This window comes from Aquabacterium sp. A7-Y (assembly GCF_026153205.1).
Taxonomy (GTDB): Bacteria; Pseudomonadota; Gammaproteobacteria; order Burkholderiales; family Burkholderiaceae_C; genus Caldimonas.
Genome location: NZ_JAPFBW010000015.1, coordinates 1 through 110781, shown reverse-complemented (window position 1 = coordinate 110781; position 110781 = coordinate 1). Strand labels below are relative to the sequence as shown.

Annotated in this window: 108 protein-coding genes, 1 pseudogene and 1 riboswitch (1 of these 110 only partly in view); of the genes and pseudogenes, 67 read left to right on the top strand and 42 right to left on the bottom strand. The window is 69.7% G+C overall.

Annotation, left to right across the window (positions count from 1 at the left end; genetic code table 11):
- Positions 1-282, bottom strand: partial view of a DUF4142 domain-containing protein gene (locus OOT46_RS15480; protein WP_265404515.1) — the 5' portion only. The gene continues 228 nt to the left of window position 1, outside the view; only the first 282 of its 510 coding nucleotides appear in the window; the start codon lies at positions 280-282; its stop codon lies off the left edge, out of view.
- A 160-nt stretch (positions 283-442) separates the two neighbouring features.
- Entirely contained in the window at positions 443-925 is a 483-nt protein-coding gene (locus tag OOT46_RS15475; protein ID WP_265404514.1) for a hypothetical protein, read from the bottom strand.
- Positions 926-1082: 157 nt separating this feature from the next.
- Between OOT46_RS15475 and OOT46_RS15470 the strand changes: the two genes are divergently transcribed.
- The 8 genes from OOT46_RS15470 to OOT46_RS15435 all read left to right on the top strand — a co-directional run bounded on the left by OOT46_RS15470 (position 1083) and on the right by OOT46_RS15435 (position 7877).
- A complete protein-coding gene (locus OOT46_RS15470) occupies positions 1083-1487 on the top strand; it encodes a response regulator (RefSeq protein WP_265404513.1) in 405 nt (134 codons plus the stop codon).
- 77 nt (positions 1488-1564) lie between these two features.
- On the top strand, positions 1565-1954 hold the full coding sequence (locus OOT46_RS15465) for a four-helix bundle copper-binding protein (RefSeq protein WP_265404512.1): 390 nt from the start codon (positions 1565-1567) through the stop codon (positions 1952-1954).
- 162 nt (positions 1955-2116) lie between these two features.
- A complete protein-coding gene (locus OOT46_RS15460; RefSeq protein WP_265404511.1) occupies positions 2117-2443 on the top strand; it encodes a hypothetical protein in 327 nt (108 codons plus the stop codon).
- Positions 2444-2452: 9 nt separating this feature from the next.
- Positions 2453-3793 (top strand): erythromycin esterase family protein, encoded by a 1341-nt coding sequence (locus tag OOT46_RS15455; RefSeq protein WP_265404510.1) that lies wholly within the window; start codon positions 2453-2455, stop codon positions 3791-3793.
- Positions 3794-3956: 163 nt separating this feature from the next.
- Positions 3957-4748, top strand: coding sequence for an esterase/lipase family protein (locus OOT46_RS15450; RefSeq protein WP_265404509.1), 792 nt, complete (start codon positions 3957-3959; stop codon positions 4746-4748).
- A 53-nt stretch (positions 4749-4801) separates the two neighbouring features.
- Complete coding sequence (locus OOT46_RS15445; protein ID WP_265404508.1) at positions 4802-5578, top strand: endonuclease/exonuclease/phosphatase family protein; 777 nt, start codon at positions 4802-4804, stop codon at positions 5576-5578.
- The gene (gene clsB / locus OOT46_RS15440; protein ID WP_265404507.1) at positions 5575-6852 is read left to right on the top strand and encodes a cardiolipin synthase ClsB; all 1278 of its coding nucleotides are present in this window, start codon (positions 5575-5577) and stop codon (positions 6850-6852) included. Before OOT46_RS15445 ends, clsB begins: the two co-directional genes overlap by 4 nt.
- On the top strand, positions 6849-7877 hold the full coding sequence (locus OOT46_RS15435) for a lysylphosphatidylglycerol synthase domain-containing protein (protein WP_265404506.1): 1029 nt from the start codon (positions 6849-6851) through the stop codon (positions 7875-7877). Before clsB ends, OOT46_RS15435 begins: the two co-directional genes overlap by 4 nt.
- A 40-nt stretch (positions 7878-7917) precedes the next feature.
- On the opposite strand, the gene OOT46_RS15430 is transcribed toward OOT46_RS15435, so the two are convergent.
- The gene (locus tag OOT46_RS15430) at positions 7918-8139 is read right to left on the bottom strand and encodes a hypothetical protein (RefSeq protein ID WP_265404505.1); all 222 of its coding nucleotides are present in this window, start codon (positions 8137-8139) and stop codon (positions 7918-7920) included.
- Positions 8140-8398: 259 nt separating this feature from the next.
- On the opposite strand from OOT46_RS15430, the gene OOT46_RS15425 reads away from it, so the two are divergent.
- The 3 genes from OOT46_RS15425 (at position 8399) to OOT46_RS15415 (ending at position 10733) form a co-directional block, all read left to right on the top strand.
- Positions 8399-9385 carry a PHB depolymerase family esterase gene (locus tag OOT46_RS15425; protein WP_265404504.1) on the top strand — a complete coding sequence of 329 codons (987 nt, stop codon included), beginning with the start codon at positions 8399-8401 and terminating at the stop codon, positions 9383-9385.
- Between the two features lie 79 nt (positions 9386-9464).
- Complete coding sequence (locus OOT46_RS15420; protein ID WP_265404503.1) at positions 9465-10394, top strand: LysR family transcriptional regulator; 930 nt, start codon at positions 9465-9467, stop codon at positions 10392-10394.
- A gap of 96 nt (positions 10395-10490) precedes the next feature.
- Positions 10491-10733, top strand: coding sequence for a hypothetical protein (locus tag OOT46_RS15415; RefSeq protein WP_265404502.1), 243 nt, complete (start codon positions 10491-10493; stop codon positions 10731-10733).
- 24 nt (positions 10734-10757) lie between these two features.
- Here OOT46_RS15415 and OOT46_RS15410 read toward each other — a convergent pair whose 3' ends face one another.
- The 9 genes from OOT46_RS15410 to OOT46_RS15370 all read right to left on the bottom strand — a co-directional run bounded on the left by OOT46_RS15410 (position 10758) and on the right by OOT46_RS15370 (position 21483).
- Complete coding sequence (locus OOT46_RS15410; protein WP_265404501.1) at positions 10758-11093, bottom strand: hypothetical protein; 336 nt, start codon at positions 11091-11093, stop codon at positions 10758-10760.
- A 90-nt stretch (positions 11094-11183) separates the two neighbouring features.
- On the bottom strand, positions 11184-11858 hold the full coding sequence (locus tag OOT46_RS15405) for a DUF502 domain-containing protein (protein ID WP_265404500.1): 675 nt from the start codon (positions 11856-11858) through the stop codon (positions 11184-11186).
- 76 nt (positions 11859-11934) lie between these two features.
- On the bottom strand, positions 11935-15807 hold the full coding sequence (locus OOT46_RS15400; RefSeq protein WP_265404499.1) for a PAS domain S-box protein: 3873 nt from the start codon (positions 15805-15807) through the stop codon (positions 11935-11937).
- 243 nt (positions 15808-16050) lie between these two features.
- A complete protein-coding gene (locus OOT46_RS15395) occupies positions 16051-16299 on the bottom strand; it encodes a hypothetical protein (protein WP_265404498.1) in 249 nt (82 codons plus the stop codon).
- Positions 16300-16351: 52 nt separating this feature from the next.
- On the bottom strand, positions 16352-17290 hold the full coding sequence (locus OOT46_RS15390; RefSeq protein WP_265404497.1) for a Kiwa anti-phage protein KwaB-like domain-containing protein: 939 nt from the start codon (positions 17288-17290) through the stop codon (positions 16352-16354).
- Positions 17287-17835: a hypothetical protein gene (locus OOT46_RS15385; RefSeq protein ID WP_265404496.1), complete on the bottom strand. Its 549-nt coding sequence runs from the start codon at positions 17833-17835 to the stop codon at positions 17287-17289. Before OOT46_RS15385 ends, OOT46_RS15390 begins: the two co-directional genes overlap by 4 nt.
- A gap of 56 nt (positions 17836-17891) precedes the next feature.
- On the bottom strand, positions 17892-19811 hold the full coding sequence (locus OOT46_RS15380; protein ID WP_265404495.1) for a DNA/RNA non-specific endonuclease: 1920 nt from the start codon (positions 19809-19811) through the stop codon (positions 17892-17894).
- 130 nt (positions 19812-19941) lie between these two features.
- Complete coding sequence (locus OOT46_RS15375; protein ID WP_265404494.1) at positions 19942-20286, bottom strand: antibiotic biosynthesis monooxygenase family protein; 345 nt, start codon at positions 20284-20286, stop codon at positions 19942-19944.
- Between the two features lie 18 nt (positions 20287-20304).
- Positions 20305-21483 (bottom strand): cytochrome P450, encoded by a 1179-nt coding sequence (locus tag OOT46_RS15370; protein WP_265404493.1) that lies wholly within the window; start codon positions 21481-21483, stop codon positions 20305-20307.
- Positions 21484-21555: 72 nt separating this feature from the next.
- On the opposite strand from OOT46_RS15370, the gene OOT46_RS15365 reads away from it, so the two are divergent.
- Positions 21556-22248, top strand: a complete 693-nt coding sequence (locus tag OOT46_RS15365; protein WP_265404492.1) for an ArsR/SmtB family transcription factor — start codon at positions 21556-21558, stop codon at positions 22246-22248.
- Positions 22249-22269: 21 nt separating this feature from the next.
- Here OOT46_RS15365 and OOT46_RS15360 read toward each other — a convergent pair whose 3' ends face one another.
- A complete protein-coding gene (locus OOT46_RS15360; protein ID WP_265404491.1) occupies positions 22270-23190 on the bottom strand; it encodes a LysR family transcriptional regulator in 921 nt (306 codons plus the stop codon).
- A gap of 114 nt (positions 23191-23304) precedes the next feature.
- Between OOT46_RS15360 and OOT46_RS15355 the strand changes: the two genes are divergently transcribed.
- Together OOT46_RS15355 and OOT46_RS15350 are read left to right on the top strand one after the other, a co-directional pair.
- Entirely contained in the window at positions 23305-23907 is a 603-nt protein-coding gene (locus tag OOT46_RS15355) for an FMN-dependent NADH-azoreductase (RefSeq protein ID WP_265404490.1), read from the top strand.
- 30 nt (positions 23908-23937) lie between these two features.
- Positions 23938-24819 carry a pirin family protein gene (locus OOT46_RS15350; RefSeq protein ID WP_265404489.1) on the top strand — a complete coding sequence of 294 codons (882 nt, stop codon included), beginning with the start codon at positions 23938-23940 and terminating at the stop codon, positions 24817-24819.
- A 63-nt stretch (positions 24820-24882) separates the two neighbouring features.
- Here the strand turns inward: OOT46_RS15350 and hpaR are convergent, their stop codons facing one another.
- A complete protein-coding gene (gene hpaR, locus OOT46_RS15345; RefSeq protein ID WP_265404488.1) occupies positions 24883-25428 on the bottom strand; it encodes a homoprotocatechuate degradation operon regulator HpaR in 546 nt (181 codons plus the stop codon).
- A gap of 215 nt (positions 25429-25643) precedes the next feature.
- Between hpaR and OOT46_RS15340 the strand changes: the two genes are divergently transcribed.
- From OOT46_RS15340 to OOT46_RS15315, 6 genes are all read left to right on the top strand, one after another.
- Entirely contained in the window at positions 25644-26828 is a 1185-nt protein-coding gene (locus tag OOT46_RS15340; RefSeq protein WP_265404487.1) for an imelysin family protein, read from the top strand.
- A gap of 53 nt (positions 26829-26881) precedes the next feature.
- Positions 26882-28267, top strand: a complete 1386-nt coding sequence (locus OOT46_RS15335) for a di-heme oxidoredictase family protein (protein ID WP_265404568.1) — start codon at positions 26882-26884, stop codon at positions 28265-28267.
- A gap of 35 nt (positions 28268-28302) precedes the next feature.
- Positions 28303-29373, top strand: coding sequence for an imelysin family protein (locus OOT46_RS15330; RefSeq protein WP_265404486.1), 1071 nt, complete (start codon positions 28303-28305; stop codon positions 29371-29373).
- The gene (locus OOT46_RS15325; RefSeq protein ID WP_265404485.1) at positions 29357-30457 is read left to right on the top strand and encodes a DUF1513 domain-containing protein; all 1101 of its coding nucleotides are present in this window, start codon (positions 29357-29359) and stop codon (positions 30455-30457) included. Before OOT46_RS15330 ends, OOT46_RS15325 begins: the two co-directional genes overlap by 17 nt.
- Before the next feature lie 101 nt (positions 30458-30558).
- Positions 30559-31281 carry an alpha/beta hydrolase gene (locus tag OOT46_RS15320; RefSeq protein ID WP_265404484.1) on the top strand — a complete coding sequence of 241 codons (723 nt, stop codon included), beginning with the start codon at positions 30559-30561 and terminating at the stop codon, positions 31279-31281.
- 277 nt (positions 31282-31558) lie between these two features.
- Positions 31559-31957 carry a hypothetical protein gene (locus tag OOT46_RS15315; protein WP_265404483.1) on the top strand — a complete coding sequence of 133 codons (399 nt, stop codon included), beginning with the start codon at positions 31559-31561 and terminating at the stop codon, positions 31955-31957.
- Between the two features lie 333 nt (positions 31958-32290).
- Here the strand turns inward: OOT46_RS15315 and OOT46_RS15310 are convergent, their stop codons facing one another.
- The 3 genes from OOT46_RS15310 to OOT46_RS15300 form a co-directional block, all read right to left on the bottom strand.
- The gene (locus tag OOT46_RS15310) at positions 32291-33007 is read right to left on the bottom strand and encodes a phasin family protein (protein WP_265404482.1); all 717 of its coding nucleotides are present in this window, start codon (positions 33005-33007) and stop codon (positions 32291-32293) included.
- 219 nt (positions 33008-33226) lie between these two features.
- Positions 33227-33646, bottom strand: coding sequence for a hypothetical protein (locus OOT46_RS15305; RefSeq protein ID WP_265404481.1), 420 nt, complete (start codon positions 33644-33646; stop codon positions 33227-33229).
- A 119-nt stretch (positions 33647-33765) separates the two neighbouring features.
- Positions 33766-34791 carry a LacI family DNA-binding transcriptional regulator gene (locus tag OOT46_RS15300; RefSeq protein WP_265404480.1) on the bottom strand — a complete coding sequence of 342 codons (1026 nt, stop codon included), beginning with the start codon at positions 34789-34791 and terminating at the stop codon, positions 33766-33768.
- Positions 34792-34946: 155 nt separating this feature from the next.
- On the opposite strand from OOT46_RS15300, the gene OOT46_RS15295 reads away from it, so the two are divergent.
- From OOT46_RS15295 to OOT46_RS15280, 4 genes are read left to right on the top strand one after another with little or no spacing between them, the layout of a single operon-like run.
- Entirely contained in the window at positions 34947-35501 is a 555-nt protein-coding gene (locus OOT46_RS15295; protein ID WP_265404479.1) for a gluconokinase, read from the top strand.
- Between the two features lie 34 nt (positions 35502-35535).
- Positions 35536-36039, top strand: coding sequence for a TRAP transporter small permease (locus tag OOT46_RS15290; RefSeq protein ID WP_265404478.1), 504 nt, complete (start codon positions 35536-35538; stop codon positions 36037-36039).
- 10 nt (positions 36040-36049) lie between these two features.
- Positions 36050-37330, top strand: coding sequence for a TRAP transporter large permease (locus OOT46_RS15285; protein ID WP_265404477.1), 1281 nt, complete (start codon positions 36050-36052; stop codon positions 37328-37330).
- A 38-nt stretch (positions 37331-37368) separates the two neighbouring features.
- Positions 37369-38379, top strand: coding sequence for a TRAP transporter substrate-binding protein (locus OOT46_RS15280; RefSeq protein WP_416136200.1), 1011 nt, complete (start codon positions 37369-37371; stop codon positions 38377-38379).
- A 61-nt stretch (positions 38380-38440) separates the two neighbouring features.
- Here the strand turns inward: OOT46_RS15280 and OOT46_RS15275 are convergent, their stop codons facing one another.
- Positions 38441-40687, bottom strand: a complete 2247-nt coding sequence (locus OOT46_RS15275) for a molybdopterin oxidoreductase family protein (RefSeq protein ID WP_265404476.1) — start codon at positions 40685-40687, stop codon at positions 38441-38443.
- Between the two features lie 323 nt (positions 40688-41010).
- Here OOT46_RS15275 and OOT46_RS15270 point away from each other — a divergent pair, with 323 nt between their 5' ends.
- Positions 41011-42336 carry a serine hydrolase domain-containing protein gene (locus OOT46_RS15270; RefSeq protein ID WP_265404475.1) on the top strand — a complete coding sequence of 442 codons (1326 nt, stop codon included), beginning with the start codon at positions 41011-41013 and terminating at the stop codon, positions 42334-42336.
- Positions 42337-42361: 25 nt separating this feature from the next.
- On the opposite strand, the gene OOT46_RS15265 is transcribed toward OOT46_RS15270, so the two are convergent.
- From OOT46_RS15265 to OOT46_RS15255, 3 genes are all read right to left on the bottom strand, one after another.
- Positions 42362-43015: a DJ-1/PfpI family protein gene (locus OOT46_RS15265; RefSeq protein ID WP_265404474.1), complete on the bottom strand. Its 654-nt coding sequence runs from the start codon at positions 43013-43015 to the stop codon at positions 42362-42364.
- 2 nt (positions 43016-43017) lie between these two features.
- On the bottom strand, positions 43018-44028 hold the full coding sequence (locus OOT46_RS15260) for a GlxA family transcriptional regulator (RefSeq protein WP_265404473.1): 1011 nt from the start codon (positions 44026-44028) through the stop codon (positions 43018-43020).
- 84 nt (positions 44029-44112) lie between these two features.
- Positions 44113-44787 (bottom strand): LysE family translocator, encoded by a 675-nt coding sequence (locus tag OOT46_RS15255; protein WP_265404472.1) that lies wholly within the window; start codon positions 44785-44787, stop codon positions 44113-44115.
- Positions 44788-44951: 164 nt separating this feature from the next.
- On the opposite strand from OOT46_RS15255, the gene OOT46_RS15250 reads away from it, so the two are divergent.
- Positions 44952-45518 carry a PaaI family thioesterase gene (locus OOT46_RS15250; protein WP_265404471.1) on the top strand — a complete coding sequence of 189 codons (567 nt, stop codon included), beginning with the start codon at positions 44952-44954 and terminating at the stop codon, positions 45516-45518.
- Positions 45515-45904: a lactoylglutathione lyase gene (gloA, locus tag OOT46_RS15245; RefSeq protein WP_265404470.1), complete on the top strand. Its 390-nt coding sequence runs from the start codon at positions 45515-45517 to the stop codon at positions 45902-45904. The genes OOT46_RS15250 and gloA overlap by 4 nt, the downstream gene beginning before the upstream one ends.
- Positions 45905-45913: 9 nt before the next feature.
- Here gloA and OOT46_RS15240 read toward each other — a convergent pair whose 3' ends face one another.
- The 4 genes from OOT46_RS15240 to OOT46_RS15225 form a co-directional block, all read right to left on the bottom strand.
- Positions 45914-47215, bottom strand: a complete 1302-nt coding sequence (locus tag OOT46_RS15240) for a UDP-N-acetylglucosamine 1-carboxyvinyltransferase (protein ID WP_265404469.1) — start codon at positions 47213-47215, stop codon at positions 45914-45916.
- A gap of 147 nt (positions 47216-47362) precedes the next feature.
- Positions 47363-47986: a bifunctional 4-hydroxy-2-oxoglutarate aldolase/2-dehydro-3-deoxy-phosphogluconate aldolase gene (locus tag OOT46_RS15235; RefSeq protein ID WP_265404468.1), complete on the bottom strand. Its 624-nt coding sequence runs from the start codon at positions 47984-47986 to the stop codon at positions 47363-47365.
- Positions 47987-48009: 23 nt separating this feature from the next.
- Complete coding sequence (gene edd, locus OOT46_RS15230; RefSeq protein ID WP_265404467.1) at positions 48010-49824, bottom strand: phosphogluconate dehydratase; 1815 nt, start codon at positions 49822-49824, stop codon at positions 48010-48012.
- Between the two features lie 129 nt (positions 49825-49953).
- Positions 49954-50397, bottom strand: a complete 444-nt coding sequence (locus OOT46_RS15225) for a hypothetical protein (RefSeq protein WP_265404466.1) — start codon at positions 50395-50397, stop codon at positions 49954-49956.
- Positions 50398-50476: 79 nt separating this feature from the next.
- On the opposite strand from OOT46_RS15225, the gene OOT46_RS15220 reads away from it, so the two are divergent.
- Positions 50477-51118: a gamma-glutamylcyclotransferase gene (locus tag OOT46_RS15220; RefSeq protein WP_265404465.1), complete on the top strand. Its 642-nt coding sequence runs from the start codon at positions 50477-50479 to the stop codon at positions 51116-51118.
- A 25-nt stretch (positions 51119-51143) separates the two neighbouring features.
- On the opposite strand, the gene OOT46_RS15215 is transcribed toward OOT46_RS15220, so the two are convergent.
- The 3 genes from OOT46_RS15215 to OOT46_RS15205 form a co-directional block, all read right to left on the bottom strand.
- Positions 51144-51785: a nucleotidyltransferase family protein gene (locus OOT46_RS15215; protein ID WP_265404464.1), complete on the bottom strand. Its 642-nt coding sequence runs from the start codon at positions 51783-51785 to the stop codon at positions 51144-51146.
- Between the two features lie 190 nt (positions 51786-51975).
- On the bottom strand, positions 51976-53409 hold the full coding sequence (locus OOT46_RS15210) for a sensor histidine kinase (RefSeq protein ID WP_265404463.1): 1434 nt from the start codon (positions 53407-53409) through the stop codon (positions 51976-51978).
- Positions 53406-54101, bottom strand: coding sequence for a response regulator transcription factor (locus OOT46_RS15205; protein ID WP_265404462.1), 696 nt, complete (start codon positions 54099-54101; stop codon positions 53406-53408). Before OOT46_RS15205 ends, OOT46_RS15210 begins: the two co-directional genes overlap by 4 nt.
- Positions 54102-54272: 171 nt before the next feature.
- On the opposite strand from OOT46_RS15205, the gene pdxH reads away from it, so the two are divergent.
- Positions 54273-54908: a pyridoxamine 5'-phosphate oxidase gene (pdxH, locus tag OOT46_RS15200; RefSeq protein ID WP_265404461.1), complete on the top strand. Its 636-nt coding sequence runs from the start codon at positions 54273-54275 to the stop codon at positions 54906-54908.
- A 28-nt stretch (positions 54909-54936) separates the two neighbouring features.
- Here the strand turns inward: pdxH and OOT46_RS15195 are convergent, their stop codons facing one another.
- The 3 genes from OOT46_RS15195 to msrA all read right to left on the bottom strand — a co-directional run bounded on the left by OOT46_RS15195 (position 54937) and on the right by msrA (position 58118).
- Positions 54937-57006, bottom strand: coding sequence for a TonB-dependent receptor (locus OOT46_RS15195; RefSeq protein WP_265404460.1), 2070 nt, complete (start codon positions 57004-57006; stop codon positions 54937-54939).
- Positions 57007-57100: 94 nt separating this feature from the next.
- Complete coding sequence (locus OOT46_RS15190) at positions 57101-57490, bottom strand: hypothetical protein (RefSeq protein WP_265404459.1); 390 nt, start codon at positions 57488-57490, stop codon at positions 57101-57103.
- Positions 57491-57554: 64 nt separating this feature from the next.
- Positions 57555-58118 carry a peptide-methionine (S)-S-oxide reductase MsrA gene (msrA, locus tag OOT46_RS15185; RefSeq protein ID WP_265404458.1) on the bottom strand — a complete coding sequence of 188 codons (564 nt, stop codon included), beginning with the start codon at positions 58116-58118 and terminating at the stop codon, positions 57555-57557.
- Positions 58119-58281: 163 nt separating this feature from the next.
- Between msrA and OOT46_RS15180 the strand changes: the two genes are divergently transcribed.
- From OOT46_RS15180 to OOT46_RS15170, 3 genes are all read left to right on the top strand, one after another.
- On the top strand, positions 58282-59448 hold the full coding sequence (locus OOT46_RS15180; RefSeq protein ID WP_265404457.1) for an NAD(P)/FAD-dependent oxidoreductase: 1167 nt from the start codon (positions 58282-58284) through the stop codon (positions 59446-59448).
- Positions 59449-59465: 17 nt separating this feature from the next.
- Positions 59466-60287, top strand: a complete 822-nt coding sequence (locus OOT46_RS15175; RefSeq protein WP_265404456.1) for a YdcF family protein — start codon at positions 59466-59468, stop codon at positions 60285-60287.
- A gap of 83 nt (positions 60288-60370) precedes the next feature.
- On the top strand, positions 60371-61531 hold the full coding sequence (locus OOT46_RS15170) for a mechanosensitive ion channel family protein (protein ID WP_265404455.1): 1161 nt from the start codon (positions 60371-60373) through the stop codon (positions 61529-61531).
- 264 nt (positions 61532-61795) lie between these two features.
- Here OOT46_RS15170 and ubiD read toward each other — a convergent pair whose 3' ends face one another.
- A complete protein-coding gene (gene ubiD / locus OOT46_RS15165) occupies positions 61796-63346 on the bottom strand; it encodes a 4-hydroxy-3-polyprenylbenzoate decarboxylase (RefSeq protein ID WP_265404454.1) in 1551 nt (516 codons plus the stop codon).
- 254 nt (positions 63347-63600) lie between these two features.
- Here ubiD and OOT46_RS15160 point away from each other — a divergent pair, with 254 nt between their 5' ends.
- The 22 genes from OOT46_RS15160 (at position 63601) to tolA (ending at position 85581) form a co-directional block, all read left to right on the top strand.
- On the top strand, positions 63601-64512 hold the full coding sequence (locus tag OOT46_RS15160; protein WP_265404453.1) for a lytic transglycosylase domain-containing protein: 912 nt from the start codon (positions 63601-63603) through the stop codon (positions 64510-64512).
- 68 nt (positions 64513-64580) lie between these two features.
- Positions 64581-64703: riboswitch (ZMP/ZTP riboswitch) on the top strand.
- Positions 64704-64773: 70 nt separating this feature from the next.
- A complete protein-coding gene (gene glyA / locus OOT46_RS15155; RefSeq protein ID WP_265404452.1) occupies positions 64774-66021 on the top strand; it encodes a serine hydroxymethyltransferase in 1248 nt (415 codons plus the stop codon).
- Between the two features lie 16 nt (positions 66022-66037).
- Positions 66038-66481: a transcriptional regulator NrdR gene (nrdR, locus tag OOT46_RS15150; RefSeq protein WP_265404451.1), complete on the top strand. Its 444-nt coding sequence runs from the start codon at positions 66038-66040 to the stop codon at positions 66479-66481.
- A 95-nt stretch (positions 66482-66576) separates the two neighbouring features.
- Entirely contained in the window at positions 66577-67173 is a 597-nt protein-coding gene (locus OOT46_RS15145) for a GspH/FimT family pseudopilin (protein ID WP_265404450.1), read from the top strand.
- A gap of 35 nt (positions 67174-67208) precedes the next feature.
- Complete coding sequence (gene pilV / locus OOT46_RS15140; protein WP_265404449.1) at positions 67209-67814, top strand: type IV pilus modification protein PilV; 606 nt, start codon at positions 67209-67211, stop codon at positions 67812-67814.
- The gene (locus OOT46_RS15135) at positions 67811-68866 is read left to right on the top strand and encodes a PilW family protein (protein ID WP_265404448.1); all 1056 of its coding nucleotides are present in this window, start codon (positions 67811-67813) and stop codon (positions 68864-68866) included. Before pilV ends, OOT46_RS15135 begins: the two co-directional genes overlap by 4 nt.
- Before the next feature lie 5 nt (positions 68867-68871).
- Positions 68872-69555 (top strand): pilus assembly PilX family protein, encoded by a 684-nt coding sequence (locus OOT46_RS15130; protein WP_265404447.1) that lies wholly within the window; start codon positions 68872-68874, stop codon positions 69553-69555.
- 56 nt (positions 69556-69611) lie between these two features.
- The gene (locus tag OOT46_RS15125) at positions 69612-74417 is read left to right on the top strand and encodes a pilus assembly protein (RefSeq protein ID WP_265404446.1); all 4806 of its coding nucleotides are present in this window, start codon (positions 69612-69614) and stop codon (positions 74415-74417) included.
- A 20-nt stretch (positions 74418-74437) separates the two neighbouring features.
- Positions 74438-74929 carry a type IV pilin protein gene (locus tag OOT46_RS15120; RefSeq protein ID WP_265404445.1) on the top strand — a complete coding sequence of 164 codons (492 nt, stop codon included), beginning with the start codon at positions 74438-74440 and terminating at the stop codon, positions 74927-74929.
- Positions 74930-75002: 73 nt separating this feature from the next.
- A complete protein-coding gene (locus OOT46_RS15115; RefSeq protein ID WP_265404444.1) occupies positions 75003-75641 on the top strand; it encodes a hypothetical protein in 639 nt (212 codons plus the stop codon).
- 17 nt (positions 75642-75658) lie between these two features.
- On the top strand, positions 75659-76768 hold the full coding sequence (ribD, locus tag OOT46_RS15110; protein WP_265404443.1) for a bifunctional diaminohydroxyphosphoribosylaminopyrimidine deaminase/5-amino-6-(5-phosphoribosylamino)uracil reductase RibD: 1110 nt from the start codon (positions 75659-75661) through the stop codon (positions 76766-76768).
- Positions 76769-76821: 53 nt separating this feature from the next.
- A complete protein-coding gene (locus OOT46_RS15105; RefSeq protein ID WP_265404442.1) occupies positions 76822-77454 on the top strand; it encodes a riboflavin synthase in 633 nt (210 codons plus the stop codon).
- A 111-nt stretch (positions 77455-77565) separates the two neighbouring features.
- On the top strand, positions 77566-78663 hold the full coding sequence (gene ribBA / locus OOT46_RS15100; RefSeq protein ID WP_265404441.1) for a bifunctional 3,4-dihydroxy-2-butanone-4-phosphate synthase/GTP cyclohydrolase II: 1098 nt from the start codon (positions 77566-77568) through the stop codon (positions 78661-78663).
- A gap of 47 nt (positions 78664-78710) precedes the next feature.
- Positions 78711-79175, top strand: a complete 465-nt coding sequence (gene ribH, locus OOT46_RS15095) for a 6,7-dimethyl-8-ribityllumazine synthase (RefSeq protein WP_265404440.1) — start codon at positions 78711-78713, stop codon at positions 79173-79175.
- The gene (nusB, locus tag OOT46_RS15090; RefSeq protein WP_265404439.1) at positions 79172-79663 is read left to right on the top strand and encodes a transcription antitermination factor NusB; all 492 of its coding nucleotides are present in this window, start codon (positions 79172-79174) and stop codon (positions 79661-79663) included. Before ribH ends, nusB begins: the two co-directional genes overlap by 4 nt.
- Positions 79664-79682: 19 nt before the next feature.
- Complete coding sequence (locus OOT46_RS15085; RefSeq protein WP_265404438.1) at positions 79683-80861, top strand: pyridoxal phosphate-dependent aminotransferase; 1179 nt, start codon at positions 79683-79685, stop codon at positions 80859-80861.
- A 113-nt stretch (positions 80862-80974) separates the two neighbouring features.
- Entirely contained in the window at positions 80975-82579 is a 1605-nt protein-coding gene (locus tag OOT46_RS15080; protein WP_265404437.1) for a serine/threonine-protein kinase, read from the top strand.
- The gene (locus tag OOT46_RS15075; protein WP_265404436.1) at positions 82576-83025 is read left to right on the top strand and encodes a TssQ family T6SS-associated lipoprotein; all 450 of its coding nucleotides are present in this window, start codon (positions 82576-82578) and stop codon (positions 83023-83025) included. The genes OOT46_RS15080 and OOT46_RS15075 overlap by 4 nt, the downstream gene beginning before the upstream one ends.
- 51 nt (positions 83026-83076) lie before the next feature.
- Positions 83077-83499, top strand: a complete 423-nt coding sequence (gene ybgC, locus OOT46_RS15070) for a tol-pal system-associated acyl-CoA thioesterase (RefSeq protein ID WP_265404435.1) — start codon at positions 83077-83079, stop codon at positions 83497-83499.
- Positions 83496-84200: a protein TolQ gene (gene tolQ / locus OOT46_RS15065; protein WP_265404434.1), complete on the top strand. Its 705-nt coding sequence runs from the start codon at positions 83496-83498 to the stop codon at positions 84198-84200. The genes ybgC and tolQ overlap by 4 nt, the downstream gene beginning before the upstream one ends.
- A 12-nt stretch (positions 84201-84212) precedes the next feature.
- Entirely contained in the window at positions 84213-84638 is a 426-nt protein-coding gene (locus OOT46_RS15060) for a biopolymer transporter ExbD (protein ID WP_265404433.1), read from the top strand.
- Between the two features lie 10 nt (positions 84639-84648).
- Entirely contained in the window at positions 84649-85581 is a 933-nt protein-coding gene (tolA, locus tag OOT46_RS15055; RefSeq protein ID WP_265404432.1) for a cell envelope integrity protein TolA, read from the top strand.
- Positions 85582-85617: 36 nt separating this feature from the next.
- On the opposite strand, the gene OOT46_RS15050 is transcribed toward tolA, so the two are convergent.
- The gene (locus OOT46_RS15050; RefSeq protein ID WP_265404431.1) at positions 85618-86163 is read right to left on the bottom strand and encodes a DinB family protein; all 546 of its coding nucleotides are present in this window, start codon (positions 86161-86163) and stop codon (positions 85618-85620) included.
- Between the two features lie 125 nt (positions 86164-86288).
- Between OOT46_RS15050 and OOT46_RS15045 the strand changes: the two genes are divergently transcribed.
- From OOT46_RS15045 to OOT46_RS15030, 4 genes and pseudogenes are all read left to right on the top strand, one after another.
- A complete protein-coding gene (locus OOT46_RS15045) occupies positions 86289-86657 on the top strand; it encodes a YciI family protein (protein WP_265404430.1) in 369 nt (122 codons plus the stop codon).
- A 148-nt stretch (positions 86658-86805) separates the two neighbouring features.
- On the top strand, positions 86806-87231 hold the full coding sequence (locus tag OOT46_RS15040; protein WP_265404429.1) for a YciI family protein: 426 nt from the start codon (positions 86806-86808) through the stop codon (positions 87229-87231).
- A gap of 57 nt (positions 87232-87288) precedes the next feature.
- Positions 87289-87699 carry a VOC family protein gene (locus OOT46_RS15035; RefSeq protein WP_265404428.1) on the top strand — a complete coding sequence of 137 codons (411 nt, stop codon included), beginning with the start codon at positions 87289-87291 and terminating at the stop codon, positions 87697-87699.
- A 93-nt stretch (positions 87700-87792) separates the two neighbouring features.
- Positions 87793-89072: pseudogene (locus tag OOT46_RS15030) on the top strand (RNA polymerase sigma factor).
- A 12-nt stretch (positions 89073-89084) separates the two neighbouring features.
- On the opposite strand, the gene OOT46_RS15025 reads toward OOT46_RS15030, so the two are convergent.
- Together OOT46_RS15025 and OOT46_RS15020 are read right to left on the bottom strand one after the other, a co-directional pair.
- Positions 89085-90338 carry a sensor domain-containing diguanylate cyclase gene (locus OOT46_RS15025; protein WP_265404427.1) on the bottom strand — a complete coding sequence of 418 codons (1254 nt, stop codon included), beginning with the start codon at positions 90336-90338 and terminating at the stop codon, positions 89085-89087.
- Between the two features lie 178 nt (positions 90339-90516).
- Positions 90517-91716 (bottom strand): sensor domain-containing diguanylate cyclase, encoded by a 1200-nt coding sequence (locus OOT46_RS15020; RefSeq protein WP_265404426.1) that lies wholly within the window; start codon positions 91714-91716, stop codon positions 90517-90519.
- Between the two features lie 378 nt (positions 91717-92094).
- Here OOT46_RS15020 and OOT46_RS15015 point away from each other — a divergent pair, with 378 nt between their 5' ends.
- Together OOT46_RS15015 and OOT46_RS15010 are read left to right on the top strand one after the other, a co-directional pair.
- Entirely contained in the window at positions 92095-94665 is a 2571-nt protein-coding gene (locus OOT46_RS15015; RefSeq protein WP_416136199.1) for an ATPase, T2SS/T4P/T4SS family, read from the top strand.
- A 466-nt stretch (positions 94666-95131) separates the two neighbouring features.
- Positions 95132-95737 (top strand): PEP-CTERM sorting domain-containing protein, encoded by a 606-nt coding sequence (locus OOT46_RS15010; protein WP_265404425.1) that lies wholly within the window; start codon positions 95132-95134, stop codon positions 95735-95737.
- Positions 95738-95751: 14 nt separating this feature from the next.
- Here OOT46_RS15010 and senA read toward each other — a convergent pair whose 3' ends face one another.
- Positions 95752-96954, bottom strand: a complete 1203-nt coding sequence (gene senA, locus OOT46_RS15005; RefSeq protein ID WP_322114259.1) for a selenoneine synthase SenA — start codon at positions 96952-96954, stop codon at positions 95752-95754.
- Positions 96955-97107: 153 nt separating this feature from the next.
- Here senA and selD point away from each other — a divergent pair, with 153 nt between their 5' ends.
- Positions 97108-98172, top strand: coding sequence for a selenide, water dikinase SelD (selD, locus tag OOT46_RS15000; RefSeq protein WP_265404424.1), 1065 nt, complete (start codon positions 97108-97110; stop codon positions 98170-98172).
- Positions 98173-98196: 24 nt separating this feature from the next.
- Here selD and dxs read toward each other — a convergent pair whose 3' ends face one another.
- Genes dxs through xseB form a run of 3 tightly spaced genes read right to left on the bottom strand, consistent with a single transcriptional unit; the run spans position 98197 to position 101218 of the window.
- A complete protein-coding gene (dxs, locus tag OOT46_RS14995; RefSeq protein WP_265404423.1) occupies positions 98197-100089 on the bottom strand; it encodes a 1-deoxy-D-xylulose-5-phosphate synthase in 1893 nt (630 codons plus the stop codon).
- On the bottom strand, positions 100089-100979 hold the full coding sequence (locus OOT46_RS14990; protein WP_265404422.1) for a polyprenyl synthetase family protein: 891 nt from the start codon (positions 100977-100979) through the stop codon (positions 100089-100091). The genes dxs and OOT46_RS14990 overlap by 1 nt, the downstream gene beginning before the upstream one ends.
- Positions 100976-101218 carry an exodeoxyribonuclease VII small subunit gene (xseB, locus tag OOT46_RS14985; protein ID WP_265404421.1) on the bottom strand — a complete coding sequence of 81 codons (243 nt, stop codon included), beginning with the start codon at positions 101216-101218 and terminating at the stop codon, positions 100976-100978. The genes OOT46_RS14990 and xseB overlap by 4 nt, the downstream gene beginning before the upstream one ends.
- Before the next feature lie 267 nt (positions 101219-101485).
- Here xseB and OOT46_RS14980 point away from each other — a divergent pair, with 267 nt between their 5' ends.
- The 5 genes from OOT46_RS14980 (at position 101486) to OOT46_RS14960 (ending at position 106792) form a co-directional block, all read left to right on the top strand.
- A complete protein-coding gene (locus OOT46_RS14980; RefSeq protein ID WP_265404420.1) occupies positions 101486-102595 on the top strand; it encodes an aromatic ring-hydroxylating oxygenase subunit alpha in 1110 nt (369 codons plus the stop codon).
- Positions 102596-102768: 173 nt separating this feature from the next.
- A complete protein-coding gene (locus OOT46_RS14975; protein WP_265404419.1) occupies positions 102769-104463 on the top strand; it encodes an adenylate/guanylate cyclase domain-containing protein in 1695 nt (564 codons plus the stop codon).
- Between the two features lie 17 nt (positions 104464-104480).
- Complete coding sequence (locus OOT46_RS14970; RefSeq protein WP_265404564.1) at positions 104481-105353, top strand: DMT family transporter; 873 nt, start codon at positions 104481-104483, stop codon at positions 105351-105353.
- Entirely contained in the window at positions 105350-106213 is an 864-nt protein-coding gene (locus tag OOT46_RS14965) for a sulfurtransferase (RefSeq protein WP_265404418.1), read from the top strand. Before OOT46_RS14970 ends, OOT46_RS14965 begins: the two co-directional genes overlap by 4 nt.
- Before the next feature lie 144 nt (positions 106214-106357).
- Positions 106358-106792: a universal stress protein gene (locus tag OOT46_RS14960; protein WP_265404417.1), complete on the top strand. Its 435-nt coding sequence runs from the start codon at positions 106358-106360 to the stop codon at positions 106790-106792.
- Between the two features lie 28 nt (positions 106793-106820).
- Here the strand turns inward: OOT46_RS14960 and OOT46_RS14955 are convergent, their stop codons facing one another.
- Positions 106821-107597, bottom strand: a complete 777-nt coding sequence (locus tag OOT46_RS14955; RefSeq protein ID WP_265404416.1) for a ZIP family metal transporter — start codon at positions 107595-107597, stop codon at positions 106821-106823.
- A 62-nt stretch (positions 107598-107659) separates the two neighbouring features.
- Entirely contained in the window at positions 107660-108529 is an 870-nt protein-coding gene (locus tag OOT46_RS14950) for a dienelactone hydrolase family protein (RefSeq protein ID WP_265404415.1), read from the bottom strand.
- A gap of 206 nt (positions 108530-108735) precedes the next feature.
- On the opposite strand from OOT46_RS14950, the gene OOT46_RS14945 reads away from it, so the two are divergent.
- Positions 108736-110286: a Ppx/GppA phosphatase family protein gene (locus tag OOT46_RS14945; protein ID WP_265404414.1), complete on the top strand. Its 1551-nt coding sequence runs from the start codon at positions 108736-108738 to the stop codon at positions 110284-110286.
- 22 nt (positions 110287-110308) lie between these two features.
- Here OOT46_RS14945 and OOT46_RS14940 read toward each other — a convergent pair.
- On the bottom strand, positions 110309-110781 hold a 473-nt coding region (locus OOT46_RS14940), incomplete at its 5' end, for a SixA phosphatase family protein (RefSeq protein ID WP_265404413.1).

The following is a 110781-nucleotide window of genomic DNA, read 5'->3' as shown; positions in this document are numbered from 1 at the left end:
CTGCATCACCGAGGCTTCGTCGGGCACCTCCACCCCCTTGGACGCGGCCAATGCCTTCAGCTCGTCGCCGGCCTTGGTATGGTCCTCGATCATGCGGGCCGCGAAGGCCTTGACGTCGGCATGCGAGGCCTTGGTCTGCGCGACCTTGCTGCTTTCGACTTCCGCATGGTTGTTCTGGGCGGCCTGCTTGAGAAAGGCCACGTCTGACTTCTGCAGGCCCTGGGCCGCCACGGCGCTGCCAAAAGCCAGCGCCGCCACCATCACGCTCACGCGATATGTCATAGGCACCATCGTTCTCCTCGTGTCGTGTCGACAAGCAGCCGTGCCCGATGGGTTGAAGGCCGGGGCACGACGGGAAGTTGTGGATCCCGGAGGTCGGCCGCAGCGCAGCGCCTCCGCCAACGAACTCCGCCGGCGGAGCCGGCGGACGAGAGACCTGCGATCACCGGGTCCCGGTACCCGTACTGGTGCCGGTGCCAGGCGCGGAGGCGGCCCCGGCGGCGCCGGGGCTGCCCGTAGCACCCGTGCCCGTGGTGCCCGTGGTGCCGGTCATGCCGGTCGATCCCGCCGCGCCGGCGCCCGTGCCCGGCGTGCCGGAGCCCGTGGCATCGGGGGCGGTGCCGGCACCCGTGCTGCCCATGGTGCCGGCCGTTCCCGGTGTCGGGGTGGTGGTGGTGCCGGAGGAACCGGTCGATCCCGTCGCTCCGGTCGTGCCGGTGCTGCCCGACGTGCCCGTCGAGCCCCCGGCGGCCGGATCCGGTGTGCCGGTGGTCGCGCCGGGCGTTGTGGTGGTGCCCATGGTGCCCGTGGTGTCGGCCTGGGCCACCGGCTCGCCGGCGTCGTCACGCCGGCCGCAGCCTGCGAGAGTCATCAAGGCAGCGAGAGCCACACCCGTCACTTTGAGGCTGAGTTGTAAGGCTTGCATGCGTACTCCTTTGGATGGCAAGTTGTTGGACATGGGTCAAACTCGGGATCAGGGTCAGGCAGCCCGCGTGGAGCTGCCGTGCCTGAACGCCTGACAACGCATTCAGGCAGCGCGCGTGCCTGCACGACGGGCAAGCTGAAATTGCACTGGAGCCCGCATGGAGTTTCTTGTTGTCGAGGACGATGCCGTCAGCCAGGTGCTGGCGGCCGGCATGCTGAAAGCCCTCGGTTATGCGGTGCGTGTCGCCGACGACGGCGCCGCTGCCATCGAATCCTGCCTGGCACAGGCCCCGGAAGCGGTGCTCATGGACGTGCAGATGCCGCGCATGGACGGCCTGGAGACGACGCGCGAGTTGCGGCGCCTGCAGGCCGATGAGCGGCTGCCCTGGTTCCCCATCATCGTGGCAAGTGCTTTCTACACGCCGGCGGACCGGGCTGCCTGCTTCGAAGCGGGCGTCGACGGCTTTGTCACGAAACCACTGATGCTGGCCAAGCTGGGCGCGGAGGTCTTTCGGGTGGCTCAACGCACGCGGCGACCGCCGCCGCACGCCGGGATGCGTTGAGCCCGCCGGGCGCAAGGCTTGCCTTCTGCGTGACGAGGCCCAGCGCCTTGCAACCCAGCTTCATTCAGGAGACCGTCATGCCGGAGAGTGCCATCCCGACCGAGAGTCACAGCGCCGCCATCGAGGCGTGTTATGCCTGCGCCGACGCCTGTGACCGCTGTGCCATCGCCTGTCTGCAGGAAGCAGATCCGCGGGCCATGGCGCGCTGCATCGCGCTGGACATGGACTGCGCCCAGGCTTGCCGACTGGCGGCCGGCTTCATGGCACGCGGCAGCGCCTCCGACCATACCGCCTGCGCCTTCTGCGCCGGCCTGTGCGACCAATGCGCGGACGAGTGTGAGCAGCACCCGATGGAGCACTGCCGCGCTTGCGCGCAGGCTTGCCGTTTGTGTGCAGGGCTGTGCCGGCGCATGGCCGACCACCGCGCCCGGCCCACCACGGCGGCGGGAACCCACGCGCGCCACTGACGCGGCGGCCGCTGCGGCGCACCCAGGGTACGCCGCTTGCTCGATCCTCGCATTGCCGCCCTCGCGGGCCGGCCGGCCGCCTTGCCACAGGGGCGGCCGGCCCTGCAGGCTTTACACCCCGAGCTGTATCCGTTTCACCAACCGCTGCCCAGTAAGGACACCATGCACCTCAACCAAGTCAGGGAACGGTTCGAGCAGATCGAACTGTGCATCGACGATGCCGCACTGGCCTGCCGCTCCAGCGGCTACGCGCCCCAGGAACTCAAGGAGTATGTCGGCGAGCTGGACCGCCGCTCGGACCAGCTGAAACGGGTGATGCAGCAGGCCCAGGACGCCTCCGGCCTGCTCGAATGCCTGGAATCGCTGGAGCAGGTCGGTGAACGTGTCATGGAAGCCTGCCGCAACGCCCGCCACGTCGACCCGCAGCTGCGCAGCGCGATCCAGGAGGCGCACCTCGAGATCACTGCGTTGAAGCGGGCCCTGCACTGACGCCCACCCATGGCCGGCCGCTCCGACCTGCCCGCCCTGGTTCGACGCCACGCGATCGAGCTCGCGGGCAACGCCGGCCTGGAGCGGCTGGTCGAGCAGATCGGCGACGCCTCGGTCGTGCTGCTCGGCGAGGCCAGCCACGGCACCCATGAGTTCTACCGGCTGCGCGCTCAGATCACCCGGCGGCTCATTGCCGTCAAGGGGTTCGATGCAGTTGCCGTCGAAGCCGACTGGCCCGACGCCCTGCGGGTGAGCCGCTACCTGCAAGGCGCGAGCGATGATGGGAACGTCGAGGCAGCCCTGCGCGGCTTCGAGCGCTTTCCGCGCTGGATGTGGCGCAATGCCGAGGTGGTCGAGTTCCTGCGCTGGTTGCGCTCCCACAACGACACCTTGGACGATCCCAGCGAGCGCATCGGATTCTGGGGGCTGGACCTCTACAGCCTGCGCGGCTCGATGGACGCGGTGGTGCGCTATCTGGAGCGAGCCGATCCCGACGGCGCGCGGCGTGCCCGCGAACGTTATGCCTGCTTCGATCACCTGGCCGACGACCCGCAGCGCTACGGCTATGCGGCCACTTTCGGGATGCGCGACGACTGCGAACGCGAGGTGCTGCAGCAGTTGCGAGAGCTCTGCCGCGGCAGCCCTCAGGGGCTGCGCCACGACGGCATGGCGGAGGCCGACGAGCTGTTCTACGCGCAGCAGAACGCCCGCGTGGTCCGCAACGCGGAGGCCTACTACCGGACCATGTTCCAGGGTCGCTCGGACTCCTGGAACCTGCGCGACACGCACATGGCCGAGACGCTGGAAGCGCTGCAGGCTCACCTGCAGAGCCGCCGGGGTCGGCCGCCGCGCATCGTGGTGTGGGCCCACAACTCCCACCTGGGCGACGCCCGCGCCACCGACTGGGCCGAGCAGGGCCAGCTCAACCTGGGCCAGCTGGTGCGCGAGCGCCTGCCCCAGAACAGCTTCCTGCTCGGTTTCACCACCCACACCGGCACGGTCGCGGCAGCGTCGGACTGGGACGCCCCGGTGGAGCGCAAGCAGGTGCTGGAGTCGCGCCCGGGCAGCATCGAGCGGGTGATGCACGACAGCGGCGCCGAACGGTTCGCGCTGCCGCTGCGCGGCGATGCGGCGCTCGTCGAGGCCCTGGACCAGCCGCTGCTGCAGCGTGCCATCGGCGTCATCTACCGGCCGGACACCGAGCTGATGAGCCATTACTTCAGGGCCCGCGTGTCGGCGCAGTTCGATGCGCTGATCCACGTCGACGACAGTCGCTCGGTGCGGCCGCTGGATCGCTCGGGCCGGTGGCAGCACAGCCCCGAGACCGAAACCTATCCCAGCGGCATGTGAGGCGCAGCCCGGTCCCGCCGCTGCTGTCGGAGGAGTCCGACATCCGCATGGGAGTCCAGGGAGTCGTCAGGGAGATGTCGACTCCCTAGCATGGGTCCTGGAGGATGTCATGCTGGGCTCCGTGAGTCGGGAGCCCGACGCCACGCCACCGAAAGGACCACCGATGAACCCACTCGCCGCCGCACCGCCTTTCGCGTTGCTGTGCCTGGAACCGCTGCGCGCCGTGCTCGAGTTTTCGGCCAGCCACTTCACGCGTCACGACGATTGCCCGGCCGGCGACGGCCACCCGGTCATCCTCTTCCCCGGCCTGGCCGCGGACCGGGGCACCCTGCTGCCGCTGCGCAACTGGTGCGAGCGCCTGGGCTACGACGCGCACGACTGGGGTCGCGGCATGAACACGGGCCCCCAGGGCGGCCTGGACGATTGGCTGCAGCAGCTCTGCGAGGACGTGCTGACCCACACCCGCCGGGCCGGCCGGCGCGCCAGCCTGATCGGCTGGAGCCTGGGCGGCATTTATGCCCGCGAGGTGGCCAAGATGGTGCCGCACGCGGTACGCCAGGTCATCACGCTGGGCTCGCCCTTCGCCGCGGGCCACGGCAACGCCGGCTGGCTGCATCACCTGCTGTCGGGGCAGAGCGCCTTCGTCGAGGCCGTGCTCAGCGAACGGCTGCGCACCCCGCCGCCGCTGCCCTGCACCTCCATCTACAGCCGCACCGACGGTGTGGTGGCCTGGCAGTCCTGCATCGAACCCGACCTGCCCTTGTGCGAGAGCATCGAGGTCAACGACGCCAGCCACATGGGCCTGGTCTGGAACAGCCGCGTCTGGTCGGTGGTGGCCGAGCGCCTGAGCCAGCGCGAAGGCCAGTGGCGGCCCTATCCGCAAGCAGTCCAGCGCGGCGCCGACGACGCGCCACGCACCGGCCTGCCGGACGCCTGGATGTTCAACTTCAACTGAGCCGACGAAGGCCGCAGGACCACCGAGCCGAACCGCTGCCACCGGAAACGCCGATGACCCAGAATCCCACGACCCTGTCGGTCCGCGTGCTGACGGTGAACACGCACAAGGGCTTCACGGCTTTGAACCGCCGTTTCATCCTGCACGAGCTGCGCGACGCGGTGCGGCACGTCTCGGCCGACATCGTGTTCCTGCAGGAGGTGATGGGCGCACACGAGGGCCATTCCTCGCAGGTCGCCAACTGGCCCGCGGCGCCGCACTACGAGTTTCTCGCCGACACCATGTGGAAGGACTTCGCCTACGGCCAGAACGCGGTCTACCCCGAGGGTCACCACGGCAACGCGGTGCTGTCTAAATTCCCCATCGTGCGGCACGAGAACTGCGACGTGTCGGTCGACGGCACCGACCCGGGCGCGGAAAAACGCGGCCTGCTGCACTGTGTGCTGCACATCCCCACCACCGGCACCGAGATGCACGCCATCTGCGCCCATCTGGGGTTGCGCGAGTCGCACCGCCAGGAGCAGCTGCGCCTGCTGTGCGAGCGCATCGACCACCAGGTCCCGGCCGAAGCGCCGCTGGTCATCGCCGGCGACTTCAACGACTGGCGCATGCGCGCGCATGCCTTCCTGGACCGCTGTGCCGGCCTGCGCGAGGTGTTCGTGGCGGCACACGGCCGGGCCGCCCGCACCTTTCCGGCACGCTGGCCGCTGCTCAGGCTGGACCGCATCTATGTTCGCAACGCCCGGGTCCACCGGCCGATCGAGCTGCCGCCCCATCCGTGGACCCACCTCTCGGACCATGCGCCGCTGGCGGCGGAGATCACGCTATGAGGCTCGAGCACGTACGTCACTGGAAGCCTGGCAACCGGCTGCAGTTGCTGGAGAACGGGGAGGCCTTCTTCCCGCGGGTTTTCGAAGCCATTGCGGCAGCCCGTCGCGAGGTGCTGCTGGAGACCTTCATCCTCTTCGACGACAAGGTCGGGCAGGAGCTGCGCAGCGTGTTGATCGGCGCCGCGCAGCGGGGCGTGCGGGTGGTCGTCACGGTGGACGGCTACGGCTCGCCGGACCTGCCGGACGACTTCATCGCCGGCATGACACAGGCCGGCGTGAGCTTTCGCGTCTTCGATCCCGCGCCCCGGCTCCTGGGCCTGCGCACCAACGTCTTCAGGCGCCTGCACCGCAAGCTGGTCGTGATCGACGCCGAGCTGGCCTTCGTCGGCGGGATCAACTTCTCGGTGGAACACCTTTGGGAGTTCGGCCCCGCCGCCAAGCAGGACTATGCGGTGGAGGTGCAGGGGCCGGTGGTCGCCGACATCCACCGCTTCGCCAGCGAGGCCGTGGACGCTCCCCGCCCCGGCTGGGACTGGCGCCGTGCGCTGCGGAGCAGGGCCTCGGAGCAGCCGGCCGTGCCCGGCGCACGCGCGGTGTTCGTCACCCGCGACAACCAGGAGCACCGCACCGACATCGAGCAGCACTACCTGTTCGCGATCCGCGCGGCACGCCGGCGCATCCTGATCGCCAACGCCTATTTTTTCCCCGGCTACCGCCTGCTGCGCGAGCTGCGCCGTGCGGCGCAGCGGGGGGTGCTGGTGGAGCTGATCATGCAGGGCGAGCCCGACATGCCGATCGCCCAGCACGCAGCCCGCACGCTCTACGACCGGCTGCTGCGCGACGGCGTGAAGATCTATGAATACTGCCAGCGGCCCTTGCACGGCAAGGTCGCGGTGGTGGACGAGGAATGGGCCACGGTGGGCTCCAGCAATCTCGACCCGCTGAGCCTGTCGCTGAACCTGGAGGCCAACCTCGTGATCCGCGACGCGGCCTTCGCCACCCACCTGGCGGGCCGCCTGCAGACGCTGATCGACCGCCACTGCAAGCACTTCGAGAGCGCCGAGGCGGTGTCCTGCAGCAAGTGGCACCTCGCCGTCAGCTTCCTGGTCTACCACTTCCTGCGCCGCTTTCCGGCCTGGTCGGGCTGGCTGCCCGCGCACGCCCCCAAGGTGCACCTGGTGGCCCCGCCGAGCACCGACGACCCGCAGGGCGACCCGGGCGGACTGCCCGACTCCCCTCGACACCCCGCAACGAAAGGCGCCGGCTACCCATGAATACCACCCAGATCAAGCCGATGCCGGTGCCGCGCGGCCCGGCGGCGCACCGCGATGCCGGCGAGACGGACGGCGGCGGGGGCGGCGGCGGCAAGTGGGCGGTCGCGCGCAAGTGGCTCACCTGGGCCTTCTTCGCCGCGGTGCTGGGGCTGCTGGTTTCGCACGCGCGCTCGGTGGACTGGGGCCAGGTGTGGCAGACCCTGCGCGGCTACCCGGCCGGCACGCTGGCGCTCGCCGGCGGCCTGGCCCTGCTCAGCTACCTGATCTATAGCAGCTTCGACCTGTTCGGGCGCGCCTACACCGGCCACCGGCTGTCCACGCCCACTGTGCTGGGCGTGGCCTTCATCAGCTACGCCTTCAACCTCAACCTGGGTGCGCTGGTCGGCGGGGTGGCCTTCCGCTTCCGCCTGTACTCGCGCCTCGGCCTGGACAAGGCCGCGATCGGCCAGGTGCTGGGGCTGAGCGTGCTGACCAACTGGCTGGGCTACTGCGCGCTTGCGGGGGTCGTCTTCGCGCTGGGCGGGATCGAGGTACCGGGAAACTGGAAGATCAGCTCGGAGACGCTGCAGCTGCTCGGCATCGTGCTGCTCGTCGCTGTGGCGAGCTACCTGGCCGCTTGCGCGTTCTCGCGGCGGCGCAGCTGGATGGTGCGCGGCCATGAGCTGAACCTGCCGAGCTGGCGCGTCGGCGTGCTGCAGGTGCTGCTGTCAGGCGCCAACTGGTTGACGATCACGGCCGTCGTGTATGTCTTGCTGCAACAGCAGTTGGCGTATGGCGTGGTGGTGGCGGTGCTGCTGGTGGGCGCGGTGGCCGGTGTGTTGACCCATGTCCCGGCGGGGCTCGGGGTGCTCGAGGCGGTGTTCGTCGCCCTGCTCGGGTCTCAGCTGTCGCAAGGGCAGCTGCTGGGCGCGCTGGTCGCCTACCGGGCCCTCTACTACCTGGCGCCGCTGGCGCTCGCCGGGCTCTTGTATGCGCGCCTGGAGGCGCGCGCCCGGCGCCTCCAGGCGGCGGCCGGGCAGGACTGAACCGCCCGCGGCAGCGGCGGGCGGTGGCGGCCGGCACTTCTTACTGCTTGGTTGCCGAAAACGGCGCGACCACGCCAGCGCTTTCCGCCAGCTCCGCCAGCATGGCCCGTGCCACCGGGTTGAGCGACTCGTTGTGCGACGCGGCTTCCAGCGCCGACGCAAAGATCGGCATGTTCGCTTTGGAAGCCGCTGCGAGCGCAAGCAGGGATTGGCGCCAGACTTGCTGGAGGATGTCTAGGGTTTCGGTTTGAATGGGGTTCATCGACGTCTTGCAAAGCTAGGGGACGTTGCGGTGAGCATCTGCCGGGGCGTGCACGCGGACGCGTTCCACGCGTCCTCAGGAAGGACCGGAGCAGATGATGTACCCGCTCCCAGGCTTTGAAAATCCTGGCAAGTCTCAGGTGCCGCCGCTTCGGCCGCGCCGAGCGGGGCCGCGGCGTCGGGCGGCCGGCGCTGTCGCCGCCCTGCTCGCCAGCACGGCAGCGGCAGCGGCATCGGCAGCGACAGCGCCCGCCCTGCCGATGCTGGGCATCGACCCCGCGGCGGTGACGGTGTCGGGCCTGTCCTCCGGCGGCTACATGGCAGTGCAGATGCAGGTCGCCCACTCCTCGCTGGTGGCCGGCGCTGCAGCGATTGCCGCCGGCCCTTACGCCTGCGCCGAAGGCTCGGGCGAGCTGGCCAATCTTCGCTGCCTGCACCGCGGCGGCGCCATCCCGCTCGACCGGCTGGTGCAGACCACCCGCGCCTGGGCCGCCTCGGGCAGCATCGATCCGCCAGCCTGCCTGGCCCGCGCACGCATCTACCTGTTTTCCGGACAGCGCGACAGCGTGGTGCCCACGCCGGTGACCGAGGCACTGGAACGTTTTCTGCGTCATTTCGTGCCACCCAGCCAGATCCGTTTCCGCAACAACGTCGCCGCCGAGCATGCGATGGTCACCGACCGCTACGGCGGTGCCTGCGGCGCGCGGGGCCGCCCCTACATCAAGAACTGCGGCTTCGATCTCGCCGGCGAATTGCTGCAGCACCTCTACGGCCCGCTGGCGCCGCCCCGCGACGGTCCGCTGACGGGCGAGTTGCGCAGCTTCGACCAACAGCCGTTTGCCCGGGACGCCGCCCTGGGCCCCAGCGGCCGGCTGTTCGTGCCGCCGGGTTGCGGGGCGGCGGCTTCGGGCTGCCGGCTGCACGTGGTGTTCCACGGCTGCGGACAAAACCTGGCAGTGGTCGGAGAGCAGTACGTGCGCGAGACCGGCTACAACCGCTGGGCCGAGACCAACCGCATCGTCGTGCTGTACCCGCAGACCGGCGCCGACGCCCCCAAGGCCTGCTGGGACTGGTGGGGCTACACCGGCCCCCTCCATGCTCGCAAGGCCGGTCCCCAGATAGCGGCAATCCGGGCCATGGTGGAGCGCCTCATCGGCCGGCGGACAGTCCGCTGCGTCGAGGCCACCCCGCCGCAGAAAGGAGCGCAGCCGGACCCGTCGCCGAAGCGTTTGCAGCGGCCCCAATAAGTCCTTAAAGAAGCCTCGACAGAATCGGCCCGCATCGGCGCGTCGGCCTTGTCGGCGTGCCCCGCCACAGGAGCCCGAGATGGATCGTCTGAACTCGATGCGAGCGTTTGCCAAGGTGATCGACGAAGGCGGCTTTGCCGCTGCAGCACGTGCGATGGATGTGTCTGCCGCGGCGGTGACCCGCCTGGTCGCCGACCTGGAAAACCACTTGAAGGTGCGCCTGATCCACCGCTCCACCCGCCGCCTGGCCCTGACTCCCACGGGCCAGGGCTACCTGGAGCGGGTGCGCTCCATCCTGCACCAGCTGGAGGAGGCCGAGGCCCAGGTCGATGCGGCGGTGCGGCAGCCGCAGGGGCCGTTGCGGATCAAGGTACCCGCCGCCAGCGTGGCGCGCCAGTTGACCCGCCACCTGCCCGGACTGCAGCGGCAGTTTCCCGGGCTGAGGCTGAGCTTCAACGTGGCCGGCACCGCGGGCGTTGCGGTCACCGACGTCGGCTGGGACGCGGCCCTGCTGGTCGGCGGCAGCGCCCCGCCCTCCGGACTCGACAGCGCGGCCGTGGTGCGCTCGCTATCGCGTGGCGCCGGCGCACTGTGCGCCAGCCCGGCCTACCTCGCGCGCCACGGCATGCCGACCCATCCGGCCGAGCTGGCGCAGCACGAATGCCTGCTCGCCTCGCCCGACGGCGACAGCGGCGGCACCGCGCAGTGGCAGCTGTCGGCCCACGCCGAAAGCCTGGCCGTGCACAGCAGCGCCGCCTTCAGCAGCGCCCACCCCGACACCCTCTATGCCTCGGCGGTGGCCGGGCTGGCGCTGGTCGGGCTGCCTTCGGTGATGGTCGAGGATGCGCTGACCGACGGCACCCTCGTGCAGGTGCTGCCGCAATGGCGCACGCCGACTTTCACGCTTTACGCAGCGATGCCCTCGCGCAAGTTCGTGCCGAGCCGCACGCGCGCCTTCATGGACTTCCTGGCAGAGGTCTTCGCGACGCCGACGGTGGCCGCCATGTAGGACAACGCCGACGGCGGCGTCGGACAGACGGGGATTCGCAGCCTTGTCATGCATCTCTAGCATCCTGCCCGACAAGAACAACTGTTGATCGTTTCCATGAAAAGAACCAACAGCGGCAAATACCTGCTTCTGGTCGGACCCAAGGACGCGCCGCGCGCCCTGCTGTTCGGTCCGCGCCACGACTACCTGGCCGAGCTGGAGCACAACGACATGGCGGTCGACGACCTGATCCGTGTCGGCGCGCCCTGCCCGGCTCCGGAACCGCTGACCTGCCATCCCGGCCTGGGCCTGCGCATCGACCCGTCCAGCGCGCGCTGCTGGCGACTGGCCGACTGGTGAGGGCGGCGCCGCCGCAGATCGCCCTCAGCGGCCATCGCGCCCGCCGGCGGACACCACCTCGGTGACCTCCCACTCCAGTTCGCAGCGCGCCTCGTTCGTGTCGTTGGCCTCCAGCAGCACCCCAGGGCCGCGCTCGCCGCGCTGCACCACGGCCGGATCGAGCCGGTGCAGCATCAGCGCCGGGTCCATGTCGTTGGCGATGCGCAAGGCCGTGCCTTCGCTGCTGACGCTGAAGGGGCCGTCGTGCCAGCGCAGCGCCTGCGCCGGGTCGTCAGTGAGCCAGCGGCCGTCGCGCAATTCGAATTGGACCCGGCGATGGCGCGGCAGATGCAGGGTACCCAGGACCAGCGGCGAGTTCATCGGCCAGCTCCGGGAGGGTTTCGGCCGAGGTCGGGTCCGTGGCGGTTCGGGGGCATGGCTACTCCTTGTGCTCGGCACACACCTTCAGGTTCAAGCAAGCGATGTACCCGTGCTGCGCGGTGCCGCAGGCATGTATTGGGGACAGGACACCCCCATCGACACGTAGATGCTGGTCACGCCCTCCACGCCGAGGTCGGCCGGCTCGACCCACTCGGCCGGCACGAAGATCAGGCCGCCGCCCACCGGCACCGGCGCGGTCGGCACCAGCACCGCGAGATAGGACCGGTCGCCCAGCAGCACCGGCTGGGGTGTCGAGAGCAGGGCCAGCACGGCGGCACCGCCGCGCCCTCCGAAGTGGCACCAGACCGGGCTCATCGAGCCCAGGCCGCCGTCCTTGTTGCGCTCGGTCAACAGGGCCATCAGGCGCTTGATCACGTCGTAGATCGTGCGCACCACGGGGATGCGCAGCACGGCGGCCTCGAGCGCGCGGCGCAGGCCCTTCTGCACGCCGGCCTCCACCAGCAGGCCGAGACCGAAGACCCCCAGCAGCACGATCGCGATGCCGAGCAGGTAGGCGATCGCGCCCGAGCCGACCAGCCCCACGCCGAGCAGCACCAGCACGCGGCCGACCAGGCTCTGGGGGCCGATCAGTCCGTAGAGCAGCTGCACCACCCAGGCCAGCATGATCATCGTGACGGCCAGCGGCAGCACAGCCACCAGCCCGGTGAGGAAGGTACGCAAGAGTTTGCGGAGGCGGTTCTTCAATCGAGTCTCCCGGCGGGCGGGTCGGCCGGCAACGGCGCCGGCCTCGTCGGCGGCTATTGTGGGGCGGCGCGCCGGCTCAGGCGAGCAGGCGCTCCAAGGCCTTGGGCTCGACGGGCTTGACCAGATGGTGGTCGAAGCCCGCTTCGCGGGAGCGGCGCCGGTCCTCGTCCTGCCCCCAGCCGGTCAGCGCCACCAGCAGCGCATGGCGGCCCCAGGGCTGCTCGCGCATCAGGCGGGCCGTCTCGTAGCCGTTGAGGCGCGGCATGCCGATGTCGAGCAGGATGATCTCGGGCTGGAAGCTGGCCGCCACGCCCAGCGCTTCCAGGCCGTCGTGCGCCACTCTCGCGTCGTTGCCCATGATCTGCAGCATCACCGCGAGGCTGAGAGCGGCATCCTTGTTGTCGTCCACCACCAGCATGCGCCGGCCCGACGTTTCCACCGCCGCCGCCGGCGCGGCCGGCAGCACCGGCTCGACGACATGCGAGCGTGCCAGCGGCAGCTGCACGCTGAACTCGCTGCCGTGGCCCAGCCCGGCACTGGCGGCGGCGACCTGCCCGCCGTGCATCTCGACCAGGCGCTTGACGAGCGCCAGGCCGATGCCCAGCCCGCCCTGGGAGCGCTCGATCGAGCGGTCGCCCTGCGAGAACATCTCGAACAGCCGCGGCAGCATGGGCGCGGCGATGCCCACGCCGTTGTCGCTCACGCTCACGCGCGCCTCCTCCCCGCGGCGCTCGACACGCAGCGCGATCGTGCCGCCCGGCTCGGTGTACTTGGCGGCGTTGTTGAGCAGGTTGGAGAAGACCTGCGCGAGCCGGGTCAGGTCGGCATCGACGAACAGCGGCTCCTCTCTCAGCTCGATGTTCAGCGTGTGGCCGGCCGCCTCGATCAGCGGACGGCTGGTTTCCACGGCGTCGCGCACCACCGCGGCCAGCTCGACGCGGGCGATGCGCAGCTTGATCTTGCCGCGGCTGATGCGGCTGACATCCAGCAGATCGTCGATCAGCCTCACCATCTGGGCCAGCTGGCGTTCCATCACGATGCGGGCGCGCTCCTGCGCCTGCGGGTCGGAAGCGGCCAGGCGCAGGATCTCCAGGCCGTTGCGCAGCGGCGCGAGCGGGTTGCGCAGCTCGTGCGCGAGCGTGGCAAGGAACTCGTCCTTGCGGTGGTCGGCCTCGCGCAGCGCCAGGGCCTGGCGTTCCAGGGTTTCGCGCGAGCGCATCGCCTCGGTGACGTCGCGCATGATCTTCAGGAAGCCGCGCCGCTCGCCGCCGGCGCTCAGCCGCATCACCAGGCCGCTGGCCCAGAAGCGGCTGCCGTCCTTGCGCAGGTGCCAGCGTTCGTCCTCCGCCTGGCCCTCGCGGCGGGCGGTCTCGAGCTCGCGCGCGACCACACCGTCGCGGATGTCCTCGGGCAGGTAGAGCAGCTCGACGTGGCGGCCCAGGATGTCGGCCTCGTCGTAGCCCAGCAGCTTGCGCCCGCCGACGTTCCAGGCGGTCACGCGGCCGTCCGCGTCGAGCGTGAAGATCGCGTAGTCGCGCGCGCTCTCCACCATCAGCCGGAAGCGCTCCTCGCTCTGGCGCAGCGCCTCCAGCGCCTGGCTGCGGTCGTGGATGTCCTGGCAGGTGCCGATCCACTCGACGATGTCGCCGTCGGCGTCGCGCACCGGCACCGCGCGGCTCTGGGAATGGCGGAAGGCACCGCTGTCGGCATGCCAGAGGCGCGCCTCCACCTCGTAGCAGCCGCCGCGCAAGAGCTCGCTCTCCCAGGACTCGCGCAGCCGCTCGCGGTCCTCGGGGTGCACCGCATCGATCCAGCCGTAGCCGCAGTGCGACGGCCAGTCCTGCCCGGTGTAGGCCTGCCATGAGGCTTGCGGTTCGGCGAAGGCGCCGCGGGCGTCGGTGACCCAGACAATCGCGGTGGTCGCCACCACCAGCGAGCGAAAGCGCTCGGCGCTGCGCCGCTGAGCCGCCTCGGCGCGCTTGCGCTCGGTGATATCGCGCCAGCAGTTCACGGCACCCAGGATCTCGCCGCGGGCATTGCGGATCGGCGCCGCATCGACCAGCACCGAGACCCGCGTGCCGTCGGCGCGCTCGACCAGCAGCTCCTCGTTGTTGACCGTCTCGCCATGCCGGGACGCACGGTAGAGCGGCAGTTCCTCGGTCGCCAGGCGCCGGTCGCCGTCGCTGGTGTACACGGTGTAGCCGTCCAGCGGGTGGGTATCGGACTGCCGCGCCGGGGCGCCGATGAGCTCGTGCCCGAAGCGGCTGTTCGCCAGCACCGGGTAGTCGGGTGCACCGCCGACCCAGACGATGCCCTCCGGCAGGTTGTCGAAGATGGTCTGCAGCAGCGCCTTGGCCTGCTCCGACTCCAGCGCCCGGCGCTCGGCCTCGGCGCGGGCTGCCTCCAGGGCCAGCTCGGCGCGCTTGCGATCGTTGATGTCGAGCAGCGCTCCCACCATGCCGACCACCCGGCCCTGGCCGTCGCGCTCGGGGGCGTAGGCGCAGCGCATGTGCTGCGGGCCGAGTGCCTCGTAGGGGATCTCGGCCTCAAAGCTGACCATCTCGCCGGCGGCCACGCGCTGCAGGTAGGGATGGATCATGTCCCAGGCAGCCCGGCCCACCACCTCGGAGGCATGCCGGCCGACGACCTCCTCCGGGCTCAGGCCGAAGCGCTCGGCGTAGGCGCGATTGACGAAACGGTAGCGGCCCTCCAGGTCGCAGTGAGCGATGACGACCGGCGCGTTGTCGGCCACCAGGCGCAGTTGTTCGCGGCCCTGCCACACGGCCGCCTCGACCCGCTTGCGCTGGGTGATGTCGACGAAGGCGCCCAGCGCACCGCGCACGCGACCGTCGTTGTCCAGCAGCGGCACGGCATTGCCGACCACGATGGCGGGCTCCCGCCCGGGCACGTCGATCTCCAGTTCGACCTCCAGCACTGGCCGGCCTTCGCGCGCGGCGCGTTGCAGCGGCAGCTGCTCGACCGGGACCGGCCGGCCCTCGCGCAGGCAGCGCCAGACCGGCGGCTGGCCCGCGGGCATGCCCCGGCCCGTCAGCGCCTCTGCCTGGCGGTTGGCACTGAGGGTGAGGCAACCGGGGTCGTGGGCCTGCCAGATGGCCACCGGCGCGGCGTCGAACAAGGCCTGCAGCTCCTCGACACGCCGCGCCAGCTCACGATTGAGGCGCTGGATGCGACCCTCGGCCTCGCGCCGACCGGTGACGTCGCGTGCCGCGCCGTAGAAGCGCAACACGCGCCCCTCGGCATCGCGGACCGCCCGGACGCGGAAGTGCAGCCAGAGGCTGCGTCCGCTGCGAGTGAGATGGCGCATCTCGGCTTCGATGTCCTCGCCGGCGCGGGCGCGCCGCATCACATCGCGCGCCGCGACGCGCTCCTCGGGCGCCAGCACGCTGCGCCAACCGCCGCGTGCGAGCCCCTCTTCCAGCGTGTAGCCAAGCAGTTCGACAAAGCCGGCGCTGACCGAATCGGTGACGACGCGCCCGTCGGGCCGCACGCTGGCCTCGAAAGCGAAGTCGGCGGTGAGGTCGGCGATGCAGCGCTGGAAAGCCTCACTGCGCTCGAGCTGCCGGCGCTGTGCCTCCAGCCGGCGCCGCATGGCGTGCAGCGCGCCACATAGCACGCTGGCCGTCACGCAGACGACGAGGAACAGCACCAGGCAGGCGGTCTGGTCGGGATTGGCGATGTCGAAGACGTAGAACGGCGGCAGGAACAGATAGACGACCACAACGCCACACAGCAGCGTGGTCAGCAGCCCGGGCCCGAGCCCGCCGACGGCGGCCGACACCAGCACGGCCAGCACCGCAGGCAGCATCAGCCCCTCGCCATGGAGCCGCCCCTGCAGCCCCAGCCCGGCAGCAGCGGCCAGGGCGGCCGCCGCCGGAGCGATGAGCCAGGCGGCCCAGCCGGCCGCCTGCGCGTCGCGTAATACTTTCATGTCGGCGCCCTCTGCCTGACCCCCCGAGTGGGAGCGTTGCGACATGCAGGCGGGGGAGAGCTGCGGTGATCGCGCCCCCCCTGCTCTGCCTGCGCGACATCATGCAGGCTGTATCAGGGGCCGAAAGTAAGTAACTGCAGCCAACGGCCCGCCTACCCGAGGGGTGGACCGAAGCGGCGTGCGCCTTTAGGCGAGGCAAACCGGGAAAATCGGCCTCGGCACGCGGGGGCCGAGGCCGGACGCTCAGGAGGCCTTTTTGCCCGGCGGGCATTCGCTGCCGGGTTGCAGCTTCCAGTCCTTCTCGTCCTTTCCAGTGGAGATCTGCCGCTCGGCGTGCTCGGCCGCCGACGGCGAGATCGGGTCGCTGGCCGGAAAGGTCTGGTCCAGCGCCTCGTCCAGCAGCTCCTGGTAGGTGGGTACCTTGTCCTCGGGCTTGATGGCCTTGCCCTCCAGACGGTGGTCCTCACGCTTCTGGGTGTGCTCGTCTTTCATGGCGCTTCTCCTTTCCAGGGGAGCGAAGCAATCCGGATGCCCGGGGGCGCCTCTAGTCGAGCTTCTTCTTGACCAGCGCGTCGAAGGTCTCGTTGTTCACCGGCGAGCGCAGGCGGCCGTTGTTGAGCAGCAGCAACACGGTATCGACGTTGTCCGGGTCCACCGCGATGCGGCCCTCGTGCACCTGCAGGCCCCAGTGCTCCTGCTCATTGAGCTCAAGCAGCCGCTGCATGAAGCGGGGGTCGCGGTAGTAGCCGCTGCGGTCCAGCGCCGAGATGCGGCGCAGGCGCGGCAAGCTGGTGCCTATGGCCTCGCGCAGCGGCGTGACGTCGACGAAGATGCCGGCCTCCTCGAACTCCTGCAGCACCGTGTCGCGCAGGCGCTCCATGCCGAGGCGGAAGTTCAGCGCACTCTCGAACTGGCGCTTGTTGAAGACGAACAGCCAGTCCTCCGCGGCGAGGAAGTCGTAGCCACTGGCCAGCGTGAAGACCTGGCGCTCGTCCAGGTCGACCAGCATGTGACCTTCCCAGAGCAGATTGCGCAGGCCGCGCACCCGCCGCGTGCTGCTCTGGGCCGCGGTCTTGCGGACCGCGAACAGCGAGCGCTCGCGCGTCTGCAGGTGAACCAGGTAACACCAGGAGTTGAGCAGGTCGTCGAGGGTCTCGGCGCGTGGCGCATCGAGCCCGCGGCTGACCTGCGCCTCGATGGCGGGAAAGTCCGTGTCGGCGGACTCGAGGGTCAGCACGACGTCGTCCTGGTCCTCCGAGACGAACTCGTAGGGCGCGGTCCCCAGCGGCGGCGCCAGCAACTCGCCGACCTCGTCGCGCAGCTTGTGCTGCAGCTTTTCGTCGATGTCCACACCCAGCACCTCGTAGCGCGCCCGGCGGTCGACCAGCCGCCGCCTGACGATCCAAAGGCTGGCGCTGGCCAGCGTCCAGTCGGTCTGCTGCAGCCCGGCCAGCCGGTCCTGCGGCGCATCGGCCTTCTTCATGCTTCGGTGTCGACCTTCTTGACGAAGTAGAGGAAGTTGGAGAGTCGTGTCACATAGCAACGATCGCCGACTCGGAACTCGGTGCGCGACAGCAGCAGGCCCTGTCGCTCCCGCGCACCTTCCTTGAACTGGGTGTCGTAAAGGCCATAGCCGGCCAGCCCCAGCACCGGATTGACCAATATGTTGCGGGTCCGATAGGCCAGCGCAAACAGCATGCCCAGGAACAGCCCGAGGCACAGCAGGGTGCGCCAGTCGCCGAGGTCGAAGTTGTAGAAGGAGATCATGTAGGGGATGGTGTAGGCAAACAGCTCCCCCGATTTATTGCTGACCTTGGTCACCTGCACCGGCAGCCCGCCGGGAATCGAGCGGACCGCGAGGAACAGCGCCAGCATGCACAGCGCTGCGCTGATGGCGATGGCCCCCGCCAGCAGAGGGTGCTGGGGGCGCCAGCTGGTCGCGTCCAGGTCCTTGATGATGACGATCACCGCCAGCGGGAAGTAGGAGCTGGCGAAGATCAACAGCGAGGGCCAGAAGCGCAGCTTCATCCTGCCATCATCGCAGCTTCAGGGCCGGGTCAGCATCATCGCGGCCTCTGCGCCGCTCAGGTCTTGCCACGGCGCGGGAAACGCACGTTTTCGGGCCGCCGGATCTCGATGCCCGGCGACCAGCTCGGCACCGCCTCCTCGCGGGTGCGCCGCGGGTAGTTGTCGGCATCGCGCAGGACCTTGCCGAAACTGATGCCGGTCAGGTCCTCCAGCCCCGCCAGAGACACTTGATAGGTCTTGAAGCGGCCGTAGTGGAAGGCCTCGGCCAGCATGTCCTCCTGCGACAGCAGGTAGGCGGCGCAGTTGAGCTCTCCGGTGTCAGCCTCCACCAGTGCCGCCACTTTCCAGAAACGCAGCGGCACCTGCACGCCTTCGATGACCGGGTCGTTGACGCCGAACACCGGGCCGGTGAAAACGCTCACCTTCAGGTCCAGCGCGTCGGCGTTGTCCAGCACGTAGTCTTCCAGCTCCAGCCATTCGCGCTGGTTGAGCCCGGGCAGCTGCGGCGCGGCATTGGTGTAGTGGAAGGTGTCCTCGTTGGCCCGGGCGGCGACCTCGGGCTCGCCCCAGACCGGATCCTCGCGGCGCACCATGTGGCCGCGGTCGAAGCGGGTCGGACCGTAGAACTCCTTGCCGACCTGGCTCTCACGGGGAATGCGCGGATCGAAGTACCAGGCCAGGCCCTGGCGCGAGATCTTGCGCCTCGTGCTGCCGTCGATGTTGGCGCCCGTGACCATCGGCAGTCGGCGCGAGATGCTCATGCGCACGCTGAAGTGCGTGTAGTCGAGCCGCCAGGGGTCGCGCGCGTCGCTCACCCGCAGCAGGTCGTCACGCCGCGCCGGCTTGGGCAGAGGCAGCCGCACCGAAAGGAAACGCTCGTCGAAACCATCCGCCTTGTAGCTGGACGCCGGGCGGGTCTTCTCCTGCAGTTCGTCGTACAGCGGCGCGCCGCCCACCGAGGTGCGGCCCTTGGCGATGTGCAGCATCTCCAGCACGGTGTCGATGCGCACCGCGTAGTTGGCCTTGCGATGGGCGCCCGCGTAGTGCAGCCCCAGCGCCTTGCCGGTCTGCAGGTCGAGGATGACGCTGCCGGAGTTGCCGCCCAGGGTGGTTGCGTCGTGCTCGAAAAACCAGCTCTCCTTGGGCACGGTCATCACCTCGCCCGGCGCGAAGCGCTTCACATCGTAGACATCGCCGAAAATGCGGTCGACCAGGCGCGAGTCGCTGCGGCTGTCGCGTGCCGGGTAGCCCACCACGGCCATGAAGCGGCGCTCGCGCAGGTGGCGGCTGAGCGTGGCCACCGGCTCGATGGGCGGCGGCAGCGGCGCGCCGTTGTCGCGCACCACGCGCAGGAAGGCCACATCCGGCGCGCTCTCGCTGTGCGGTGCGATATAGAGCACCCGGTCGATGCGGAACTCGGCCGCGACCACCGAGCGGTATTCCTCGCGGAAGTCGATGCGCGGCAACACGTCGGTGCCGGCGTGGTTGCGGATGAAGACGTAACCCACGCCGGTGGCGTCGCGGCGTGCGAATTCCGAGGCGACATGGCGGTTGGTGACCACCACGTCCTCCTCGATCATCCAGCCGGTGCCCACCCACTCGAGCGCGGGGTGGCCGACCAGCTCGACCCGGCCGACCGAGCGCAGGGCCGGCTGGAAGGTTTTCAGGTGCTTGCGCACGCGCCGCGACATCACGTCCGAGCGGGCCGGCAGCGTGACCTGGTCGTTCTCGACCATCAGCACCGGCCGCGCGATCGCACGCACGATGGCCTCGGACAGCGGCCGGCTCTCGAAGGCCAGCTCGGGGTCGGGGTTCTCCAGCATCGATGCCAGCGTGCCGCTGTCCACGTCCCACAGCCCGCCCAGCTCGCTGTGCGCCGCGCGGCGCTGCAGCTCGAAGCGCATTTCCTTGTCGTCGAGAATGGAGCGCAGCGTGCGCCGCCGTGCACCTTCTTCGGAGTCGTCGCGACTCGCCATGCCTGTGTTCTCCGTTGTCAGCCCGCCCCCTGGCGGATACGCCAGGGTAACGCCCGGAAATGACCGTCGTGCCTCGTTCCGGCACTACTTTCTCCTGGTAACAGAGACCCGCTTGACGCGCCACAGGGCTTCACCCGTGGCGCTCGCGGCTGTCCTCGGGTGCCTGGTCGCGCTCGCGCAGGCCATAGTCGCGTAGCACCTTCGCCACACGCAGCCGGTAGTGCTCGAAGATGAACTCGCGACCGGCTGCCTGAGCCGCGCGATGCGCTTCGAGCCGGCGCCAGGCAGCCACCGCGGGCTCGTCGCGCCAGAAGGACAAGGACAGCAGCCGCCCGGGTTCGCTCAGGCTCTGGAAACGCTCGATGGAGATGAAACCGTCGATGTCGGCGAGCCGCGGCGCTAGGCCGGCGGCGAGATCGAGGTAGGCCGGCTGCCGGCCTTCATGAGGACGGACTTCGAAGATCACGGCAATCATCGCGGGCTCCTGGTCTGGTCAGTGGGTCGTCGGACTGAGGGCGGCGGCGGCGGTGCCTGCCGGCACTGGAAGATCGAAGCGGGGAATGCGCGCGTTGACCGAGTTGCGGTAAACCGGGGCCGCGAGAAAACGCCGTGCCGAGGGGAGCCACGCGTCCACCTGTTCGAGGCAGGCGAGCACGACGCCGCCCGCGACGGCGCGGGCCAGGGCCTCCCCGGGACAGCGGTGCCGGCCGCTCCCGAAACCGAACCCGTGTGCCGGGCGGCGCGGATCGAAACCCTCCGCCGCCTCGCCGCAGGCGGGATCGCGGTTGGCGGCAGCCAGCAGCAGCAGGACCGCCTCGCCGGCCTGCAAACGCGCGCCGGCGACCGAGGTGGCCCGTGCGGCATGGCGGCGCGTGTTCTGGATGGCCGGATCATGCCGGGCCACCTCGGCGACAAACGCGCCGACGTCAAGCCGCGCCCCTTGCAGGTCGGCGAGTACCTCCGGCTCGCGCGCCAGCGCGACCAGACAGTTGCCGACCAGGCCGGCGCTCGCGTCGCAGGTCTGTACCAGCAGCCCGGCCAGGTTGGCGGCGAACACCTCGGGCGTCAACGCCGCCGCCTGGACCGGCGCCCACCGGCCCAGGCCCTCGCCGAACAAGGCCGTCAGTTCGCCGGCCGCCGTGGCGGCCGCCTCCAGCGGTACAGCATTGTTTTGCGGCGACAGGCAGGCCACGAAGACATCGACCTGCGCGGCCACATGCAGGCGCCGCGAGGACGGGACACCCAGCAACTCCGCGACGGCCAGCAGCGGCACCCGATGCAGCAGCTCGACCCGGCGCCCCGGGCTTTTCAGCGCCGCGCGGGCCTCGCGCTGCGCGATGGCCGCAGCAGTGGCCGGCTCCCAGCCGCCCAGCACGGCCCCCAAGGCGGGCCGTGCGGCAGCGTGGGCCGGACCTTCGTTCATGCGCACCAGCCGGCCAAACAGCTCGCCGGCGGCCGAGCCGGCAAGGGCTGGCGGCACCGGCTGCCCTGCAGGTCGCACCGTGAAGTTGTCGTCAGCCAGCAGCGCCTCCACCACGGCCGCGCTGCTGGCGACCCACATCCGCACCGACTCGTCGAAGTAGAACGGCTGCCGCTCCCGCAGGCGGCGGTAGTAGGCATAGGGGTCAGGCGCGCTGACAGCTTGCAGGGGATCGAGGGGCTCATCGTTCATGGCAGTCGGGCAAGTGGGAGGAACGCCAGTCTGCTAGGCTGGCGGCTGCCACGCTTCGATGAGGAACGAAACATGGATGCAGATACCGGATTGCCGGCCATCGCCGCCGCGATCGCGGAGCCGGCGCGCGCGAACATGCTGTGCGCGCTGCTCGACGGGCGGGCGCGCACGGCCACCGAGCTGGCAGCCGTCGGAGAGGTCGGCGCCTCGACGGCGAGCGCCCACCTGGCGCGCCTGGTGCGCCAGGAGCTGGTGTATTGCCTGGTCCAGGGCAAACACCGGTACTACCGCCTGGCCGGTGCCGAGGTCGCGGCGGCCCTGGAGGCGCTGCTGGTGCTCGCCGGCACGCCGCGCAAGGAGTTCCGGCCGCGCACCCCAGCGCCGCTGCGCAGCGCGCGCTCCTGCTACGACCACATGGCTGGCGCCGTGGCGGTGGCGCTGCTGCAGGCTCTCACGCAGCGCGGCTGGCTGGTCGCCGAGGGCAGCGACTATGCGCTGGCGCCGGACGGCGCCACGGCGCTCGAGCACTGGGGCGTGGATGTCGAAGCGGCACGCCGACGGCGGCGTCGCTTCGCTTGCGGCTGCGTCGACTGGAGCGAGCGGCAGCCGCACCTGGGCGGCGCGCTGGGCGCCGCCCTGCTCGGCGTGGCGCTCGAGCGCCGTTGGGTCAGCCGTGAGCTGGACAGCCGCGGACTGCGCGTCTCGCCGCGCGGCTGGCGCGACTGGCTCGCGCCGCTGGACATCAGGCCCGACACCTCAGCCTGAGCCTCGGCGCGCCAACCTGCGTCAGACGCTGGTACCCAGCACGCCGCTGCGGCTCAAGGCCTCCTCCAGCATCTGCAGGAAAACGCGCGTCTTGGCCGGCATCAGGCGGCGGCCGGGAAACACCGCCCAGGCCGGCACCTCTGGCAGGCACCAATCGGGCAGCACGCGCACCAGCGCGCCCTGCCCGACCAGCTCGGTCGCCAGCGCGTCGGGGGCCGCCACGATGCCGGCGCCGACGGCGGCGAGCTTGAGCAGCAGCGGCGGCGAGTTGGCGATGCCGCGGGCCGGGGGCACACCCTGCCAGCGCTCGTCGCCCCGGCTCAGGATCCAGGGCATGGGTTCGCCGTTGCTGGCGCGCACCGGCAGGGCATCGTGCTGCAGCAGGTCACGCGGTTCGGCGGGTGTGCCGCGCAGCGCCAGGTAGCAGGGCGCGGCATACAAGCCCCAGGTGTAGACAAAAAGGCGGCGTGCGGCCAGGCTCGAGTCGTCCTGCATCGCGCCCATGCGGATCGCCAGGTCGAAGTTCTCGCCGACGAGATCGACACGGCGCGCCGAGATGTCCACCTCCAGCGAGATGGCCGGGTGACGCAGCAGGAACTCCGCCAGGAAGGCGGCCAGATCCACCCCGGCAAACTCCCCCGGCATCGAGACTCGCAGCCGCCCGCTCGGCAGGGCCTGCCGGTGCAGCGCCAGCGACGCGGCGGCATCGACCTCGGCGGCGACCTGGCGCGCATGTTCAAGCAGCGCGTGGCCGAAGTCCGTCAGACTGAGCTTGCGGGTGGTGCGCAACAGCAGCCGCTCACCCACCTGACGCTCCAGCCCCGACAGCCGGCGCGACACGGTGCTCTTCGGCAAGCCGACGCGTTCGGCCGCGCGGGTGAAGCTGCCGCTCTCGGCGACCCGGGCGAACAGCAGCAGATCACTGGGATCGATCTGAAGCATTGTTCCTTGCATGGAACAATGTTATCCATTTCAACGGATTTTTAGGCATGAAAAACACCAATACAGTCACCTCATCGCCTCTTCCTTGATGACTACCGCGAAAGGTCCACTGCCATGAAGATCCTGCAAATCAACTCCAGCGCCCGCGCCGAAGGCGCTGTGTCCACCCAGTTGGCCGACCAGTTGGTGGCCCGTCTGCGCGACGCGCATCCCGGCGCCGAACTGGTCCTGCGTGACCTGGCTCGCACGCCGCATCCGGCGCTCGACGAAACCGCCCTGCAGGCCCTTTTCACGCCGGCCGCCGAGCGCACGCCGGCACAGGCTGCGCGGGTGGCGCTGGACGACACGCTGATCGCCGAAATCCAGGCCGCCGACGTGGTGGTGCTGGGCGTGCCGATGTACAACTTCGGTGTCTCCAGCCAGCTGAAGAACTGGATCGACGCGATCGCCCGGGCCCGCGTCACCTTCCGCTATACCGAGACCGGCCAGGCCGAAGGCCTGCTGACGGGCAAGAAGGTCTATGCGGTGCTGACCCGCGGCGGCCGCTACCGCGACACGGCCGCCGACACCCAGGTCCCCTACCTGCGCGCGGTGCTGGGTTTCCTGGGCATGAGCGACTTGCAGTTCGTCTATGCCGAAGGCCTGGCGATGGGCCCGGAGGTGCAGCGCGAAGCGCTTTCGGACGCACAGCGCCAGATCGAGGCCGCGCTCGCCTGAGGACCAGCCTCCCGGATCAAGGAGCTTGACATGAGGCACACACCCGGCATTCCCGAGATCGTCCACCAGGCCCGCAAGGTCGAGAGGCTGGTCGTCGGCATCCCCACCTCCGACGGCGCCGGGGTCAAGCTGACCCGGGTGCTGACCCAGCCGCTGCAGCGTCGGCTGGATCCCTTCCTGATGCTGGACGCCTTTCACAGCGACGATCCGAAGGACTATGGCGCCGGCTTTCCCGATCATCCGCACCGCGGTTTCGAAACCGTCACCTACATGATCGCCGGCCGCATGCGGCACCGGGACAGCGCGGGTCACGAAGGTCTGCTGGACAACGGCGGCGTGCAGTGGATGAGTGCCGGCCGCGGCCTGGTGCACTCGGAGATGCCGGAGCAGGAAAACGGGCTGATGCAGGGCTTCCAGCTGTGGCTCAACCTGCCGTCCAAGGACAAGCTGGGTGCGCCCTGGTACAGCGACATCCAGAGCGAGCAGATCCCGGAGTTCACGACCGCGGAGGGCGTGACAGCGCGTGTCGTCGCCGGCGCAAGCCATGGTGTGCAAGGCGCCGTGCAGCGCCCGCATACCGAGCCGCTCTACCTGGACCTGCATTTCGGCGCAGGCAGCCGCTTCGAGCAGGCCTTGCCGCCTGGGCACAACGCTTTTGTCTATGTTTACGAGGGCGAACTGGAGATCGGCGGCCAGGCCGTACCGGTACAACGCATGGCCATCCTCGCCAATGCCCCAGGGGCTGGCGGCGTCGTGCTGCGCAGTGCTGGCCCGGCCCGGGCCCTGCTGATCGCCGGGCGGCCGCTGAACGAGCCCATCGCACAATACGGGCCCTTCGTGATGAACAGCAACGAGGAGATCTTCCAGGCGGTGGAAGACTTCCGGGCCGGACGCTTCACGGCGTCCGCCTGAGCACGCGGCGAGCAGCTTCCCGCCCAGCTTGCAGCCCGGGGGCAGCAAGTCCGGGCTGGCGGCTCAGCGAGCCCGGGAGGACGGCGAGCTGACCACCCGAGGCCGTGCCAATGCCGCCTTGCGCGGGATGGGCGGCCGTTGGTGGCGCGAGATCGGCAGCTTCACCGGCTCGGTCTGGCCAGGGTCGGGCAGCGCCGCGACGCGGTCCAGCAGTTCGAACAAGCGGCCCAGCACCTGCGGGCCCAGCTGGGACTCGATCTCCAGATAGCGCGCGTCGACGCGGGAAGCCATCTTGTCCACGAGGCGGCGGCTCTTGGCGGTCAGCTCGACCACCACCTTGCGCTGGTCGGTCGAGATGCGGAAACGCTTGATCCACTCGTCGCGTTCCATTCTTTCGAGCACACCGGTCAGGCTGGGACCCGGGATACTGCAGGCCTCGGCAATGCGGCCGATCTCCATCTCTCCGTACTGCGAGAGTGTGCGGATCACGCGCCACTGCTGCTCGGTGACACCCGCCAGCTTCAGGTTGGGCCTGAAGTAGCGCATGACGGCCTCGCGCGCTCGCAACAGGGCGTGAGGCAGGTTGCGATGCTGTATGACGGCAGGCATGGCTCTCTCCTGGCAGATCTTAATTAGTTCGTTCATTAATTCTAGGCGCCGTATTCCCCCTTCGCCGCCCCATCTCGCTGGCTGGTTTGACAGGTACCTGTGAGAAGACGCCGGATGCATGCATCTGCACCTTCTGTCCTGGCCCCTGTTAATAACAATAATAATTCGTATTTACAATGAAGGTTTTTGCAGTGTTCACATGGAGAGAACCGCCGATGAAACCTCTGCTGCTGGCCGTGCTGACCGTTGCCCTCCCGTTGGCGCCCGTGGCCCTTGCCGAGGAGCGCGCGCCGCAGGCAGCCCGGGCGGCGCCCGACACATCGCAAGTGGTGGCCCACTACGCAACCCTGGTGCACGCCGTCTATGAGGACACCTTGACGCAGTCCCTGGTGCTGCAGGAGGCCGTGAAGGCCTTCGTGGCCCAGCCCTCCGCAAGCACTCAGGAGGCGGCGCGCAAGGCCTGGCTGGCAGCACGCGAGGTCTACGGTCAGACCGAGGCGTTCCGCTTCTACGGCGGCCCCATCGACGACGAACAGGGTCCTGAAGGGCGCCTCAACGCCTGGCCGATGGACGAAGCCTTCGTCGACAGCGTCAAGGGCAAGCCCGGCGCCGGGCTGATCAACAACCGCAAGGTCGCGCTGAGCAAAAAAACACTGGCGGCCCACAACGAGCGCGGCGGCGAGGAGAACATCTCCACCGGCTGGCATGCGATCGAGTTCCTGCTGTGGGGGCAGGACCTGAACGAGGCCGGCCCGGGCGCCCGCTCCTTCGAGGACTTCGTCGACGGCAAGGCCCCCAACGCCGACCGGCGACGCCAGTACCTCGGCCTGGTCACCCAACTGCTGGTCGACGACCTGCGCTCGCTGGTGCAAGCCTGGGCGCCGGGCGTGAAGAACAACTACCGCGCCCGCTTCGAGAAGGGCGGCAGCGAATCGCTGCGCAAGATCTTCGTCGGCCTGGGCTCGCTGTCGCGCGGCGAACTGGCCGGCGAGCGGCTGGAAGTGGCGCTGGCGAGCCAGGACCAGGAGGACGAGCACTCCTGCTTCTCGGACAACACGCATCGCGATGCCGTGACCAATGCTTTGGGCATCCGCAATGTCTGGCTGGGCGAGTACCAGCGGCTCGACGGCAGCCGCCTGCAGGGTCCGTCGCTGCGCCACCTGGTCGGCGCCGCCGACGCCGCATTGGCCGAGCGCACCACGAGGCAGATTGCCGCCTCGGTACGCGCGGCCGAAGCGATCCAGGCGCCCTTCGATCGCGAGATCACCGGCGCTGCCGACGCCCCCGGCCGGCTGCGTGTGCAGCAGACCATCGCAAGCCTGGTCCAGCAGAGCAAGGACCTCGTCGAAGCCGCGCACCGCGTCGGCATCACCCGACTCACGTTGACGCAACCCCAGTGAACTTCCCATGTTTCGCGCTGCGACGGCCCCGCCTGGCGGCGGCCGCCGCCTTGATGGCCCTGTGCGCCGGCGCGCCCCAGGCGCAACGCCAGGACGACGACCCGCTGGGCGTGCTCACCGGCGGGCAGACCACCGTGCACGCCGACGGCCGCAATGCGTTTTCCTTCCCCGCCGCCAATCTGGCCGACGAGGAGCGCACGCGTTTCGCCATCGGCAACTCCTTCTTCCGCCGCAACTGGGTCGAGGCACCGTCCTCGACCTCGGCGCGCGACGGCCTCGGGCCGCACTTCATCGCGCGCTCCTGCGGCGGCTGCCATGTGCAGGACGGCCGCGGTGCGCCGCCGGACTTCCGGCGCGGCCTGAGCGAGCCCCCGGTGGCCCTGCTGATGCGACTGTCGGTGCCGGGGCGCAACGAGCACGGCGGTCCTCTGCCCGACCCGATCTACGGCGACCAGCTCAACAATGCCGCGGTCCAGGGCGTCCAGCCCGAAGCCCGCGTCGCCATCCGCCACACCACCGTGCACGGGCGCTTTGCCGACGGCACCCGCTACACGCTGCAGAAGCCGCACTATGAGCTGCGCGAGCTGGCCTACGGCCCGACCGCCGAGGGCCTGATGTTGAGCCCGCGCATCGCGCCGCAGGTGATCGGCGTCGGGCTGCTCGAAGCAATAGCCGACGCCGACATCCTCGCCAACGTGAAGGAACAGGCAGGCGCCGGCGGCCCCATACGCGGCCGAGCGAATCGCGTCTGGGACGCGCCGTCGCAACAGTTCAGGCTGGGCCGCTACGGCTGGAAGGCGAATGTCGCCACGCTCAAGCACCAGACCGCGGCGGCCTTCCTCGGGGACATCGGCATCACGTCGTCCCTGTTCCCCGACGAGGCCTGCTCGCAGACCCAGACCGACTGTCGCGATGCCCCGCGTGGCGCGAAGGGCGAAGGCCCGGAGATCGACGACCACACCCTCGACAACGTGGTGTTCTACCAGGCCACGCTCGCCCCTCCGGCGCGCCGCCGTGCCGACCAGGCCCAGGTGCGGCGCGGCCAGAAACTGTTCCAAGACGCGCAGTGCGCGGTCTGCCATCGCCCCTCCTATGTCACCGCTCAGGCGCCCTTTCCACGCCTGAGCAGCCCGGCGCTGGAGGGGCAGAAGATCTGGCCCTACACCGACCTGCTGCTGCACGACATGGGCGAAGGCCTGGCCGATGGCCGCCCCGACTTCGAGGCCGACGGCCGTCAGTGGAAGACGCCGCCGCTGTGGGGCGTGGGGCTGATCCGAGAGGTCAACGGCCACCAGCGCCTGCTGCACGACGGCCGCGCACGCGGCGTGCTGGAAGCCATCCTGTGGCATGGCGGCGAGGCCCAGGCGAGCCGCGACAAGGTCCTCAGGATGAGCCGGGAGGAACGTGCAGCACTGGTGAAGTTTGTGGAGTCCCTGTGAAGCGAATCGATGTCCTGCGGCCTGCCTCCGTCCCGATGACGGTCCGGCTCACCTTCGCGCTGTCTGCCCTGGCGGCGCTGTGCCTGCCCGCGGCGGCTGGCACGCCCGGCACCCGGCCGGTGGTAGCGGTGCCCTACTACACGGCAGCGGCTTTCATGCAAGGCGTCCACGAGCACTGGTACGCCCCCCGCGCCGCCGAGTTCGCGCGCCAGGGTGCCCGGTTGGAGCCCGCCCTGCAAGCCTATTGCGAGCCCACCGGTACGGCGCCGGCGGCCGCCCTGCAGCAGGCTCGCGGACAGTGGCGCGAGACGGCGCTGGCCTGGGACCGCTTGTCCGGCGTGAGTGCCGGCCCCCTCGTCGCGCGGCGCTCGGCGCGCCAGATCGACTTCGTGCCAACCCGTCCCGAGCTGATCCAGCGTGCCATCGAGAAGGCCCCTGACGGACCGGCCGCGATGGAGCGCATCGGCACGCCTGCCAAGGGGCTGCCCGCACTCGAATGGCTGCTGTGGAAGGCGCGCCTGGCGCCCGCCACACCGGCCTGCCGCTACGCCGTGCAGGTGGCAGCCGACATCGCGCGCGAGGCCGAGGCCCTGGCCCAGGCCTTCGAGGCCGCGACCCGCGAACCGCTCGAGGCCGAGCCGGCGCCCGCCGCGATGGCCGAGGTGGTGAACCAGTGGGTCGGCGCCCTCGAACGCCTGCGCTGGCAGGACATGGAACGACCGGTACGCAGCGCCGGGCAAGGCGGCCGCCAGCCGCCGGCCTTTCCGCGCCTGCTCGGCGCTGCGACGCAGGCCAGCTGGCAGGCACGCTGGGAGGCGGTGCGCCGCCTGGGTGCTGCGCTGCCTGGCGAGCCGGTGCCGGCGCCGAACCGGGGCCTGGTGCCGCTGGAAACCTATCTGCGCGGGCGCGGGCTGAACGAGGTGGCCGACCGGCTGGCAGCCGCGATGGCGCAAGCCGACCTTGCAGTGCGCCGCGCCGCGCCCCAGTCGCCGCCCCGCGTGCTGGAAGCGGCCGCCGCGCTCACCGCGCTGAAGCGTTATGCCGAGGACAGCGCCGCGCCGGCCTTGGAGGTCAGCATCGGCTTTTCCGATGCCGATGGAGATTGACCGACGGATGTGGCGCCGACGCGAATGGCTGGCGGCCGCCCTGGCCGCGGCAGCGGGGCCCGCGATCACGGCTCCCGCCACCAGGCCGCCCCGACTGGCCGCCGGCTGGGCCACCGAGCGCGGCCAGCAACTCGGCGTGCTCACGCTGCACGCCGGCCGCGTGGCCGTGCAGGCCCGACTCGACATCCCCACGCGCGCCCACGGGCTGTGGGTCGAGCCCCACGGCACCTTGCTCAGCGTGGCACGCCGGCCGGGCGACTGGCTGTTGCGCTGGCATCCCGACGGGCGCGCGCTCGCGTGGTGCTGGATCGAGCCCGACCGCGCCTACAACGGCCATGTGCTCCTCAGCGCCGACCGTCGCACCCTCTACACCACCGAAACCGATCTGAGCTCGGGTCAGGGCTTGATCGGCGTACGGAACGCACGCAGCCTCGAGAAGCTCGCCGAATGGCCCACCGCCGGTGCCGACCCGCATGAACTGCTGCGGGATGCCGCCGGCCGCCTTCTGGTCGCCAACGGCGGCATCGCCACCCGTCCGGAAACCGGCCGTGCCAAGCTGGACCTCGAGCACATGGACTCCTCGCTGGTGTGCCTCGACCCCCGCCATGGCAGCTTGCTGGGCCAATGGCGACTGGCCGACCGGCGCCTCAGCCTGCGTCATCTCGCCCGCCTCGCCGACGGCACGCTGGGCATCGCGCTGCAGGCCGAACACGAGCACCTTGACGTGAAGCAGGCCGCGCCGGTGCTGGCGCTGTTTGACGGCCGCGAGCTGCGCACCGCGCCGCTGCCGGACGGGGTCTCGATGTCGGGTTACGGGGGTGACATCGCGGCGCTCGGGAACCGTTTTGCCGTCAGCAGCCCGCGCGCCGGGCGCGTGGCGCTCTGGGAGGCCGACGGTCGACCCGTCGGCCATGTCCCGCTGGCCGAGGCCTGCGCGCTGTCCAGCACGGGCGAGCAGCTGTGGAGCGGCGGTCGCGCCGCACTGCTCGACTGGACCGGGCGGGGAGCCGGCCAAGCACTGCCGCTGCCCGCCAGAGAGACGCTGCGCCTGGACAACCACTGGGTCGTGCTGCCGCCCGCCTAGCGCGCCGAGAGAGACGGCGCCGTGGCCGCAGAGAACGGCTCGAGCCGGCAGGCCGGGCCGGGAACGCTTGCTGCCCGCTGGCTCGACAGCAGGAGACGCCGATGAACCTTCCCCCTTCCACTCCGCTGCCGCTCAGCGCCCCGCTGCAATCGGAGCATGTGTCCCTGGTCTACCGCTGGCGGCCGGCCCTGCCGTCGGCCGCACGCCGGCCGCTGCTGATCCTGCTGCATGGCGTCGGCGGCGACGAAAGCAGCATGGCGCCACTGATCGAGCGGCTGCCGGCCGACGTCCATGTGGCGCTGGTGCGCGGCCCCCTGGCGATGGCCCAGGGCGGTTATGGCTGGTACAGCCTGCAGGAAACCGCCATGGGCCTGCGCGCCGACCCCGACCAGGCCGAAGCGGCCCGGCTGCTGCTGCTGCAGTTCATTGCCCAGCTGCGCCAGGCCCACCCCTTCGATCCGCGCCAGGTGTATGTGGCCGGCTTTAGCCAGGGTGGCGTGTTGAGCGCGAGCGTGGGGCTGACGCGTCCCGACAAGGTCGCGGGCATCGCCATCCTGTGCGGTCGCATCCTTTCACAGGTGAAGTGGCAGTTGGCACCGGACGCCCAGCTCTCGCACCTGCAGGCATTCCTGGCCCATGGCGGCGCCGACGAGGTGATTCCCTCGGAGCACGCGGTCGACGCCATGCACACCCTGGCCGAGCACCGCGTGCAGCTGGTCTACCGCGATTACCCCGGCGGGCATGAGATCTCCAACGCGATGGCTGCCGACTTCGCTCACTGGGTGGCTCAGCGCGCCACGCTGGCCTACGAGCGGCCGGGCTGAAGCATCGGCCCACGCGGCGCAAGCTGCACGGGGCGGCAATTTGTACGTGTTTTCCCTAGCACCGCAGGGTGTCGGACAGCTGTTCCTCGGGGCCCGGGCCTGGGCACGTCAGCTGCTTTGTTTCCTGCATGGGTCTGAGGCGCCGGCCCCCGTGTTGTCGGCGTCCCCCATCACAAAGCGCGCGGCGACGGACTACATCATGTTGCAAAGAAGCGCGCTTGCGGGCCGGCTCGAAACGATCCGGCCATGGTCCATTTTTCAGGAAAGGAATGCTGAGATGTACCCGAACAAGAAACTGCTGAGCGGTGTGATGGCGGCCTTGCTGGCAGCCGGCGGAGCTTATGCGCAAAGCGCGCAGACCGACACCGCCAGCCCGCCGACCAGCGGCACCCAACAGAACATCGGCAACTCGCAGGGCAACGCCTCGCAGACCGGGCCCAATGCCACCCAGGACGCCAGCGGGACCCGCAGCATGAGCAACAGCAGCGGCAGCGCCTCGACCACCTCGGACGCCTATCCGTCCGGCAGCGCCGGTGATCAGAACGTTCCGCCCCAGTTCCAGCGCCACCCGGCGTCGAACCTGCAGGGTCCGGTCGGCGAAGGCGAAGCGACCGAATGGTGGCCTGGCAAGGACAGTGCGACCGAGCTCGACAACCAGAGCGGCACGATGCGCTGACGGGCCGGCCCAAGCCGCCCACTGGCCCGGGGCGTTCAAAGCTCCGCGGCCAGCCTCCAGCCCTGCTCGATGACCCGCTTGGCGTCCGGCCCGGACGCCTTCTCCACACCGCCTGTCCGGCGGGTCTCCCGTTCTCGATGTCCAGCGCGCTGGAAGGATCCAGCCGCGATGTTGGGCGCGCAGCCGCCTGGCGAGGCGGACAGAAGGGGACAGACGGTCCAGTGGATCTCCGGGGCCCGGCACATGGCGAACGGCCTGCGGACCGTCGAACCAACCTTCGGTCCGGCCCCGGGAGACAATCCGGGGCCAAGCGGCCCCGGGTCAGGTCAGACCTCAGTGCATCGAGGACTGCGAGCCGGCGGCCTGCCCGGCGGAGCGCTGCCACTGGCTCGCCTGGGTCAGCCACTGGTCCCAGGCGGAGGTGGCCCAGTTCATCGCGCTGCGGGCCGCGTCCTCGGAAGGCCAGCCCAACATGCCAGCAGCGCCCCAGGCGCGCGACAGGTCCTCGCCGGTCCCCTGAGCGGCGGCGGTGGAGGTGGCGGCGCCGCGGCTGGCCAGTTGCTGGGTGGCCTTCTGCAGGTCGCTGAGGGCCGATGCGGCACTGCCGGCGGCCTCGACCCGGCTGCGCTGCAGCGCGTCGAAACACTGGGTCCAGTACTGCAGCGCGCTTTCTGCGTTGGAACGTAACAGCTGGCTCTGCACGCTGATCAGCTCGTTGATGTCGCGCGCCGCACCCAGCCGCGACTGGGCTTCGGTGAAACGTTCCTGGGCCCGCTCGCCGGCCTCCAGCTGCACCTGGCGCAGCGCGCGAGTGCCCTTGAGCAGGGACTGGGCAATCGAGAGCGTGAAACCAAGCTGCGCCTTGCTCAGCTGGGCCCACTGGTCGAGTGCGGCAGCGGCACTGGCGCTGGCCCGGTTCTCGGCACTGCCGGCCTGGTTAATGGCCTGCTGGGTCGCCTGCTGAGTCGCCTGATGGGCGGCCTGGCCGGCCGACTGCACAGTCTGGGCGGCGGCGGATGCGATGTCGGAACTGGCTGCTGGAGTTTTCATGCAAGGTCTCCTGAGGTCGAGAAGAGGGACGAGAAACCTGAGAGGCGGCGGCAGGCCACCGCCCACGAGACGGGAAGGGGCATTGGGCGTGCCCGGTGAGCCGGCGTCAACCCAAGGACCCGGGCACGTCGTGGGCATCCTGCCGCTGAAATGTGACAAGCACCCACGGGCCCGGCAAACCCGGCGGATTCCGGCCGCGCGCCCTTCCCCGCCGTGTTGTCAGTGCAGGCGCGAGGAGGACAGCGCGTTGCTCCAATGGGTCCACGGGGCCCACCACTGACGCCAGTCGCCGACACCGCGCCAACCGATGGCCAGCAGCTCTCGGGCAGCCTCCTGGAAAGGCTGCGGCGGTACGGTGCCTGCCATCAGCTTGTTCGCGTCGTCCTGCACCGGATCGTCTCGGCCGGGCACCAGGGGCAGGGTCGGCCACAGCCATTGCATGGGGCCGAGCCACATCAGGCTCTGGGTCTCCATCCAGGCGGCGGTGCTGCGCTCGACCGTGTCGACGGCTGAACGAGAGCAGGCGTCGCAAAGCGTGACCCAGTCCTGGATCGGATCGGCATCGCCGCCCCGCAGCATGCGGGGAATGGCATCGGTAACATCCTGGGGCTGCGGATAGCGTAAGGAAGGGCTGCTCATCGTCGCTCCTGCGAATCGGGCTGGTCGGCCGACCAACATAATCGCCGTCCGATGGGTGTGCAAGCTGCACGGCAATTCCCCTGACGCCACCCCGGCACCGAGGCTGATCGGCGTGACGCTCAGGCGCTCTCGCGCACCACCACCTGCCACCCCAGCCGCACGCAGGACGGTTGCGGCAGCTCGCCACGCATGAGTTGCAGCAGCATGCGCGCGCCGGCCTCGCCGATCTCGGCGCGTGGCGTGCGTACCGTCGTGAGGGCGGGCCACATCTGGTCGCTGCCCGCGAGGTCGTTGAACCCGGCCACCGCGACCCGATCGGGCACCGCGACACCGAGCCGGTGGGCGGCCAGCAGCCCGCCCTGCGCCAGGTCGTCGTTGCAGAAGAAAACAGCGTCCACGTCGGTGCGGGTCTTCAGCAAGTCCTCGAACAGGCGTGCGCCCAGTGAGATCGACGACTGCTCGGGGCAGAGCAGTTCGAGGCGCGCGTCATAGAGCCCGGCGCGCCGCATGACGCGGCGGTACCCTTCAGCCCGCTGCATGGTGCGAGGATCGAGTTGTGCCGCGACGAAGGCAATGCGACGTCGGCCACGCGACAAGAGGTGCTCGGCGATGGCGGCGCCGGCTTCCATCTGCGAGAAGCCGGCACAGTAGACGCCGGACGCCTCGGTGGCCTCCATCAGATGCACGCACGGCAGGCCGCTGGCCTGGATCAGCTGACGCGCCCCCTCGGTACGGTCGAACCCGGTCACCAGCAAGCCGGCCGGCCGGTGTGCAAGGTAGCTGCGCAGCAGCTGTTCCTCTTCCTCGGGGTCGTAGTGGGTGACACCGATCAGGGTCTGGTAGCCGGCGGGGAACAGCGTGCGGTGCACGGCTTCGAGCAGGTCGACGAACAGCGCGTTGGACAGCAGCGGCACCAGCACCGCGACCTGGGTGCTGCGCGAAGACGCCAGCGCCCGTGCCGCCGGATCGGGCACATAACCGAGGCGCTGGACCGCCTCCTGGACCCGCGCGCTCAGCTCGCTGCCCACCCCGCGTTCGTTGCGCAGGGCGCGCGAGGCGGTGATCGGACTCACCCCGGCTTCGCGGGCGACGTCCTGCAACGTTACGCGGCCGCTGGAGCGGCGGCGCCGGGTGGGTTCTGTCATCCTCGGGTTATCCCTGTTCGTTTTCTCGATCCGTGGCGTAGGATAGCGCTACCCGAGCCTTCCGACAACCGTCTACAATCGCCTCCCTTCAGCCCGGGCATCCCACCGGTCGCACCCTTTCCTGCCCGCCGCGATGGCGGATTTTTTGGATCAAGATGGACAGCGCTACCAACACCGATTCCACGCCCCGCTCTCTTGTCGTGATGGGGGTGGCGGGCTGCGGCAAGTCCAGCCTGGGGCAGGCCGTCGCGCACGCGCTCGGCTGGACCCTGCTCGAAGGCGACGACTTCCATGCCCCGGAGAGCGTCGCGAAGATGCGGGCCGGCGTGGCGCTTGACGACAGCGACCGCGAAGGCTGGCTGGACCGCCTGGGAGAGCAGTTGCGCGGCCACCCGGAGGGGGTCGTGCTGACCTGCTCCGCACTGAGACAGCGCTACCGAGACCGCCTTCGCGCCGCCTCCCCCGGCCTGCGCTTTGCCTTCCTCGATCTGGACCAGGCGACCGCCTTTCAGCGGGTCGCGTCGCGGCCCGGCCATCTGTTCCCGCCCAGCCTGGTGGCCAGCCAGTTTGCGACCCTCGAGCCGCCGCTGGCCGAGCCGGGCGTGCTGCGGGTGGATGCCCGCCTGCCGTTGGAGCGGCTTTGCGCCGAGGTGGTGGACTGGCTGGCGGCCGGCGGCACGACGGCCGCCGTGCCCGTCCCGCAGCCCTGAGTCCCTGCCCGGAAAGATCCTGATGTCCTCTGCAATGCCCCCCTCCCCCCGCGGCGCCGTGCGGCTGCTGCGCCGCCTCGCCGAGGCCGCGATGGCCCTCGGCCTGGCCGGCATGGTGCTGGCCGTGTTCATCAACGTCGTGCTGCGTTATGTCTTCGACACCGGCATCGTGTTCTACGAGGAGCTGTCGCGGCTGCTGTTCGTGTGGCTGGTGTGCATCGGCGCCATCCTCGCCTCGGGCGAGAACAAGCACCTCGGCTTCGAGATGCTGACGTCACGCCTGAAAGGCGCACCGCTGCGCGCCTGCGAGTGGCTCAGCCGGCTGGGCATCGCCTATGTCATGCTGCTGGTGGCGCAAGGCTCGTGGCAGCAGGTCCAGGCCGGGCTCCACAGCTTCAGCACCGTGATCGGCTATCCGCTGGCGCTGGCGGCCGCATCGACCCTGGTGCTGGCCATCGGCATGCTGGCGGTGCTGGTGACGCAGGCCGTGCAGGGACACCGCCGGCCGCCGCACGACCAAGACGCTGCGGTGGAGTGAGGCAACCCCCATGGTCGTGACCGCCATCTTCCTCCTCGTGCTGCTCGCCGCGATGCTGATCGGCATGCCCATCGCGCATGCGCTGGTGCTGACCGGCGTGGCGCTGATGTACCACCTCGACTTTTTCGACGCCCAGCTGCTGGCGCAGAACCTGCAAGCCGGCTTCGACAGCTTCCCGCTGCTGGCGGTGCCGTTTTTCATCCTCGCCGGCGAGCTGATGAATGCAGGCGGCCTGAGCCGCCGCATCATCGACCTGGCGCGCGCCTTTGTCGGCCACATCCGCGGCGGCCTGGGTTATGTCGCGATCGCCGCGGCCATTCTGCTGGCCTCGATGAGCGGCTCGGCGATCGCCGACACCGCGGCCCTGGCCACCATCCTGCTGCCGATGATGCGGCAGCAGCAGTACCCGGACAGCTACGGCGCCGGCTTGCTGGCCTCGGGCGGCATCATCGCCCCCATCATCCCGCCGTCCATGCCCTTCGTGATCTACGGCGTCACGACCAACACCTCGATCAGCAAGCTGTTCCTCGCAGGCGTCTTCCCCGGCCTGATGATGGGTCTGTTCCTGATCGCCGCGTGGTGGGGCATCGCCCGGCAGCACCGGCTGGCGGCCATGGAGAAGGTGGCCTGGTCCGGGCGCGGGCGCGCGCTGCTGCGCAGCCTGTGGGCACTGATGATGCCGGTCATCATCCTGGGCGGCCTGAAGGGCGGCGTCTTCACGCCCACCGAGGCGGCCGTGGTGGCCGCGGTCTATGCGCTGTTCGTCTCGGTCTTCATCTACCGCGAACTGGACTGGGCCGGCGTCTACCGGGTGCTGGTCGCTGCCAGCAAGACCACGGCCGTGGTCATGTTCCTGTGCGGCGCGGCGACCGTCACCGCCTACATGATCACGCTGGCCGACCTGCCCAATGAACTGGCGCAAAGCTTTGCGCCGGTGATGGACAAGCCGGTGCTGTTCATGGCGCTGATGATGGTTTTCCTGCTGCTGGTCGGCACCGCGATGGACCTGACGCCGACCATCCTGATCTTCGCCCCGGTGTGCGCGCCGCTGGCAGCCAAGGCCGGTATCGACCCGGTCTACTTCGGCTTCATGTTCATCTACGTCGGCTGCCTGGGGCTGATCACGCCCCCCGTGGGCACCGTGCAGAACGTGGTGGCCGGCGTCGGCCGGTTGCGCATGGAAACGGTGATCCGCGGCACCACCCCCTTCCTGCTGATGTATTTCGTGCTGCTGGCGCTGTTCACGGTGTTCCCGCAGCTCATCCTTTCCCCGCTGAAGTGGATCCAGTGAGGTCGACCCGTTTCCCCCGCCCCCTGAAGGAGACTTTCTTGAACCAGCTCAAACAACTGTGCGCCGTGCTCGGCGTCGCCCTGGCCGCCGCCGGTGCCCAGGCCCAGGCCCAGGACTTCAAGCCCCGGTTGATCCGCTTCGGCTATGGCCTCAACGAGCAGTCCAACCAGGGCCGCGCGGTCAAGCTGTTCGCGCAGGAGGTCGAGAAAACCTCGGGCGGCAAGATGAAGGTGCGCGCCATCGGCGCAGCTGCACTGGGTTCGGACGTGCAGATGCAGCAGGCCCTGATCGGCGGCGCCCAGGAGATGATGGTGGGCTCGACCGCGACCCTGGTGGGCATCACCAAGGAAATGGCGATCTGGGACACGCCCTTCCTGTTCAACAACACGCGCGAGGCCGATGCGGTGCTGGACGGCCCGGTGGGCCAGAAGGTGATGGACAAGCTGCAGGAGAAGGGCCTGGTGGGCCTGGTCTACTGGGAGAACGGCTTCCGCAACCTGACCAACAACAAGCAGCCGGTCGCCAAGCTCGAGGACCTCAACGGCATCAAGCTGCGCGTGATGCAGAACAACGTGTTCCTCGACAGCTTCAAGACCCTGGGCGCCAACGCCGTGCCGCTGCCCTTCTCCGAGCTGTTCACGGCCCTCGAGACCAAGGCGGTCGACGGCCAGGAGAACCCCTACAACACCATCCTGTCCAGCAAGTTCTACGAGGTGCAGAAGTACCTCACGGTGACCAACCACGTCTACAGCCCGTGGATCGTGCTGGTCAGCAAGAAGTACTGGGACGGCCTGTCGGCCGCCGAGAAGAACGTGCTGCTGGCGGCGGCCAGAAAGAGCCGTGACTTCGAGCGCAAGGACACCCGCGAGGAGGCCGCCAAGGCACTGGCCGAACTGAAGGCCAAGGGCATGCAGGTCAACGATCTCTCGCCCGCCGAGGCCAGCCGCATGCGCGACCGCCTGACCCGGGTCAACGCCAGCGTCGCCGCCAGCGTCGGCATGGACCTCTGGAACGAGCTGCAGGCCGCCGTGGCGAAGGCACGCAAGTAAGGCCAGACATCGCCCGCCGTCGGCGGGCGGCTCCTGCCTGCGCGGCCGCGCCGTCGACGCCTCAGGCGCCGGCGCTCGCCGCCACGGGCTCCAGCCGCACCGGCACCCCGCTCAGCACCGCGTTGCCGGACAGCGGGTCGCGTTGGCTGTCGTCCAGCAGCGCGTTCAGGTTCGCCCCCGGCCGCTCGGCCGCCACACGCAGTTGGGTGCCGGGCAGATGGTGACCCCAGCCGTGCGGCAGGCTCACGACCCCCGGCATCATCTCGTCGCTGAGCTGCACCGGCGCCTCCACCGAGCGTCCGCCCGCGGCCACCAGGCGCGCCGTCTCGCCGTCGCGCAGCCCCAGCCGATCGGCGTCGGCCGGATGGACCAGCAGCGTGCAGCGCACCGGTCCCTTGGCGAGCACCGGCAGGTTGTGCATCCAGCTGTTGTTGGAGCGCACGTGGCGGCGGCCGACGATCACGAGTGGCGGCGCCGGCCGCTCCAGGTCCGCTGCGACACGCTCGAGGTCCTGCAGCAGCACCGGCGGCGCCAGTTCGATGCGTCCCGACGGCGTGCGCAGCACCTCGGGCACGCGCGGCTGCAGGGCCCCCAGGTCGATGCCGGCGGGCGCGGCCCTCACCTTGTCCAGCGTGAGCCCGTCCGGCCGCGCGCCGAAGCCGTCCCCCCAGGGGCCGCTGCGCAGTCCCAGGTCGAGCAGGCGCTGCGGTCCGCGGTGCTTCGACACCGCGGCGAACACGGCGTCGGCCTGCTCGCCGGCCAGCTTGCGCACCTGCTCCAGCGTCTGGCGGTCGTCGAGCGCCTCCAGATCGGCGTCCGCGCCCAGCCCCAAGACGATGGCCGTCAGCCGCTGCAACACCTGCCACTCCGCCGGCTGCCCAGCGGGCGGCGCGAACACCGGCTCGCTGTAGCGGGCATGGTTGCGGTAGGACAGCTGTGAGAAGGTCACGTCGTAGTGGGCGTCCTCCAGCGGCGAGCGCCCCGGCAGGATCACGTCGGCGTGGCGGGTGGTCTCGTTCAAATAGATGTCGACGCTGACCATGAAGTCCAGCGTATCGAGCGCGGCCGACAGGCGCTCGCCATGGGGTGCCGACAGCACCGGGTTGCTGGCGATCGTGATCAGCGCCCGCACCCGGTCCTCGCCGGGCGCCTCGATTTCCTCGGCCAGGCAGGTCAGCGGCAGTTCGCCGATCACCTCCGGCGCGCCGCTCACGCGGCTCTTGTAGCGACCGGTGATCACGCCGCGTCCGATCCCGGGCTTGCCGGCGGTGTTGGCCGCGAAAGCCGCCGCCTTGGGAAACATCATGCCGCCCGGCTCGTCCAGGTGGCCGGTGAGGGCGTTGAGCACGTCGACCAGCCAGCTCGCCAGCGTCCCGTACTCCTGCGTGCAGGTACCCAGCCGCCCATAGACCGCCGCCTGCGGCGCCGCGGCCAGCTCGCGCGCCAGGCGCCGGATCGTCGCGGCATCGATGCCACAGCGCGACGCCACCCGCTCCGGCGTGTAGGGAGCCACGGCCTGGCGCACTTCGTCCACACCTGCCAGGTGGGGCTCCAGCCGTCCCAGGCGCACCCGTTGTTCGTCGAACAGCGTGTGCACCAGTCCGAGCAGGAAAAACACGTCGCCGCCGGGGCGGATGAACAGGTGCTCGTTGGCCAACTCGGCAGTCTCGCTGCGGCGCGGATCGACCACCACGATACGGCCCCCACGGGCCTGCATGTCGCGCGCCTTGCCGCGGAAGTCGGGCACGGTCCAGAGGCTGCCGTTGGAGGCCACCGGATTGCCACCCAGGATCAGCAGGAAGCCGCAGCGCTCGATGTCCGGCACCGGCACCGACAGCCAGCTCCCGTACATCAGGCCGCAGGAGAGCTGCTTGGGCATCTGGTCCAAGGTCGAGGCCGAGTACATCTGCTGCGTGCCGAGCGCCTTGAGCAGCCGCGGCCCGTAGAGCATCAGGCCCAGCTTGTGCACCGAGGGATTGCCCAGTACGACCGCGGCGGTGTTGCGGCCGTGGCGCTCGATCAGCGGCGGCAGCCGGCGCTCGATCTCGGCAAACGCCTCGTCCCAGCTGACTTCGACGAACCGGCCGTCGCGCTTGACCAGGGGCTTGCGCAGCCGGTCCGGGTCCTCGTGCAGGTCCTTCAAGGCCACGCCCTTGGGGCAGAGGTAGCCGGCGCTGAAGACGTCGCTGTCGTCGCCGCGGATCGACAGCACCCGTCCCTCGGCCACCTTGAGTTCCAGGCCGCAGCTGGCCTCGCAAAGCGGGCAGATGCGGCGGACGACGGTCGGTGCGGGCTGCGTAACGTGCATGCAGGGCTCCAGGCGAAAACGATGAACGAGAGGATGCAGGAATGGGGCAGGAGAGGCCATGACCTCCCGGGTCAGGGCCGCACGCCGTGCGCCGCGGCGGCTCGGGCGTCCGTCGCGGTGCGCCTGATGGTCGGTGCTTGCGCCGCCGCTGCCAGTCACTCAGGAGACAAGATGACGGGCAAGGCACTCGACCATGGAACTGCAATGCAGAACACGCAACTTCACATCAAAACCGTGAGCCCCAGGATGACGCCTTGGTGACAGCAAGGCCGGTGGCACTGGTCTTAGCGTGTCACCGGCACGACAACCAACAGGAGACACCCTTGCACGCCGATCCGACCCCCACGCCGTCCTCCCCATCGCCCTCCGCCCTGGCCCGTGTCCGGCACGGCCTGGCGCTGTGCACCGTGTGCACCAGCGCCCTGCTGGCCGCGTGCGCCACCCCCGGCAGCACCCCGGGCGGCGCCGCGCCGTTCGACAGCGCCGCACTGCAGCGCCTCGACCGCACGGTGGAACACGACATCACGCAGGGCCGCCTGCCCGGCGCGGTCATGCTGGTCTGGCGCGACGGCCGTGTGGTGCATCAATCGGCCCTGGGCCGGCGCACGCCGGACGGCCCGCCGATGACGGCGGACAGCATCTTCCGCATCTATTCGATGACCAAACCCGTGGTCTCGGTCGCCGTGATGCAGCTGGTCGAGGAAGGCAAGGTCCAGCTCGACGATCCCGTCGAGCGCTACCTGCCGGAGTTCAAGAACCTGAGCCTGGGCATCGAGAAGAAGGACGCCAGCGGCCGGCCGGTGCTGGAGCGTGTGCCGTCGCCACGCGCTCCCACGGTGCAGGACCTGATGCGCCACACCGCCGGCCTGACCTACGGCGTGTTCGGCCAGTCGGCCCTCAAGACCGAGTACCTGAAGGCCGGGGTCGAGCACGGCCGGCTCAGCAACACCGAGTTCTCGCAGCGCATCGCCACCCTGCCGCTCGCCTACGTGCCGGGCACCACCTGGGAGTACAGCCGCGCCACCGACGTCCTGGGCGCGCTGGTGGAGCGTGTCAGCGGGCAGCCGCTGGGCCAGCACCTGCAGCAGCGCATCTTCGGGCCCCTGCAGATGAAGGACAGCGGCTTCCATGTGCCAGCCGAACAGCTCGCGCGCGTCGCCGAGCCCTTCCCGAAGGACCCCGACACCGGCCAGGCAGTGCGTCTGATCGACGTCAGCAAACCGCCGGTGTTCGAGTCGGGCGGCGGCGGCCTGGTGTCGACCGCGGCCGACTACCTGCGCTTCTGCCGCATGCTGCTGGCCGGCGGCACGCTGGACGGCGTGCGGGTGCTGTCGCGTCACAGCGTGGACCTGATGCGCAGCGACCACCTGGGTGCCGACGTGATCAAGGCGAGCCGCGTGCCGGGCGCGACCACCGGCTACCTGCCGGGGCCGGGCTACGGCTTCGGCCTGGGCTTCGCGGTGCGGCTGGGCCCGGGCGAAGCCACCGCGGCGGGCTCGACGGGTGACTACAGCTGGAGCGGCTTCGGCGGCACGAGCTTCTGGATCGACCCGCAGGAAAACCTGATCGCCATCTGGATGTCGCAGGCCCCCCACCAGCGCGAGCACTACCGCATGCTGTTCCGCAACATGGTCTACGCGGCGCTGTGACGCCATGCGCAGCGCCGCGGCCTCATCAGCGAGGCTGAGGCTCCCAGTCGTACTGCATCTGCCGGGCCGTCGCGCGCGCCAGGTCCTCGCCGAGGATGCGCCCGACCAGGTGTAGGCTCATCACGATGCCGGCCGAGATGCCGGCCGAGGTCAGCAGCGCGCCCTCGTCGACGAAGGGCACCGAGTCGACCACCCGCAGAGCCGGGAAGGCGGTGCGCAGGTCCTCGATGTCCTCCCAGTGGGTGGTGACGGTGCGGCCGTCGAGCAGGCCCAGCCGGGCCAGCACGAAGGCGCCGGTGCAGACCGAGGCAGTCAGCGTCGCGGCCGCCGCGGCGTGGGCCACCCATTGCAAGGTGACCGGGTCCTGCAGCGGCTGGGTCACCACGCCGCCGGGCACGATCAGCAGGTCGAAACGCGGCGCATCGGCGAAGCCATAACGCGGCAGCACCTGCAGGCCGTGGCGGGCCGCGACCGGTTCGGCGCGCACGGCGACGGTGGCGACCTCGAAGGCCGGCGGCGCCTCGGGACGGCGCCGCCGCGCCATGCGGGCGGCGACCGAAAACACCTCGAAAGGCCCGGCAAAGTCGAGCACCTCGACCTCGGGGAACAGCAGGATGCCGACCCGGATCGAGCGGCCGCTCTCCAGGAAACCGGCCAGGGTCGCGTCGCTGGAAGCCATGTTCAAACTCCGGAAAGGATCTCGGGGACGGTCCCCGCGGTGGTCGAGAAACGGTGCCGCCAGTCGCCCGGCGAGATGCCGAGGCGGCGCAGGAAAACACGGCGCATCACGTCGCCGCTCTTGAAGCCGCAACGCAGCGCCACCGCCTCGATCGAGCGGTCGCTGTCTTCCAGCTCGCGTTTGGCGCGCTGCAGCCGGGCGCGTTCGACGAACTCGCCGGGCGCAATACCGGTCGCTTGCGTGAAGACGCGGGCGAAGTGGCGCGGGCTGAGGCAGGCCCGCGCCGCCAGGGTCTCGACCGACAGGTCCTCGTCGAGGTGGGCGAGCGCCCAGCGCTGCAAGGCCTGCAAGCCCGCATCCGCCGTCTCCTGGGCTTGCAGCTCGGCGCTGAACTGCGACTGCCCGCCCGGGCGCTTGAGGAACATCACCAGTTCCTGCGCGGTGCGCAGCGCGAGCGCGCGGCCATGGTCCTGCTCGATCATCGCCAGCGCCAGGTCGATGCCCGCGGAGACCCCGGCGGAGGTCCAGACCGCGCCGTCGCAGACGAAGATGGGATCGCTCTCGACCTTCACCGCGGGATGGCGCCCGGCCAGCCGGGCGGTCCAGTTCCAGTGCGTCACGGCGCGCCGCCCGTCCAGCAGGCCGGCCTCGGCCAGCAGCATCGCGCCGCTGCAGATCGAGCCGATGCGGCGCACCTGCGGCGCCATCGCCGCGATCCAGCGCACCAGCCGGCCCTGCTCACAGGCCGCCGTCACACCCGCCCCTCCCGCCACCAGCAAGGTGTCGATCGGTCCCCGGCCGCGCAAGCCACGCGCGGCCTCGATCGCCAGCCCCGAGGACGCACGCACCAGGCCGGGTCGCTCGGCAATCACCTGCACGGCATACCCGACGCCGCCCAGCGCCGCGGCATTGGAGAAGGCCTCCAGCGGCCCGACCGCGTCCAGCAGCTCCATGCCCGGATAGGCGAGCACGGCGATCGTGCGGACGGGATGAGCGGGGCGGGTCGCAGTCATGCCGCTATCGTGCGGGCCCCGGCCTGCGTCCGCAAGGACATTGTTCCGACGTTTTCTGCCATGCCGCCCGCCGGCGGCCTAGGATCAGGGACGGCCGTGCACGGCCGGCGGCTGCGCCGGCAGGGCCGGCTTCTGATGCGAAGCCACCAGGTCGCGCAGCGAGGACATCGCGAGCGCCAGGAAAGCCACCGCGCAGGCGCGGTAGGTGAAGCGCGCCCAGTGCTGTCCGACACTGCGGAAGACCCGGTCCACCAGGGCCGCGCAGATGAAACACCAGAGCACGGAGGAGGTCATGAAGCCGGCGAAAAACACGCCGTACTGCGCCGTCGACGGGTCGTGCACGCCCACCGCCCCCATCGCGCTGCCCAGCGCCGCCCAGTAGGCGACATTCTGCGGATTGGTCACCGACAGCAGCACACCGGCCCGCAAGGCGCGCCGGCCCTCCACCGGGGCGCCCGCGGTCTCCACCGCGAACTCCTGGTTGGCCGCCCGCCAGGAGTCCCAGGCGAGGTACAGGAGGTAGAGCACGCCGGCCACGCCGATCGGCAGGCGCAGCACCGGACTCTGCAGCAGCAGGCCCACGCCGGCCAGGCCCAGCACGGCCCACAGCGCATCGCCGACCAGCGAGCCGACCTGCACGGCGAAGGCCGGCTTGAAGCCGCCCCGCACCCCCTGGCGCACCGTTTCGGCGAACACCGCGCCCGGCGCGGCATTGAAAACAAACCCCAACACGATGGCGGCGGTGAACAGCGTCAACATGTGCAGCGCGGTGCAGAGACAGAGAAGCTGAAGAAGATATCACCTTCCGACGCAGCGGAGGGTGCCGGGCGAGTACAGGCAGCGCCTGCAGGCTTCTTCGGGGCGTGCAACACTGGCGGCCGCAAGGCAGTGCCGCCATCCGAGAGATTCCAAGGAGTTGCACGATGAACACCCCCGCCGCTGCGGCCGACACCCTGGCCGCCTGGCAAGCCCGCGAACAGGAGGTGCGCGCCCGTATGGCCGCGCCCGGCCTGAGCACACCGCCGCAGGTGCAAGGCAAGACCGGCCTGCAGATCTACGAGGCGATGATGGCCGGCGAGCTGCCGCCGCCGCCCATCACGCAGACCCTGTCATTCCTGGTCGTCGAGGCGGAACACGGCCGGGTCGTCTTCCAGGGACGCCCGCAGTTCGCCCACTACAACCCGCTCGGCTCGGTGCACGGCGGCTGGGCCGCCACCCTGCTCGACTCGGCGGTGGCCTGCGCGGTGCACACGACGCTGCCGGTGGGCAAGACCTACACGACGGTCGAGTTGAAGATCAACTATGTGAAGGCCCTCACGGACCGGGTGCCGCTGGTGCGTGCCGAGGGCCGCGTGATCCATGTCGGCGGGCGCCTGGGGACCGCCGAGGGCCGCCTGCTGGGGCCGGACGGCACGCTCTACGCGCACGCGTCGACGACCTGTTTTATCCTCGACCTTCCCGGCCCCGCCACGGGCCCCACGCCCCGATGAGACTCCTCCACACCATGTTGCGCGTCGGCGACCTGCAACGGTCGATCGACTTCTACACCCGCGTGATGGGCATGCAGCTGCTGCGCACCACCGACCGGCCGGAACAGAAATACTCGCTGGCCTTCGTCGGCTACGGCAGCAACCCGGAGCATGCCGAGATCGAACTGACCTACAACTACGGCGTCGACCACTACGAGATGGGTACAGCCTACGGCCACATCGCGATCGAGGTGCCCGACGCCTATGCGGCCTGCGAGAAGATCCGCGCCAATGGCGGCCAGGTCACGCGCGAGGCTGGCCCGGTCAAGGGCGGCAGCACCGTGATCGCCTTCATCACGGATCCCGACGGCTACAAGGTCGAGCTGATCGAACGCCGGCCCGCTTGAGTCGGGCGATCACTCGCCCTCCACCCACTGCACGCTGGCGCCCAGAGAGCACAGGTTCTCGGCAAAGCGGGGGTGTGCACGCTTGATGGGCGTTGCGTTGAGAATCACCGAGCGCCCCGGGATGCTGGCGGCCACCATCAGCAGTGCGATGGCAACGCGGATGATGTAGGGACTTTCGACCTCGGCCGGTGACAGCCTCTTGCCACCGAAGGTGATCACCCGGTGCGGGTCCGACAGGAAGGTGTGGGCGCCGAACTTCGACAGCTCGCTGGTCCAGCCAAGTGCGCTGTCGTAGACCTTGTTCCAGTACATCATGCTGCCCTCGGCGCGCACGCCCAGCGCCACGAAGATCGGCAGCAGGTCGACCGGCAGGTAGGGCCAGGGCGCAGCTTCCACCTTCTGCAGGATATTGCGGGTGAAGGGCTCGCGCACGCGCAGCGGGCCGCTCAACTCGGCACGCGACCAGCCGTCCGCATGCACGACGCCCACGCCGAACTTGGCGAAGGTACGGTCGATCAGCGGAAAGTGCTCGGGCGAGCTGTTCTTGACACGCACGTCGCCGCCGGTGATGGCGCCGAGCGCCAGGAAGGTGACCACTTCGTGGAAGTCCTCGGTGAAGCGGAACTCTCCGCCGCCCAGCTTGTCGACGCCGTGGACCGTGACGCGCGAGGTGCCGATGCCTTCGATGCGCGCACCGATCATCTCCATGAAACGGCAGAACTCCTGCACGTGCGGCTCGCTGGCCGCGTTGGTCAGGCTGGAGCTGCCCTTCGCCAGCGCCGCGCACATCACGAAATTCTCGGTGGTGGTGACCGAGGCGTAGTCCAGCCAGTGGTGGTTGGCCTGCAGCGCCTCGGGCGCACGCAGGATCAAGGCCTCGGTCCGGCGCTCCACCTGGGCGCCAAAGCGCTCCATCAGCTCGACGTGCGGGTCGATCTCGCGCACGCCCAGCGTGCAGCCCTGCACGTCGTTTTCGATGCGGGCGGCGCCGAAGCGTGCCAGCAGCGGCGGCGCCAGCATGATCGACGACCGCATTTCCTGCGGCAGACGGTGCGTCTCGAGGTCAAAAGCAGCGCTTGCGTGCTGCAGCTCGAGCACCCCCGTGGAAAAGTCCATCTCGACCTGGCTGCCCAGGGCGCGGAAGGTCTCGAGGATCTTGCGCACATCGGTGATCTCGGGAACACCGATCAGGCGCAGCGGTTCGCTGGTGAGTAGCGTGGCGCAGAGCACCGGCAGCACCGCGTTTTTGTTGGCGGACGGCACGATGCGGCCGGAGAGGGGCGTTCCGCCGTGGACAAGCAACTTGGACATGGGCTATAGGCGTCCGTCGGGTGACGGGAGTTGAGGCGTTCTTGGATGGGCAACCGACGAAACTGCAGCGACCTTGCCCGCGCTGATCCGGGTGATTCTCGCCGCTGGCGGCGAACCTTCAAGCACTGAGCTGACCGAGGGCGAGCCTCAGGGGCGCAGTGCGCTCGCCTCGCGAGCCAGCCGCGTGATGGTGGCCCAGTCGCGCGCCTTCACCACCTCGGCCGGCGTCAGCCAGGAGCCGCCGCAGACCTTGACGTTGGGCAGCGCCAGGAACTGGCCCGCGGTCTCCGGCGTGATGCCGCCGGTCGGGCAGAACGAGATGTCCGCGAACGGCCCCGCGAAGGCCTTGAGCATCGGGATGCCACCCGCCGCGGTGGCCGGGAAAAACTTCAGGAAGTGGTAGCCGTCGGCATGCGCCGTCATCACTTCGCTGCCGGTCGCCACGCCCGGCAGCAGTGGCAGGCCGAGCTCCTGGCACACGCGGCCGATCTCCGGCGTGTAGCCCGGACTGACCGCGAAGTGGCAGCCCGCATCGCGCGCCGCCTGGGCATCGAGGGCATTGCGCACGGTGCCGGCGCCGACGATGGCCTCGGGCACCGCCTTGGCGATCGCTTCCATGCAGGGCAGCGCGACCGGGGTGCGCAAGGTCACCTCCAGCACCCGCACGCCGCCGGCCACCAGGGCCTCGGCCAGCGGCACCGCGTCTTCGAGACGGTCGATGACGATGACGGGAATGACGGGGCCGTAGGAGGCCAGTTCCAGCGTGTTCATGCAATCCTTTCGCGGGGTAGGGGTCAGAGCCAGGTGCAGGCGCCCTCTTCGGCGCTCAGCACGTTGCGGCGCATGCCGGCGAACAGCTCGCGGCCGAGCTGGTGGGCGTGGATCTCGGCCAGCGCGGCTGGCTGGGTCGCGACCTCGCGCCGGTCCCACTCGGCGGCGTCGACCAGCGCATCCAGGGTGCCGGCCACGGCGTCGAGCCGAATGAGATCGCCGCTGCGCACCTTGCCCAGCGGGCCACCGCCCAGCACCTCGGGACTGACGTGGATGGCCGCCGGCACCTTGCCCGAGGCGCCACTCATGCGCCCGTCGGTCACCAGCGCGACCCGGTAGCCCTTGCCCTGCAGCACCGCCAGCGGCGGCGTGAGCTTGTGCAGCTCGGGCATGCCGTTGGCGCGCGGGCCCTGGAAGCGCACCACCGCGACGAAGTCGCGCTCCAGCTCGCCGGCCTTGAAGGCCTCCTGCAGCGCTTCCTGGCTGTCGAACACGAGGGCGGGCGCCTCGATCACGTGGCGCTCCTCGGGCACCGCCGAGACCTTGATCACCGAGCGACCCAGGTTGCCCTTGAGCAGCTTGAGGCCGCCGGTGGGGCTGAAGGGGGCCTGCGCCGTGCGCACCACGGCCTCGTCGCCGCTGCGCTCGGGCAGGTCCTGCCACGACAGGCGGCCGGACTCGAGGACCGGCAGCCGGCCATACGCGCTCAAGCCGCCTTCGGCGACCGTCGCGACATCGCCGTGCATATAGCCGTTCTCGACCAGCTCGCGGATCACGAAACCCGGGCCGCCCGCGGCCTGGAAGTGATTCACGTCGGCCGACCCGTTGGGATAGACCCGGGTCAGCAGCGGCACCACGGCAGAGAGGTCGGAGAAGTCGTTCCAGTCGATCAGGATGCCGGCCGCCCGGGCCACCGCGACCCAGTGGATCAGGTGGTTGGTCGAGCCGCCGGTGGCCAGCAGCGCCACCATCGCGTTGACGATCACGCGCTCGTCGACCATCTCGCCGATGGGTGTGAAGCGCCGCGCCTTGATGTTGCGCAGCGCGGTGCGCACCGCTTCACGGGTCAGCTCCTCGCGCAGCCCGGTATAGGGCTGCACGAAAGCCGCGCCCGGCACGTGCAGACCCATCGCCTCCATCAGCATCTGGTTGCTGTTGGCGGTGCCGTAGAAGGTGCAGGTGCCAGGGCCGTGATAGGCCTGCGACTCAGCCTCGAGCAGCTTGTCGCGCCCGACCAGGCCCTGGGCGTATTGCTCACGCACCTTGGCTTTCTCGTTGTTGGAGAGCCCCGTGCTCATCGGGCCTCCGGGCACGAACACGCAGGGCAGGTGGCCGAAGTGCAGCGCGCCGATCAAGAGGCCCGGCACGATCTTGTCGCAGATGCCCAGCAGCAGCGCCGCATCGAAGACGTCATGCGTCAGCGCGATGGCGGTGCCCATCGCGATGGTGTCGCGCGAGAACAGGCTCAGCTCCATGCCGGGCAGGCCCTGGGTGACACCGTCGCACATGGCCGGCACGCCGCCGGCCACCTGCGCCGTAGCGCCCTGGCGCTGCGCCTCGTCGCGGATCAGCGCCGGGAAGTTCTCGTACGGGTGGTGCGCCGACAGCATGTCGTTGTACGAGGTGACGATCGCGAGGTTGGGGGCTCGTTCGGCGACCACACGGAACTTCGCGGCATCAGGCAGCGCCGCGAAGGCGTGCGCGACGTTCGCGCAGCCCATGCGGTCGGAGCCGCGCGGCCGGTTGGCAGCCTGCGCCACGCGGTCGAGGTAGGCACGCCGGGTGGGCGCGCTGCGCTCCCGGATGCGCTGCGTCACTTCGAGGAGGACAGGTTTCATGGTGGGATGCTGAATAGTCGATGTAACTTATCAATGAATTATTAGGTAACCAAGTTACAGCGTCAAATCAAGTGCCGCCCGCCCCGCCGTCGCACGGGTCATCAGCTTGCAGCGCCGCCGGCGGGCCGTTTATTGCCAGTGCAACTCGACGTGAGGGCCGGGCTGGTCGGCCGGCGCCCCGGCCGCCGGGGGCAGCACGGCGAGCTGGGCCGGCGCGACGCCGTTGGCCTCCATCGCGTGGCGCACCGCCTCGCCCTGGCGCCGTACCGTGGCCGGGTCGTCGCCCGGTCGGTACAGCGGCACGATGACCAGCGAGCGGCCGGTGCTGCGGGCTTCCTGGGCTGCCTGCGCCAGCAGGTCGAGCGCGGCCGGCGGCGGGCCGGCATCGCCGCTCCATTGCAGCCGGGCCAGCGGCGGCGGCCCGGCGTCCTCGGCCCGGGTCACCGGGGCCGGCTCGACCACGGCGGAGGGCGGCAGCGGACGGGTGGCGATCCAGGTCAGTGCGACCATCGCGCCGACCAGCAGCACGGCCGGCAGGCGGGACGGTGGCGCGGGCGGATGGGCGGCGGGCATCTTCGGTGTTTCCCTTGCGATCTGAAGAAGTGAGCGATGATAGGGGCCCATCGTTTCCGCTTGCCGACCGATCGCGCCCGTGTCCACGCCGACTGTCCCTGCCCTGCCCGACATCCCGCCCGGCCTGGCGGTGCCGCCGGTGCGCGACCCGCAGCACTTGCTGCAGCAGACGCTGGCAGGCTGGGATCCCGGGCAGGACCTGTGGGTGTTCGGTTACGCCTCGCTGATCTGGAACCCCGAGGTCGAGCACAGCGAGCGGCGCCTGGCGCGGGTGCTCGGTTATCACCGGGCGCTGAAGATGTGGTCGCGCATCAATCGAGGCTCGCCCCTGTCGCCCGGGCTCGTGTTCGCGCTGATGTCAGGCGGCAGCTGCAAGGGGGTGGTCTTGCGCGTGCCCCGCGCGCGGGCCCGCGAAGAGCTGAACCGGCTGTGGCAGCGCGAGATGCCGACCGGCGTCTACGACCCGAAGTGGCTGAACTGCCAGACTGTGGAAGGCCCGGTGCAGGCACTCGGCTTCACGCTCAGCCGCCACAGTCCCAACTTCACCGGCGTGCTGGACCAGCAGCAGCTGGTCGAGATCCTGCGTGAGGCGCGCGGCCGCTACGGCACCACGCTGGACTATGTGCTGCGGACCGACACCTGCCTGCGGGAGCACGGCATCCGCGATCGCGCGGTCGCCGAAGTGCTGGCACTGGCGCGCGCGCACCGGCTGCTGCCCTGAGTGCCCGCCGGCGGGGATGCGCCGCTCAAGGCACCGCGTTCAGTTCGCCGACGGGCGGCTGACCGGGCCACTGGCGCAGGCGCCGCAGGTCATCCTCGGTGTCGAGGTCCATCAGCACCCCCGGGTCCTGCACCTCGACCGGCGCAGCCGGGTAACGGGCCACGAGCCGGCGCGCTCCCTCGTCGCCGGTGAGCGTGGCGAGTTCGGAGAACAGCTCGGCCGAGAAGCCCACCGGGTGGCCGCGCCGCCCGCCGTGCTGGGCGTAGGCAACCGGGTGCTCGGTCAGCGCCTCGGCCACCGCGCGCAAGGTGGCCGGCTGCACCAGCGGCATGTCGCCGGGCAACACCAGCCAGCCGGGCGCATCGCCGCGCGCCCGGACGCCGGCGGCGATGGAGTAGCCCATGCCGAGATGCGCCACATGCTCGCTGCGCACGCGCGGCGACTCGGGCACCAGCACCACGTCCTGGCTCGCAACATCGGCCTTGGCCACCTCCCGCAGCGCGGAGGTGGTGACCACGACCAAGGGCAGGTGGCTGGCGATGACTTGCGAGAGCGTCGTGCCCAGCACCGTGGATCCGGCGAAAGACTGGGTGAGCTTGTGGCTATGCCCTCTGAAACGCGTGCCGGCACCGGCCGCGAGGACGATCACCACCGGTACGGCATTCATCCGGGGTTCCTATCTCTGCTGTGGTTGGCGCCCCCCGATGATCGGCGGGATGTCGACAGGATGAAAGCGCGCCCATCGGCTTGGAACTGGGATCTGCACCTAGGGGCTTGCCCGCCCCTGTCAGCCACCGCAGCTCCGAGGGCGCCGGGACCCGTGCGCACCCTGCCTCGCCCTGCCCGGCCAGCCAGGTTCAGGCCGGCTCGGTGGCGGCGCCGCCGCGCGGCAGGCGGATCACGAGCCGGGTTCCCGGGGGACCGCCCTGCGCCGCGCCGCTCTCGATGCCGAGTTGCCCGCCATGAATCTCCACCACCGACTTCATGATCACCGAGCCCAGCCCCAGCGAGAGCGAGGGCCGGGCGGCGTCGGCCTGCCGCCTTCGGCCACGCCGCTGGCCGAAGGCGGCGATCTCGGCCGTGCTCATGCCGCGGCCGTCGTCCTCCACGCGCACCTCCAGCTTGTCCCCGGCGTCGCGCACCTTGACCTGTACCCGGCTGCGCGCATGACGCAGCGCGTTGTCGATGGCATTGCGGAACAGCCGCGACAGCAGCACGCGGTCACCCGCGACGACCGGCGCACGGCCCGCCGGCGCCGCCGTCAGCCCGATTGCGAGCCCCTCGACGCCCAGCTCGGAGGCCCGGCTCTGTGCCGAACGGGTCTCCGCGACGAGCAGCTCGACGAGGTCGACCGGCTCGCCCGCGGGGCGCCGCCCGACCTCGCCGATGTCGGCGATGAAAAACAGGTCGTCGATGAGCCGCACGAAGTAGTCCAGCTCGCCGCGAATGATGGCCAGGAACTCGTGCCGGTCCTCGGGTGTCATCGCCGCGCCGTGGGCCGACACCGCCTCGACCGCGGTGCGCAGGCTGGTCAGCGGCGTGCGCAGGTCGTGGCCCAGCTCCTGCAGCATCGCGCGGCGTGCGTCTTCGGCCTGGTGCAGGCCGTGCACCAGGCGTTCGATCTCCTCGGCCATGCGGTTGAAGTCCAGCATCAGCACGCCCACCGCATCGAGCCGCCCGGGCCTGAAGCGCGCCCCCAGGTCGCCCGCCTTCAGCCTCGCCAGCACCTGCCGGGCCTCGCGCGAGCGGGCCCGCAGGTAGAGCGTCACGAGCGAGAGGCCGAAAAAGACGGCGGCCGCGAGCGCGGCGATGAAAAACAGGCCGTGAGTGCGCAGCACCGGGCGCCCCGGAATGCCGCTATCGCTCATCACCAGGAAGACCGGCCCGGCCCCTTGGAGCCGCGTCACCGACACCGGCGAGCCGCCTTGCAGGCGGCGGCCGGGCGTGCTCCTCACGTCGTGCACCGCCATCGCGGCATCGACCTGGCGCCACTCTGGCGGCAGCGGCAGCGCACTGCGGCTGGCCAGCACCCGCCCCTGCAGGTCGATCACCCAGAGGCCGCGCGGCATCACGGGGGACTCGGCGAGCAGGTGGTCGAGCCGCCGCATCGCCTCGGGATAGGGCCCGGCCTCCAACTCCAGCGCGCGCGCGGCAAACAGGATCAGGCTGCGCTGGATGGCGCTGCGTCCTTCCCGGTTGATCTCGCGCAGCACCAGCGCGTAGACGAGGCTGAGCAGCAGCGCGAACGCCACGCTGATCGCCAGGAATCGCCACCAGAGGCCGCGGCTCATGCAGCAGCCTCGAGCCGGTAGCCGACCCCGTAGACGGCGGCGATGCGCACCGCCGTGCCGGCGTCCCTGAGCTTGCGGCGCAGGTGGCTCAGGTGGGAGTCGATGGTGCGGTCATAGATCGCGCGGTCGCACTCCAGCGCATCGAGGATCTGCTCGCGGGTGACGACGTCGCCGCCGGCCCGGACCAGCAGCTGCAGGATCAGGTACTCGCGTTTGCCGAGGTGCAAGGCCCGCTCCTGCACGAACAGCGCATGGCGCGGCAGGTCCATCTCGATGTCGCCGAAACAGGCCCTCTGGCGCGTACGGCTCGGCCGCCGCCCGATCAGCCGGCGCATGCGGGCGGCGAGCTCCTGCTGGCCATAGGGCTTGCGCACGTAGTCGTCGGCGCCGCCCTCGATGCTCGCCACCGCGTCGGCCTCGGCGGTGCGCGCGGTGAGCACGAGGATGGGCAGGTCCGGGTCGCGCCTGCGCACTTCGCGGCACAGGTCCAGCCCGCAGCCGTCGGGCAGGCCCAGGTCCAGCAGCAGCAGCTCGAAGGTGTGGGCCGCGAGCTGCTGCAGGCCCTCCTGCAAGGTGGACGCCACCGTGACCGCAAAGCCGTCGTAGCGCAGGCTCATCACGAGCGTCTTCGCGATCATCGGGTCGTCTTCGACCAGCAGCACGGAATGCGGGGCGGGCGTCGGCAAGGGCATGTCGCGAAGTGGGTGGGCCGGATTGTGCCGCCCTGCGCAGGCGCCGGCGCACTTCCACGGAATTTACAGATGGCTTTCCCGACCGGGTCGATGCAGCCTTCGCGCTGCCCGGCCCGCAGGAGCCCCGATGAACCGAGGCCGGCAGGCGTGGGCCCTGCCTATACTTCCGGCATGAAACACATCGCCGACCTTCGCAAGAGCTATGAACGCGCCGAGCTGGACGAGTCGGCCGCGCGCAGCGAGCCGCTGCAGCAGTTCGAGCTCTGGCTGCAGGAGGCGCTCGCGGCCCAGCTGCCCGAGCCCAATGCGATGACCTTGGCGACGGTCGGCCCCGACCACCGGCCCTCGACCCGCATCGTGCTGATCAAGGGCTGCGACGCCCGCGGCATCGTCTGGTACACCAACTACGAGAGCCGCAAGGGCCGCGAGCTGGCTGTCAACCCTTACGCCGCGCTGCAGTTCCACTGGGTCGAGCTGGAGCGGGTGGTGCGCATCGAAGGCAAGGTCGAGAAGGTCAGCGAGCAGGAGTCCGACGCGTACTTCCACTCGCGCCCGCTCGACTCCCGCCTGGGGGCCTGGGCTTCACCGCAGAGCCAGGTCATCGCGTCGCGCGCCACCCTGGTCGCCAACGCCGCGAAGTACAGCGCCCAGTTCGCGCTCCACCCGCCGCGACCCCCGCATTGGGGCGGCTTCCGGCTGGTGCCCGACAGGTGGGAGTTCTGGCAGGGACGCAAGTCACGCCTGCACGACCGCTTGCGCTATCGGCTGCAGGACGGACAGTGGATCAAGGAGAGGCTGGCCCCCTGAGGGACCGGCCCGCCCCTGCGCCGGCGCCTCAGAAGTTCAGCCGCAGGCCCAGCTTCAATCCGCGCCCGGGCAGCGGCGCGAGCTCCCGCACGGTGCGGATGGACGCCGCGTTGTAGGCCAGTTCATCGGTCGCGTTGTCGAGCCGGACGAACACCGTGCCGTCGCTGGGACCCGCCTTGAAGCGATAGGACGCCGACAGGTTCAGCAAGGTATGGCTGTCGGTGGCAATGTCGTCGTCGCTGACGCGGGACTGGCGCGCTGAATGCGCCACCTCGGCCCTGGCGGTCCAGCCGGCACGGGCGTAGGCCAGACCCACCGTGAGGCGAGCCGGCGCGATGCGCGGCAGCGGCTCGCCGGTGTCGGCATTGCTGGCGCGGACCCAGTCGAAGCGCCCCTCCAGGTCCAGCGTCTGCCCGGCGTCGAGCAAGCGTCGGCGGCCTTCGGCCTCCACGCCCCACAGCCTGGCCTTGACGCCCTGGAAGGCGTAGACCGGGAACTCGGTCGCCTCGCCGTCCTCGCCCGGCTCGCCGAATGTCTCTCCGGTGGCCTGCAAGGCGATGAAATTGGCGAAGCGGCTGCCCCAGGCGCCGATCTTGGCGCTGTGCGGTCCCTGCTTCCAGGCCAGCGCAACATCGAGGTGGCTGCCGCGCTCCTTGCGCTGCGCGGCGTCGCCGCGCTCGTAGGCGGCGGTGGCGACGTGCACCCCCTCGGCAAACAGTTCATAAAAGGTCGGCGCGCGCTCGGTGTAGCTGAGGCTGGAGCTGAGCTGCCAACCGGCCGCTACATCCAGCAGCCCCCCGAGCGAGCCGCTGCGCAGCGAAAAACTGCGTTCGGCGGGGCCGCCAAAGCGCGGCTCCTCCGCCTCCGCGGCATCACCGTCCGAGGCCACGCTGGCCCGCTCCAGCCTGAGGCCCGCGCTCAGCTTGCCGCGTGCCAGCGGCAGTTCCTCGACCACGAACACCGCGCGCTGGCGGCTGCGGGTGCCGGGCACGAAGGCTTCCTCCCCCAGCGCGGAGAAGCGCGACTGTTCGAACTGCAGGCCCACCACGCCGTGCAGCGGCCCCAGCGGCGCATGCGCAAGCTCGATGCGGCCGTCGTTGCCCCGGGTGCTGAAGCGGGTGCCGAGCTCGGCCCCCTCCATCTCGTCGTGGCCATAGTCGGTGTGGCTGAACTGCGCCTTCACACTGCGCAGCGGGCCCTCCAGGCCACGCCACTCGCCGGCCAGCGCATAGCGGTCGCGCCGCATCCGGATGCGCACATCCGGCTCCACCACGACGCCGTAGTCGTTCTCGTAGCGGTCCACCGAGGCGCCCAGGTGACCGTCCTCCCAGGTGTAGGCGCCGCCCAGCGCCGCGCCCTTGGCCTGGCTGGCGGAGTTGGCGACACGGCGGGTCGGCGACCGTGTTTCCCCGCCGGCACGCGGCGTGAAGCGCGGCACGCGCAGGTCCTCGGTGTCGCGGTGGAAGGCGTCGACGTGCAGGGCCAGCTGGCCGTTGCCCGCTTCCACCAGGGCGCTGCCGGCACGCTCGCGCTCGGCTCCGCCGACCCGGCCTTCGGCGCTGCCGCTCACGCCCGTCACCGGCGCCCGCGGGATGCGGTTGTCTATCGTGTTGACCACGCCGCCGGTGGCGCTGCCGCCGTACAGCAGCGCGGCCGGGCCGCGCAGCACCTCCACGCGCTCGACCACCAGCGGGTCGATCGGCACGGCATGGTCGAAGCTGAGGCTGGACGCATCCAGCGCGGCGCCCGAGTTGTTGAGCACGCGCACCCGGTCACCGTCCAGACCCCGGATCACCGGGCGATTGGCATTCGGGCCGAACCAGCTGGAGGAGACGCCCGGCAGCCGGTCCAAGGTGTCCCCCAGGGTGCTGCCGCGGCGCAGCAGCAAGGCGGGCCCCGAGAGGGTGGTCACCGGAGCCACCAGGTCCGAGGCGCCCAGCGGGTTGCCGGTCACGACCACCTCCGGCAGGCGGGTCGCGGCAGCAGGGGCGGCGGCATCGGCAGGGGCGGTCTGGGCCTGCACGGCCAGGGAGACGCAGGTGGCGCAGGCGGCCACGCTCGGCAGGCGCGTCGCGCGCCGGGAAAAAGCGAGTTTCATGGTGAGAAGGCGGGACGGGCCGCCGCACCGGCTTCGGGTGCGACGACCGCATGACAAGGGCGCCGCCACCCGGGCTCGGGTCGCGGCGAGGGCTTCAGGCGAGAAGCGCTGCCCTTGGAGGACCGCGAGCGTCGAAGGCACGCTCGGGCCCGGTTCGCCGGCCTTCGGACACCGGCGGCAGCTCGGCCGCCGCGGTCTCGCCGCAGCCGATGGCCGAGTGTTTCCAGACGCCGGCGTCGCCGCCGGCCGCATGATCGTAGAGGGGACAGCTGCGGTCGTCGGCCGTGTGACCGAACAGCGCCTGGAAGGCCTGGGCCAGACCTGTGCCGGCCGAGACCGAGACCGGCCCCGGCCCGCCGGCGCCGGAACCGCCATGCTGGATGCGGTGCGCCAGGCCGAGCGCCTGCGCCCACAGCAGCGCCGCCGCCAGCAGCCAGGCGGCGAGGCGGCGATCGGTGGCGGCAGGTCGGCCCGGTGACCTCATGGCTGGGCCGGTGCCAGGCCGCGCGTGTGGGCGTCTGGGTGTCGTTTCATGCCGGGCGTGATTCTCAACCGGGACGCACCCGGTTGGCAAAGGTCTTGCGAAACTTCTCGACCTTGGGCGCCACCACGAAGGCGCAATAGCCCTGGTCCGGGTGGTTCGCGAAGTAGTCCTGGTGGTAGGCCTCGGCCGGCCAGTAGTTGTCGACCGGGAGGACCTCGGTGACCACGGGCCCGGGCAGCTTGCCGCTCGCCTCCAGCTCGGCGATCACCTCGCGCGCCACGCGCTCCTGCTCGGCGGTCTGGAAGTAGATGCCGGAGCGGTATTGGGTGCCGACGTCGTTGCCCTGACGGTTCAAGGTGGTCGGATCGTGGATCACGAAAAAGATCTCCAGCAGCTCGCGCACGCTGATGCGGCCCGGGTCGTAGACCAGCCGGACCACCTCGGCATGGCCGGTGTCGCCGCTGCAGACCTGCTCATAACTGGGCTGCCGCACCGGGCCGTTGGCGTAACCCGACTCGACGTCCACCACCCCCTCGACACGGTCGTACACCGCTTCGAGGCACCAGAAACAGCCGCCGGCCAGATAGAGGGTCTCGGTCGCGGCGTTGTGCGGGTCCACAGGGTTCATGAGGCACTCCCACCAGAGGATTGTTGCTTCGGCCGGCCCCTGGCTGCAGCCCGGCCGCCACACAAAGTTTCAGCATAGCAGGCAGGACAGGGCACCATCGGCCCTGCGCCCGGCGACGCCGACCGGCCGTCGCCTTCCCTCACCCGCAGCACCGCCCGACACCATGTCCGCCCTTTTGTTCGATCTGATCGTCGTCGGCGCCGGCCCCGCCGGCTCGGCGGCGGCCTGCACCGCGGCACACCGGGGCCTGCGGGTGGCGCTGGTGGACAAGGAGGAGTTTCCGCGCGAGAAGCTCTGCGGCGGCCTGCTGACCTTGCGCGCGCAGAAGGTGTATGCCCGGGTGTTTCCGCGCGCCTGGGACGAGGCGGTCGAGGCCCGCGCTCATGGCCTGAGCCTGCTGGGCCCGGACGGCCGGCGGCTCAACGAAGTGCGCGAGCACCACCTGCTCCAGTTCACCTGCCGACGCCGCTTCGACGCCCTGCTGCTGGACCAGGCGGTGGAGGCCGGGGCCACGCCGCTGCTGGGCAGCGCGGTGCAGCAGGTGGACGACAGCGAAGGCGCGGTGCGCCTGTCGGACGGCCGCCGTCTCCAGGGCCGCGCGGTGATCGGGGCGGACGGGGTGCGCAGCAGTGTGGCCCGTCAGCTGTTCGGCCGCAGCTTCGACCCGCGCACCATCGCGCTCGGCATGGAGATGGAGGTGCCGCGTTGCCACCCGGGCGCGGCCGACCTCGACCTGCCCGAGATCCACTTCGGCCTGGCCCGCTGGGGTTACGGCTGGGTGTTCCCGAAGCGCGCTACGCTGACGGTCGGGCTGGGCGGGCTGCTCAGGCACAACCCGCAGCTCAAGACAGCCTTCCGCGCGATGCTGGCGCACCGCTTCGGCAGCGTGCCGGATGTGGCGATCAAGGGCCACCACATCCCGTACGGCGACTACCTCACGCGTCCGGGCCGCGGCCGGGTGCTGCTCTGCGGCGACGCGGCTGGGCTGGTGGAGCCCATCACCGGCGAAGGCATCGCCTTCGCGATGCACAGCGGCCGCGAGGCCGCGCTGGCCGTCCACGAGGCCCTGCAGGGCCGGACCGAGCCGCTCGCGGCCTACCTGCCGCGCTACCGCGAGCTGGTGCAGGACTTCCGCATCGCCAAGGGCTTGAGGCAGCTGATCTTTCCCCGGCTTTGCGAGCCGCTGTTCCTGCGCGCCCTGCCCCGCCTGCGGCAGGCCCCCGGCCGGCACATGGACTTGATGGCCGACGAACTGGGCTACCCCGCCTATGCGCGCTACATCGCGCTCAGCGTCGTGGCCCGCGGCTGGCGTAAGCTGCTGCCCTTTTGAGCCTGCCTTTGCCCGACATGCTGGACGACCTTGCCCCTTACAAGCCCCTGCTGACCGCCCTGCTGCTGCCGCCGGCCTCGCTGATCGTATTGCTGCTGATCGGCGTGCGGCTGATCCTGCCGCGACGCGTGCTGGGCGCCTGCATCGTGCTGCTGAGCGTGGTCGCGATGTGGCTCACGGCCACGCACGGCTTTGCGGTGGCGCTGCAGACCTATGTGCTGAAGCTGCCGCCGGCGCTCGGCCCGATCCAGCTGGAGCACCTCGACACCGAGCTCAAGGCGCAAGCCAAGGCCGGCGCCAAGGGCCAAGCCGGCATCGCCGTCATCGTGCTGGGAGCCGGCACGAAGCCGCGGGCGCCCGAGTACGGGGTGTCGGACCTGACGCCGACCTCGATGGAGCGACTGCGCTACGGCGTCTGGCTGTCCAAGCGCCTGGGCCTGCCGCTGGGTTTCTCGGGCGGACTCGGCTGGGCCCAGTCCGGCGAACCGCCGGCCGAGGCCCGCGTGGCCGAGCGCATCGTGCAGGAGGAATACGGACGCAGCCTGCGCTGGGTTGAAGACAAGTCGCGCGACACGCGCGAGAACGCACAGCGCATGGCGCCGCTGCTGCGCGAGGCGGGCGTGAAGAAGGTGCTGCTCGTGACCCATGGCTGGCACATGCGGCGGGCCAAGCGGGCCTTCGAGGAGGCGCTCGGCAGCGAGATCGCGGTCACTGCGGCCCCCGTCGGCCTGCAAGCGCGCCGCGCCACCGGCCTGCTCGACTGGCTGCCGAGCACCGAAGGCCTGCAGCAGAACCGCCTCGCGCTGCGCGAGCTGCTCGGCCTGGCCGCCGGGAGCTGAGGCCTGTAGTGGTCTGACCGACAGCCGGCCGGATCCGGCCGGTCCAAGATGATGCCTTTCACAAGAAAACAAGGAAGGCACGGATGGACGCTCATCTGCTCACGGCCTGGCTGACTCAGACCACCCTGCTGGGCATCACGCTCGCGAACTGGGCCCTGGTGATCGGCGCAACAGTCGTGAGCTACCTGGCCATGATGACGGCATTGCGTCTGGCGCGGCGGCACGCCGAGACGCTGCAGCAGCAGGACTCCCAACACGTCGGCGGCCTGCTGGTCGACCTGCTGAGCCGCACCAACCGGGGACTCGTCGCGCTGGTGGCGGTGCTGATCGGCGTGGGACTGCTGGATCTGCCGGAGCGCTGGAGCGAGCGTGTCGGCCACCTGTGGTTCATCGCGCTGGCGCTGCAGTTCGCGCTGTGGGCCAACCGGCTCGTCAGCCTGGCGCTGTCCCGCTACATCGAACGCCACGCTTCCTCCGGCATGACACAGGTCGGTGCCTCGGCGACGCTGATGTCCTGGGGCCTGCGCACCCTGCTGTGGACCGTGGTGCTGCTGGCGATGCTGTCCAACATGGGCGTCAACATCACCGCCTTCGTCGCCAGCCTGGGTGTCGGCGGCATCGCCGTCGCGCTGGCGGTGCAGAACATCCTCGGCGATCTGTTCGCCTCGCTCTCGATCGCAGTGGACAAGCCCTTCGAGGTGGGCGACTTCATCGTCGTCGGCGGCGTCTCGGGCAGCGTCGAGCACGTCGGCGTGAAAAGCACCCGCATCCGCGCACTCAGCGGCGAGCAGGTGGTGATGTCCAACACCGATCTGCTCAAGCAGACGGTGAGCAACTACAAGCGCCTGGCGGAGCGCCGCATCGCCTTCAAGTTCGGCGTCACCTACGACACCTCACCCGAGCAGGCCGAAGCCATTCCGGCCCTCGTCAGGCGGATCATCCAGGGCAAGCCGCAGCTGCGCTTCGACCGGGCACACCTGCAGGGTTTCGGCGAAAGCTCGCTCGACTACGAAGTCATCTACATCGTGCTCGACCCGAGCTACAACCTTTACATGGACCTGCAGCAGAGCATCAACCTGGAGCTGATGCGCGGGCTCAAGGAGATGGGTGTGGACTTCGCCTTCCCGACCCGCACGGTGGTGCTGGCGGGCGACGCGGCGGCCGCCGCCCGGGCGGTCCGGCGGGACGGCCAGGAGGCCGGGCTCAAGCCGCGCCCGAACGGGCGCGAGGGCTCGCTGCAATAGCTCTGATATGAAATAGGCGTTTCGCCTCTTCGACGAAGCCGCAAATAGAAACCCCTCCAAGCCAGATCGACCGGAGGGGCTGTGGTTCACACCACGGATCGGAGAACCGAAGGATTGGGTCCGGAACTCCTGCGCGCAGAGACTGCGCAATTGAAATGCCTGCAGAAGCAGACGCCTCAAAGATACCCAGGCCCGGTGTTTTGATCAAGTGCCGCTTTCCAATGGTCGGCGATCTTTTCATTGGACCTGCTCATCGCCGGCCCGTCAGCCCGCCATGATGCGATCGAACAAGGCGCCCACCTTCTGCTCGACGTCGGGGTCCATGGTGATCAGCCGCCCCCATTCCCGGTCGGTCTCGCCGGGCCACTTGTGGGTCGCGTCCAGCCCCATCTTGCCGCCCAGCCCCGAGACCGGTGAGGCGAAGTCGAGGTAGTCGATCGGGGTGTGCTCCACCAGGGTCGTGTCGCGACCCGGGTCGACCCGGGTCGTGATGGCCCAGATCACGTCCTTCCAGTCGCGAATGTTCACATCGTCATCAGTGACCACGATGAACTTGGTGTACATGAACTGGCGCAGGAAGCTCCACAGCCCGAACATCAGCCGCTTGGCATGGCCGGGGTAGCTCTTCTTGATGCTGATGATGGCCATGCGGTAGCTGCAGCCCTCGGGCGGCAGATAGAAGTCCACGATCTCCGGGAACTGCTTCTGGAGGATGGGGACGAACACCTCGTTGAGCGCCACGCCCAGCACCGCCGGCTCGTCAGGCGGCTTGCCAGTGTAGGTGGAGTGGTAGATCGGCTGCTGCCGCATCGTGATGCGCTCGAGCTCGAACACCGGGAACCAGTCCTGTTCGTTGTAGTAGCCCGTGTGGTCGCCGTAAGGTCCCTCGAGGGCGTGCAGGTAGCCGCCCCGCTCCTTCAGCGGCACGCCGTGCTCCGAAGTCCCCTCATGACCTGGCGCCGCCGGAGGGATATGGCCTTCCAGCACGATCTCGGCGCTGGCCGGCACTTGCAGCGGCAGTCCCTCACCCACGCCGCTGGCGACCACCTCGGTGCGGCTGCCGCGCAGCAGGCCGGCGAACTGGTACTCCGACAGCGTATCGGGCACCGGCGTCACCGCGCCGAGGATGGTCGCCGGATCCGCGCCCAGCGCGACGGCAATCGGGAAGGGCTTGCCCGGGCTGGCGAGCGCAAACTCCCGGAAGTCGAGCGCGCCACCGCGGTGGGCCAGCCAGCGCATGATGAGTTGGCGCCGTCCGATGAGTTGCTGCCGGTAGATGCCCAGATTCTGGCGCCGCCGCGGCTGCGCGACACCCTGCGGCCCGCGCGTGACGACCAGGCCCCACGTCACCAGCGGCGCGACGTCGCCCGGCCAGCAGTGCTGGATGGGCAGGCGCCCGAGATCCAGCGCCTCGCCCTGCCACACCACCTGCTGGCAGGCGGCCGAGCGCACCTCGCTCGGCTTCATGTCCCACAGCGCTTTACCCAGTTGCAGCAGGCGGCCGGCGTCTTTCAGTCCGCGCGGCGGCTCCGGCTCCTTCAGGCTTGCGAGCAGCTGTCCGATCTCGCGAAGTTCCGAAACGTCCTCGGCCCCCATGCCCAGGGCCACACGTTTGGGGGTTCCGAACAAGTTCGCGAGCACCGGGATCTCGTGCCCGATGGGGCGCTCGAACAGCAGCGCCGGCCCGGCGGCCTTGAGCACGCGGTCGCCCAGGGCGGTCATTTCCAGCCGAGTGGAGACTGGCTCACTGACGCGCCTGAGCTCGCCGAGCGCTTCCAGCCCGTGAAGGAACTCACGCAGATCCCGATATTTCATAACCAGAAGGAATTAAAGCCCTATTTCAAATCCTTGACTGGTTATGAGCAGCATCCCTAGAATCCGCCCGTCCCCACCCAAGGGATAACCCGCGCCGGCCTGCCCGGCGCGACGCTGCCGATGCAATCAGCCGCTGTCCGCACCTCGCGCCCTGCGAGACACCTTGCGCAGACGCGGCGAATTATCGCTGCCGGCCCCGGCCACCCTGCTTTTGCGGAGTGCGCCCCGCGGGCCGTCGGAAGGAAAGGAGTGACATGACAGCGTGGGAATCCGTGCGGGGCCCGGTCGATCGGGCCGCTACCGCTACCGTGGCCTCGGTCGCGGTGTTCTTTAAGGATGTGGGCCACGGCCTGCTCGAGATCAGCCACAACGGCTTGGCCTTCGTCGGCCTGGTGGTGCTGGCCGGCACGATGTTTTTCGTCAGCCGCCCCGACCTGCGCCACCACCTGGAAGCGCAGACGCTGGGCTGGCTGCAGGCGCGCCAGCTGGCACGCGCCGAGTCCTCACCGGAGGCCTTCCTCGCCAGCCTGGTCGAGCCCGAGGCGATCAGCCGCGCGACCGCGGTGGATCCGTCGGAGCTGAGCAGCCAGCAGGCGGCCGTCGCGCTGTGGCTGTCGCGCCGCTATCGCGTCGCCCCCGAGCCGGTGGGGCGCCTGGTCAAGGAAGCCTGGCACGTCGGCAAGCGCACCGGCATCGAGCCGACCCTGATCCTGGCCATCATGGCGGTGGAGTCCAGCTTCAATCCCTTCGCGCAGAGCACCGTGGGCGCGCAGGGCCTGATGCAGGTGATGACGCGAGTGCACGACGACAAGTACGAGCGTTTCGGCGGCAACCACGCCGCGTTCGACCCGGTCACCAACCTGCGGGTCGGTGTGCAGGTGCTGAAGGAGTGCATCGCGCGCGCCGGCAGCCTGGAGGGCGGTCTGCGCTACTACGTCGGCGCCGCCAACCTGAACGACGACGGGGGTTACGCGGCCAAGGTGCTGTCCGAGCAGACCCACCTGCGCAACGTCGCGGCGGGCCGCCGGGTGCCGATCTCGGTCCCCCAACTGCTGCAGGCGGTGCAAAGCGCGCCGCCGGCCGCCGCGCCGGCACCGCTGCCGGGCAGTCCGGACATGCCGCAGACCACGGAAGCCTCGGCCGAACAGGTGGCGCTGATCCGCTGAACGCCGCGCCCGGCTTGCACCATCGGGGGGCCCTGCGGGGCCTCTTTCTGTTCTTATCCAGTACACTCGCGGGGTTGCACAACTGGCGATAGGGCCCCTGCCTGGCAGGCGCGCTCGAGGTGGGGAACCACCGGGAAGTGCAGCCGGCACACCCGTTGTCTGCCGTTCCGCCGTTCGCCTGGGCAGCCTTCCGACCGCGTGGCCCCATGATGGCGGCCGCCGCCGTATCGAGGGACTTCTTGCACCGAAGAGGACTGCCAAATGTTTGACCGCACCACATCCACGATCTCCAACATCGATGCCGAGCTCTGGGCCGCCATCCAGAAGGAAAACCAGCGCCAGGAAGAGCACATCGAGCTGATCGCGTCCGAGAACTACGCCTCGCCCGCCGTGATGGCCGCGCAGGGCACCCAGCTGACCAACAAGTACGCCGAGGGTTACCCGGGCAAGCGCTACTACGGCGGCTGCGAATACGTCGACGTCGTCGAACAGCTGGCGATCGACCGCCTCAAGCAGCTGTTCGGCGCCGAACACGCCAACGTCCAGCCCAACTCCGGGTCGCAGGCCAACCAGGGTGTGTTTTTCGGGCTGCTGCAGCCCGGCGACACCATCATGGGCATGAGCCTGGCCGAAGGCGGCCACCTGACGCACGGCATGCCGCTGAACATGTCCGGCAAGTGGTTCAAGGTGGTCAGCTACGGCCTGAACGCGAAGGAAGAAATCGACTACGACGCGATGGAGCGGCTGGCCCATGAGCACAAGCCCAAACTCATCATCGCCGGCGCCTCGGCCTACAGCCTGCGCATTGACTTCGAGCGCTTCGCGAAGGTCGCGAAGGCGGTCGGCGCCTATTTCATGGTCGACATGGCGCACTACGCGGGCCTGATCGCCGGCGGCGTCTACCCCAACCCGGTGCCCTTCGCCGACGTCGTCACCTCGACCACCCACAAGAGCCTGCGCGGCCCGCGCGGCGGCATCATCCTGATGAAGGACCCTGTCGCCAAGCAGATCAACAGCGCCATCTTCCCCGGCATTCAGGGCGGCCCGCTGATGCACGTGATCGCCGCCAAGGCGGTGGCCTTCAAGGAGGCGCTGACGCCCGAGTTCAAGGCCTACCAGCAGCAGGTGGTCAAGAACGCCCAGGCGCTGGCGACCACGCTGACCGAGCGCGGCCTGCGCATCGTCAGCGGCCGCACCGAGAGCCACGTGATGCTGGTTGACCTGCGCGCCAAAGGCATGACCGGCAAGGAAGCCGAAGCCCTGCTCGGCCGCGCCCACATGACCTGCAACAAGAACGGCATCCCGAACGACCCGGAAAAGCCCATGGTCACCAGCGGAATCCGCCTCGGTTCGCCCGCCATGACCACCCGCGGCTTCAAGGAAGCCGAGGCGGTGTTGACCGCGCACCTGATCGCCGACGTGCTGGACAAGCCGCACGACGAGGCCAACATCGCCGCGGTGCGCGAGAAGGTGAACGCGCTGACCCGGCGCTTCCCGGTCTACCGCTGAAGCGAGCCCCCTCGTCATGCGCTGCCCCTTCTGCGGCCACGAAGAGACCCAGGTGGTCGAGACGCGCGAATCCGACGAGGGGGACGTCATCCGTCGCAGGCGGCGCTGCCTGTCCTGCGACACCCGCTTCACCACCTACGAGCGGGCCGAGGTCACGATGCCCGCGGTGGTGAAGAAGGACGGCACCCGGGCCGAGTTCGACCCGGCCAAGATCCGCGCCTCGATGACGCTGGCTCTGCGCAAGCGCCCGGTCAGCCTGGAGCAGATCGATGCGGCGCTGCAGCGCATCGAGCAGAAGCTGCGCTCCAGCGGCGTGCGCGAGGTCGCCAGCGCCAAGCTGGGCGAGTTCGTGATGCGCGAGCTGAAAAAGCTCGACAAGGTCGCTTATGTGAGATTTGCCTCGGTTTACCGCAGCTTCGAGGATGTGGACGAATTCAGCCGGCTGATCAAGGAAATCTGAGGCTCTGTAAAGTCTGACAGAGCCGCCAGCCGAACGGCCCGCCACCGGGGCTGAACGGTTGCACACAGAAACGTCTGACGCCGCACAATGCATACATGCGGCACGTTTCTTCACTCTCTGCCCCACTTTCTAACGTTCGTCATCGCGGTTTTACGCTGATCGAACTGATGGTGACCATCGCCCTGGTGGCGATCCTCGCCGTACTGGCGGCGCCAGCGCTGCAAAGCTTCGTCGAGCGCAGCAGGGTCACGGCCATCTCGAACGACTTTGTCCTCGGCCTGCAGCGCGCCCGCCTGGAAGCCGTGACACGCAACAGCTGCGTCTCGATGTGCATGACTTCCAACGCCTCGGAGATGACGCCGACCTGCAACCCCGCGGGGACGGACTGGAGAGACGGCTGGATCGTGTTCATGAATCCGACCTGCGACACGGTCGACGCCACCATGCCGCTCGCCGGCAATGTCGTCCTCATCCGCGAATCGGCCGGCAGCGACTACACCCTCACGGAAGATGGCGGAGGCACCCCCACATCGTCCGTCACCTTCAACGGACGCGGCACGCCCCGGGCTGTCGTCAACGGCACCTTTCGCCTCCAGAAGGCCGGCGAGGCCGACAGCTACCACTTCAACCGGACCTTTTGCGTCAGCCAACTGGGCCGGGTACGCACCCTCGGTGCAACGGGAACCTGTTGAGTGAAACGCGTCATTTCGCTGCCATGCCGATAGCCATGCATCAACCGCCCAAAAAAACCGCCTCGGGGGTCACGCTCATCGAGGTGCTGGTCTCGCTGCTGATCCTTTCTCTTGGCCTGCTCGGGGTGCTGGGCCTGCAGGCGCAATCCGTCCGCTTCCAGGTCGGAAGCGCCTCGCGGGCCTCGCTGTCGGTCGCCTTGTCCGACATCTCCGACCGCTTGCGCAGCAATCTTTCGATGGTGCCCGGTTACGACATGACCGTGACCAACAGCCCTTACTCGTATACCGCGACCTGGACGGCGCAGGACGAGGTCGACGAAGTCACGAGGGATTGCAGCACCACGACGTGCACGCCGACGCAAAGAGCCACTTACGACATCGAGGCGTGGCGCAACCATGTTCGCACGCTGATGCCGCGTGGTTCGGTCAACCTGAGCGGCAACCTCAATACCGGCATGAACGTCACCTTGATGTGGTTCGACAAGGACTTCCTGAGCGGAGGCGAGTTGCAGAGCGCTCCTGTCTGCCCGACGGCGCCCGAGGACGACGACGACAATCGCATGCTGCGCCAGTCCTGCTGCCCGACCGCGGTGGCGGCCCCAGCCGGCGTACGGTGCGCCAACTTCACGGTGTTTCCATGAGCGTCCGTCGTATGCACCGGCCCTTTCGCCCACGCCAGCAGGGCCTGTCCCTGGTGGAATTGCTGGTCGCCATCGCGATCAACCTGATCGTCGTTGCCGCCGCCGCCTATCTCTACCTCGCCAGCCGGCAGACCCAGCGATCGAGCGACGAGTTCGTCGCGATGAACGAAAGCGGCCAGTTCGCGCTGGAGATGCTGGGGCGCGAGCTGGAAAATGCGGGCTTCTACCCTGCGGTGCGCATCGACGATCCGACCCAGGACACCGAGAACGTCCTTTCCGGCTACACCAACCCGCTCGGCACCGACCCGGCGAACGATGCATTCGACGCCGGGCTGTTCGGATGCAATAACGCCAATTTCAAGGCCACCACCTTGGCGTGCGAAGCGCATGCGTCCCCGGCCCCCGCGGCGGACACACTGGTGGTCAATTACTACACCAACGACGCCCTGTCGCGTGATATCGGACAGCGCACCGACTGCGAACGGCAGTTGGTCTCCGAAGCAGCGGTCAACGCCAGCCGAACCACCGCGGCACAGCGTGCGCAGGCCGAAGGCGCGCCACCTCTTCGCCCCCTGTTCGTCTCGAACCAGTACACGCTGAAGCCGGTGACCTTCAATATCGACAACCAAAGCATCAGCACCTTCGGATTGAGTTGCAACGGCAATGGCGGGACCACCGCCGACGATGCCTACGAGCCCGTCGTTGCGGGTATTGAAGAACTCCGCTTCCGCTACGGCGTCTTCACCGACGCGACCACCCTTCAACCCGATACCTTTCTCTCTGCCGCCGATGTCACCAGCGCCGATGACGTGGTGATCAACGGGGTGGCCCGGGACGGTTGGTCACGGGTCGTTGCCGTCGAGGTGTGCCTGGTCGTGCGATCGCTGGCCAGCGTCAAGATGGAAAGCGCGGACGCTGCTCCCTTCCAATACACCGATTGCTCTGGCACCACCCAGACACCGACGGATCGCGTCCTCAGAAAGGTGTTCCGTCAGGTATTCGCCGTCCGCAACCACCTGTCGCAGACCTATCCCGTCACTCCCAACGACTGACAGCCATGCAGCGCTTTCGCAGTCCCTTGAACCATGACTCTTCACAACGCGGCGTTGCGCTCGTTGTCGTGTTGATCTTTTTGCTAGCGGTGACGGCCATTGGGGTGTTCGGGGCACGCAACGTCATCGTCTCCGAACGCATGGCGCGCAACCAGCTGGATGCGCAGGTGGCCCGGCAAGCCGCCGAAGCGGCCCTGCGGGATGCGGAGCGAGACATCATGCTGCCCAACCATGAACCGCGTGCAAACGCCCCCTGCACGAGGACCCTCTACGAACGACCGGTGGTGTTCGGCGCCAGTTCCTTTCAGCGCACTTGCCTGCGCGGTCAGTGCGAATTCGGCCTCGACTACTACCAGGCGGCCGATTACTCGACAGCGACCGCGGACAGCGAAACCGGCGAACCCTGGTGGCCAGAGTCCAAAGGCGGACTGTGGAACAACAATTTCGCGACCAAGCCGTCGCGGACCAGCACCGGTACCTGCGCCACCTTCACCGGCGCGGTGCCTCTCGGCACCTTCACCGGAGCGCCGATGCTCACTGGCGTCGCCCGCCAGCCCGAGTACCTGATCGAATACATCCATCGGGGCAACACGGATTATTTCCGGATTTCGGCACGCGGGTTCGGCTATAGCCAAGCCACGCAAGTTGTGCTGCAAAGCTATTTCCGGCCCTTCAATCCGGGCTTTTGATCGCTGCCCGATCGCGGTCCGCCCCGTCCTCTCTTTCCCACCAGCCGAGGCCCGAGATGTCCAAGCTGAAAAAAATCGTCTGCTCCTTGCTGATCGTCGCATTGACCCCCCTGCCTCAGGCGGCCTGGGCGACGACGACTTTGTTCAATTCGACCTCGATGAACGCGGTGCCGCCGAACATCGCAGCCGAGGGCACGAAGCCGATGATGATGATCGCCGCCTCGCGCGATCACACCCTCTTTGCCCCCATCTACACGGACTACGAGGACATTGATGGCGACAACGTCATCGACTTCACCTTCAAGCCCACCTATAAGTACTACGGCTACTTCGACGCGACGAAGTGCTACACGTACGACACCTCCAACAACCGCTTCAATCCGTCGGCACTCGCCGTCGTCAGCACCAACCGGTATACCTGCACCGGTTCGACCGAGTGGAGCGGAAACTTCCTGAACTGGGCCACGATGACGCGCCTCGACGTCGTGCGCAAGATGCTGTACGGCGGCAAACGTTCCACCGACACCGTCACGGATACGGTGCTGGAGCGGGCCAACCTGTCGCAGGACTCCCACTCCTTCGTCAAGTTCTACGCAGGCACCGACATCGACGACTACACCCCTTATTCGGTCTCCGCGCTGACAAAAAGCGGCAACTACTACGGCCTGACGATCTGCAACCGTTCGTCGTCCAGCGGCTCCGGCGGCAATCCGGTCATCCGTCTCGCGAAAGGCAACTACAGCCTGTGGGCCACGATCGGTGGCACGGTGTGCCGCTGGAAGGAGGAAGGGACCGACCGTGCGAATTTCGGCGGCAAGGTGCGGGGTTATTTCCGGGACTCGGCCTTGGGCGGCGCCACCGTGCCCGGCACGGCCACCGCTCTGCCTCACGAATCGACCATCCCCTCGAACCAGGCCAGCGCCGATGGCGCCGTTTATAGCGGCGTCGGTCCCGAGCTGACGGTGCGCGTCAAGGTCTGCGTCCCGTCCTTGCTCGGCGAGGAGCAGTTGCGGTGCAAGGCCTACGGCTCCAACCACAAGCCCTTCGGTCTCCTGCAGGAATTCGGCCTCAGCGAAACCGCCACGTCTGCGGCGCGAAGCGAATTCGGCATGATCACCGGAAGCTACGACTCGAACCTGCAGTTTGGTGCCCTGCGGAAAAACATGGGCAGCATGAACAACGAGATCGACGCCACCACGGGGCGGTTCTGTCACCTGGGAGGCTGCGGCGACGTCGTGAAGGGAGCGATCGCAGCCCTCGACAGCGTGGTGCTCTACGGTGCATCGGCCTACGATACCGAAGCCAACGGGGGTTTGACCTGGGCGCTGCCAAGCGAAATGACCAACGGTCGGTTCCCTGCCTGGGGCAACCCGATGGGCGAGATGATCGTGCAGTCCCTGCGCTACTACGCCGGGCTTGCGACACCCAGCCCGGCCACCACCCGGGACGCCGCGCTCGGCATGCCGACCGGCATCAGCTGGCAAGACCCGCTGACGGACACCGCAGCACGACGCAGCGCCTACGGGAACGCGGTGTGCCGCCCGATGAACGTGCTGGCGATCTCCAGCGGTGCACTGAGCTACGACACCGAAGCCGGCACCTGGTTTGAGGGCGGCGGCACGGTCAGTGCACTGCCCAACAGGAGCCGCGGCGATCTCGCCCAATACACCAACGTCATCGGCGCGCAAGAGAACCTGAACAACACGTTGCGCTCGGTCGGATCGGTCTCTGGTGACTTCGGCCAGGATTGTTCCGGCAAGACACTCACCAACCTGGCGTCGGTCACCGGCATCTGCCCGGAAGCGCCAGGGGTCAAGGGATCCTATCTGGCAGCCGGCGCGGCGCTGTATGCCAACACCTCCAACATCAAGACGCTGTCCGCGGCGGAGCGGCCTAGCGACCTTCCCTCGACCGCACTCAAAGTCAAAACCTATGCCGCATCGCTGGCCGGCGGGGTCGCTCGCATCGAGGTGAAGATCCCGGGCACCAACCGGTTTGTCTACATCACGCCGGAAAGCGCCTGGAACATGAGCGCCCACGTCAGCCCGCAGTCTCGCAAGGACAAATATCCGGGCCAATTGATGCCCGGCGCCATGCTCACCTTCCGGACCCTGAGCGCCTCGGCCACTCACGGCGCCTTTGTTGTCACATGGAACGATGCGCAGTTCGGCGGCGACTACGACATGGACATCGTTGGTTTCCTGCGCTACGACATCATCGGCAGCAACGAGTTGCAGATCACCACGGACATTCTCAATGTCGACGCCGGCGCGAAAGGCAGCCACGGTTTCAGCGTCATCGGAACGAACGCCGACGGACGTTATCTGACGCACGGCATCAACACCTTTGCCGACGCCGGGGACTGCACCAACTCCAGCGCCCGCAGCAACCGGTGCACCTTCGTCAACGCAGGCATCGGCTCCAGCACCTGGGACCAGGCCAGCTCCTACCGCACGCAGACGAGAACCTTCACGATGAGCGGCGTCGAGAACGTCATGTTGCGCGACCCGCTCTGGTATGTCGCGAAGTACGGCAGCTTCGACTCGAAAAACGCCACCCTGCCGACCAACCCCGACACCTGGGACGTGCGCCGCAACGACGGCCAGACTTGCGGGGGCAGCACTGGCCGGGCCTGCAGCGACGGAGAGCCTGACGGCTACTTCCTCGCCCGCCGCCCGGAACTGCTGGAACGACAGCTGCGCGAAACGCTGGAGCAGATCGTCGCTGCGTCGAACGCGGCGCCGGCCGTCTCGTCGTCGCAGCTGCAGACCAACAGCTTCAAGTATGTCGCGGAGTTCGAACCGGCCTCCAAGAGCGGAACGGTGCGTGCCTACCGGCTCTTGCCCAGCGGCGACTTCACGTCGACCACGACCTGGGATGCAGGCGCCAACCTCACGACCGCCACCAACCGTCAGGTCATCACCAATGACCTGACCGCCGACGGACCGCAAGGCCTCCCGTTCAACTGGGACAACCTCAGCCAAAACTACAAGAACGCCATTGTGGGCGTCAACCTCAGCGGCTTGCCCGCCGCTGAGCGCGCAGAGAAGGAGACATGGGGCGATCAGCTCGTCGACTTCGTGCGCGGCGACCGCACCAACGAAGCGAGCAGCGGCAAGTTCCGGGTCCGCAATTCGAGCAACATCATGGGCACGGTGGTCAATTCCTCGCCCTGGATACAGACGCGACCCAGCGCCCGCTTCTTGGCCTCCCAGTTCGACGCGGACACCCCTTCGTATTTCGACTTCGTCGTCGGCAACGGCTCACGCCGCAACCTGCTGTGGGTCGGCGCGAACGACGGTATGCTGCATGCGTTCAAAGCCGACGGTGCGGATGACAGCGGTGAGCTGTTGACCGATGTCGGTGATCCTGTCCTTTCCTATGTTCCCAGCCCTTTGGCGAACCGGCTGCGGCTGTCCGCCGACTACAGCACGACCATCGATGCGCTGATGGACGGATCGCCCTACACCGGCGACGTCCTGATCGGCACCGGCGAATCCCGCGAATGGAAGACCTATCTGTTCAGCAGCCTCGGCCGTGGCGGGCGCGCCGTGTTCGCGCTCGATGTCACGAGCCTCAGCAACTTGACGGAAACGGGCGCCAACAACGTCTTCAAGTGGATGATGACGTCGACGGACGACCCTGATCTCGGCCACGTCCTCAGCGAGGCGACCCTGCATACCCAGAGCCGCCAGGCCTCGCCGATCATGCACATGAACAACGGCAAGTTCGGCGTGCTGGTGCCCAACGGGTACGGCTCGACGTCCGGCAAGGCGGTCTTGTTCATCCTGTCGGCCGAAGGCCCGGGCACCGGGGCCTGGTCGGCCGGCGGCGCACAACCGAACTACTACAAGCTGGATACCGGCGTCACCGGCAACAACGGATTGATGGGCGCCACCTGGGTCGACAAGGACAACAACGGCACCGCCGACATCGTCTACGCCACCGACCTGCGCGGCAACCTCTGGAAGTTCGACATCAGCAGCAGCGATCCATCCCAATGGAAGTCGGCCTTCCGCACCAGCACCGGCGTTGCTGAACCCTTGTTCAAGGCGCGCGACGGCTCGACCGAATTGCCCTTCACGACGGCCCCGGCGATCTCCTTCCCGCCCTTCGGCGGAACGATGGTCGTCGCCGGCACCGGGCGGGCCCTCCTCAGCGGCGATTTCCCGAGCAGCAACCGGGCGAACCGGATGTATGGCATCTGGGACCGCCGCGAGTTCTCCACCACGCCTCGCGGGCGTGCGCTTCCGCAATCGATCAGCACGCTGGCGCGACGCCAGCTGCAGCGCCAGACCGATGGCACCTTGCGCGTCACCAGCGGCAGCGCCATCGACTGGACCACCCAGGATGGCTGGTACCTCGACTTTCCGGCCACCGGCAGCGGCACCGGAACGTCGGAGATGGTGTTGAGCAATCCCGAGCTGCGTGAAGGCACCATTGCCTTCACCACCGTGCGGCCCGCCGACGCGAGCCAGAACCTTTGCTTCAGGACGCCGCCGGCGAGCCTGTACCTGGTGGATCCCGTGACCGGACTTCCGAACGCAGACACCCTGGGCAGCTACACTGTGACCGACCCGGACGGCACGACGCGAACGGTTTATGTGGTCGGGGTGGCGAGCGCCGATCAGCGCGTGCGTATCGTCCGTGACGGCTCCACCCGCTCGACCGGGACGAATGGTGAGGACCGCAACGGCGATGGTGACAAGGACGACGCGGGCGAGGCGCCCCAACCCGGCGCCTGTCCGGCGGGGTTCCAGCTGGTGCGCGTGGTCGGCCGCGGTGAGGAGCGCAACCTCTGTTTCTCCGCGAACCAGGCTCGCATCCAGTGGCGCGAGATCCCCGGCTTGAAGACCTACTGAGAATGGCAGCAGGAGACCCCATGTCCTCGAGCGGCATCACATCTCGCCGACACCCGGCACTCGGCTTTACCCTCATCGAATTGATGATCACGGTCGCCGTCGTCGCCATCCTCTCCGCGATCGCCTACCCCTCCTACACCGAGTACATCGCGAAGGGCCGGAGGGCACAGGCACGCACCCAGCTGCTGGCGGCCCAGCAATGGATGGAGAGGTTCTACAGCGAAAACTACCGCTACGACGAGAACAGCGCGGGAACCGACGTCGCGGATCTGTTGGCGGACCAACCCTTCTCGACCGCCCCTGCCGCCGGAGAGGGCAGCGCGGCGTACAACATCGCGCTGTCCGACGTGGACGAGACCACCTACACCCTGAGGGCCACACGCACCGGCGGGGCCCACAACGACAAGTGCGGTGACTTCCAGTTGGAAGGGACCGGCCGAAAGTCCGTGGCCAACTACGACAGCACCCGCTATGCCACCGCGGAGGCGGCCGCGGAGGCGTGCTGGCGCTGATCCCTTTTTTCGAGCCGGAGTGAAGCGCAGGTCGGCTCGCGCCGGGGAAGCCGCGCCGTGGCGGCGCCGTGCCATGCTGTGCGGCTGCGTGATGCTGGCGCTCGCTGTCCACCTCGGCGTCGGCCTGTTGCTGCCCTCGCCGGTTCCCGCCCACCGCCTCTCCCCCCCACCTCGTACGACGGTCGCGACCGTCGTGTCGCCGCTGCCCGCGCCTCCCGCGGCCGAGCCGGCCATTCCCGTCTTGCTTCCGGCCGACACGGCACCGCCACTCGGCCGCGGCGAGGCACCCCTCGCCCCCGTCCCTGTCGCCAGCGGCGCGTCTTCAGCTCCCGCGCCAGCCGCCACCGACACGTCGAGGTCGGCGGCCGAGCCGCCCGGCGACCCGGCTTCGGCAGCTGCGCCGGACGACGACACCCTGCACTATTGGTGGCCCCACGAGGTCGAACGCAAGGCAATGCCCGAGCCGGAACTCCAGATCGATGTAGCATCGCTGACCGGCCTCGATGCCCACCGGGCGGTGCTTCACTTGTGGATTTCCGCGGACGGCCATGTCGATCGGTGGGAGCTCCTGTCCGCGACCCCGTCCGGAGACTGGCCGCAAGCGCTGTTCGCCCCCCTGCCGCTGACGCGCTTCGCCCCGGCCCTGCGGCAGGGGCGGCCGGTGCGGATGCAGCAGACCATCGAGCTGGTCATCGACACACGACCTCCTTGAACCCAACTTCAGAACGCATGCCGGCACCCTTAGACGCCCTGATGCAGCGAGCCCTGGACCTGGCCGCGCTGGCCAAACCCATCGCCTCGCCCAATCCCAGCGTCGGCTGCGTCCTGCTGTCCTCCGAGGGGGCGGTCATCGGCGAAGGCCACACCCAGGCGGCCGGGTCGGACCACGCGGAGATCTCCGCGATGAAGGACGCGCGCGCCCGAGGCCATACGCTGTCCGGCGCGACGGCCGTCGTCACCCTGGAACCGTGTGCCCATCACGGCCGCACCGGCCCCTGTGCCGACGCGCTCATCCGGGCCGGCGTCAAGCGTGTCGTCGCCGCACTCGAGGATCCTTTCCCCGCCGTGGCGGGCGCCGGCTTCGCACGCCTGCGAAACGCCGGGGTGGAGGTCCAGGTCGGGCTGCTGGCGGAACCGGCCCGCGAGATGAACCTGGGCTTTTTCAGCCGCATCCAGCGCGGCCGGCCCTGGGTGCGCGTGAAGATCGCCGCCTCGCTGGACGGGCGCACTGCGCTCGACAACGGCATCAGCCAGTGGATCACCTCCCCCGAGGCCCGCGAGGACGGTCAGCGCTTCCGCGCCCAGGCCTGCGCGATCCTGACCGGCAGCGGCACCGTGCAGGCGGACGACCCGCGCCTGGACGTGCGCCTGGCCGGCGCGGCCCGGCAACCGCTGCGGGTGGTGCTCGACTCCGAGCTGACCCTGAGGCCGGACGCGCGCATCGTCGCCCCACCCGGCCGCCTGCGGGTCTACACCGCGTCGGACGAGCGCGCCAAGATTGACGCGCTGGCCGAGGCCGGCGTGGAGATCGTCCCGCTGCCCGGGCCGGACGGCCGGGTCGACCTGCCGGCGACGCTGCAGCACCTGGCCCGCAGCGGCACCGGCGACCTGCACGTCGAGGCCGGCCCCACACTCGCAGGCGCCCTGGTGGCCCACGGCTTGGCCGACGAGTTCCTCGTCTACCTGGCGCCGAAGCTGCTGGGCCGGGGCCGCGACATGCTGCAATGGGGCCCGCTCGAAACGCTGGCGCAAGGCGTTTCGCTGCGACTGCTCGACACCCGGCCGGTCGGCCCCGACCTGCGCATCCTGGCCCGGGTCGAGGGCCACGACCGGTTCTGATCATCTGCGACACGTTTGCTGCACTGCAGCGCCCGGCCTGCGACAATAGCGCCATGTTTACCGGCATCATCACCGCGACCGGCGAGGTCACCTCCGCCACCCTCCTCGGCGACAGCGCGGCACACGGCCGGCGTCTGGCCGTCCGGGCCCCCACCGGCTATCTGGACGACGTCCAGCTCGGCGACAGCATCGCGCTCAACGGCGCCTGCATGACGGCCACCGCGATCGACCTGGCCAGCAACACCTTCACCGTTGACGTCTCGCAGGAAAGCCTGGCGCGCACCGCCGGCCTCGACGGGCCCGGGCCGGTCAATCTGGAGAAGGCAATGCGTCCGCTGGACCGCCTCGGCGGCCACATGGTCAGCGGCCATGTCGACGGCCTCGGCAGCGTGACGCACTTCGCCCAGCTGGGCGAGTCCTGGGAGCTGAGGGTGCTGGCACCGACCGAGCTGCGCAAATTCATTGCCTACAAGGGCTCGGTCACGGTCAATGGGGTCAGCCTGACCGTGAACCGGGTGGTCGACCTGCCCGAAGGCGCGGAGTTCAGCATCAACCTGATCCCCCACACGGTCTCGCACACCACGCTGGGCTTGCTCAAGGTCGGGTCGCGCGTGAACCTGGAGATCGACCTGATCGCCCGCTATGTCGAACGCATGCTGACCACCGGGCTGCCACCCGCCGCCTGAGCCTCATCGCCATCCCGGGCCGCCGGGGTCCTGCGGCTCCCGGCGCAGGGCCCCTTGCAGCGCCCCTGGCCGGCGCGTGCCATGCCGGCCCACTTACAATTGCCTCCCATCATGCCCATCTCTCCCGTCCCCGAAATCATCGCCGAGCTGGCGGCCGGCCGCATGGTCATCCTCGTCGATGAGGAAGACCGCGAAAACGAAGGCGACCTGGTGCTCGCTGCGGACCATGTCACGCCCGAGGCGATCAACTTCATGGCCAAGTACGGCCGCGGGCTGATCTGCCTGACCCTCACGAAGGAACGCTGCGAACGGCTGCAGCTGCCGCCGATGGCGACCCGCAACGGCACCCGGCACGGCACCGCCTTCACGGTCTCGATCGAGGCAGCCACGGGCGTCACCACCGGCATCTCGGCGGCCGACCGGGCCCAGACCGTGCGGGCCGCAGTGGCGCGCGAGGCGACCGCGCGCGACCTGGTGCAGCCCGGCCACATCTTCCCGCTGCAGGCCCAGGAAGGCGGCGTGCTGATGCGCGCCGGTCACACCGAGGCGGGCTGCGACCTCGCCGGCATGGCGGGCCTCACGCCCGCCGCCGTGATCTGCGAGATCATGAACGACGACGGCACCATGGCACGCCTGCCGGACCTGGAGGTCTTTGCGCGCGAACACGGCCTGAAGATCGGCACCATCGCCGACCTGATCGAATACCGCAGCCGCAACGAAACCCTGGTCCAGCGTGCCGGCGAACGCACCTTGCGCACCGCCCAGGGCGAGTTCCGCTGCATCGCCTACCGCGACCGCTCGGAGGGCCTGCACCTGGCCCTCACGCACGGCCGCTGGAGCGAAAACGACGAAGTGGCGGTGCGCGTGCACGAGCCGCTGTCAGTGTTCGACCTGCTCGACGCCGGCGAATGCAGCCACTCCTGGCCGCTCGGCAAGGCGCTGGCGCGCCTGCAGCAGGAGCCCAGCGCCGTTGCGGTGCTGCTCAACTGCGGCGAGAGCGTCGAGGACCTGCTGGAGCACTTCCAGCCCGAGGCGGCCGAGCGCTCGCGTCAGCGCGGCCAGATTGACCTGCGCACCTATGGCGTGGGCGCGCAGATCCTGCGCGACCTCGGCGTCACCCGCATGAAGCTGCTCGGCAGTCCGCGCCGGATGCCGAGCATGGTGGGTTACGGCCTGGAAGTGACCGGCTTTTTCGGTCCCGAGGCCTGAGCGCCCCTCCCGCCCCCACTGAACCCCATTCCAAGGACATTTTCATCATGCAAGGCGCAGACAAAGGCCAGGCCAGCGACCTCGACGGCGAGGACCTGCGCATCGGCATCGTGCAGGCGCGTTTCAACGAAGCCATCACGTCCAAGCTCGCCGAGGCCTGCCTGGCGGAGCTGCACGCGCTGAAGGTCGCCTCCCGGCACATCGAGCACGTGCTGGTACCCGGTGCGCTCGAAGTGCCGGTGGCGCTGCAGGCCATGGCCGAGAGCGAACGTTTCCATGCGCTGATCGCGCTGGGCTGCATCATCCGCGGCGAGACCTACCATTTCGAGCTGGTCGCCAACGAGAGCGGCGCCGGCGTTACCCGGGTCTCGCTGGATCACCAGCTGCCCATCGCCAATGCCATCCTGACGGTCGAGAACGAGGCACAGGCCTGGGCCCGCACCGAAGAAAAAGGCCGCGATGCCGCCCGCGTGGCGGTCGAGATGGCCAACCTCCTGGAAGACCTGACGTGAGCAGCGACGACAAACCCGCAGGCAAGCCGCAGGGCAAGCGCCCGCCGCAGAAGTCGGCGCGCCGCCGCTCGCGTGAACTGGCCCTGCAGGGGCTCTACCAGTGGCTGGTCTCGGGCAGCGATGCCGCAGAGATCGAGGCCCATGTGCGCGAGATCGAAGGTTTCGGCAAGGCCGACGCGGCGCACTTCGACGCGCTGCTGCACGGCTGCATCCGCGATGCCGCCGACATCGACGCCACGCTGGCCCGCCACGTCGACCGCAAGACCACCGAGCTGTCGCCGGTCGAGCACGGCGTGCTGATGATCGGCGCCTACGAACTCAAGCACTGCATCGACATCCCCTACAAGGTCGCGATCAACGAGGCGGTCGAACTGGCCAAGAGCTTCGGCGGCACCGATGGCCACAAGTACGTCAACGGCGTGCTCGACAAGGCAGCCGCCGAGCTGCGCCCGGTCGAGGTCGACGCCGCCCGCAACGCCCGCCGCTGAACCGCTTCCGGTGGCCCCGATGAAGTTTGCAGAGCGCACCGGGCTCATCGAGCCCTTCTACGTCATGGAGTGCGCGAAGGCCGCCGACGAGTTGGCCCGCAGCCCCGCCTGCGACCCCGCGCGCGGCGGCCGCCCCATGATCTACCTCAACATCGGCGAACCCGACTTCACCGCGGCGCCGCTGGTGCAGGAGGCCGCGCAGCGCTGCGTGGTCGACGGCCTGACCCAGTACACGCCGGCGCTCGGCCTGCCCGAGCTGCGCGAGGCCATCAGCGGCTGGTACCGCTCGCGCTTCGGCGTGCAGGTGCCGGCGCGGCGTATCGTGGTCACGGCCGGCGCGTCCGGGGCGCTGCAGCTGGCCTGCCTGGCACTGGTCGACGCCGGCGACGAGGTCCTGATGCCGGACCCCAGCTACCCCTGCAACCGCCACTTCGTCGCGGCCGCCCAGGGACGCGCGGTGCTGCTGCCCAGCGGGCCCGAGCAGCGCTTCCAGTTGAGCGCAGCCGCCGTCCAGGCGGCCTGGGGCGAACGCAGCCGCGGCGTGCTGCTGGCCTCGCCCTCGAACCCGACGGGCACCTCCATCCACCCCGACGAGATGCGCCGCATCGCCGAGTTCGTGCGCTCGCGCGGCGGCGTCACGCTGGTGGACGAGATCTACCTGGGTCTGAGCTTCGACGACACCTACGGCCAGACCGCGCTGGCGCTCGGCGAAGACATCGTCACCCTCAACAGCTTCTCGAAGTACTTCAGCATGACCGGCTGGCGGCTGGGCTGGATGGTGGTGCCCGAGGCCATGGTGCCGGTGGTGGAAAAGCTGGCGCAGAACCTCTACATCTGCGCTTCCGCGGTGGCGCAGCGCGCCGCGCTGGCCTGCTTCGAGGCGGAGAGCCTGGCCGAGTTCGAGCGCCGCCGCGCCGAGTTCCGGCGTCGCCGCGACTACCTGGTGCCGGCGCTCGACGGCCTGGGACTGCGTGTGCCGGTGCTGCCCGACGGCGCCTTCTATGCCTGGGCCGACTGTTCGGCCCATCACGCCAGCAGCTGGGAGTTCGTGTTCGACCTGATGCAGCGGGCCCAGCTCGCCATCACCCCGGGGCGCGACTTCGGCAGCCACGGCACCGAGCGCTACATTCGCCTCTCCTATGCGAGCCGCATGGGCTCGCTCGAGGAAGCCGTCGACCGCCTGAAGAACGTGCTTTGACGTGAGCGTCCTGAGCACTGCGTCACAGGACGTTACCCAACGCACCCCTTTAGGGGACATTTGTCACGGTTCCTTGTGTTGAGCACGTCTATTGCTTCGTCTAAGCTGGCGCCGTGGAATTCCAGAAGACCGTCTTTGCCCTCACGCCTGAACAGGCCCTGGAGGCCGAACGTGCCGCCCTCAGGGCCGGGCAGGAGGAGCCGAGCGTGACGGCGCCGACGCCCCTGCATCCCGACGGCAGCGACGCCTCGGTCTTCGGCCCCGATGCCGACGACCTGCTCGGCACGGCAGCGGCCCGCGGTAACGGCCGCGCCCCGGTCTACGACGACCTGCCCACGATCGGCTACATCGGCCGCTACGCGCTCAAGTACCGCCTCGGCGAGGGCGGCCTGGGCACGGTGTATGCTGCTCACGACCCGCTGCTGACCCGCCTGGTCGCCATCAAGACCCTGAGCCTGGACCTGTCGCCCGAGGCCCGCGAGCAGTTCAACGAGATGTTCCTGAACGAGGCGCGCGCGGCCGGCGGCCTCAACCACCCGCACATCGTCACCGTCTTCGATGCCGGCACCAGCCCGCAGGGCGCCTACATCGCGATGGAACTGCTCAAGGGCAAGGACCTGCGGCAACTGCTCAAGGAAGGCTGGCGCCCCACCCCGGTGGAGGCCGCATTGATCATCCGCCGCGCCGCCGACGCGCTGTCCTATGCGCACTCGCGCGGTGTGGTGCACCGCGACGTCAAGCCCGCCAACATCTTCATGGTCGGTCGCACCCAGCCCAAGGTGCTGGACTTCGGCATCGCCCAGGTCGCCAGCCAGCAGGAAAGCGGCAGCTCCGGCGGCGACGACTATGTCGCCGGCTCGCCCTACTACATGGCCCCCGAGCAGGTCCGTCATGAGAACGTGGACCGGCGCTGCGACGTGTTCTCGCTGGGCGTGGTGCTCTACGAGTTGCTCACCGGCGTCAAACCCTTCCAGGGCGCCACGCTGACCGAGATCGCCACCGCGGTGGTCACGCGTACGCCGCTGCCGGCCGACGAGGTCAACCGGCATGTGCCGGCGCCGCTCGCCGCGATCGCCGCACGCGCCATGGAAAAAGACCCGGAGGACCGCTTCCGCTCGGCCCGCGTGCTCTCGCGCGAGTTGCGCCATTGGCTCGACGAACAGAACGAGGCGGCCCTGCAGGACGAGGTCACCGGCGTGCAGCGCCGCAGCCAGCGTCGGCGCTGGGTGATGGGCGGGCTGGCGACCGGTGCGGTGGTCGCCGCCGTCGCGATCAACCTGAGCGACCTGCTCGTGCCGGCCCCCGCGGCGCCCGCGGCCGCCTCCCGGGCGGCGGCCGGGCCTGCACCGGCGCCGTCCGCCGTGGCAACGACCGCCACCGGCGAGGTGCCGGCCACGGCGGCGCTCGACCCCTTCGAGACCCTGCTCGGCGCTCCCGCGGAGACCGCCTCGGCGGCGGCCGGATCGGCCGCCAGCGCGGCCGGCGAGGTGCGCCGCCTGCCCGCCGCCACTGGGCAGGTGAACCTGGCGGTCAGCCCCTGGGGCCATGTCGAGGTCGACGGCGTCGCGGCCGGCACCGTGCCGCCGCTGACCCGCCTGAGCCTGTCCGAGGGCCGGCACACGATCACGATCCGCAACGACGAATTCCCGCCGTACACCGTCACGGTGAACGTGACGGCCGCGCAGCCGGTGACCCTCAGACATAAATTCGGTTCATGAGACAGCTGCTTGTTTTCGGCGCTCTGTGCGCGCTCCTGGCGGGCTGCGCGGAGCTGGTGCCCCAGCCTGCCCAACCCGCGCCCACCGCCGCACCCGCCGCGCCCGGCGCGCCGGCCCCCGCCCCGGCACCCGCCCCCGGCGTCAGCGACCTGCTGGCGCGGCCGGCCGAGCGGGCCTTGCTCTACGGCATGCGCGCCTACGACGACGCTCAGTACCCCGAGGCCGAGCGGCAGCTCAATCGCGCCCTGCAGGCCGGCCTGGCCTCCCCGCGAGACCGCGCCGCGGCCCACAAATACCTGGCCTTCATCTACTGCACCAGCCAGCGCACCGCGCTGTGCGAAGCCGCTTTCCGCGCCGCGCGGCGGGCCGACGCGGGCTTCGCGTTGAGCAAGTCGGAAGCCGGCCACCCGCTGTGGGGACCGGTGTTCGTGCGCAGCCAGCGCTGAAGCGCTCGCCGCAGCGGCGATAATCGCCGCTCTTCGACCACGCCCTGATGCATGCCTGACGCCCGCCGAGCGGACCCCACCCCGTTTATCCACCCAGTGCGGATCTACTGGGAAGACACCGACGCCGGCGGCGTCGTGTTCTACGCCAACTACCTCAAGTTTTTCGAGCGCGCCCGCACCGAGTGGCTGCGCGCCCGCGGCTGGGAGCAGGAAAAGCTGAGGCAGGAAGCCGGCGTGATGTTCGTGGTGGTCCAGACGGCCGTGCGCTACCGCCAGCCGGCGCGCCTGGACGACCAGCTCGACATCACCGTGGCGCTGCGGCATGCCGCGCCGGCCTCGCTGCATTTCATGCAGCAGGCGCTGCGCCAGGGAACTCTGGTGGCCGAAGGCGACATCAAAATCGGCTGCGTCGACGCCACCACCTTCAGGCCGCGACGCATTCCAGCAGAACTACTCCAGGAAACAACGACATGAACCAGGACCTGTCCATCTTCCAGCTGATCTTGCACGCCACCCTGGTGGTGAAGATCGTGATGGCCTTGCTGTTGCTGATGTCCCTGGCCAGCTGGACGGTCATCTTCGGCAAGTTTTTCGGCCTGGGCCGGGTGCGCGGGCTCAACGACGACTTCGAGCGCGAATTCTGGTCGGGCCGCAACCTCAACGACCTCTACAACCTGGCCTCCGACAGCCCCCGCAAGGGCGGCCCGATGGAGCGCATCTTCGCCTCCGGCATGCGCGAGTTCCTCAAGCTGCGCGAGCGCCGCGTCAACGACGCCGGCGCCCTGCTCGACGGCGCTCGCCGCGCGATGCGGGCCAGCTTCCAGCGTGAGATGGACGCGGTGGAGTCGCACCTCTCCTTCCTGGCCTCGGTCGGCTCGGTGGCGCCCTATGTGGGCCTGTTCGGCACCGTGTGGGGCATCATGCACGCCTTCACCGGCCTGGCCAACATGCAGCAGGTGACGCTGGCGACCGTCGCGCCGGGCATCGCCGAGGCCCTGGTCGCCACCGCGATCGGCCTGTTCGCCGCCATTCCGGCGGTGGTCGCCTACAACCGCTACGCCCGCGACATCGACCGCGTGGCGATCAAGCTGGAGACCTTCATCGAGGAGTTCTCCAACATCCTGCACCGCAACATCGGCCATGCCCCGGGTCTTCCCGGGCAGGTCGGCCAGTAAGGGACACGCACGATGCCAGCCGTCAGCCCCCGCGGCGGATCGCGCCGCCGCACCATCAGCGAGATCAACATGGTGCCCTTCATCGACGTGATGCTGGTGCTGCTGATCATCTTCATGGTGAGCGCCCCGATGATGACCACCGGCATGATCGACGTGCCCTCGGTGGGCAAGGCCGCGCAGGCCCCCGAGCGGGTGATCGAGGTGGTGGTGGCCGCCGACGAGACCCTGAAGCTCAAGGTCAACGGCAAGGACAGCGGCAAGACCACGCTGGAGGCCGTGGCCTCGGAGGTCAAGGACGCGCTGGCGGGCGTCGACAACGCACCCGTCGTGATCTCGGCCGACAAGGCCGTCAAGTACGAGACCGTGGTCAAGGTGATGGACAAGCTGCGCCGCGCCGGCGTGCAGCGGGTCGGCCTGTCGGTCAAGACCACCGGCTGACGACACCATCATGGCACCCGTCTCCGCCGAACGCGACGATCTGCTGCCGCGTGCCCCCGACAAGCGCGGCCCCGGCCTGCTGCTGGCCTTGCTGATGCACGGCCTGCTGATCGGCGGCCTGGCCCTGGGCCTGAACTGGCGCTCCAGCGAGCCCGAGGGCGTGGAGGCCGAACTGTGGGCGGCGGTGCCGCAAGCGGCCGCGCCGGCCGAGCCACCTCCCCCGCCGCCGCCCGAGCGCGAGCCGGAGCCGGTGCGCCAGCCCGAGCCGCCCCCGCCGCCGCCAAAGCAGCGCGTCGAGCCCGAGCCCGACCGCGAGGCCGAAATCGCGATCGAGAAGGAACGCGAGAAGAAGCGCAAGGAAGCGCGCGAACGCGAGGAGCGCGAAGAGGCCGAGCGCCAGGAGAAGCTGGCCCGCGAACGGCGCGAAAAACAGGAAGAGGAAAAGCGCGCCAAGCTGGAAGAAGAGGAAAAGAAGCGCGAGAAGCTGGAGCAGGAGCGCAAGGAGCAGCAGCGCAAACGCGAGCTCGCCGATGCCGAGCGCAAGAAGCGCGAGGAACAGGACAAGCGCCTGCAGGCCCAGCGCGACGACCGCCTCAAGCGCCTGATGAGCCAGGCCGGCACCGGCAGCGCCGAGCAGGGCGCGCCGCAGGGCGGCGCCGCGGCCGGCTCGCCCTCGGCCAGCTATGCCGGCAAGATCATTGCGCGGGTACGGCCCAACATCGTCTTCAGCGACGTCGTGGCTGGCAACCCCAGCGCCGAGGTCGAGGTGCGCGCCGCGCCGGACGGCACCATCCTGGGCTCGCGCCTGATCAAGTCCAGCGGCAGCGACGAATGGGACCAGGCGGTGCTGCGCGCGGTCGACAAGACGCAGACGCTGCCGCGCGACGAAAACGGCCGCGTGCCCTCGCCGATGATCCTGCGCTTCCGTCCGCGCGACCTGTAGGCCGAGCTGTCGGCGCCCCCTCGGGGGCTCGCCGCCTCAATCCACCAGCGCCAGCAGGTCGGTCATCCCGGGGTCGACGCCGGCCTGCATCAGCAAGGTCGTGATCTGCCCGCGGTGGTGGGTCTGGTGGTTGAAGAAGTGGCTCAGCGCCTGCCAGCAGGGGTGGCGCCGCGCCAGCCCCTTGCTGGTGGTGTAGGCGAAGGAGGCCGACACCAGCTCGGGCGTCAGCTGCGCGGCAAAGGCCTCGATGGCGGCGTCCATGCGCTGCCGGTGGCGCACCATCACATCGAAATCCTCGAAGACCTGCATGTCCAGCCCGGTGAAAGGCGGCAGGCTCAGCACCTCCTCGTCCAGCATCTCGAAGCCCGGCCCCAAGCCCGCGAAGCGCCCCAGCCACAGCTTGTCGCCCACCACCAGGTGGTTGAAGGTGCCGTGGATGGAGCCGAAAAACGCACCACGGTCGCGCTTGCGCTCGGCGTCGCTCAAGGACGCGGCGGCCTCCAGCAGCCGGGCGTTGATCCAGGTGTTGTAGCGGGCCATCCAGCGGTAGTGGGCCGTCAGTGCCAGGGGTGGTTCGGACATCGGCATTGCGTCGGGTGAAAACAGGCCCCGAGTCTAGGGTCTGTTCACACCGCCCGTCGCGCGGTTCTAATGCCGGCTGCAGCAAGACCAGCGCCGCAGTGCGCGCCAACCTTGAGGGGGATCCGATGTCCTACATGCTTCTGATCGTCGAGCCGATCGGCCAGAGACGCACCCGCAGCGAGGCCGAGGGACGCGAGGCCTACGAGCGCATGCAACGTTTCGGCGAGGACCTGCAAGCCCGCGGACTGCTGCGCGCCAGCGAGTCGCTCGCCTCCCAGGCCGACGCGGCCCGGGTCGAGGTGCGCGGCGGGAAACGCCGCGTGCTCGACGGGCCTTTCGCTGAAGCCAAGGAAATGATCGGCGGCTTTTTCCTGCTGAACTGTCACACCCGCGACGAGGCCATCGCCATCGCCGCAGAGTGCCCGGCCGCCCAGTGGTGCACGGTGGAAGTGCGCGCCCTGGCCCCCTGTTACGAAGAAGCGCAGCGGGCTTGAAAGCAGCCCAGGGTTTTCCCCCGTCTTTTTTGCGTCGAGCCGCTGTCGAAATCGCCGCGCCTGTTTCGTCGTGGGAGTGGAAGCCGAACTGCAGGGCCTCAGGTCCAGCAGACCGGCCCGACACCGACCCATTCGAAGGAGAACCGCGATGCGATTCATGATCCTGTTGAAGGCCAGCGCCGACAGCGAGGCCGGCGCCATGCCCGAAGAGCCGCTGATCGCCGCGATGGCGGACTACCACGAACAACTGGCGCAGGCCGGCGTGCTGCTGGACGCCTCGGGCCTGCAACCGAGCGCCAAGGGCTGGCGCATCCGCTATGAAGGCGGCCGCCGCCAGGTCATCGACGGTCCCTTCGCAGAGACCCAGGAACTGATCGCCGGCTACACCCTGATCCAGGTGCGCTCGCGCGAGGAGGCGCTCGACTGGACCCGCCGCTTCCCCGCCCCGCACGGCGACACGGTGCGCGGCGAGATCGAGGTGCGGCAGGTCTACGAGCTGGACGACTTCGGTCCGAGCGAAAGCATGGCCCGCTTCCGCAAGATCGACCTCGGCCACCCGCAGGCGGCGACCTGAAAACCCTGGCCGAGCGCGCCTGAACGCCGCCCGCCCTTCCTCAACAAGGACCTCATCATGCACTCCCAGATCTTCGTCAACCTCCCGGTCAAGGACCTGTCGCGCTCGCGCGCCTTCTTCGCCGCCCTCGGCTACGAGTTCAACCCGCAGTTCACCGATGACAAGGCCGCCTGCATGGTCGTCGGCGAGAACATCTTCGCGATGCTGCTGGTCGAGTCGTTCTTTCAGACCTTCACCCAAAAACCGGTGGCCGACGCGACGAAAAGCACCGAGGTGCTGGTCTGCCTGTCCTGCGAGAGCCGCGCCCGGGTCGACGAGCTGGTCGCCAAGGCGCTGGCGGCGGGCGGCAGCGCACCGAACCCGGCGCAGGACCACGGCTTCATGTACGCCCACGGCTTCCAGGACCTCGACGGCCACGTGTGGGAGCTGGTGTACATGGACCCGAACGCGGCGCCGCCGCAAGCATGAGCCCCGCCCGGCCGCCCGAAGGGGCTCGCACCGCAGTGCGTGGCACGGAGGTTACCGAATGAGGCCGGTGCACGGCAAGCTCGGGAGGCCGCGTTGACGGACGCCAACACCCATCGGGCCATCGAGGCGACCTGGCGCATCGAGCGCGCCAGGATCATCGCGGTCGTGCTGCGTATGGTGCGGGACTCGGGCTGGCCGAGGAGCTGGCACAGGACGCGCTGGTCGCGGCGCTGGAGCACTGGCCCGCGGCCGGCGTACCGGCGAACCCCGGCGCCTGGCTCACGGCCACCGCGAAAAACCGCGCCCTCGACCACCTGCGCCGAGACCGCATGCTGGCCGAGCGGCACGAGCAGATCGGCCGCGAGCTCGAAGCACAGGAGGCCCTGATCGTGCCGGACTTCGTCGACGACCTGGATGCCGCCCGCGCCGACCAGGTCGGCGACGACATGCTGCGGCTCATCTTCACCGCCTGCCACCCGGTGCTGTCCACCGAGGCGCGCGTGGCGCTGACCTTGAAGCTGCTCGGCGGCCTGACAACCCCCGAGATCGCGCGGGCCTTCCTGGTGCCCGAGGCCACCATCGCGCAGCGTATCGTGCGCGCCAAGCGCACCCTCGGCAGCGCCGGCGTGCCCTTCGAACTGCCGCGCGGCGACGCGCTGGCAGCCCGCCTGGCCTCGGTGCTGGAAGTCATCTACCTGATCTTCAACGAAGGCTACACCGCCACCTCGGGCGAGGACTGGATGCGGCCCGCGCTGTGCGACGAGGCGCTGCGCCTGGGGCGCATCCTCGCCGGCCTGGCGCCGCAGGAGCCCGAGGTGCACGGCCTGGTCGCCCTGATGGAGCTGCAGGCCTCGCGCGCGGCCGCCCGCACCGACGCCGGCGGGCAGCCGGTGCTGCTGCTGGAGCAGGACCGCGGACGCTGGGACCGGCTGCTGATCCGCCGCGGCCTCATTGCGCTCGAACGGGCCCAGGCCCTGGGCGGTGCACACGGCTTCTATGTGCTGCAGGCCGGCATCGCCGCCTGCCATGCGCGCGCCGCGCGGCCGCAGGACACCGACTGGGCGGGCATCCTCGCCCTGTACGACCTGCTGGCCCAGGTCGCGCCCTCGCCGGTGGTCGAACTCAACCGTGCGGTCGCGGCCGGCATGGCCCACGGGCCGGCCGCCGGGCTCGCGATCGTCGACGCGATGCGGGCGGACAGCGCGCTGCAGCACTACCCCTGGCTGCCCAGCGTGCGCGGCGACCTGCTCGCCAAGTTGGGCCGAGCCGCGGAAGCCATCGAGGAGTTCGAGCGTGCTGCGGCGCTGACGCACAACGTGCGCGAACGCGAGCTGCTGCTGGGGCGGGCCCGCGGCCTCGCCGGCAGCGCCTGAGCTCGGTGTCGTTCAGCCCGTGGTGGAAGCGAACAGGCGCGAGTCGATGCGGCTCGACACGACATCGTCCGAGGCCCAGAAGCGCACCCGGTTGCGCCCGGCCCGCTTGGCCTCGTAGAGCGCATCGTCGGCTTGCCTCAGCAGGTCCACCACGTCGCTGCGCCCGCTCTGCAGGGCCTGGGCCGAGGCATAGGCAACGCCCACGCTCATCGTGCAGCTGAGAAAGCTGCGGCCGGTGTCGATCTCCAGGGTTTCGAAGCTGCGCCTCAGGCGGTCGGCGAACACCCGGGCACCCGGCACGTCGGTACCCGGCAGCACCAGGCAGAACTCCTCGCCGCCGAGACGCGCGAACACATCAGTCTCGCGCTTGGCGCGCTGCACCAGGTGGGCGAGCGCCCGCAGCACCAGGTCGCCGGCATGGTGGCCGTGGTTGTCGTTGACCTGCTTGAAGTGGTCGATGTCCAGCATCAGCACCGCGACCGACTGGCCGAGCTGGGTCGACAGGGCCGTCAGCCGCGCCGTGTGCTCCTCGAAGCCGCGCCGGTTCAAGGCGCCGGTCAGCGGGTCGCGCACCGCCAGCTGCCGCAGCCGGGCAGCCAGGCGGAAGTTGACGAGCAGCACGTAGAGCAGCACCTGCGCACCGGTCGCGACGAAGGCGAAGGCGATCAGGACGGTGTTGGCGTGCACGACCACCGCGGGCAGGGGGCTGTTGCCGGACGAGGCGAGCAGCGCGCAGCGCCACAGCCAGCCGGTCGCTCCCAGCACGCCGCACAAGGCGAGGCCCAGGTAGATCGGGGCGCCCGGGCCGCGCAGCTGCTTCAGGGCCGTCCACGAGATCGACAACCAGGCGCCGGCACTCATCGCCGAGACCACCACGGTGTGCTGGCGCGACATGCCATACAGCTCGAGGGCGCCGCCCAGCACCAGTTGGACGAGCACCGCCACCGCGAGCCAGCGCGCGCCGGGCGGCGCCCCGCAGAAGCGGCGCAGCCCCTGGCTCACCATGCAGATGCCCAGCAACAGCACCGAATCGCCGAGCACGTAGACCGCGCGCGCCCAGGGACCGTGGGCCTGGGCCTGGCTGCTGGCGATCAGCGCGCCGGCCAGCGCGAGCAGCGCGCCGCCGCCCCACCAGCGCGGCCCCGGCGTGTCGGGCACCAGGCGCGCAAGCACCAGCAGCAACACGGCGGCGATGAACAGCAACACCGCATAGCCGAGCGTGATACCCCAGAACTGCGCCGGGCCGAACACCAGATCCAGGCTCACTCGGTCACCTCCGTGCTCCGCACTGCGGTGCGAGCCCCTTCGGGCGGCCGGGCGGGGCTCATTGGGTCACCTCCGTGCTGCGCACTGCGGTGAGCCCCTTCGGGCGGCCGGGCGGGGCTCATTCGGTCACCTCCGTGCTGCGCACTGCGGTGAGCCCCTTCGGGCGGCCGGGCGGGGCTCATACCCCCCTCCCCAAAGCAGCCCGCAGGCCCGCCTCGGGCGCCGGCACGGCGGGTCGCGTGGCGGCCAGTGTGCAGCGGTCGCGGCCCTGGCCCTTGGCCTGGTAGAGCGCCTGGTCGGCGCGCGCCAGCAACTCGTCCCAGTCCGCCTCCTCGGCCGCCATCGCGGCCACGCCGATGCTGACCGTCACGGCGAGCGGCGTCCCGTCCCGGGCGGCCAGGACCAGCGCCTTGACGGCCTGCCGCAGGCGCTCGGCCTGCTCGAGGGCGGCGCCGCCGTCGGCCCCGGGGAGCAGCACGACAAATTCCTCGCCGCCCAGGCGGCCCACCAGCGCGCCCTGCGGAAACTGGGCGCCGAGCACGTGGGCGACACGCTGCAGCACCTCGTCGCCGGTGGCGTGGCCGTGGCTGTCGTTGACGGTCTTGAAGCCGTCCAGGTCGCAGACCAGCAGGGCGACGGGCCGGCCCACCCGGCGCGCGAAGGACAGCGTGCCCGGTACCGCCTCATCGAGCCCGCGCCGGTTGTAGAGGCCGGTCAAGGCATCCCGCACGGTCATGCAAGCGAGTGCCTCGTTCATGCGGGCGGTCATCAAGAGCGCCAGGCCGGTGATGACCGCCAGGATGGTCACCGTGGTCACCATGCTCGCGGCGGCCTGCACCTGCATCACCCATCCCCGCTCCAGCGGCAGCAGGATCAGCACGGCCCGCAGCAGCGCCAGCGCGGCGATGGTGCCGAAGCCGGCCTGCAGGTAGAGGCGCACTTCGCGCAGCCGCGTGCCGGCGACGTGGCCCAGGGTGCCGAGGGCGGCGATGGCCAGCACGGCGATGCCGACGCAGCGCACCACGATGCGGGCGGCCACATTGGGCAGCAGGGCGGTGAACAAGGCGGTGACCACCAGGCTGGCCAGCACCACACCGCCCGCCAGCGCCCACGGGCGCGACAGGCGCAGGTAGTGGCGCAGCCCGATCACGAGCAGCGCGTAGCCGCTCAGCAGCAGCGGCTCGCGCAGCACCAGCAGCAGGGCCGGCAGCGCCTCGCCGCGCCCGACCAGGGCGCTGCCGACGCTCAGGGGCAGGATGGCCAGCGCCCAGTAGTGGGCACCGTCGGAGTCAGGCACCCGGCGCACGGCCAGTCCGAGCAGCGCGGACAGCAGCAGGCCCAGCCCGGCGCCGATGATCGAAACAATGGAGAAGTCCAAGCAGGAACACGCCTCTTCGCTACAGCCCGGCACGGCCGGCATGCCGGCCACCATCGCGGGCGTCCTACCCGACGGCTGAGCAAGCCAGGGGCCTGTGGTTCGCCAGCGGCCCACGGCCGCTCGGCGTCGGCCAGTATGCCAACCGCCTCCGGCCCCGGCAATGCGGGCAAATGCGAGAACAGCACCGTAACCCGGCCCCTGTTCCGGCCCTTGCCGGCGCGCCGCGCGGGCATCATCAGGCGCACCGTGCGAGCGTCCGCTCCGGCCACCGGCCGCCTGTTGGCTTGGCCCGCGCGGTGCCCGTGTTCCCGGCCAGCCGTCCCGCGACGGCCGGGTTCAACCGACCACGCACCAGAGCCCGCCGCCCGCGTCCGCCCCATGTCTGACTCCAACCTGTCCTACAGTGAGCCGACCGTCCCCATGCCCCTGGACGATCTGCCGCAGCTCGAGGCGGCGCCCGCGCCGGCCCCGGAGGCCGGCCTGCGCGAGAAGTCGCGCCACGCGGCATTTCGCTGGCCCACGCCGCCCTTTGGCGCCTACCCCGTCGCCACCGAGCAGCAACAGCCGCTGCGCTGCGAGATCGAAGGTCTGAACGGGCGTCAGATGAGCGGGCGCCTGATCTTTTTCGTCCCCGGCGAGGGGGTGGCCCATGTCCAGGTGCCACCGGCGCGCACGACCATGGCGCTGCGCTTCGCGCAGTTCAAGTCGCTGCGCATCCTCGAGGTGCTGCGCCCGCTGACGGTGGCCAGCAACGATCCGCATGCCAGCATGCTGGACGTGCGGCCCCGCATTCCCTACCTGGTGCGTCTGGACGGCGGCCAGGAACTGACCGGCGAGACGGTGGGCCACGCCGAGACCGACGACGGCCTGTTCCTGTTCCCGCCGGCCGACGAGGCCGGCGCGGTCTACCGCGTTTTCCTGCCCCGCCACGCCTACAGCAGCGTCGAGATCGGCCCGCGCATCGGCGAGCTGCTGGTGGCGCAGAACGCCGCGACACCGCGCCAGGTGGAGCAGGCAGCCGCCCAGCAGCAGGAGATGCGCGGCCGCAAGCTGGGCGACATCCTGATCACGCGCAAGATCGTCACGGCAGAGAAGCTGATGGCGGCGCTGGAGCAGCAGTCCCGCATGCCCATGGTGCGCATCGGCGAGGCGCTGCTGTCGCTGGGCCTGGTCACCCAGGCCGACCTCGACGGCGCGCTGGAACAACAGAAGACCGACCGCTCGCTGCCGCTGGGCGAGCTGCTGGTGCAGAACAACCTGGTGTCGCGCCAGGACCTGCAGACCGCGCTGGCCCACAAGATGGGCTACCCGCTGGTCGATGTGCTGCACTTCCCGGCCGACCCCGATGCCTTGCGCAAGGTGCCGGTGGCCGTCGCCTCACGGCTGGGCGCCCTGCCCCTGGTCGTGCGCGACGGCCGCCTGGTGGTGGCGCTGGAGGACCCCTCGCGCCGCTCGGCCCTGGAGGAGCTGGAATTCGTCAGCCAGCTCAAGATCGTGCCCGCGCTGGCCCAGTTCGGCGTGCTGGAAACCGCCATCCGGGTGGCCTACGAAAAGATAGGCAGCGACGCCTGGACGCTGCGCGGCGCGCCGCTGGTGCTGGACTTCGACGCGGCGGACACCGACAAGCTGGTCGAGACGCTGGAGAAGGAAGGCTCGCCCTCCCAGGCCCCAGCCGAAGAAGAGCACCAGATCGAGCAGTCGGACAACTCGCTGGTGCGGCTGATCAACAACATGATCGTGGAGGCGCACAACCAGGGGGTCTCGGACATCCACGTCGAGAGCTATCCCGGGCGCGAGAAGATCAAGATCCGCTTCCGCAAGGACGGCCTGCTGCAGTCCTATCTCGAGCTGCCGCACACCTACCGCAACGCGCTGATCTCGCGCATCAAGATCATGTGCGACCTCGACATCTCCGAGCGCCGCAAGCCGCAGGACGGCAAGATCAACTTCGCGCGTTTCGTGCCGGGTCAGAAGCTCGAGCTGCGCGTGGCGACGATCCCGACCAACAACGGCCTGGAAGACGTGGTGATGCGCATCCTGGCCTCGGCCAAGCCGCTGCCGCTGGACGACCTGGGCCTGAGCGAGCCCAACCTGCGCCAGCTGAAGGAGGCGATGCAGCGGCCCTACGGCCTGGTACTGTGCGTCGGGCCGACGGGCTCGGGCAAGACCACCACCTTGCACTCGGCGATGAGCTTCATCAACGTGCCCGAGCGCAAGATCTGGACCGCCGAGGACCCGGTGGAGATCACCCAGCCGGGGCTGCGCCAGGTGCAGGTGAACGCCAAGATCGACTGGACCTTTGCGAAGGCCTTGCGGGCTTTCCTGCGCGCCGACCCGGACGTGATCATGGTGGGCGAGATCCGCGACGAGGAGACTGCCAAGATCGCGGTGGAGGCCTCGCTGACCGGCCACCTGGTGCTCTCGACCCTGCACACCAACAGCGCACCGGAGACGGTGACGCGGTTGCTGGACATGGGCATGGACCCGTTCAACTTCGCCGATTCGCTGCTGGCGGTGCTGGCGCAGCGCCTGGTGCGCCGGCTTTGCAGCGCCTGCCGGCAAAGCCGCCCGGCCACCGAAGAGGAGATCGGGGAACTGCTGGGCGACTACCTGCATGCCTTCGGCCGGCCCGTCAGCGCCGGCTCCGAGCGCGACGAGGTGCTCGCCGGCTGGGTCGCGCGCCATGGCCGCAACGGCCAATTGATGCACCACGCCAGCAGCGGTTGCGACAAGTGCGGGCAGACCGGCTTCCGCGGCCGCGCCGGCCTGCACGAGCTGATGGTCGCCACGCGCGACCTGCGCCGTCTGGTCCAGACCGGCGCGCGCGCCGAGGAGCTGCAGCAGTGTGCGTTGCTCGAAGGCATGCGCACCTTGCGCCAGGACGGCATCGAGAAGGTCCTGCAGGGGGTGACCACACTGGCTGAAGTGCGAGCGATCAGCAACGCGTAGCGTTCGTACCACAGTCGGGTGCCGGAATTGCAACGCAGCGGCGCCCCCCTTCACCACGTCCGCGTGTCCGATTTTTCGGCACTTGCCTTGGAGCCCGCGCCAATGCAGGCGCCAGCAATCCAAGGGTTTCCCTCATTGATTTTTAGCGGGTTGTAAGGTTTCAGAACCGTACATCGGTTTGCACATCCTTGCACCCGCATGGGCCGGCTTCCCGCATTCTTCGTTCAACGGCTTGTCTGAGCCCGGCCGGCTGTCCGCCGCCCCGGGCGGGCCGCTGGTCCTGAAACGCTTTCGCCCGCACCGCCGCACGGTGTCGGGCAGGCGCCGGCAGCCGGTATTCCTGTCCCTGTCGTCGCGCGGCCATCGAGCATCGCGTCCGACAGCGACCCTGCCGAGGCCTCCGCCCTGCCCGCTTTTGGGGCCGGCGGAGGTATCTCGTCTTGTGCAACCCTTTGCGGAGGAAGCGATGTTCAAACGCGCAGCAGCGGCCCTGGCGGCCGCGCTTGCCGCCCTCACGGGCGCTCACGCCGGTCCCCTGGAAGTGATCCTGAAGGAGCCCGGCGCCCAAGTCGCGGGCTTCGACCCGGTCCCCTCGCTGAACGGCACCGATTACAGCTTCGGCGCCCTGCTCGGTCCGGCCGGCGCCGTCGTCACCTACACCTGGCTGGGCGCCGACACCGGGTTCAGCAATGTGTTCGAGGCCGCCGGCTCGACCCTGGGCCCCGCCGCGCCGGGCAGCGACGGCCCGGTCGGGCAGAGCCTGCAGGAAACGCTGGAGCGGTCCCGCCTGCTGTCCTTCGGCTTCGCCACCACGTCGCCGGAGGCTCAGCCCGAGGCTGTCAACGGCGTCCCCGGCGCCTCCTTCGCCCTCTTCGGCGACGGCGACACGCCCATCGTGACGCGACACGGGTCCTTCCAGTACGTGCTGGGCTTCAACGACGGGGGCCCCGACATCGACTACGACGACGCGGTCATCGGCGTCAGCGTGGTCCCGGAGCCGGGCAGCGCCGCGATGCTGCTCGCCGGCCTGGGCGCCGGCCTGTTCATCCTCAGGCGCCGGCCGTCCCTCTGAAAACGCGTCGGGACTCAGGCGGCGCAGCTTCTGAAGCCGCAAAAGGCCTCGTCGCGCTCCGGCAGCGCCCACATCCTCAGCCGCGGGTGCTTCAGCCGCCAGCGCGTGGCGACCGAGCCGCCGCGCAGGACGCGGTGGCTGCCGAAGCAGGACCGTGAGCGATCGCGGTCCGGGTGGGCGACGAACCCCGGGTAGGGCTGGAAGCGGTCCGCCACCCATTCCCACACCTCACCCCAGCGGAAGCCACGTCCCGCTGCGGTGCACGCGGCCAGTTCCCACTCGGCCTCGGACGGCAGGCGCCGCCCGGCCCAGCGGCACCAGGCCTGTGCCTCGTGCCAGCTGAGATGCATCACCGGCGTGTGTGCCGCCAGCTGCACCAGGCTCGCGCCGCGGCGCGCCATCACACCGTGGCGCACCTGCTCGACATGACGGGGTGCACGGCGCTCGCTGGCCTGGACCCAGGACCAGCCTTCAGGCGTCCACCAGGCCGGCTCGTCGTAGCCGCCGTCCTCGATGAACTCGATGTATTGGGCCCAGTCGACCGGCTGGGCGTCGATCTCGAACTCGGCCAAACGCTGCTCGTGCGCGGGCAGCTCGTTGTCGAAGGCAAACCCGCCCGCCTCGCTGCCGACACGCCAGCGCGTCGCCGGCATCCCGATCGCCGGGCGCGGAGCGGCCGGCCGCGGCCAGGGCAGGCCGGGCACGTCGACACCGACCGCCTGGGCCACGCAGGCCAGCTGCTCGGACAGCAGGTCCTCGTGGAACAGGGCCAGGCGGAAGAAATACAGGTCGTCGTCGCTTTCGCCGGCATGCTGCAGCAGTTCCAGCGTCGACTCCAGGGTTTCGACCAGGTAGCTGCGCGTGGCCAGCGAGGAGGGCAGCGGCTGGCTCCAGCGCTGCTCGCGCGGCACCGCGGCCGGGTCGTACCAGGCATCGGCATAGGGCTCGATCGATGCCAGCCGGGGCCGGCCGGCATCGGCCTTGATGCCGAGGTGGCGCTCCAGGTTGCGGCCTATCCAGTACTCCTGGTACCAGCCGGCATGGCCCAGGGTCCACAGCGGCGGGTCCAGGCCGGGCAGCGGCACCGCCGTCAAGGCGGCCCCGGCAGCCTGCTCCAGCGCGCCGAACCGATGCAGGCTGCAGTTGCGGCTGTCAATGAGCGCGAGCGACAGCAGGTCGCGCCCGCTGTTGCGCATCTCCGGTGTATCGATGTCCACCCCGCCTCCCGCCCTGTTCTTGCCAGCCCGCCCCGCGGCGTGCCACAGCAGCCGGCATTGTCGCACTGCGGCCGCGCTGCGGCCCCCTGCGCGGCGGGCCGCCAGCGCCTACACTGCGGCCTCATCGATGTCCCGTCCCGAGGCTTTTTGCGCATGACTGCCCCCGCTCCCGGCGCCGCCGCCGCGCCCCGACTCACCTCTCTCTCCCATGGCGGCGGTTGCGGCTGCAAGATCGCCCCCGGCGTGCTGTCGGAGATCCTGCGCCGCGCGGGCAGCCTGCCGGTCCCCGCGGCCCTGCTGGTCGGCATCGAGACCGCCGACGACGCGGCGGTCTACCGGCTCAACGATGAGCAGGCCCTGGTCGCGACCACCGATTTTTTCATGCCCATCGTCGACGACCCGCACGACTTCGGCCGCATCGCGGCCACCAACGCGATCTCGGACGTCTATGCCATGGGCGGGCGCCCGATCCTCGCGCTGGGCCTGGTGGGCATGCCGGTCAACGTGCTGCCGCTGGAGGTCATCGGCCGCATCCTGGAGGGCGGGCAGAGCATCTGCGCCGAGGCCGGCATCCCGATCGCCGGCGGCCACACCATCGACTCGGTGGAGCCTATCTACGGCCTGGTGGTGCTGGGCCTGGTGCATCCCTCGCGTATCAAGCGCAATGCCGACGCGCGTGCCGGCGACCTGCTGGTGCTCGGCAAGCCGCTGGGCGTCGGTGTGCTGTCAGCCGCGCTGAAGAAAGACAGGCTGGCCCCCGAGGGCTACCGCGAGATGCTCGCGAGCACCACCCGGCTCAACACGCCGGGGCCCGACCTCGCCGAACTGCCCGGGGTGCATGCGATGACCGACGTGACCGGCTTCGGCCTCGCAGGCCACGGGCTGGAGCTGGCGCGCGGGGCCGGCTGCCGCATCGAGGTCGAGTGGAGCCGGGTACCCCTGCTGCCCGGCGTGCGCGAGCTGGCGGAGCAAGGCCTGGTGACCGGCGCATCGGGACGCAACTGGACCAGCTACGGCGAGCAGGTGCAGCTGCCCGCCGAGTTCGGCGCGGCCGACCGCGCGCTGCTGACCGACCCGCAGACCAGCGGGGGGCTGCTGGTCTCCTGCGAGCCTGCCTCGCTCGACGCGGTGCTGGCGGTGTTCCGCCGCCACGGCTTCGACGCGGCCGCGGCGATCGGGCAGGTCAGCGCGGGCGAGACCGGGCTGACGGTGCGCTGAAGCCGGCCTCCTTGCCCGCTCCCCTCACTGGTTGATCGCCGGGCGCACCAGCGCCAGCTTGGTGCCGAAGCGCTGCAGGATGGAGCGTTCGATGCCCGCCGCGTCCAGGCCCTGCAGGGCCAGCAGCTTGGCCGGGTCGCCGTGCTCGATGAACTCGTCCCTGAGGCCCAGCATCAGCACCGGGGTGGTCAGGCCGGCGGCGTGCAGGGCCTCGGCGACCGCGCTGCCCGCGCCGCCCACCAAGCAGCCCTCCTCGACCGTCACGATGGCGTCGTGGCTGCGCGCCAGCGACTCCACCAGCTCGGTGTCGAGCGGCTTGACGAAACGCATGTTGGCCACCGTGGCGTCGATCCGGCCGGCCGCTTCCAACGCCGGGTAGAGCAAGGTGCCGAAGGCCAGGATGGCGATGCGCTGGCCCTGCCGGCGCAGCTCGCCCTTGCCGAAAGGCAGCGCGCTCATGGTCTTCTCGATCGCGACGCCGGCACCGCTGCCGCGGGGATAGCGCACCGCGGTCGGATGGTCCTGGCAATAGGCGGTGTAGAGCAGCTGGCGGCACTCGTTCTCGTCGGAGGGCGTCAGCACGCTCATGTTCGGGATGCAACGCAGGTAGGCGATGTCGAAGGCGCCCATGTGGGTCGCGCCGTCGGCACCGACGATGCCGGCGCGGTCGAGCGCGAACACCACCGGCAGGTTCTGGATCGCCACGTCATGGATCAGCTGGTCGTAGGCACGCTGCAGGAAGGTGGAGTAGATCGCCACCACCGGCTTCAGGCCCTCGCAGGCCATGCCGGCCGCGAAGGTCACGGCGTGCTGCTCGGCGATGCCCACATCGTAGTAGCGGCGCGGGAAGCGCTGCTCGAACTCGACCATGCCCGAGCCTTCGCGCATCGCCGGCGTGATGCCGACCAGGCGCTCGTCCTGCTCCGCGAGGTCGCACAGCCACTGGCCGAACACCTGAGTGAAGGTCGGCTTGCCGCCGGTCGACTTCTTCAGGCCCTCGGCGGGGTTGAACTTGCTGGGGCCGTGGTAGGCCACCGGATCGGCCTCGGCCAGCTTGTAGCCGTAGCCCTTCTTCGTCACGACGTGCAGGAACTGCGGACCCTTGAGCTTGCGCAGGTTCTCCAGGGTGGGGACCAGCGAATCGAGGTCGTGGCCGTCGATCGGGCCGACGTAGTTGAAGCCGAACTCCTCGAAGATCGTGGCCGGCACGACCATGCCCTTGGCATGCTCCTCGATGCGGCGCGCCAGCTCGAACAGCGGCGGGGCGTTTTTCAGCACCTGCTTCGCACCCTCGCGGGCGGCCGCATAGAAGCGCCCGGACATCAGGCGCGCCAGGTACTTGTTGAGCGCACCCACCGGCGGCGAGATCGACATGTCGTTGTCGTTCAGCACCACCAGCATGTCGGCGTTGCCCACGGGGTGCGGGTAGCCGGCGTTGTTGAGCGCTTCGAAGGCCATGCCGGCCGTCATCGCGCCGTCGCCGATGATGGCCACCGCCTTGCGCTCCTCGCCCTTGTGCAGGGCCGCCAGCGCCATGCCCAGTGCGGCCGAGATCGAAGTCGACGAATGCGCGGTGCCGAAGGTGTCGTACTCGCTCTCGTCGCGCCGCGGGAAGCCGCTCATGCCGCCGAGCTGGCGCAGGGTGGGCATGCGCTCGCGCCGGCTGGTCAGGATCTTGTGCGGATAGGTCTGGTGGCCCACGTCCCAGACCAGGCGGTCGTGGGGCGTGTCGAAGACGTAGTGCAAGGCGATGGTCAGCTCCACCGTGCCGAGGTTGGACGACAGGTGGCCGCCCGTCTGCGACACGCTGTGCAGCAGGAAGTCGCGCAACTCGTCGGCCAGCCGCTGCAGGTCCTGCCGGGGCAGGCGCCGCAGGTCGGCCGGCGAGTTGATCGTTTCGAGGAGGGAGTATTTCATCAGCTTTGCCGATCCACGACTTTGTCAGCCAGGACACGCAGCAGCTCGGCCTGCGCCAGCCCGCTGCGCGTGAGCGCATCCTGCGCCCGTTCACGCAGCTCGCCGGCGTAGCGGCGGGCGGCGTCCAAACCCAGTACCGACACATAGGTCGGCTTCTGGTTGTCGGCATCCTTGCCGGCGGTCTTGCCCAGGGTCTCGGACTCCTGGGTCACGTCGAGGATGTCATCGATCACCTGGAAGGCCAGGCCCAGGCTCCAGCCGTAGTCCGACAAAGCCTCCCAGGCCTGCGATGAGCTCTGGCCGCAGGCCGCGCCCATCTGCACGCTGGCGCGCAGCAGCGCGCCGGTCTTGCGCCGGTGCATGTCGCGCAGCTCAGCCTCGGAGAGCGAGCGACCGACGCTGGCGAGGTCGATGGCCTGGCCGCCGGCCATGCCTTCATGCCCGGCGGCGCGCGCCAGCAGCCCGCACAGGCGCGCCTGCAACGCGGGCGGCACCTGCTGTGGCTCGGGCGTCAGCACCTCGAAGGCGAGTGCCTGCATCGCATCGCCGACCAGCATCGCGCGGGCCTCGCCGTACTTGACGTGCACGGTCGGCTTGCCGCGCCGCAACACGTCGTTGTCCATGCAGGGCATGTCGTCGTGCACCAGCGAGTAGGCGTGGATCAGTTCGACCGCGCAGGCGGCCCGCAGCGCGGCATCGGCGTGGCCCTCGACCGATTGGGCCGCGGCCAGCACCAGCAGCGGCCGCAGCCGCTTGCCGCCGTCGAGCACGCCGTAGCGCATCGCCTCGCCCAGGCCGACCGGCGCATCGACCGGCACCCAGGCCATCAGGGCCGACTCGACCCGGGCGAGTTCGCCCTGTGCCCAGCGGTCGAAATCGGCGAAGTTCATGCTTGCATCCACGGTTTCAGTTGACCCTCTTCCAGCACCTTGACCTGCTGCTCCACCGTTTCCAGCCGCCCCCGGCAGTAGGCCAGCAGCTGCGCACCGCGCTGGTAACTCTGCAGCAGGCGGTCGAGCGGCAGCTGGCCGGACTCGAGTTCGGACACCAGGCGCTCGAGCTCGGCCAGGGCGTCTTCGTAGCTCGCCGGCTCGGCGCCAGGGGAAGGGGGTGCTGCGGTGTGGGCCATGTACTTGACGTGAAACCGGCAATTGTAGTCAGGGCTTTCGCCGCTCCAGGGACGCCGCGTCCCCGGTGCGAAACCGGATCTTGCGGAAGCATTTGATACAGCTCAGGGCAGGGTGTGCCCGGTCCCGTCTAAAATACCCGGTTCCCCGGACGAATCGCCTCGCCTCAGCTCGAACTGGAGGTTTTGGTCAAGCGCGCGCGGTGCCTTGGGGAGATGAGCCCACCGTGGGTGGTGGTTGGACATGGGTTTTTGGAGATCCTGGGGATCATGTCAGACCTAAGCATTGCCCTTGAGCAAAGCCACACGCAACTGCCGGTGACGGCATATTTCGACGGCGAACTGTACCGCCGCGAGATGGAGCTCATCTTCCATGACTCGCCCCGCTACCTGGGGCACGAGCTCGCCGTGCCCCAGGTAGGCGACTACTATGCGCTGCCCCAGGAAGGCGAAGGCCGGGCCCTGGTCCGCACCCCGCAGGGGGTGGAGCTGATCTCCAACGTCTGCCGTCACCGGCAGGCCGTGATGCTGCGCGGGCGGGGCAACACGCGAAGCCACATTGTCTGCCCGCTGCACCGGTGGACGTATGGGCTGAATGGACAGTTGCTGGGGGCCCCCCACTTCGCGAGCGACCCCTGCCTGAACCTCAACAACTACCCGGTCCAGACCTGGAACGGGCTCGTGTTCGAGGGGCGCGGCCGCGACGTCGCGGCCGACCTGAAGGGGCTGGGGCCGCTGGCGGCGCTCGATTTCGACGGCTATGTGCTGGACAAGGTCGAGCTGCACGGGTGCGACTACAACTGGAAGACCTTCATCGAGGTTTATTTGGAGGACTACCACGTCGGCCCCTTCCATCCCGGCCTGGGCAACTTCGTCACCTGCGACGACCTGCGCTGGGAGTTCGGCACTCAGCACTCGGTGCAGACCGTGGGGATCGCCAACGCGCTCGGCAAGCCCGGTTCGGACGTCTACCGCAAGTGGCACGACGCAGTGCTGCAGTTCGGCCAGGGCGTGCCGCCGCAGCATGGCGCGATCTGGCTGACCTACTACCCGACGGTGATGGTCGAGTGGTACCCCCACGTGCTGGTGGTCTCGACCTTGTACCCGCAGGGCCCGCAGAAGACGCTCAACGTGGTGGAGTTCTACTACCCTGAGGAAATCGCGGCCTTCGAGCGCGAGTTCGTCGAGGCCCAGCAGGCCGCCTACATGGAGACCTGCGTCGAGGACGACGAAATCGCATTGCGCATGGACGCCGGTCGCAAGGCACTGATGGAGCGCGGGGACAACGAGGTCGGCCCCTACCAGAGCCCGATGGAGGACGGCATGCAGCATTTCCACGAGTGGTACCGCGCAGCGATGGCCCGGCGCGGGCCGCGCTGAGGCCCGCCTCCGTTCCCCCGAAGCCCGGCCCCGGCCGGGCTTTTCTCTTTCCTGCGGGCGCGTCGACGCCGGCAGGCAGCCGCAGCGCGCCCCGCAGTGACCCGGGGTGGCAAGTGCGCGGTCCTCAAGCACAATGCCAGCGTGTTGTCCCCGCCGCCCCCCTTCCTGTTCTCGTGAACGCCGCGTCCACGTCCACGCAGCGCCGCTCCCTGAGCCGCACCTTGCCGATGGCGGTGCTGCTGTTTTCCATCGTCCCGCTGGTGATCGCGGGCTCCTTGTCGCTGGCCGAGAACGCCCAGCGCCTGCGCGTCGAGCAGGAACGCCGCACCCGCCAGACCGCGGTGCTGCTGGCCGGCCGGGTGCGCCAGCTGATGCTCTCGGTCGAGCGCATGGGCGGCATGCTGGCCGGCACGCCAGGCACCCTGGACCTGATCAGCGGCGCCAACCCGCACGGCGGAACGCTCTACCTGGAACTGCGCAGCCTGGTGCGCAGCCACCCGGAACTCGACGGCGCCCACGTACTGGACAGCCGGGGCCGCCCACTGCTCTCCTATCCGGGCGGGCCACGCATGCGTGTGCCTTCCGTGCCGAGCATCGGCGGCGCGCCCCTCTGGCGCCCCCGCAGTCCCGACCAGGGGGCCGACATGCTGCTGCCACTGCCGGTGCCCTCCGCCGGTGCGGCCCCGGCCGGCTGGATCGCCCTCGGCGTCTCGCCCGCCGCGCTGGCCGACAGCATCGCGCTGCCCGAGGGCGACCCGAGCGAGGTTCAGGCGGTCCTCAGCGTGGCCGGCAGCGGGACGGCCGTCGCGACGCTCGCGCACCCTGCGATCGATGAGGACGACGCCCTGGTCAGCGAGGCGCCGGTGCACGCCTTGTGGCAGGTGCGCGCGGCGCAGTCGCTGGCGACCTACCGAGCCCTGGTGCGCGAGGACCTGCTGCGTTTCGGCGCAGTAGCGCTGGTAGTCTCCTGCCTGAGCGCCTGGGTGGCCTGGCGTTATGCCCGCGCGCTGGCGCGCGACGTGCGGGGGGTGGCGCGCTCGGCGCGCGCCATTCTGAAGGGCCACTACCTGAACGCCCATGTCGAGCTGCAGCGCGACGACGAGCTGGGCCTGCTGTCGCAGTCCTTCAACCACATGAGCTGGGAACTGGAAAAACGCGAGCGCGAGCGCGACGTGTTCGGGCGGCTGGTCTCGCCCGAGGTGCGCGACCAACTGCTGCAGGGCGAGCTGATCCTGGGCGGCTACGAGGTCGAGGTCACGGTGCTGCTGAGCGACATCCGCGGCTTCACCCAGCTCTGCGAGGAGATGAAGCCGCGCGACATCGTGCTGACCCTCAACGAGTACTTCACCCGCATGACCGAAGCGGTGCAGCGCTACGGCGGCTATGTCAACAACTTCATGGGCGACGCGATGGTGGTGGTGTTCGGCGCGCCCAAGCCCGACGAACACCGGGTGGTGCGGGCCCTCTACGCGGCGGTGGCGATGCAGCGCGCCCTGGACGATTTCAACCGCGAACGCGCCACCTATGACGCGCCCACGCTGGTGATGGGGATCGGCCTGGCCAGCGGCACGGCGCTTGCGGGGCAGATCGGCTCCCCGGAGCGCTGCATCTATACCGTCATCGGCGACACGGTCAATGTCGCTGCCCGCCTGGAAAGCCTGAGCAAGGAACACCCCGACATGGCCGCCTTCGCCAATCCTGCCACCCGCGAGCTTTTACCTGCGGATCTGCAGGCCCTGCTGACACCGATGGGTGAACGTTACCTGAAGGGCCGCGACCGCTCGGTGGACGTGTACGCGCTGCCGCGCGAGGCCGAGCTGCCGCCGCCGCCAGCCCACCTGATGCGCGCCGAGGAGGAGGTGCTGTGAGCCGCGCACCGCTTCAGATGGTGGCCGCCGCCTTCCTGTTCGCGACCATGGGCTTGTGCGTCAAGTCCGCGTCGAGCTACTACCACACGGCCGAAATTGTCTTCTACCGGGGCCTCGTGGGCGCACTGATGCTCGCGGCGATCACCTGGCACCGCGGCGGCAGCCTGCGCACCGCCGTGCCGGCGATGCACTTCTGGCGCAGCCTGTCGGGGGTGGCGGCGCTGTGCATGTGGTTCTACGCGCTGGGCAAGCTGCCGCTGGCGACCGCGATGACACTCAACTACATGTCCTCGGTCTGGATGGCGCTGTTCCTGCTGGGCGGCGCCATCCTGCTCGGCGGCTCCCGGCTCGACGGCCGCCTGATCGCGGCGGTGCTGTGCGGCTTCGCTGGCGTGGCGCTGATCCTGCGCCCGACCCTCGAGCAGGAACAACTCTGGCACGGCCTGGTGGGCCTGCTGTCCGGCATGCTGAGCGCGACCGCCTACCTGCAGGTGACGGCACTGGGCCGCGCCGGCGAGCCCGAATACCGCGTCGTGTTCTACTTCTCGCTCGGCGGCGTGACGGCCGGTGCGCTGGCCATGCTGGTCACCGGCACCAGCCCTCACAGCCTGGTGGGATTCGGCTGGCTGATCGCCGTCGGCGTGTCGGCGACGCTCGCTCAACTGCTGATGACCCGCGCCTACGCCACCGGCAAGCCGCTGGTCAACGCGAGCCTGCAATACCTGGGCATCGTGTTCGCCTTTCTTTACGGCGTGCTGCTGTTCGACGACCCGGTCACCTGGATGGCCGTCGCCGGCATGCTGCTGATCGTGCTCGCCGGCCTCGCGGCCACCTTCCTGCGCGCCCGCGCGGCACCCGCCACCACCACTTCCACCACCACCGAGACATGAGCCTCACCACCCTGATCGACGCAGAGCGCCTGCGCGACCTCCTGGCCGGCCCCACCGCGCCGCTGCTGCTCGACGTCAGCTTCGACCTCGCGGACCCTGCCGCCGGCGAGGCGGCCTACCGCGCAGCTCACCTGCCGGGCGCGCTCTATGCGCACCTGGAACGCGAGCTCTCGGCTCCCAAGGCGGGTCCCGGCGAGCCCTCGCGCGGCCGCCACCCGCTGCCCTCGCGCGAGGCCTTCGCCGCGACGGCGGGGCGCTGGGGCCTCACTCCCGGCCGCCAGGTGGTGGTCTACGACCGCCAGGGCGGCATGTTCAGCGTGCGGGCCTGGTGGATGCTGAAGTGGCTGGGACACGAGGAGGTTGCGGTGCTCGACGGCGGGCTGGCCGCCTGGCAGGCTGCCGGCGGCGAGCTGTCCACCGACGTGCCGGCGGCGCAGGACCGGCCGCCCTACCCGCTCGGCGCGCCGCTCGTCTCCAGCGTGACGGCCGATCAGCTGCAGGCGCGCCTCGGCGAGCCCACGCTGGCCCTCTTCGATGCGCGGGCGCCCGAACGCTACCGGGGCGACGTCGAGCCGCTCGACCCGGTGGCGGGCCACATCCCGGGCGCAGTCAACCGCTTTTTCAAGGACAACCTCGGACCCGACGGTCGCTTCAAGCCCGCCACGCAGCTGCGCGCCGACTTCGAGGCGCTGCTGGGCGGGCGCGACGCGGCGCAGACGGTGCACCAATGCGGCTCGGGCGTCACGGCCTGCCACAACCTGTTGGCGATGGAAGTGGCCGGGCTGGGTCGCGCGACCCTCTATCCAGGCTCGTGGAGCGAGTGGTGCGCCGATCCGGCGCGCCCGGTGGCACGCGGCTGAACCCTGGCAAAAGCTGAAGGCCGGCCCGCCCTGCCCCTTCCGCGGCAGGGGATGCACCGCTTGCCTCGCCGGCCTGACTTCGGTCAACATGCCGGCACACCCTGCGTGCCACGATGCAGGCATCCCCACCGGACGGAGGTCTTCATGTACAAGCGCATCCTGCTCCCCACCGACGGATCCGACATCACCCAGCGTGCCATCACCACCGCGATCTCCCTGGCCCGGCTCACCGGCGGCGAGATCTTCACCATCAGCGTCAAGGACCCCTACCCCTACAGCGCGATCTCGGAGATGCAGCCCACCCTGCCGCAGGAATTCCTCGACGCGCAGGAGCGCGTGGCACTGCGCAACATCGAGGCCGTGCGTGAAGCCTGCCTGGCCGCCGGTGTGCCGTGCACCGCGCACACCGTCGAGTCGGTCAGTGTCTGGGAGGCGGTGGTGGACCATGCCAAGCAGCAGAACTGCGACCTGATCGTCATGGCCTCCCACGGGCGCCGCGGCGTGCAGGCCCTGCTGCTCGGCAGCGAAACCAACCGGGTGCTGACCCACAGCACCATCCCGGTGCTGGTGGTGCGCTAGCGCCGCTGCCTTCCGGGCGCGGCCCGATTCAGTGGCCGTGGAAACGGCCGACGATCAGCGTGATGAAGGTCAGGCCCAGGCCGAGCCAGAGCAGCTGGGACAGCGTTTCCTTGAGCGACAGGCGGCGCTGCAGCTGCGGGATCAGGTCGGCCACGGCGACATAGATGAAACTCGACGAGGCCACCACCAGCAGGTAGGGAAACAAGGTTTCCCAGGGCCCGACCACGAAGTAGCCCAGCACGCCGCCCGCCACCGCCGCCAGCCCCGACAGCGCATTGAACAGCAGCGCGCGCGAGCGCGAGAAACCGGCGTTGAGCAGCACGATGTAGTCGCCCACCTCCTGCGGGATCTCGTGCGCGATCACCGCCATCGCAGTGACCACGCCCAGCTCGGGCTCGGCCAGGAAGGCCGCGGCAATGATGATGCCGTCGCAGAAGTTGTGGATGCTGTCACCCACCAGCACACTCCAGCCGCCCCGGCCGGCCTGCGCGTGGTCGAAGCCGTGGTGGTGGTGGTCGCCATCACCCTCGTGGTGGTGGCCGTGGCGGTACAGCTCGGCCTTCTCCAGCAGGAAAAAGAACAGCAGCCCGCCCAGCAGGGTCAGGAACAGCTCATGCGCGTCGGCCGAACTCTCGAAGGCTTCCGGCAGCACGTGGATCAGCGCGGTGCCCAGCAACACGCCGGCCGACAGGCTCACCAGGTGGCGCACCACCTTGCTCAGCACGGTGAGGGTCAGGCTGGCGGCAATCAGTACCGACAGCACACCGCCGATCAGCGTGGCAAGGACGATGTAGGTCAGGGTCATTCACAAACTCAACAAAAAGCCGCGCGATGGCGCGGCTCCTCTTCGGCAAGGTCTCCGTCGGCTCACGCCACCCCGTGCTTGCGGAACCATTGCAGGCAGCGTTTCCAGCCGTCCTCGGCCGCTTCCTTGCGGTAGCTGGGCCGGTAGTCGGCATGGAAGGCGTGCGGTGCATCGGGGTAGACGACAAACTCCGACTGCTTGGCGGCGGGGCTGCCCGCCGCCAGCGCGGCCTTCATCTTATCAACCGTGTCAAGCGGAATGCCGCCATCCTGGCCGCCGTAGAGTCCCAGCACCGGCGCCTTGAGCTGCCCGGCCAGTTCCACCGGGTGGCGCGGCGTCAGTTCGCTGCTGTTGCCCACCAGGCGGCCGTACCAGGCCACACCCGCCTTGACCGGCCCGTGGGCCGCATACAGCCAGGTGATGCGGCCGCCCCAGCAGAAGCCGGTGAGGCCCAGCCGCGACGTGTCGCCGCCGTGGGCTGCGGCCCAGGCCACCGTCGCGTCGAGGTCCTGCATCACCTGGGCATCCGGCACCTTGCTGATCACCTCGGCGATCAGCTTGGCGGTCTCGGTGTAGCCCTTGGCGTCCCCCTGGCGCACGAACAGCTCGGGGGCGATCGCCAGGTAGCCCAGCTTGGCGAAACGCCGTGCCACGTCGGCGATGTGCTCGTGCACGCCGAAGATCTCCGGGATCACCAGCACCACCGGCAGCTTGCTCTTGCCGGCCGGCTGGGCACGGTAGGCCGGCATCCTGAAGTCCTTCACCGGGATGCTGATCTCGCCGGCGGTGAGGCCTTCGCTGTCGGTCTTCACGGTCTCGGCACCGACCGGCATCACCGCGGCGGCAAAGCCGCTGCCGACCGCGGACGCGACGAAATGGCGGCGCGTGAAGTCGCGCGCGGGCAGGAGGCTGTCCAGATCTTCCTTGGGCATCGACGTCTTTCGTTGACGCGGTCTCGCGGGCCGGCAGGCCGCGCACAGGCAGCAGGCCCGACCGCAACGGCCCGCCGCGGAACTCCAAAGCCGGGGAGCGTACACGACTCCCTGGAATCCTGCTCACACCGCCCCTGGCCGCCGCACGCGCCCCTCCTCCGGCGCTGTCACCAGGACCGCTCTCAAATGAGGAGACAATGCGCGCCATGAGCCTGGAAAAGACCGCGACGGCGCCGCTGGCGTCCACCGACACGTCCAATGCTGCAGGCCTGCTGGCCGGCATCGACATGGGGTCGAACAGCTTCCGCCTGGAGATCGGGCAGATCGTCCGGGGACGCTACAAGCGCATCGACTACCTGAAGGAGACCGTGCGCCTGGGCGGTGGCCTGGACGCCGACGGCATGCTCACCGAGGAGGCCAGCCTGCGCGGACTGGTCTGCCTGGCGCGCTTCGCCGAGCGCCTGCAGGGCTTCGGGCCGCAGCAGGTGCGCGCCGTGGCGACCCAGACGTTGCGCGAGGCGAAAAACCGCGACGCCTTTCTCGCGCGGGCGCAGGCGGTGCTGGGCCATCCGATCGAAGTGATCTCGGGTCGCGAGGAGGCGCGCCTCATCTACGCCGGCGTCGCCCGCCTGATGCCGCCGTCGGCGGGACGCCGCCTGGTGATCGACATCGGTGGCCGCTCCACCGAGATGATCCTCGGCGAGGGGCGCGCGCCGCTGGTGGCCGAGTCCTTCCAGATCGGCAGCGTCGGTCTGTCGATGCGCTACTTCCCCGCGGGCCGCTACACCTCGGAGGGCTTCCGTGCCGCTCAAGTGGCGGCCGGCGCGGAACTGGAGGAAGCGCTGGAGATCTTCGCCCCCGGCCAGTGGAGCGAGGCGCTGGGCTCCTCTGGAACAGTCGGTGCGGTGTCACAGCTGCTGCTCGCCAGCGGCATCACGGACGGCACCATCACGCCGGACGGACTGCGCTGGTGCATCGAGCAGTGCCTGCGTGCCGGTGAGGTCGAACGCCTGGTGCTGCCTGGTTTGAAGGACGAACGCCGGCCAGTGCTCGGCGGCGGCCTCTCCATCCTCTACACGCTGGCGATCCACTTCGGCATCGACGCCCTGCGGCCGGCCCGCGGCGCGCTGCGACAGGGCGTCATCTTCGACCTCGACGAGCGCCGCTCGGCCGCCCGCGACAGCCGCCATGTCCACGACGTGCGTGACGAGTCGGTGCAGCAGCTGCAGGAGCGCTTCGGCGTCGACCTGGAGCAGGCCGGCCGGGTCGCCCAAGTGGCCGAAACGCTCTACCGCAGCATCGAGCCGCCCGGCGACGGCGAAGCGCTCCGCCAGCTGCGCTGGGCAGCAGCGCTGCACGAACTCGGCATGATGGTCTCCCACCACGACCACCATCGCCACAGCGCCTACCTGCTGGCCCATGTCGACGCGCCCGGCTTCTCCCAGTCGGAGCAGCGCCGGCTGGCCAACCTGGTGCTGGGACAGCGCGGCGGACTGCGCAAACTGGAAGAGCCGCTGCAGGACGAGGGTTTCGCCTGGCAGGCGCTCTGCCTGCGCCTGGCCGCGCTGCTCTGCCATGCGCGCCGTTTGCCCTCCCTCGGCGAGATCAGCTTGCGCCGCACCGGCCGCAGCGCCGAGCTCAGCACGTCGCGCGGCTGGGAGCAGGCGCATCCGCGCGCCATTTTCCTGCTGAAGGAGGAAGCCCAGGCCTGGGAGCGCAGCGGCGTGCTGAGGCTGGTCCTGCACGCGCTGGACTGAAGGCCGGCGCCCCGGCCTCGGCTCAGAGGAAGTCCGCCGCCTGCACCACCTGCAGGACCACCTGCCGGCTGCCGTCGCGCTCGCGCGAGCGCAGCCACCAGACGGCGGCCTTCTTGATGGTCCAGGGCTGCTCCAGGTCGGCCAGCAGTCGGGCCGCCACCTGTCCCAGTGTCGGCTGGTGGCCCACCACCAGCACCGGTTCGTTGCTGCGCGGCCAGCGGGCCGCCTCCAGCACGGCGTCGACGCGAGCGTCCGGCGCCAGCGCGGCCACGGTCTTGAAGCTGCGTCCGAGCGCCCGCGCGGTCTGCTGCGTGCGCGAGGCCGGACTGACCAGAATGCGGGTCGACTCCGCCAGGTGGCGGTTCAGCCACTCCGCCATGCGCGCGGCCTGGCGCTCGCCCTTGGGGGTCAGGGCCCGTTCGAGGTCGGCCTCGCGGCTGTGCCGTTCGGGGCTCAGCACCTGCGCTTCGGCATGGCGCCAGAGGATGAGGTCCA

Bases quoted from the DNA above. Each gene is read 5' to 3' on its own strand.
- OOT46_RS15475 (WP_265404514.1), bottom strand. From the start codon at position 925: ATGCAAGCCTTACAACTCAGCCTCAAAGTGACGGGTGTGGCTCTCGCT.
- OOT46_RS15470 (WP_265404513.1), top strand. From the start codon at position 1,083: ATGGAGTTTCTTGTTGTCGAGGACGATGCCGTCAGCCAGGTGCTGGCG.
- OOT46_RS15465 (WP_265404512.1), top strand. From the start codon at position 1,565: ATGCCGGAGAGTGCCATCCCGACCGAGAGTCACAGCGCCGCCATCGAG.
- OOT46_RS15460 (WP_265404511.1), top strand. From the start codon at position 2,117: ATGCACCTCAACCAAGTCAGGGAACGGTTCGAGCAGATCGAACTGTGC.
- OOT46_RS15455 (WP_265404510.1), top strand. From the start codon at position 2,453: ATGGCCGGCCGCTCCGACCTGCCCGCCCTGGTTCGACGCCACGCGATC.
- OOT46_RS15450 (WP_265404509.1), top strand. From the start codon at position 3,957: ATGAACCCACTCGCCGCCGCACCGCCTTTCGCGTTGCTGTGCCTGGAA.
- OOT46_RS15445 (WP_265404508.1), top strand. From the start codon at position 4,802: ATGACCCAGAATCCCACGACCCTGTCGGTCCGCGTGCTGACGGTGAAC.
- clsB (WP_265404507.1), top strand. From the start codon at position 5,575: ATGAGGCTCGAGCACGTACGTCACTGGAAGCCTGGCAACCGGCTGCAG.
- OOT46_RS15435 (WP_265404506.1), top strand. From the start codon at position 6,849: ATGAATACCACCCAGATCAAGCCGATGCCGGTGCCGCGCGGCCCGGCG.
- OOT46_RS15430 (WP_265404505.1), bottom strand. From the start codon at position 8,139: ATGAACCCCATTCAAACCGAAACCCTAGACATCCTCCAGCAAGTCTGG.
- OOT46_RS15425 (WP_265404504.1), top strand. From the start codon at position 8,399: ATGCTGGGCATCGACCCCGCGGCGGTGACGGTGTCGGGCCTGTCCTCC.
- OOT46_RS15420 (WP_265404503.1), top strand. From the start codon at position 9,465: ATGGATCGTCTGAACTCGATGCGAGCGTTTGCCAAGGTGATCGACGAA.
- OOT46_RS15415 (WP_265404502.1), top strand. From the start codon at position 10,491: ATGAAAAGAACCAACAGCGGCAAATACCTGCTTCTGGTCGGACCCAAG.
- OOT46_RS15410 (WP_265404501.1), bottom strand. From the start codon at position 11,093: ATGAACTCGCCGCTGGTCCTGGGTACCCTGCATCTGCCGCGCCATCGC.
- OOT46_RS15400 (WP_265404499.1), bottom strand. From the start codon at position 15,807: ATGAAAGTATTACGCGACGCGCAGGCGGCCGGCTGGGCCGCCTGGCTC.
- OOT46_RS15395 (WP_265404498.1), bottom strand. From the start codon at position 16,299: ATGAAAGACGAGCACACCCAGAAGCGTGAGGACCACCGTCTGGAGGGC.
- OOT46_RS15390 (WP_265404497.1), bottom strand. From the start codon at position 17,290: ATGAAGAAGGCCGATGCGCCGCAGGACCGGCTGGCCGGGCTGCAGCAG.
- OOT46_RS15385 (WP_265404496.1), bottom strand. From the start codon at position 17,835: ATGAAGCTGCGCTTCTGGCCCTCGCTGTTGATCTTCGCCAGCTCCTAC.
- OOT46_RS15380 (WP_265404495.1), bottom strand. From the start codon at position 19,811: ATGGCGAGTCGCGACGACTCCGAAGAAGGTGCACGGCGGCGCACGCTG.
- OOT46_RS15375 (WP_265404494.1), bottom strand. From the start codon at position 20,286: ATGATTGCCGTGATCTTCGAAGTCCGTCCTCATGAAGGCCGGCAGCCG.
- OOT46_RS15370 (WP_265404493.1), bottom strand. From the start codon at position 21,483: ATGAACGATGAGCCCCTCGATCCCCTGCAAGCTGTCAGCGCGCCTGAC.
- OOT46_RS15365 (WP_265404492.1), top strand. From the start codon at position 21,556: ATGGATGCAGATACCGGATTGCCGGCCATCGCCGCCGCGATCGCGGAG.
- OOT46_RS15360 (WP_265404491.1), bottom strand. From the start codon at position 23,190: ATGCTTCAGATCGATCCCAGTGATCTGCTGCTGTTCGCCCGGGTCGCC.
- OOT46_RS15355 (WP_265404490.1), top strand. From the start codon at position 23,305: ATGAAGATCCTGCAAATCAACTCCAGCGCCCGCGCCGAAGGCGCTGTG.
- OOT46_RS15350 (WP_265404489.1), top strand. From the start codon at position 23,938: ATGAGGCACACACCCGGCATTCCCGAGATCGTCCACCAGGCCCGCAAG.
- hpaR (WP_265404488.1), bottom strand. From the start codon at position 25,428: ATGCCTGCCGTCATACAGCATCGCAACCTGCCTCACGCCCTGTTGCGA.
- OOT46_RS15340 (WP_265404487.1), top strand. From the start codon at position 25,644: ATGAAACCTCTGCTGCTGGCCGTGCTGACCGTTGCCCTCCCGTTGGCG.
- OOT46_RS15335 (WP_265404568.1), top strand. From the start codon at position 26,882: ATGGCCCTGTGCGCCGGCGCGCCCCAGGCGCAACGCCAGGACGACGAC.
- OOT46_RS15330 (WP_265404486.1), top strand. From the start codon at position 28,303: ATGACGGTCCGGCTCACCTTCGCGCTGTCTGCCCTGGCGGCGCTGTGC.
- OOT46_RS15325 (WP_265404485.1), top strand. From the start codon at position 29,357: ATGCCGATGGAGATTGACCGACGGATGTGGCGCCGACGCGAATGGCTG.
- OOT46_RS15320 (WP_265404484.1), top strand. From the start codon at position 30,559: ATGAACCTTCCCCCTTCCACTCCGCTGCCGCTCAGCGCCCCGCTGCAA.
- OOT46_RS15315 (WP_265404483.1), top strand. From the start codon at position 31,559: ATGTACCCGAACAAGAAACTGCTGAGCGGTGTGATGGCGGCCTTGCTG.
- OOT46_RS15310 (WP_265404482.1), bottom strand. From the start codon at position 33,007: ATGAAAACTCCAGCAGCCAGTTCCGACATCGCATCCGCCGCCGCCCAG.
- OOT46_RS15305 (WP_265404481.1), bottom strand. From the start codon at position 33,646: ATGAGCAGCCCTTCCTTACGCTATCCGCAGCCCCAGGATGTTACCGAT.
- OOT46_RS15300 (WP_265404480.1), bottom strand. From the start codon at position 34,791: ATGACAGAACCCACCCGGCGCCGCCGCTCCAGCGGCCGCGTAACGTTG.
- OOT46_RS15295 (WP_265404479.1), top strand. From the start codon at position 34,947: ATGGACAGCGCTACCAACACCGATTCCACGCCCCGCTCTCTTGTCGTG.
- OOT46_RS15290 (WP_265404478.1), top strand. From the start codon at position 35,536: ATGCCCCCCTCCCCCCGCGGCGCCGTGCGGCTGCTGCGCCGCCTCGCC.
- OOT46_RS15285 (WP_265404477.1), top strand. From the start codon at position 36,050: ATGGTCGTGACCGCCATCTTCCTCCTCGTGCTGCTCGCCGCGATGCTG.
- OOT46_RS15275 (WP_265404476.1), bottom strand. From the start codon at position 40,687: ATGCACGTTACGCAGCCCGCACCGACCGTCGTCCGCCGCATCTGCCCG.
- OOT46_RS15265 (WP_265404474.1), bottom strand. From the start codon at position 43,015: ATGGCTTCCAGCGACGCGACCCTGGCCGGTTTCCTGGAGAGCGGCCGC.
- OOT46_RS15260 (WP_265404473.1), bottom strand. From the start codon at position 44,028: ATGACTGCGACCCGCCCCGCTCATCCCGTCCGCACGATCGCCGTGCTC.
- OOT46_RS15255 (WP_265404472.1), bottom strand. From the start codon at position 44,787: ATGTTGACGCTGTTCACCGCCGCCATCGTGTTGGGGTTTGTTTTCAAT.
- OOT46_RS15250 (WP_265404471.1), top strand. From the start codon at position 44,952: ATGAACACCCCCGCCGCTGCGGCCGACACCCTGGCCGCCTGGCAAGCC.
- gloA (WP_265404470.1), top strand. From the start codon at position 45,515: ATGAGACTCCTCCACACCATGTTGCGCGTCGGCGACCTGCAACGGTCG.
- OOT46_RS15240 (WP_265404469.1), bottom strand. From the start codon at position 47,215: ATGTCCAAGTTGCTTGTCCACGGCGGAACGCCCCTCTCCGGCCGCATC.
- OOT46_RS15235 (WP_265404468.1), bottom strand. From the start codon at position 47,986: ATGAACACGCTGGAACTGGCCTCCTACGGCCCCGTCATTCCCGTCATC.
- edd (WP_265404467.1), bottom strand. From the start codon at position 49,824: ATGAAACCTGTCCTCCTCGAAGTGACGCAGCGCATCCGGGAGCGCAGC.
- OOT46_RS15225 (WP_265404466.1), bottom strand. From the start codon at position 50,397: ATGCCCGCCGCCCATCCGCCCGCGCCACCGTCCCGCCTGCCGGCCGTG.
- OOT46_RS15215 (WP_265404464.1), bottom strand. From the start codon at position 51,785: ATGAATGCCGTACCGGTGGTGATCGTCCTCGCGGCCGGTGCCGGCACG.
- OOT46_RS15210 (WP_265404463.1), bottom strand. From the start codon at position 53,409: ATGAGCCGCGGCCTCTGGTGGCGATTCCTGGCGATCAGCGTGGCGTTC.
- OOT46_RS15205 (WP_265404462.1), bottom strand. From the start codon at position 54,101: ATGCCCTTGCCGACGCCCGCCCCGCATTCCGTGCTGCTGGTCGAAGAC.
- pdxH (WP_265404461.1), top strand. From the start codon at position 54,273: ATGAAACACATCGCCGACCTTCGCAAGAGCTATGAACGCGCCGAGCTG.
- OOT46_RS15195 (WP_265404460.1), bottom strand. From the start codon at position 57,006: ATGAAACTCGCTTTTTCCCGGCGCGCGACGCGCCTGCCGAGCGTGGCC.
- OOT46_RS15190 (WP_265404459.1), bottom strand. From the start codon at position 57,490: ATGAGGTCACCGGGCCGACCTGCCGCCACCGATCGCCGCCTCGCCGCC.
- msrA (WP_265404458.1), bottom strand. From the start codon at position 58,118: ATGAACCCTGTGGACCCGCACAACGCCGCGACCGAGACCCTCTATCTG.
- OOT46_RS15180 (WP_265404457.1), top strand. From the start codon at position 58,282: ATGTCCGCCCTTTTGTTCGATCTGATCGTCGTCGGCGCCGGCCCCGCC.
- OOT46_RS15175 (WP_265404456.1), top strand. From the start codon at position 59,466: ATGCTGGACGACCTTGCCCCTTACAAGCCCCTGCTGACCGCCCTGCTG.
- OOT46_RS15170 (WP_265404455.1), top strand. From the start codon at position 60,371: ATGGACGCTCATCTGCTCACGGCCTGGCTGACTCAGACCACCCTGCTG.
- ubiD (WP_265404454.1), bottom strand. From the start codon at position 63,346: ATGAAATATCGGGATCTGCGTGAGTTCCTTCACGGGCTGGAAGCGCTC.
- OOT46_RS15160 (WP_265404453.1), top strand. From the start codon at position 63,601: ATGACAGCGTGGGAATCCGTGCGGGGCCCGGTCGATCGGGCCGCTACC.
- glyA (WP_265404452.1), top strand. From the start codon at position 64,774: ATGTTTGACCGCACCACATCCACGATCTCCAACATCGATGCCGAGCTC.
- nrdR (WP_265404451.1), top strand. From the start codon at position 66,038: ATGCGCTGCCCCTTCTGCGGCCACGAAGAGACCCAGGTGGTCGAGACG.
- OOT46_RS15145 (WP_265404450.1), top strand. From the start codon at position 66,577: ATGCGGCACGTTTCTTCACTCTCTGCCCCACTTTCTAACGTTCGTCAT.
- pilV (WP_265404449.1), top strand. From the start codon at position 67,209: ATGCATCAACCGCCCAAAAAAACCGCCTCGGGGGTCACGCTCATCGAG.
- OOT46_RS15135 (WP_265404448.1), top strand. From the start codon at position 67,811: ATGAGCGTCCGTCGTATGCACCGGCCCTTTCGCCCACGCCAGCAGGGC.
- OOT46_RS15130 (WP_265404447.1), top strand. From the start codon at position 68,872: ATGCAGCGCTTTCGCAGTCCCTTGAACCATGACTCTTCACAACGCGGC.
- OOT46_RS15125 (WP_265404446.1), top strand. From the start codon at position 69,612: ATGTCCAAGCTGAAAAAAATCGTCTGCTCCTTGCTGATCGTCGCATTG.
- OOT46_RS15120 (WP_265404445.1), top strand. From the start codon at position 74,438: ATGTCCTCGAGCGGCATCACATCTCGCCGACACCCGGCACTCGGCTTT.
- OOT46_RS15115 (WP_265404444.1), top strand. From the start codon at position 75,003: ATGCTGTGCGGCTGCGTGATGCTGGCGCTCGCTGTCCACCTCGGCGTC.
- ribD (WP_265404443.1), top strand. From the start codon at position 75,659: ATGCCGGCACCCTTAGACGCCCTGATGCAGCGAGCCCTGGACCTGGCC.
- OOT46_RS15105 (WP_265404442.1), top strand. From the start codon at position 76,822: ATGTTTACCGGCATCATCACCGCGACCGGCGAGGTCACCTCCGCCACC.
- ribBA (WP_265404441.1), top strand. From the start codon at position 77,566: ATGCCCATCTCTCCCGTCCCCGAAATCATCGCCGAGCTGGCGGCCGGC.
- ribH (WP_265404440.1), top strand. From the start codon at position 78,711: ATGCAAGGCGCAGACAAAGGCCAGGCCAGCGACCTCGACGGCGAGGAC.
- OOT46_RS15085 (WP_265404438.1), top strand. From the start codon at position 79,683: ATGAAGTTTGCAGAGCGCACCGGGCTCATCGAGCCCTTCTACGTCATG.
- OOT46_RS15075 (WP_265404436.1), top strand. From the start codon at position 82,576: ATGAGACAGCTGCTTGTTTTCGGCGCTCTGTGCGCGCTCCTGGCGGGC.
- ybgC (WP_265404435.1), top strand. From the start codon at position 83,077: ATGCCTGACGCCCGCCGAGCGGACCCCACCCCGTTTATCCACCCAGTG.
- tolQ (WP_265404434.1), top strand. From the start codon at position 83,496: ATGAACCAGGACCTGTCCATCTTCCAGCTGATCTTGCACGCCACCCTG.
- OOT46_RS15060 (WP_265404433.1), top strand. From the start codon at position 84,213: ATGCCAGCCGTCAGCCCCCGCGGCGGATCGCGCCGCCGCACCATCAGC.
- tolA (WP_265404432.1), top strand. From the start codon at position 84,649: ATGGCACCCGTCTCCGCCGAACGCGACGATCTGCTGCCGCGTGCCCCC.
- OOT46_RS15050 (WP_265404431.1), bottom strand. From the start codon at position 86,163: ATGTCCGAACCACCCCTGGCACTGACGGCCCACTACCGCTGGATGGCC.
- OOT46_RS15045 (WP_265404430.1), top strand. From the start codon at position 86,289: ATGTCCTACATGCTTCTGATCGTCGAGCCGATCGGCCAGAGACGCACC.
- OOT46_RS15040 (WP_265404429.1), top strand. From the start codon at position 86,806: ATGCGATTCATGATCCTGTTGAAGGCCAGCGCCGACAGCGAGGCCGGC.
- OOT46_RS15035 (WP_265404428.1), top strand. From the start codon at position 87,289: ATGCACTCCCAGATCTTCGTCAACCTCCCGGTCAAGGACCTGTCGCGC.
- OOT46_RS15015 (WP_416136199.1), top strand. From the start codon at position 92,095: ATGTCTGACTCCAACCTGTCCTACAGTGAGCCGACCGTCCCCATGCCC.
- OOT46_RS15010 (WP_265404425.1), top strand. From the start codon at position 95,132: ATGTTCAAACGCGCAGCAGCGGCCCTGGCGGCCGCGCTTGCCGCCCTC.
- selD (WP_265404424.1), top strand. From the start codon at position 97,108: ATGACTGCCCCCGCTCCCGGCGCCGCCGCCGCGCCCCGACTCACCTCT.
- dxs (WP_265404423.1), bottom strand. From the start codon at position 100,089: ATGAAATACTCCCTCCTCGAAACGATCAACTCGCCGGCCGACCTGCGG.
- OOT46_RS14990 (WP_265404422.1), bottom strand. From the start codon at position 100,979: ATGAACTTCGCCGATTTCGACCGCTGGGCACAGGGCGAACTCGCCCGG.
- xseB (WP_265404421.1), bottom strand. From the start codon at position 101,218: ATGGCCCACACCGCAGCACCCCCTTCCCCTGGCGCCGAGCCGGCGAGC.
- OOT46_RS14980 (WP_265404420.1), top strand. From the start codon at position 101,486: ATGTCAGACCTAAGCATTGCCCTTGAGCAAAGCCACACGCAACTGCCG.
- OOT46_RS14970 (WP_265404564.1), top strand. From the start codon at position 104,481: ATGGTGGCCGCCGCCTTCCTGTTCGCGACCATGGGCTTGTGCGTCAAG.
- OOT46_RS14965 (WP_265404418.1), top strand. From the start codon at position 105,350: ATGAGCCTCACCACCCTGATCGACGCAGAGCGCCTGCGCGACCTCCTG.
- OOT46_RS14960 (WP_265404417.1), top strand. From the start codon at position 106,358: ATGTACAAGCGCATCCTGCTCCCCACCGACGGATCCGACATCACCCAG.
- OOT46_RS14955 (WP_265404416.1), bottom strand. From the start codon at position 107,597: ATGACCCTGACCTACATCGTCCTTGCCACGCTGATCGGCGGTGTGCTG.
- OOT46_RS14950 (WP_265404415.1), bottom strand. From the start codon at position 108,529: ATGCCCAAGGAAGATCTGGACAGCCTCCTGCCCGCGCGCGACTTCACG.
- OOT46_RS14945 (WP_265404414.1), top strand. From the start codon at position 108,736: ATGAGCCTGGAAAAGACCGCGACGGCGCCGCTGGCGTCCACCGACACG.